Raw genomic sequence first — 111,565 nt, 5'->3', positions numbered from 1 at the left:
TCGCTTCAGCAGCAACCCGCGCAGTGAAACTCGATCAACAGGGAGATCAGTCAGTCTTCAACGAGAATTTCGTCGTGTACGTAAACGGGAACGCGACACGACAGGTCGTCAGTATCCGAACGCTCAGTCATGCGGATCGTCTCGGGTGTCGACTCCCGGACCGTCTCGAACGAGATCGGCGGCGTCGAATGGACCACCCCTGATCGAGAGACAACGATGTGTCGGCTCACGATGAGTACACGGCTGTCGTCGATTCCGAGTCGCTCGGACCCAGACGCTGTCGTGAGAGCAACCGACACCGAGTCCGTTTCGTCGAGTCGGTCTTCGAGAACGGCCACCAGGAATTCTCTCGAAGCCGAGCCACACTGTGTTTCGGTCGATCCCTCCCCATTGTCTGGTCGTTCGAACTCGAGTGGGGCTGCCGTGGCGCGCGTTGGTTCGTCTTGCCAATCGTCGACGTGTTCGTTCGGGTCCGGACCCGGATCCGAGTCCGATTCAGTCGTTAGCACAGACGAACAGCCGGCGAGGAGTCCGAGCAAACCGACAAGCGTGGAGAGAATGGCCCGCCTCACGAGCATCGTTGATAGGCCAATCGTTGTCAACGGATAAATAATTTCAGGAGAGCAGATCAGAGCCACTGTTCACTGTCCCCTGAATTACCCGCGAAGCCCACGCAAAACTGGATAAAGAAGAGGCGGTCGAATCTAGTGAATGCAAAACCAGAAACCTAGCGAATCGGCTACCGGAGCTACTCTACGCGTCTTCGTACAGCGGATTCGCCGCACAGAGCTCGTCGACTTCCGCACGAACCGACTCGAGTACGTCCTCGTCGTCCGGGTCGTCGATCACGCGCGCGATGAGGTCGGCAACCGTCCGGCAGTCGTCCTCGTCGAAGCCGCGGGTCGTCAGCGCCGGCGTGCCGGCGCGGATGCCCGAGGGATCGAACGCCGAGCGGGTCTCGCCGGGAACCGTATTGCCGTTGAGGACGATGCCGGCGTCCTCGAGTGCCTCCTCGGCGTCGCCGCCGGAGGTGTCGGGGTGGCTCTCGCGCAGGTCGACGAGCACGAGGTGGTTGTCGGTGCCCTCGGAGACGAGCGAGAAACCGTGCTCTGCGAGCTGGTCGCCGAGCGCCTTCGCGTTCGCGACCGTCTGTTCGGCGTAGTCCTCGAACTCGGGCTCCAGCGCCTCCTTGAAGCCGACAGCCTTGCCCGCGACGTTGTGCATGAGCGGGCCGCCCTGGCCGCCAGGGAAGACGGCGGAATCGATGTCGTCGGCGTACTCATCCTTGCACATGACGATGCCGCCGCGACCGGAGCGGATCGTCTTGTGAGTTGAGCCGGTGACGAAGTCGGCGGTGCCGACCGGTGAGGAGTGAACGCCGGCAGCGACGAGCCCGGTGATGTGGGCGATGTCGGCGAGGTGGAGCGCGTCGACGTCGTCGGCGACGTCCTGAATGCGCTCCCACTCGATCTCGCGCGGGTAGGCGGAGTAGCCCGAGACGATGATGTCCGGTTCGAACTCGGCGGCCTGTTCTTCGAGCCCGTCGTAGTCGATGTAGCCCGTCTCGGCGTCGACCTCGTACTGCTCGACGTCGTAGAACTGGCCGACGAAGTTCGCCGGATGGCCGTGACTCAGGTGGCCGCCGTGGGTCAGATCCAGCGAGAGGATCTTATCGCCCGGTTCGAGCATCGCGAAGTAGACGGCCTGGTTGGCCTGCGTGCCCGAGTGTGGCTGGACGTTGACGTGGTCGGCACCGAACAGTTCCGTAGCGCGCTCGATGGCGAGTTCCTCGACCTCGTCGGCGTACTCACAGCCGCCGTAGTAGCGCGAGCCCGGATACCCCTCGGCGTACTTGTTCGTTAGCGCGCTCCCCTGGGCGTCGATAACGGCCTCGCTGACGTGGTTCTCGCTCGCGATCATCTGCAGGGACGACCGCTGGCGCTCTACCTCTCCATCGAGTGCGTCGGCGACGGCGGGATCGACTTCCCGAACGTGCTCGTGGTCCATGTGCGAAGTGGTGTCTGGCTGCTGTATAAGTGTACCTCTCTTCGGCAAACCGAGACACGAACACAAGCGAGTTTGCTGGTGACAATGGTGGTTTCGACTGTGGGCTGCTCCGAAGTTCGGTGGTGGTTTGTTGCCGGCTATCGTGTTCCTTGCAAGCGATTACCATCCGATACAACTAACTGCGTTGCGTCGGACCTATCGCATGGAATGCTCGTGTGGGATGAACGACAGGACGGCGTTCGCGTTACCGACACTGACAGCGCGACACTGGCGATTACGGGCGAAGAATTTGGTATCCGCGACCGAAATCCCGAACTCCCGCGCCCGGTCGACGAAACCATCTCAGTGCGCGCGAGCGAACTCCGGTTCCCACACGCCGTCGTCTACGCCTTCCCGCTGGATCCGGCGTCCGAACCGATCGAACTCGGCCCTTGTGGAGACCCACTTTCGCTCCCGCCCGGCGAGTACGTCGTGGACATCGACACCGAGATCAAGAGCTACCTTCAGTTCCACAGTTCGGCCCGTATCGAACGAACAGACGACTTCGAATCCGTCGTCATCTCCTTCCCCGAACGGACCAGCGTCGACCTCGGCTTTCGCAGCCACCACGAGTTCCCTGCTGGCAGCATTACCGTTCCCGACTCGCCCTCGGCGCTCGCGACCGCCATCTCGCACCTGGCCTCCTCGCACAAGACGACGAGCGCTGACCGATCCTATCCGACACTCAGGGGCCACCCGCCGCTTCTCGAGTTCGGCGACGAACTGCACGTGCCGGACTGCATCCGAGCCGATACGCCCGAGACCGGAATCGAACTCGTCGTCCCTCCCTGCTACGAGTCGATCTATCTCGTTGCGCCGCTCGCGTACTACCTGCAGGCACGGCTTCGAACCGACGCGTCGCTGTATCCTGACGCAGAGACCGGTGTCGTGCTCCGCCTCTCCGACCTCGGCATCGACTACCACCTCGCCGGCCCGCCAGCACTCGAGTCCGAGGTCACGGAACTCCTCCGACAGACGTTCTTCCTCGACTGTCTGGTTCGCAACGCTGGTCCCTACGGAACGGCGTTAGCGGAGGAAGCGGCGCTCGACGAGGAGCAGATCGACATCGAACCGGCACGGCTCTACGAGGCGACACCCCAGGAGCGGCTGGCAGCCTACCTCGACGTTCCGTTCGAGGCCATCGAGTCCCACCTACCGGAGTGGCACCTCGCGACGTACGTCGCCCCCGAGTACGAGCACGTCGAGACGCTCCCGTTCCTGCTCGACCGACTCAGTCTGCTCTACCGACCGGAGACCTCACGTCTCGACGGGCAGGAGCTCGTGGACCGGTCGCTCACCGCCTCCTACGGCGGTGGCGAGCGATCCGGTTCCAGCGGGGATGTTGCGTCCGTCGACATCGTCAAACCCGAACTGCGACACGGGCGGGTCCACGGCTGGCTCGCGGACGGCGTCCCGATCGACGTCTTCAACGCGGCCCCCGAGGCGTACGTGAACCGACTCGAGTACCTCGAGCGGGCGAGCGAGGAGACATCGGTCTGTGTCGTCCTGAACGATCCGGAGATGGCCGGCGAGCACAACGACGTTTCGGAAATCTATCGCGCACGGTCGGGCGAGCTGCCGATGACCGTCAGGGTCACCGAAGGGGTTACGACGGCCGAACTCGCCCGAATCTTCGAGGATGGCTACGACTTCGTCCACTATATCGGTCACTGCGAGGAGGCTGGTCTGCGCTGTCCGGACGGCCACCTGTCGATGACGAGCCTCGATCGCTGTGAGACACAAACGTTCTTCCTCAACGCCTGTGGCTCGTTCTACGAAGGCCGGACGCTGATCGAGAAGGGCAGCGTCGCAGGAGCCGTCACGGTCAGAAAGGTGTTGAACGACCATGCCGTCAAGGTCGGCTCAGCCTTCGCGAAGCTACTAGTCCACGGGTTCAGCATCGAGCGAGCGTTGGCGCTCGCCCGACGGCGGATTATCATGGGCAAGGATTACACCGTCGTCGGCGACGGCACCCACTCGCTGACACAGGGCGAACACCGCCTCCCGACGACGGTCCGCGTCGACGAATTCGATGCAACAACTGTGGACGCAGCACCGGACCCGCGACCGGAGGCGACTGAGGCCGGCATCGGAACTGGTACCGATGCCAACGCCAACGCCGACGCCGATACGACACCCAACACCCACACCGTACTCGAGTACCCCCGAAGCGACACCGACCACCAGACTGACGCCGAAACTGGTGATGAGCAGTATCTGGTCACCCTCGACTGTTACTCGCCGCGTCTCACGGGGTCATACTACTTTCCCCACACTGCAGACAACGAGGTGGCGTACCTCTGTGGCTCCGAATCGACGTTCGTACTCTCGGCGTCGGAACTCGTCACGTTGCTCAAAGAAACGTCGGCGTCGGTAATCTACGATGGCGACATCGAGTGGTCGCACGCGGTCTGGCCGACGTTCGAATCGTGAGTGACAGCGTGTGCGCCGCGGGTCACAACCCGCCGTCGGGACTGGAAGAACAGTCGTTCCGATCGCGAACTACGGTCCGCCGTACGTGCTCACACGCTCTGACCTGAGCCGTGGAAGCGACTCCCAAATCTGTGCGGTGGCTGCGAGAACGGAGTGGTGAAGGGACCGAGCATCAATCCAGGGTCGGGGAGGTATCGCGTCCATACATTCTACCAATGCCAGAACCAAAACATATAACTGACGCAAATTTTATCGGTTTACGAGACCGTACTAAACATCAGTACCCGGCTCGTTGAGATTCGGTCCACATCTGTGTAGATCAGTTAAACGTGTCGGTGCAATGAACTACAAACGCACAAAAATTACTTGTTCGTCAGCCAGGTGAGAAGTTCTGCCGTGAGGAGGGCCACCAAAATTAAGTACCGCGCTCTCGTTTACTTCTGTAGAGAGATGGCTTCGAATTTACTCAACCACCAGATTGACGATATACTGGAATCGATTCTCGAAGACGCAAGTGGTGACGTGTACATGGTCAACCCGTCGCGGGATGCGATCGAGGAGTTCATTTCCGTCGCCACGGCGTTCGACGGTTCGCTCCCATCGGTCCACATGCTCGCCGACGAGCGCACCCTGAAAGCGGTCATGGACGACTTCATCGTGGCCTCGAACGCGGCGGACCTCATCAGCGAGGGCGCACTCGCACTCCACACGCTCGATGAAGCACCAGAGAACTCGCTACTCGTCACGGACGAGCGCGTCATCGCCGTCGTCCACGCCGGCGACCGCGTCGGCGGCCTCGTCACCGACGACGACAGCTTCGTCGAGGACACCTACGACACCTACGCGGCCCGCTGGGAGGACGCCTCCGCGTTCAACCTCCGAACACCGCCGATTACGGACGTTCGCGAGACGCTCGCCGACGAGATCAGCCCTGACGCCGAGGAGGACTTCACGGCGATTCTCAACTCGCTCGAGACCGCCCGCGGCGACGGCGACGGCCTCGACGAGGTCACGATTTCGCTGCTCGTCGCGGCGAAGAACGAGGCCCTGCTGTACGACATCAGCAAGTGGGGCGAGGACGTGGGCATCGCCAGCAAGGCGACGTTCAGCCGCACGAAGACCAAACTCGAGGACATGGGCCTGATCGACACCGAAAAGGTGCCGATCGACGTCGGCCGTCCGCGCCTGCGTCTGAAGATCGGCGACGACCGCCTGCGCGAGGCCGACAACGGCCAGCTCGCGACGGTTGCACAGTCGATTCTGAACTAGCATCCGACTGCGACGGGTTTTCTCACCCATCATCAGTTGAGCAATTCACACCGCTCACAGTATCGTCTTTCACTGAGCCACTGCACTCGAGTTCGCGGCGGATGTCTTTCGACGCCGATTCCCGCTTTCACTGTTTCCACGTAAGTCCACGCGACGCAGTCGGTAGCACGAACAGCTGATAGTACCAACTGCGACCGGTTACGCACTGATCGGATAGCCGTCGTACGGCCGGGTGTGGATTCATTTGTAGTGGCAACGAGGTATGGCTGTGCCAATCGAAGACCCAGAGAAGCTCCGGCAGATTCTCGACTACGACCGCGTTGCAGTCGTCGGCGCATCGACCTCGCACGAGAAAGCAGCACACATCGTCCCAGCGTATCTCCAGCGACACGGGTACGAACTTCGACCAGTCAACCCGCACGCGAGCGACGTTTTGGGAGAACGTGCGTTCGATTCACTGTCCGACGTTGTGGACCCCGTCGACATCGTCCAGATCTTCCGGCCGAGCGAGGAAGTTCCGGATATCGTTTCACAGGCGCTGGATCGCGACGGTGTGAAGGCCATCTGGATGCAGCCAGGAACGCAGAACGACGAGGCAGCACGTGCGGCCGAAGCCGCTGGCATCGCTGTCGTTCAGGACCGCTGTATGAAAGTCGAACACGGCCAACTCATCCGCAACCCGATGGACTGAGTCGGACCGCAGACACCCGTTCTCGGGTGCTGGTCCCACCGCTCTGCCCGAACCCCATCCTGTGACTCACAACACTCTCTCACTCTCTCCTCGAGTCCACAACCGCTAACTCCGCCGCGGATCCGCAACCGGATGACGCAAACCCCAAGTTCGCGCCGCGTGAGAGGTCTCGTATGTACGAAGCCGTCCACGCCCACCCCGACGGAGAGAGCACGGTCGCCAGACTCGCAAAAACGGCGGCCAGGTTCGGCTTCGAGGGCGTGGTCGTGCGCAACGACTCGAGTACCCGCGCGGAATTCGATGCCGACGAGATACGTGCGGCGTACGACGTCGATGTTGTCGAAGGTGTCGAAATCGATGCCGACAGCGTCGAGCAGGCCAGTGGTGCGGTCGGGAACTATCGAACTGATGAGACCATCGTTACGGTTTCGGGTGGCTCGCCGGCGATGAACCGTTTTGCCGTCGAGAACGAGAAGGTGGACGTGCTCGCTCATCCGATGACCGACAGCGGCGACGTGAATCACGTACTCGCGAAGGCGGCAGCCGAGAACGGCGTCCGATTCGAGTTCGACCTCTCGGGCGTGCTCCGAACCCACGGCGGCCGGCGAGTTCGAGTCATCCAATCGCTGCGGAAGTTAGAAGATATCATCGACTACTACGACGCGCCCTACGTCGTGAGCGCGACGCCGCGGTCGCACCTCGAACTGCGCGCACCCAGAGAACTGGCGGCGCTCGGCGACCAGATCGGTTTTTCGAAGTCATTTATCGAGGACGGGCTCGCCGAGTGGGGCCACCTCGCCGAGCGCAATCGTCGGATTCAGTCCGAGTCGTTCATTGAGCCGGGGGTCGAACGAGGTAGGTATGAAGAAGAGCATTGAGGAACACGCCGCCCGCTTCGACGAGGCCGCAAGCGAGTACGACGACAACAGCTCCGAAGAGTATCGTGCGTGTGCGAACCTGGTAATCGAGCACGCCGCGCCTGATACGGACGAAATTGTCCTCGACCTCGCCACCGGGACCGGCGCGATTGCGCTCGCGCTCGCCCCCGACGCAGAGCGCGTCGTCGGCCGCGACATCAGCGAGGGCATGATGGAGGAAGCAGCGTCCAAAGCGACCGAGCAGGGGATCGAAAACGTCGAATTCGATCGCGGGACGTTCCGCGAGCCCGAGTACGACGGCGAGGTCACCGTTGTCACCTCCAACTTCGCAATGCACCACCTCTCGGACGAGGAAAAGCGCGAGGCGATTTCGGTAATCGGCGACCTCGGCCCGCAGCGGTTCGTCCTCGGCGACGTGATGTTCTTCGGCGAGCCCAACCCCGACGAGCCGTTCTACTCACCCGAGGTCGACGATCCCGCGACCGTCGGCTTCCTCGCCGACGCGCTCACGGATGCCGGCTTCTCGCTGACGGCCGTCGAGCGCGTCCACGAACAGGTCGGCGTGCTGGTAGCCGAACGCGGTCGTGGTCGCGGTGCTGACGGCATAGACGCAGAATAGGACCACCTAACCAATGAAACACCTCCCCAAACACCTCCGCCCGCGCTGGCGCTATCTGGCAGTCGAACTCGAGTGCTGGCCGGATAGCTCGATCGACCGGCGGGCGTTTCAGCGCGAGTGCTGGTACGCCGGCCAGAATCTGCTCGGCGATCCGGGGGGTGCCCGCGCCGACCTCTCCGTGCTGCAGTTCGAGTTCGACTCGACGGCAGGCGTCGGTGAGGCGCTCGTCAAAGTCAGACACGGCTGGAGCGACGAGGCCCGGGCAGCGATCGCCTGTATCGACGATATCGACGGTGAGCCGGTCGGTCTACGGGTCAGCGGTATCAGTGGCACGATCCGTGCCGCTGAAGAAAAGTATTTAGGACGCCGCGGGCAAGATTCTGAAGAGAGACACGTCGTGTTCGGGAACGAGGAGCGAGTCGCCGTTGTGCGCGATGGATCTGTAGACGTGCGACTCGATGCGGCGTTCGCGGGGACGACAGACCTCGATTACGACGATTCCGATTACGATTTAGCGTGATACTATGCAGGGACAAGCCCAACAGCAGGCGTACGACCGAGGCATCACGATCTTCTCGCCCGACGGCCGACTCTACCAGGTGGAGTACGCCCGCGAGGCGGTCAAGCGTGGCACGGCGAGTATTGGCGTTCGAACCGACGACGGCGTCGTGCTGGCCGTCGACAAGCGCGTTCCCTCGCCGCTACTCGAGGACTCGAGTGTCGAGAAGATTCACAAAGCAGACGACCACATCGGCATCGCGAGCGCCGGCCACGTCGCCGACGCGCGCCAGTTGATCGACTTCGCGCGCCGCCAGTCGCAGGTCAACCAGCTGCGCTACGGCGAACCGATCGGCGTCGAGACGCTGACGAAGGAGGTCACCGACCACATCCAGCAGTACACGCAGGTCGGCGGCGCTCGTCCGTTCGGTGTCGCGCTGATCGTCGGCGGCGTCGAGAACGGCGAACCGCGCCTGTTCGAGACCGACCCGTCCGGCACGCCGTACGAGTGGAAGGCGCTCGCTGTCGGTGCCGACCGCAGCGAACTCCAGAACTACCTTGAAGAGAATTACGACGACGAGGCAGATCTGGACGGCGGTATCCAGCTCGCCCTCGACGCACTCGCGTCGGTCAACGACGGCTCGCTGCTGCCGAGCGAGGTCGGACTCGCGACCATCGACGCAGAAAGCGAGAGTTTCGAGCAGTTCGAACAGGACCGCATCGCGGACCACCTAGAAGAGAACGACCTCCTCGACGACGGCGAAGAAGAGCCAGACGAGTAATCACAATCGAGTGTCACGACGGCGAGTGACCGCACTACGCCGCGAGCGAGAACTGGCAAACGGCGACTTGCGATTCGCGACCCACGGACCACAGACCACAGGCCGCGAACACTTTTCGTCCAGCCGTTTCGAAACAACCACCACGACTCGAGTACCAACTCTGGTCGATTTGAGCCCGTAGAACGACAGCGATCGACACACCAGCAGGAAAAACTCTTTTAGGCGGCCGACGGAACTCACTGCTATGATATCACTCGACGAGGCGGTGACAGCGCGACTCGAATCCCACGGGGCGCGCTTCGAAGTGTTGGTCGACCCGGACGCCGCGCTCGCCATGAAGCGCGACGAGTTCGACGACGATCTAGAGGACGTCATCGCCGCAGAGGACGTCTTCGAGAACGCCTCCCGCGGCGACCGCCCCGCCGAGGACGACCTCGAAACGGTCTTCGATACGACCGACCCGCTCGAGATCATCCCTGAGGTCGTCAAAGAGGGAGAGATCCAGATCACGGCCGAACAGCGCCGCGAGATGCAAGAACAGAAGCGCAAACAGCTCATCAACACCATCACGCGCAACGCCGTCAACCCACAGATGGACAACGCGCCCCACCCGCCAGAGCGCATCGAGAACGCACTCGAGGAGGCGGGCTTTACGGTCGACCCGATGGAGACGGTCGAGTCCCAGGTCGACGAGGCGCTCGACGACCTCCGGCCGGTGATTCCGATCCGATTCGAGGAAGTGACGATCGCGGTCCAGATTCCGGCGGACTACGCGGGCAGCGCGCAGGCGCAGGTTCGCCAGTTCGGCGATCTCGAACGCGAGGAGTGGCAGCCCGACGGCTCGTGGATCGGCGTGGTCACGTTCCCGGCGGGGATGCAAAACGAGTTCTACGACGTGGTCAACGAGCACTCGAGTGGGGAGGCGGAGACGGAGATCATCAAGGACAAGGACGACCTGCAGACGCGCTGAGTTGCGCACATAGCGCGGTAGCAGTGTTTTAGAGTGGTGTACTGTGTCTGTCCGTGAGGCGATCGGCTGGCATGTGATTTCGATGAAGCGCGTCTGTTCGTCAGTGGTCCCAGTCAGGCTCGGTGATACCCGATCAGAAACCCACTCGTGAAGCCGACTGCGATCGTCCCAACCGAGAGCAGCGACTCGAGCCAGTGGACGTCCATCCCGGCCTGATGGGTCTCGGCCGCCCCTTCGCTCGTCGACACGAGCCCCGCCGAGAGCCGATCCCAGTCGACGATGAGAATTTCCTGCGACTGGAGATAGCGAACCACCATCAGTTGTACACCGAAGATAATCGCGAGCACCTTCGCAATTCGTTTGGTCGCAAAACCGAGTAAGCCGCCGAGAATCGCGCCGGCGAGGAACTCGAGTGCGAGCGTCGTCGGATCGACAGAGACCATTATCGCGAGCATTCGGATCACCGATAATGACTGTTGTGATCGAGTGAGTGTGTTGCGGAGTGATTGATCGGGCGTGGCAGCGTCAGCGTGGCGGGTTGGGCGTGGGAGTGTGGGTGTAGTGAGTTGGGTGTAGGAGTGTCGGTATGATGGGGTGGGCGTAGTGATGTGACTGCGATGGATTCGGCGTGATGAATTGGACGCGTTGGACTCAAGTGGTGGACCGAATACAACAGGTGATCGGTGCGGTGACCCGAGAAATTTGTGGGGCGAGCACGGGATTCAAGGCGCTTGGAACCGTACGCGCGAGTATGGCTGTGGATCGTCTAACGGAGGTGGCGGACCGGCACGACGAGCGTGGTTGATCGCATCCCGGCGGCGTTGCGAAGGCGACGGCACGGGAAACCACCACGAGCGCCGCGGCGACATCGTCCGTTCTCTCCGCAGTCAGACGAGACAGTACGCAGACAGCGACGCACGACCAGTCGCGTCTCTGCAGAACGTCCGTTCGCAGTTACGACGGAGCAACTGCTCTTCGAATCCGAGTTTCCGTCCGTGTCTCCGTCTACATCCGAACTCGAACCCGGGCCCGAACTCGAACCTGGACTCACACCCGAATTCGAATTCGAATCCAAACCCGAAACAGAACCCACACTCAAACCCGCATGAGAGCAATCATCGCAAAGCGCGTCGACTCCGGAACGCCAGATACGAGCGAAGTCTCCGACCTCGCAGCCGCAGCAGGGTACACCGTCGCCGGCGAGGTCACCCAGTCCCGCCGGGCTGATCCGGCACTCCAGCTCGGCGAGGGGAAAGCCGAGGAGCTCGCCGAGGTCGTCGAAGCGACCGAGGCAACGACCGTCATCTTCGACAATCGTCTTGGCCCCTACCAGACGTACAACCTCGGCCAACTGCTCCCCGAGGGCGTCGAGGTCATTGACCGGTTCACGCTAATCCTCGAAATCTTCGGCCAGCGTGCCCAGACGCGAAAGGCACAGCTACAGGTCGAACTCGCCGAACTACGCTATGAACTGCCGCGCGCCGAGGCCAAGACCAGCCTCGCAAAGCGCGACGAGCATCCCGGCTTCATGGGCCTGGGCGAGTACGACGAAAGCCGCGAACAGGACATCAAGAACCAGATCAGCCGAATCAACGACGAGCTCGGGCGCATCGAACAAACCGAGGAACACCGCCGAGAGCGCCGGCGCGATTCCGGCTTCGACCTGGTCGCGCTCGCGGGCTATACGAACGCCGGCAAGTCGACGCTCCTGCGGCGGCTCTCGGAGGACCTGGACGTCGAGGAGAACGAGGGCCTCCACCGAGACCTCGATACGACCGCCGAGTCCCAGGACAAACTGTTCACCACGCTGGGGACGACGACGCGCCGAGCCGCTATCGAACCGCGGGACGTGCTCGTAACCGACACTGTCGGCTTCATCAGCGATCTCCCTCACTGGCTGGTCGAATCGTTCAAGTCGACGCTCGATTCCGTCTACCGCGCCGATCTCGTCCTCCTCGTCGTCGACGTGAGCGAAGACGTGGACGATATCCACGAAAAACTCGTCACCAGTCACGACACCCTCTACGAGCGCAACGAGGCCCCGATCGTCACCGTGCTCAACAAGATCGACGCCGTCGACGAGACGGAACTCGAGGAGAAGCGCGAGGCGCTCTCGGCACTCGCGCCGAATCCGGTCACCGTCAGTGCGCGGGAGGGGCTGAACATCGACGCGCTGCTCGATCGGATCGACGACGAACTCCCCGACTGGGAGGAAGAGCGACTCATGCTCCCGATGACGGACGAGACGATGAGCGTCGTCTCCTGGATTCACGACAACGCCCACGTCGACGACGTGACCTACGGCGACGAGGACGTGCTGGTTTCCTTCGAGGCCCGACCTGCAGTTATTTCGCAGGCGCGCTCGCGAGCGAGCGAGTTGCAGGCGACTGTGGCGGATTCGGCCTGACCCTGCTGGCACACCCAACTTCGATACGTTTCTTACTTGCTCGTGTCCGAGACCGGTTAGCCGGTGGGCCGGCGGACCAACGGACCAACGGCTGCAGGAGAGACCGCAGGACGGGTGACCCAATCTTATAAAACACAGACCTGTGTGCAGTAGGATATGGAACGTGTTGCTGTAATCGGCTCGTCGATGACCCAGTTCGGGCAACGAGACGGGTGGATTCTGGACCTCCTCGCGGAGGCCGGCCTCGCCTGTCTCGACGACGCGGGCGTCGACGCAGCCGACGTCGACCACCTCTACGTCTCGAACATGGCAAGCGGCGAGTTCGAGGGCCAAACCGGCATCATGAACGCACTGGCCCAGGACATCGACGCGACGCCAGCGTACACCCAGCGAATCGACCAGACGAGTTCGAGCGGCGGCGCGGGTATCTACGCCGCCTGGCAGTCCATCGCCAGCGGCGCAAGCGACATGACGCTGCTCGTTGGCGGCGAGAAGATGACCCACCGGACGACCGGCGAGTCGACCGACGTGATCGCCTCGCTAACCCATCCAGTGGAGTACAAACAGGGCGTGACGCTCCCCTCCTTCGCGGGCCTGACCGCGCGCCACTATCTGGAGCGCTTCGACGCACCCCGCGAGAGCCTCGCGAAGGTCGCCGTCAAGAACCACGCGAACGGCGTCCACAATCCCCACGCCCAGTTCCAGAAGGAGGTCGATCTCGAGACGGTACTCGAGTCCCCCATCGTGGCTGACCCGCTCCGATTGTACGACTTCTGTCCGATTACGGACGGCTCGGCGGCGCTCATGCTCTGTCCTGAGTCGGTGGCACAGGAGTACGCGGACGAGTACGCCGTCATCACGGGCATCGACGGGGCGACGGACACCCACGTCGTCCACGAACGCGAGGACCCGACGGTCATGGGCGGCGTCGTCGAGAGCGGCGAGGGAGCCTACGAGATGAGCGGCCGGGGCCCCGACGACATCGATGTCGCCGAACTCCACGATATGTTCACCATACTCGAGTTCCTCCAGATGGAGGGGCTTGGCTTCGCCGAGCACGGCGAGGCCTGGAAGCTGGTCGAGGAGGGAGAGACGGAACGGGACGGCGAGCTGCCGATCAACACCTCGGGCGGGCTCAAATCGAAGGGGCATCCGCTGGGGACGAGCGGCGTTGCACAGGGCGTCGAGATTTATGAACAGCTCATGGACGAAGCCGGCGACCGGCAGGTGGAGGCTGAGGTCGGCCTCTGCTGTAACGTCGGCGGCTTCGGTAACTGCGTGATTACGACCATCATGGAGGCAGCACAATGACGATGGAAGCGACGCGATACGAGGACGGCACGATCAGCTACCCCGGCCACCCGCGCGGGCCGGGCGGAACGGAGCCGGTCGAGACGGTCGATCTGAGTGAGTACACCGCGGAGGTAATCACCTGGACGACCTCGATGGCGACCCCGCCGGGAGTCCGTGAGCCGAATCATCTCGCGATCGTCGAGTTCGATGTCAAGGGTGAAATCGTCCGCGCGCTCGGTCAGCTTACGACTGGTGATGTCGAGACTGGAGACGAGGTCCAGCCCGTTCACGTCGACGAACTGCGCGAGCCGGGTGCGGGAATCCGAGAGCCTGAGAGTCAGGAGTGGGACGGCTACCGGTTCGAGCCGGTCTGATCAGCGGTCGTTGCCGTTTTGTGAGTCGTCGCTGTTGGTGCTGGGATTGCTATCGTCTGTGGCGCTGGTGTCGTCGTTGCTGTCGTCTGTGACGTGAGCGTCGTCGCTGCTGCTGTTTGTGCGACTGGTGGCGTTGCTGCTGTCGTCTCTACCGGTAGTGTCGTTGGTGCTCTCGCCTGCGTCGGTGGTGTTCTCGTTGCTGCTGGTGCTGCTGGTGCTACTATCCGTGTCAGCGCTGCCGTCGGTGCTGTCGCTGTTGGCGTCCTGCCCGTCCTGTCTATCGTCCGCAGCGGTCTCGTCGTCGCCTTCCGGTTCGTCGGTGGACCCGTACCGATCCCGAAGCGTCTCGAGTTCGGCGTCGACATCGACGGTCGACTCCGGCTCGTTCGATGAGTTGACATCGACCGTGCCGTCATCGGTGCTCCCGTCAGTCTCCGCCGTCGGTTCATCGTCCGTAATATCGATCCGAACCGCATCTTGCTGGCCGCTACCGGCTGTGTCGTCCCCGTCGGAACTGCCAGCGTTGGCCGCCGAATCCGAACCCCCACTCGTCGCATCGCGCAGCCGAGTATCGACCTCGTCTCGAAGCTCACGCGCCTCGGTGAGCAGGTCACGAGCGTCCTCGTCGGCAGGGAGTGTACCCGACGAGGCTGCTCGCTGAAGCTGTGAGAGGACCGTATCGAGCTGTGAGAGCGTCGTCCGACGGAGGTCGGTCGCGCGCTCACTCGTCGCCTCTGCGGCCTCGTTCGTGCGGTCGCTGACCTCGCGTTCCGTCCGGACGAGTTTGAGTCCGCGCTGAAACGTCTCGAGTGCACGCACGCTGGACTCGAGAACGGTGATCGCAGCGGGGATCGCGACCTTGTCGGTAAAGGAGAGCACTTCGCCGGGTGTCGGCGGCCGGAGACGTGACGTGGGTCGTGGAGGCGCTCTCCGCCGCGTGCCGGTTCCGTTTGCGAGTTCCTCGCGCAGTTCGTCGATCGTCTCCGTGAGTTCGTGGACGGCGTTAGCGAGTTCGTCCGTCGGCTCCGGTCCGCCGGAGCCAGCGTCGGCGTCGGGACCAGTGTCGGGATCGCTCATACGCACCCTACGGGGTCCCGGTATGAAAATCCGGGCATCGTGTTGGTGGTCGAAGAGGACCACAGCTAGCGAGTACGGGGCGAGAGCGTGGGAGTCGACACGCCGCGGCCGCCCGACAGATCCAAGCGCTTTTCCTTCCACCGGTCCCCTCCACTGGTGTGCGAATCGAGAACAGTTTCATCCCGGTCCGCGGCGTCGGCGAGACGACCGAGCGCCGCCTCTGGGAACACGGGATCACCCACTGGGACGACTTCGACGGCAGCGTCGTCGGTGACACGCTCGCCGATCGAATCGAGGAGTTCATCGCAGACGGCCGCCAGCACCTCGATCAGGGCAACCTCACGCCGTTTGCCGAGGCGCTTCCCGCCTCGAGTCGCTGGCGACTCTACGAGAACGTCCGCGAGGAGACGTGCTTTTTGGACATCGAGACCACCGGCCTCGACGCGAGCTGTAACGACGTAACGACGGTCAGCCTCCACCGCGGCGGCGAAACGAAGACGTTCGTCAAGGACCGCGACCTGACCAGCGACCGACTCACAGCCGAACTCGAGTCCGCCTCGCTGCTGGTCACCTTCAACGGGCAGCGGTTCGACGTGCCCTTCCTCGAGACCTGCTACGATGTCGACGTGACGACACCGCACGTCGATCTCATGTACCCATGCAAGAAGGTCGGCCTCGACGGCGGCCTGAAGGCAATCGAGCAGGACCTCGGCATCGAACGTGAGATGCCCGACATCAGCGGCCGCGACGCGGTTCGACTCTGGCACGAGTACGAGCGTGGTGACGAGGGGGCACTCGAGACGCTCGTCGAATACAACCGGGCCGACACGAAGAACATGGAACCACTGATGGATCGCGTTGCGACGCGACTTCACGAGGAAGTCTTCGAGTCCGTTCAGCGGACGGCCTGAGAGGCATAGTCGGAACGCCCCAACTGAGTGACCGAAAACGCAGCCTGAACCAGCAACGATACAGTGGTCGACTTCGTCAGCCGGTACCATGACTCCAGATACCGACAATCGAGAGACGGACGAGTCGTTCGACGCGGACTACGAGGTCGAAGTCGACGTTCGACTGCGGGATATCGACTTTATGGGCCACGTGAACAACGCGACGTACGCAACGTACCTCGAGCAGGCTCGTGAGGCGTTCTTCACGGACGTTTTCGACACGTCGCTCGTCAACCTCGACACCGTTCTTGCCAACGTCGAACTCAACTACGAACGACCAATCGAGGCCGATGCGACGGTCACCATCGCGCTTGCAGTCGGTGAGCTCGGGACGGCCAGTCTACCGATGCGCTACGAGATCCGTGCCGACGGCTCTCGTGTCGCCACCGCCAGTACAGTCCAGGTGTTTATCGACCGCGAGAGCGAACAGTCGCGGCCTATCCCGGACGAGTGGCGTACCCGGCTCGAACAGTAGCAACTCGAGTACCGACAGGATATGAGATGAAGTACTCGAGTGGGGGACGTACACTGCTTAGACTGAAGAGTCTTGTACGATAACGTCTCCCTCGCCTTCGACGACGATCTGGTAGCCGTTGAACATAAACTCGACGCGTCCCGGAAGCCGATCGGAGCCATCCTGGCGGGGTGCAAACAAAGAATCCAGCGCTTCGGGGTTGACGACATCGTACAGCGCCTGGTACTCTGGCGGTTCGATATCGGTCGGATCGACACCCTCCTGCTCGGCGACTGCAGCGATCACTTCAAAACTCGGCGACTGCGAATCGGTTGCCTCCGAACGGTCGACTGAGAGTAGCATTGCCCGGACTCTTTCCTTCCCCATATATAAATCCACTGCCCTCAACGCATGCTTGTGGGCCACATCTGTGCATGAGTGAACCCATACGATCATTAGTGGATTTATTTCAGAAGGTATTCGAACAGATATAGTTGCATTCAGCTGAATTGTCTCTCTTCAAGCGACAATATATTTGCTGTAGTGACTGATTGTAGCCGTAATCACCAACCAGAACGTGGCGGAAACTGACCCGGCGCTTGCCGCTTACGGCGACGGAGCCGGTGATGGGGCAAGGTCGTCAGCGAGGTACTCGAGTGTCTGGTCGATACTCTCGACCTGATTCGTCTGATTCTGAATTTCGCTGGCGATTTCTTCGGTCTGTTCCGCGATATTTTCGGCGCTGGCGACGGTCTGGTCGACCATGCTTGCGACTTCTTCGGTACTCGACGCCTGCTGGTCGGTTGCCTCGGCTACCTCGGCGATGCCGTCTGAAACCTCGTCGACGGTATCGTGGATCTCTTCGAGAATGTCGATTGCCTGGTTGACCGATTCGATCCCCCGTTCGATCCGGTCGTTGTTCTCTTCGAGGCTCTCGGCGGCCGTTGCCGTATTCTCCTCGACGTCGTTGATCATGCGCTCGATTTCGGTCGCCCGTTCCTGGGAATCCTCTGCGAGCGTCTTGACCTCGCTTGCGACGACGGCGAAGCCGTCGCCGGCCTTGTCTGCGTGAGCGGCTTCGATCGAGGCGTTGAGCGCGAGTAGGTTCGTCTGGTCAGCGATATTGTTGATCACTTCGACGACTTTGTCGATTTCGGCGACGCTTTGCTGGATCGTCGCGACGTCGTTCGACACGTCACTCGCTGCCTCCTGAATCTCACTCATCGCCGTCCCGATTTCGGACGCGGACGCCTGTCCGTTTTTGGCCAGATCGCGGGCCGTTTCGCCGGCGGCGGAGACCTCCTCGGCGGAGGAGGCAATCTCCTCGACGGACGCTGATAGATTCGACGTCTCGTCTGCGACTTGCATGATCGCCTGGTGTTGCTCGCTCGCTTCGGCGTGGATGGTCTCGAGCCGATCCCCAATTTCGGCCGTACTCTCACCGAGTGTCGCAAGCGACTCCTGCATCTCGTTTGCGGCTTCGTTGTCGTATTCGACGTCAGTATCGACGCTCCCCTCCGCTGTGGCGTCGAGTTCGTCACCGATCTCCTGATCTGCGAAAGACTCCTGTCTCACGTTTAGTTTCGAGACAGTCCGTCGTATTAGACGTTCTGCCCAATTATGATGCTGTGTGTTGGAACGGGTGGCTGGCATAGTACGACAACTCGGGAGTACCACAGAGTACTTCGATCGATGACGGTAGAATCGGCAAGATGGGGAAGAACAGTATAGAAGACGAATTCGTGAAACGGTTCGTATCAGCGCGGTTGCCAACGCGGGCGAGCCATTCGACATATCCGGTGCTGTGGACGTGTGACTGGAACCAGAGACCGGAGGTCTAGAATATGGTTGCCAGCAGGATAGTGGTGAACTGCTGGCAAGCCAAACTGACAAGGAAGTTGTGACGTCAGTATCGTTGAAGTGTAGTGTTGGCAACAACGAGTAACGGTGGCTTCCCTGTCAGTGGACTCATTAGCCTGCACATACATCAATGTGATGGTTAATTCGGATTATAACCATAGATTAGCAGCTATGGATACGATGCTGTCGAATGAAGAGGGAAATATTGTACAGAATCCAACCCAACCGCATCACCCTCATCCAACTACGGTTCTCAGAGACGTGCTGGATCGTGTTGTCCAGTGTACCGCCTCGGGTTTCGCAACGGCCGCCTACCACGCCGTGACATCCCATTGAACTCGGTAGCCGAATGAGCGGTGACCGTGTGGCCTATGCATCAGCATATTGATACGGTCGGATATGGGGATACCAGGCGGTAAAAGCGTTGAATAGAGGGATTCAAGCCAGGGGTGGGATTTGAACCCACGAAGTCTCGATTACAAGTCGAGTGCATGAACCGCCCATGCTCCCCTGGCGCTGTCCGTTGGTTAGGAATCCTCCTTTGAGTGTGTATCGTTTTCGGTTTCCGTCGTTGGCACACCCTCGTGTGGCTGGCAGGTACTCGAGTCGAGTTCAGGAGGGCTCCTGACTGTCGTCGCTGTCGTCGTCGCCGTCCCCGTCGCCGTCCTCGTCCCCGGTGAGCGGGCGTTGCATCCCGAGACGATACGGCTCGAACCCATGAGCGCGGTAAAATTCCTGTGCCGCATCGTTTGCGGCCATGACTTCGAGCAACAGGACATCCGCACCCTGGTCCTCGAGTTCACTCGCCACAGCGGCAAGGAGCTTCGAGCCGATTCCCTGGCTGCGATAGGATGGCACGACGTAGAGGTTCGAGAGCAGGCCGCGAGTCCGGTCGAGTTCGAGGCTGCCGTGCTCGAGTGAGAAGGAGGCAAAGCCGACGATGGGGTTGGTGGAACTGGTGGTAGTGGTGGTACTGCTGTTGGTACCAGTGGCGGTATTGGTGTTGCTGGTGGTGCTAGTGCTGGTACTGCTCGTAGCACTGCTACTGGTACTGACCGTTTCCGGACCGCCGTCACGAGCACTGTCAGTCCCGTCTACAGCGAGTCGTGCAACGAGTACCCCACCAGAAACGCGGTGTGCAGCGAGCGTCTCCCGCATCATTTCGCGGTTGGCTTCGGCGCGGACGGCAGCATCGTGTTCGCGCTGTCCGTGAGCTAACTGCACCCAGAGGTCGGTGACCGCGTCGATATCGTCTGCCGTGGCGTGTTCAATCGTTAGCTCGGGGGCCATTCTCGAGTGCGGTCACGGCAGGCAGTGGTTCGGCGGTGAGCATCCGGAGTGCAGCGCCGCCGCCGGTGCTGACGTGTGAAAAGCCCTCGACACCGAGCTGGCGCAGCGCGGAGGCGGTGTCGCCGCCGCCGACGATACTCATCGGCACCGACGTGGCCGCGCCGTAGAGTTCCTTCGTCCCCGTTTCGAACGTCTCGTCTTCGAAGACACCGGCCGGTCCGTTGAGGATCACTGTCCCGGCGTCCTCGAGTATCCGTTCGTAGTAGGCGAGCGTCGAATGGCCGATGTCCATCGCAGCCTCGCCGTCCCGTGGCGGGAGCGCGTTGACGGCAAGCTCGTGGCGGTCACCATCGCGCTCGACGGCGACGTCGCGTGGGAGCGCGATACGGTCGCCGTAGGCGTCGAGGAGGTCCTGTGCGCGGTCGATCTCGTCCCAGTACCCCTGCTCGTAGATAAAGTCCGAACTCGCGTCACCGAGGTCGACTTCGTCGGCGATGAGGAAGACGTTGCCGACGACGCCGGCCGTGAGGACGTGATCCGCGAGGCCCTTCTCGAGGACGCTCCAGGCGACGTCGATCGAGTCGGGGACTTTCGCACCGCCGATGACGTAGACTCGCGGCTCGGGTGTCTCCTCGATGGTGCCGAGCACGTCGAGTTCGGATTCCATGACGCGACCCGCATAGCCCGGAAGTACGGTTGGGAAGCCGACCAGTGAGGGCTGTGAGCGGTGTGCTGCGGCGAAGGCGTCGTTGACGTAGGCGTCGAGAACCGGCGCGAGCCCCTCGACGAGGTGTGTGCGAGCGGCCCGGTCGGGGTCGAACTCCATGTATTCCTCGCTGTAGAAGCGGGTGTTCTCGAGGACGACGCACTCGCCGTTGTCGAGCGAGCGGACGGCCTCGCGTGCGGCGTCGGTGAAGGTGGCATCGACGTACTCGACGGGGCGGTCGAGTAGGACAGACAGTCGGTCGGCGTGTGGCGCGAGCGAGACGAAATCGTCGCCACCGGGGCGGCCCTGGTGGGCGAGAACGGCGACCCGACCGCCACGCTCTAGGAGTTCCGAGAGCGTATCGACGTGTGCGCGGAGTCGGGCGTCGTCGGCGAGCGACCCCTCGGCGTCGATCGGACTGTTGACGTCGACGCGAACGCCGACGGTTGTCCCTTCGACGTCGAGGTCGTCGAGGGTATCGATCATTGTCGACCAGTCCACCGCGGCACCCGAAAGGTCTTTCTATCGGAGAGATAGTCTCCGTCTGCTGATTCAACAACACGAACGTGAACGTGAACGCGAGCGCGATGTGAGTACGAGCGCGAATAGCGAACAAAACACAGATGGACCGAACTGTCGAATCGACCGCTCGAAGTAAGCCGGATTGCGAACCCAGGTCTCGCTACACGCTCCGACAGTCCGAGCAGACAAGTTGGCCGTTCGAATCCCAGAGTTCGTCCGCGAGCGAGCCGCAGGTCTCACAGACGCCCTGCGTCGAGTACTCGTCGCCGCCGTTTGGCTGAATTTGGTCCTGTGGCTCGCGCTCAGTCCCGGTGAGCGGCATGGCTGCGAGCCGCTCGTCTGCTGGCTCCTGCTCGGAGAGTCCGTTCGCTGCGTTGTCCGACTGGGTGCGGGTCCGAGACTGCGTCGTCGGCTGGAACGACCCCGCAGCAGCGATGATGTCGCGCTGAGTAACGAGACCAAGCACCTCGTCGTTGCTGTCGACGACGAGGTTGCGGATGCTCTCACGAGCCATGATCGTCGCCGCGTCCGGCACCGACTGCGTTGGGTTGACTGAGATCACTGGCGAGGTCATGATTTCGCCGACAGTCGTCTCCGCCGGGTCGCCCCCATTTTCGACGAGGCCGAGCACGTCCCACTCCGTCATGATGCCGACCGGGTCGGAGCCACGAACGACGAGTACACAGCCGGTCTGCTCTGCACGCATCAGTGAAACGGCGCCCTTGACGGTGTCCGACTCGCTCACACCGACGTATTCGCTCGTCAAGACGTCCCTGACCGACAGTTCTGATTCCATATGTGAACAAACCGCGTGGTCGGGCTAAAAACTACCTCCGCTACACTTAAGCGGCCAGCCGGCGAAGTTTCGTGATTACGGGTACAGGCCGGCTCTCCCGCTGTCGTTCACGAGCCTCCCTGTTCGCGTTTCGCCCCTGTTCTCACTCCCACTCGAGTTCGACGCGCGTTCCGTCAGCCCGACACGTCTCGAGTGCGTGTTTCGCATCGAAGCCGGCATCGTGGGCGTTCTCGCCGTGTCCGACGCCGACCTGGAGTTCGACGTCGACAGCGTCCTCGACGTGATGGATTGCGTCCTCGTAGTCGCCCTCGGTGAGGTCGGGACAGGCGACGATGATGTTGTCGCCGCCGACGAAAAAGGAGAGGCTGTCGTGGGCGTGGCGCATGTGTCGCATGAGTTCGGCGTACCCCTGTTCGATCTCGATGAACGTGTCGAAGGCGTTGAGCTCGTCGGTGTAGTTGCCCGTAGCGTCGATGACGTCGAAGTGGGCGATCTGGACATCATCGGTGGTTCGGTGGCCGTCATCGATCGTCCTGCCATCGAGACACTCTCGGCGGCTTTTGTCCTGTGCACTGCCGGCTTCCTGGACGAGTGCGGTCGCATCGGCGAGCGCCTGCACGGGAGTGGTCCCCGTCGCGACGCCGAGACTGAGCGTCACGGGGTAGCGGTTGCCGACGGACTCCTGGAGGAGTTCGTGGTCGTCCATCGACAACCCGTTGGTTACCGCGATGATGTTATCGAAGCGAGTGAAGAAGGTGTAGCCGCCGCGGTTGCCGACGAACTGAGAGATGTCGGCGTAGAGGCGAGATTGTAGCGTTTGGAGGTCAGCCTCGCGTCGCGGCTCCGGCGTCACGGTCCACGGCCCGTAGTTGTCGATCTGAACGAGCGTTACCTGCGTGTTAGTCACGGTACCCAAAGATTTCGGCCACCGTCGTATAAGTGATACGTAATCCAGATTCGTGATGTGCCGTGCGGTATCGTGGGTCCGTCAATCAGCGCAGGAAGCTGGTTGCTGAACGCAAACAGGAACAGAGACAGAACAGAGACTGCACTCAGGCGCGCTTCTTTTCGGGGTTGGCTCCCTTCGGGTGGTACTCCCAGAAGTCACCCTCGCGCATCGCCGCACCGACTGCCTTGTGCATGTCCGTAATCGTCTCGAACTCCGCCTGATCGACGTACTCGAAGATGTCGCTGAGCGAAACGACTCGTTGATAGTTGACCCGGATCGGGTCGTCGCCGTACTCCGCGACGAACTCGTCGCGCTCGAGTGGGAAGTCTTCTTCCTCGTCGACCTTCTTGGCGATGATCGCCATGTCGTACTTGCGCATCCCCTCGCTGCCTTCGTCCCCGTCGGGGTCGTGTGGCCAGTCCGAACTCATACTCGGACGTGTGTGTGGGTCCCGCAAAAGGGTTACCTTTACTCGCGGGGGTTGCCGCTCGGCCCTCCAACGGGGAGAAACGCACACGCGGAACGGTATACACAAATTACACAAATCGATTGTGAGCGTGACCCACACCGTCCACACGTTCAAGAACGAACGCCACCCACTCGGCGTATGACCCCAGAACTCGTCGAAGCCAACGCAGCCGACCTCGACGACCTCGTCGCACGCTGGTACGCACTCGCAACCGCGATGGAACCCTACGATGAACTGAACGAACTCGAGTACACCGCCCTCGACGAGGTCCCCGACGACGGCTTTCGGGCGCATTTCGACGACGAGTCGATCACCGACTATCTGATCGTTCACGAGGACACCACTATCGGCTTCGTCACGCTTCGCGAGGGCGCTCACCCGTCGCGGCGCTACTCGCAGTATCTCCGTATCGTGAATCTCGCGATCGACGAGGCACATCGGAATCAGGGCCACGGCTCACGAGTTATCGAGCTCGTTCGAGACTTGGCCCGCGAGCGCGGCTGTGACCACCTGAAGGTGTCCTGTGAGTGGCACAACGAAGACGCGCGCCGCTTCTACCGTGAGGTGGGCTTCCGACAGAAGCAGGTCGACTACGCAGAGCCGCTGGAGTGACGCGGTTTCCGCCCTGTGCACAGACAGTTTGGCGCTGCTTCCAATTTGCCACCAATCGGCCCAGTTACTCGTCTCTCGGAACAGACCGCGCTGCGGACGGCCGAACAGCAACGACACGAAGCCGACGATAGTCCGCAACCCACGTCCCGTCGACGAAGTACTCGTCGCGAAGTCGGTCCTCGACCGCCCCGATCACGTCCGCGTGTTCGGCTTCCGGCACCGCCGCGAATAGCTCATCACCAAACATCGCGAGCCACGAGGCCAGCCCGTCCGCGCCGCCGTCGAGCCCCGTCGGCCGATCGAACAACGTTGCATACCGGACCTCGAAGCCGTTGGACTCGAGTACCGTCGCGTACTCGCCGACGCTCGGGAAGTACCACGGGGAGTCGACATCGTAGCCGCGCTCGCCCGCAGCGGCGCGTACCGCCTCGACGATCGACTGCACGTTGCCGACGCCACCGAGTTCGGCGACGAACCGGCCGCCCGGTCGCAGCGACGCCGCGACGGAGTCGAGGACGGCGTCCTGGTCGGGAATCCAGTGCAGCGCCGCGTTCGAGAAGACAGCGTCGAAGTCGGTTTCGAAGGAAAAGTCGCGCGCGTCTGCGCGGACGAACTCGCGGTCGGAATAGCGCTTGCGGGCCTCGGCGAGCATCTCCGCAGAGGCGTCCAGTCCGACGACGTCAGCGCCGTTTCGGGCGATCTGGTCGGTCAGATGGCCGGTGCCACAGCCGAGGTCGAGGATTCGTTCGTCCGGCGCTGGCTCCAGCAGGTCGACGACGTCCTCGCCGTACTCGAAGACGAACGAGTGGTCGCCGTCGTAAGAGGTGCTGTCCCACTCGGTGTCCGTGCCGTCAGGTGGTGACATATCCGGAGCAAGGGCGCGCCTTACTTATCACTAGTCATGTGTGTCAACATGGCACGGGAACAACCCTGGAAACTGAAAATCGGGCATCTGACCCAAGCTGTGGCCGTTGCCAGTTTATTGCTGTTGTCAGCTAGTCGTCGGCCGCCTGCTCGACATCCGTCGTCGTCTCATCCGAGCCAAGCACCTCCTCGCGGTGCTCGTCGAGCAACGGCGCGCGGCCACGCGGCTGCGGCGGCGTCTCGGTCATCTTGATCGGTGAGCCCGCGATCTCGACTTTCTCGTCCGTCCCTGGCTGTTCCACCGGCACGAGCATCTCTCGCGTTTCGACGTGTGGATCCTCGAAAATCTCCTCGGTCGTCTGGACTGGCGCGACAGGGACCCGGCCCTCGAGTGCACCCACGAGTTCGTCGTTGGTCAGCCCCCTGGCCCAGTCGGCGATCTCCTCGCGCAGGGACTCTCGGTTTTCGAGGCGCTCCGCAGCGGTGGGGTACTCCTCGGCGAGATCCTCGCGGCCCATCGCGTCACAGACCTCGTTCCAGTGATTCGTGCCGAAGGCGGCGATGACGGTGTGGCCGTCCTGCGTCTCGAAGGCGTCGTAGGGGAACAGCGTCGGGTGGGAGTTGCCCCGTCTGGAAGGGGCCTCGCCGGTGTAGGACTGCTGGTAGATGGCGCGTTCGGTCAGGCTGAGCATGGAGTCGTACATGCCGGTGTCGACGTACTGGCCCTCGCCGGTCTGTTCGCGGTGGTTGACCGCGGCGAGGATGCCGATACAGTTCAGCGTGGCCGTAAAGAGGTCGCCGATACCGGGACCGACTTTCGTCGGCGGGCCGTCCTCCTGCCCGGTGGTCTCCATGACGCCGCCGAGCGCCTGGGCGATGAGGTCGAAGGAGGGCTGGCCCTGCCGGTCCGTCTCGCCCGTGCGCGGATCGCCGAAGCCGCGGATCGAGGAGTAGATCAGTTGCGGGTTGTGCTCGGTGAGCGTCTCGTAGCCCAGGTCGTACTTTTCCATCGTGCCCGCGCGATAGTTCTCGACGACGATGTCGGCTTCCTCGACCAGCGAGAGGAAGTCCGCGCGATCCTCGTCGTCGTTGAAATCGAGTTCGATGCTGCGCTTGCCGCGGTTGACGCTCTGGAAGTAGCCGCCGTAGGCTTCTTCCTCGGGGTCGTCGACGAACGGCGGGTTCGAGCGGATCAGGTCGCCGCCGGGCCGTTCGATTTTGACCACGTCGGCACCCATGTCCGCGAGTAACATCGTACAGTACGGGCCCGCGAGGACCTGCGTCAGATCCAGCACGCGCAGATTCGAGAGTGCGCCCATGGTGGTCTCGTTGCGATACCGATATCTAAACCTTTACCATTGATTATGTAGGTGTGAACGTGTGTCATTGAGAGGCTGTTAAGGTGTTTAAGGAATATTATCATGGAAGATCATTAACTTTATACCGAAGTCCATCATGATTCTGCATACGATGTCCCAAACGGTCGTCCTCGGCGTGATTGGCTCTGACGCCCACGTCGTCGGCATTACGATCCTCGAGCAGGCATTCAGTGCAGCTGGCTTCGACGTCATCAACCTCGGCGTCCAGACCTCCCAGGAGGACTTCGCCGAGGCCGCAGTAGCACACGATGCCGAGGCCGTACTGGTTTCCTCCCTCTACGGACACGCCGAGCAGGACTGCCAGGGATTCCACGACGTGCTCGACGCCGAAGGCGTCGACGCACTCACCTACATCGGCGGCAACCTCGCCGTCGGACAGGACGACTTCGAGCAGACGCGGGAGACGTTCGAAGAACTCGGTTTCGACCGGGTCTTTAACTCCGAAACTGATCCCGAAGAGGCGATCGCTGCGCTCCGACAGGACCTCCAGATCACGACGATGGAGGCCGAGCGCGCGACCATCAGCTCATAGAGGCCAGATGATACGAGACGAACGCATTCCAGCCGACGAGCTACGGCGTATCGACGACGAAATCCGGTCCGACTGGCCGACGGGGGGCGCAGTCGACTTCGACGAAGCCATCGACTACCACGAGTCACTGCCTGCCCACAAGCGCTTCGCCGACGTCCTCGAGAACGCGGACAAGCCGCTCTTGCAGCCACGGGCCGGCGTCCCGCGACTCGACGACCAGATCGAGCTACTCGAGTACCTCCACGAATCGGGACAGGCGGACCTCCTGCCAACCACGATCGACTCGTACACGCGCGATAACGAGTACGAAAAGGCACAGGAGGGACTCGAGAAGGCCCGCGAGACCGGCGAGGACACCCTCAACGGGTTTCCGGCGGTCAACCACGGTGTGGAGGGCTGTCGGGACTTGATCGAGGCGATCGACGCCCCGATCGAGGTTCGCCACGGCACGCCCGACGCGCGCTTGCTGGCGGCGATCACCTTCGCCGGCGGCTTCCAGAGCTTCGAGGGCGGGCCGATCTCCTACAACATTCCGTACACGAAACGCCACGGACTCGAGGAGACCATCGAGAAGTGGCAGTTCGTCGACCGGCTCGCAGGAGCCTACACGGAGCGCGGAGTGCGGATCAACCGCGAGCCGTTCGGTCCCCTGACCGGTACCCTGGTTCCGCCATCGATCGCCATCGCGATCATGATCGTCGAGGGCCAGCTCGCCGCGACGCAGGGCGTGCGCTCGATCACGCTCGGCTACGGGCAGGTCGGCAACGTCGTGCAGGACGTTGCGGCCCTGAACGCCCTCCAGAAGCTTGGCGACGAGTACCTGCCCGACGAGGTCGTCGTCACGACCGTCTTCCACGAGTGGATGGGCGGCTTCCCGCCGGACGAGGCCCGCGCCAACGGCGTGATCAGTCTCGGCGGAATGACGGCCGCGATTGCACAGCCAGACAAGGTCATCACGAAGTCGCCCCAGGAGTTCCAGGGCGTGCCGACGAAGGAGGCGAACGCCTCCGGCCTGCGCACGACGCGCCAGGTCATCGATATGGCGATCGAGCAGGAGATCGACATCGACGGCATCGCCGAGGAACAGGACTTGATCGAGCGCGAGACCCGGTGTCTGATGGACACCATCTTCGAGCACGGCGACGGCGACGTCGTCCAGGGAACCATCAAGGCGTTCGACTCGGGAGCGCTCGACGTGCCGTTCGCACCGAGTGACAGCGCACGAGGAGCGGTCCTCCCGGCTCGCGACGACGACGGCCGCGTCCGCATCTTCGAGTGGGCCGACCTCGCGATGGACGACGATATCAAGGAGATCCACAAGGCCAGGCTCTCGCGGCGTGCAGACACCGAGGGCCGCGATCAGTCGTTCCGCATGGTGGCAGACGACGTCGACGCGATCAGCGACGGCAAACTCATCGGTCGCCCGCAGAACGCGGGGGACGTCTAAGAACACGAACACGACTACGACGCACACACATCGAGAATGCAGATCACAGACATCCACGCGACGCCCGGCTACTCCGGGTTCTTCTTCGACGACCAGCGCGCGATCAAACAGGGTGCCGAACAGGACGGGTTCACCTACGACGGCGAGCCCATCACCGACGGCTTCGACGAGATTCGGCAGGCCGGCGAGACGCTCATCGTCGATATCGAACTCGCCGACGGCACCACTCACCGCGGCGACTGCGCCGCAGTCCAGTACTCCGGCACGGGCGGACGTGACCCGCTCTTTCAGGCTGCGGAGTACGCTCCCGTCGTCGAGGGTCCCGTCGCCGAGGCACTCGCCGGACGCGACGCGACCGAGTTCCTCGCGAACGCGGACCTCCTCGAGGACCTCGAGACCGGCGGCGATCGACTCCACACCGCGATCCGCTACGGCGTCTCCCAGGCGCTGCTCGCCGCCGCGGCCACAGCCCAGGGAACGACCCGGACCGACGTCCTCGCCGACGCGCTCGGCACGGCACCCGCGAGCGACCCCGTGTCCGTCTTCGGCCAGTCCGGCGACAACCGCTACGCCAACACCGAGAAGATGTTCATCAAGGGCGTCCCCGTCCTCCCGCACGCGCTGATCAACAGCGTCGAGAAGATTGGGGAACATGGAGAGACGCTACTCGAGTACGTCGAGTGGCTCACCGAGCGCTCGCAGGAACTCGGCCCCGATGGCTACGAGCCGCGATTCCACATCGACGTCTACGGCATGATCGGCGAGGTGTTCGGCGCGCCCTACGACCGCGACGAGGTGATCGACTACTTCGCCGCACTCGAGACGGCCGCTGCGCCGTATCCGATCCAGATCGAGGGGCCGATGGACGCGGGGAGTCGCGAGGCACAGATCGAGGCGATGGTCGAACTCCGCACGGGACTGCAAGAAGCCGGCGTCGGCGTCGACATCGTCGCCGACGAGTGGTGTAACACCTTCGAGGACGTGCAGGCGTTCGTCGACGCGGGCGCAGCGGACCTGGTGCAGATCAAGACGCCCGACCTGGGCGGGGTCCACCGCAGCGGACAGGCCGTCCGGTACTGCGAGGGGACCGAGACTCGCGCCTACCTCGGCGGGACCTGCAACGAGACGGAAACGTCCGCACGCGCCTGCGCACACGTCGCGCTCGCGACGGACGCCGCACAGGTGCTCGCAAAGCCCGGCATGGGGTTCGACGAGGGCTACATGATCGTCGAGAACGAGATGCGACGGACCATCGCCCGCCGGAACCGCGAGCAAACCACTGAGACAGAGACAAAGGCTGACGAAATTACTGCAGATGACTAGAGAGTCACAACGGGGGTCCGACACCGACACCGACACCGACGCCGACAACGGGAGCGGCGAGCAACCCGAACCGCGACCGGTTGACTGGACCGATCCCGACACGTTTGCACAGGCACTCGAGCAGGTCGAGACGAAGGAGAAGGGGAACTACTTCGAGGACTTCGCGGAAGGCGACCTCCTCGAGCACGACCCCGGACTCACGCTCACCCGCTGGGGCAACGAGTCGTGGCTGAGCCAGACGCTCAACCACGATCCGGCCTACTGGCGCGCCGACGCCGCCGCGGAACGCGGCTTCGACGAACCGCCGATCCATCCGGACTACCTCACCGCTGCCACGCTCGGCATCACCGTCGAGGATCTGAGCGAGAAGGGCGGCTACTTCCTCGGCCGGACGGACGTCCGGTTCCCCGGCACGCCGGTCTACGCCGGCACCGAACTCCACGTCGAAAGCGAGGTCGTCTCGACGGCGACCTCGAGTTCCCGTCCCGAGTTCGGCATCGTCACGTGGCGAACGCGCGGCACGGACGCCGAGACGGGTGACGTGCTCTGCTCGTACGAGCGGACGAACATGATTCCGCGGCGCGAACCGGTCGCGACGGACGGCGGCACCGCCACGGCGGAGTCAGACAAAGAGGACGACGGACCCAGGCTCCCCGAAACGTTCGTCACGCCCGACGGCGGTTACTTCGAGGATTTCGTGGCTGCACTCGAGACGGCCGAGGGAAGCGACGAGAACGCGGCGGTCGCCTACCGCCACGAGCGCGGGCGCACGCAGGACGACGTAACCGTCGCCTCCCTGCCGCTCGCGACGCTGAATACGGCCAAGCAACACCACAACATCGACGTGATGACCGACTCGCCGTCGGGTGATATCGTCACCTACGGCGACGTGACTCGCTCGACCGCGCTCGGCCACGCGCGCTCGGACGAACAAACCTGGCGCGAGGTCGGCTTCGACGACGAGCAGTTCCACACGTTCGTCGCGACCGGCGACACCGTCTACGCGTTTACGCGCGTGCTCTCCGCCGAGGACGACGCGTCCACCGACGCGGCAGGAACGGTGCGGTTCGAACACATCGCGTTCAACCAGGACGACGAACCCGTCTACTCGGGGACCAGAACAGCGGAGATTCAGAAGCGCACAGTCTAACGAGTACTTGCGACCACGTTTCCAACAAACAACATACCGACATCAGCTATGACCGACGACATCCGACTCTGCCGAACCTTCCAGACCGCACCGGCCGCCGTTCCGAAAGACGACTCGGCGAAGTACCTCGTCTCCGGCCTCGCAGCCGAGGGCTTCCAGGCACCCGACTGGCTCGTCCCCGACTTAGAGGACGGCACCGCACCCGACATGAAAGCCGAGGGCCTGGAGAACACCATCGACCGCGTGCCCGAGTACGACTTCCCCGGCGAAATCTGGCCCCGCGTTGAGTGGAGCTACGAGGATGAAGTGTATCGTGAGAAGGGCCGGAACCAGATCGACCAGCTCGTCGCCGAACTCGGCGACGAAATCGAGGGCGTCGTCGTCCCCAAGGTCGGCCGACTTGAGGACGTGAAACGCGCCGCCGAGGTCGTCGCCGAGGCCGAATCCGAACACGGCTATCCCGACGGCTCGATCGGTCTCTCGATCATCATCGAGACGGGACGCGCGAAGTCCGATCTCCGAAAGATCGCAAAATTCGGCGAGGACTCCCGACTCACTGCGCTCGTCTTCGGTCCCGTCGACTACACCGCCGAACTCGGCGGCCGCGACCTCGGTGACGGTCGCCCGCGCTGGGACGGCCTTCTCGAGGAACTTTCGAACGAGGCCAGTGCCGGCGGCCTGCTCTCGATCGGCGGCCCGTTCGACGACCTGTTCAAAGAACGCGCCGGGCTGACCTACTACAACGCCGACGCCTACGCGGATCAGGTCGAACACGAAGCACACCTCGGTCTCGACGGCTCCTGGTCGCTCTATCCCAAGCAGACCATCCAGGCCAACACGATCCACATGCCGACATCCGAGGAACTCGAGCGCGACGTGAGCAAGATCGAACGGTTCAACGAGGCCAAACGCGAGGGAACCGGTGCCGTGACGCTCGACGGCCAGATGGTCGACGAAGCGACGTTCAAGGTCTTCCGTAACACGATCCAGCAGGTCCGCGCGATCGACGAGACGCGGCCCGCCCAGACCGAGGAACACTACGACGACGCACTGCTAGAGCGAGCGCGGGAACTCGAGTTGTCCTACCGGTAGCACACTTTTTGTGCCTTCGGTCGCAGTATAACGTCGACAGAACGACCGTTTTTCGGGAGTCGTTGTTTCTACGCGCTGGTACTGGGACTGGAAACGTTGATCTCGTACCACGCCAGCAACGTACAGCCGAGGAGCACGGCGAGACCGGTCAGTCCTCCAACGAGAACGACGTGGAGCGCGGTTGTCTCGACGAGATGCGGGACGATGAGGTTTCCCACGATAGCGCCGATTCCGGCAGCAAAGCCGCAGGTGAGGATGAGAAGTCGAGGGTGGTCCCAGGGCTCGAGACTCGTCGAACAGAGCCGTTCGCGGTACGTCATAGAATCCTGTTAGCAGTATCCCATAATAGGTGTACTGAACGGTATCTTCGATATTGGACTTGCGTCGCTCGTTGTGTAGTGCTCGTGAGAAACGGTGGGGATGGGATTTGCTCCTCACGTATTGTTCGTCGCAAAAGCGGTGGGGATGGGATTTGAACCCATGAGGCTTGACAGCCACCTGCTCTCAAGGCAGGCGCGTTGGGCCGCTCTGCCACCCCACCTCACTTGCGTCTTCCTCGTGCGTTCAAAAAGGGTTATCGGTTACGACCGCTCGAGTTGCTCGTCATCGCCAACCGAGAGCCCCAGCTCAGAGACCACCGCTGCCGTCGCCGTCGCACGCAATCGCCCGGCCTGTTCGCGAGCTTCCAGCATCGCGAGCGTCGCACACAGCCCCGCTTCGGTCCCGATCGTCGGGAGCATGGGCGCGAATCCAATTCTGTGGTCTGCGGCTGCCGCCTGCGTCGCGAGCGTCGATACCGCCGGCGTCTCGTCGGCGTCGGTAAAATCAATCGGCTCGCTGAAGCCCGCGAAGTACGCCCGCCCGTTCGATGACGGACCAATCACGGTGTCGTGGCGGCGCAACGACATTGCCGCCCCGTCGATTTCAGTCCGGGCAACGAGCGGCACCGTCGGCTCGAGTACCCCCACGGCGTCAGCCCCCTCGCGCTCGAGGAGGTGGGTGACAGTGTTGCCGATGCGCGCCGCGTGTGTGGAGCCGACCTGGCGTTCGAATCTGACGGGGCCGTCATCGTCTGCACTGTCGGCAGCGGCGACCGACTCGAGTGCATCCGCAGCGAGCGTTCGGATTTCGGCTTCGGCTTTGGCGTCGGTGTCGGCGTCTGTTTCGGTATTGTCGCCGATGAATTCGGCGGGAAGTGTGTCCTCGTCGCGGTAGTTGAGCAGCACCTCGCCGCCGCTTTGTTCGGTAGCGCGGAGTGTATCGGTGACGGCGGCTTCGTAGAGCGCGACGGCGTCGGAGTCGGTGAGTGGTGTCGATTCGACGAGCGACGACAGCACGAGTCCCGGACGCGGCGGGTCGACAGGAACGACGACGATCATGTGCGGTGGTGGGGGCCGTGAACTCTTGAACGCGGCGTTTTGGTGGGCGCATTGTCGAAGACGGGTCGTGCCAGAGCAATCGGGAACAGGACATATCGAACGGACTCACAACACGACAGCACCACGAAACTCGGACGTATTATAATCGTGGAGTCTGTGCACTCGCGTATGGCTACTCGATCACTTACGATTCCGGGACTGCTCGGCGCGCTGTCCGTCGGCGTGCTGGCCGTCCTCGGCGTCTACGGATTCGTCACTGGCTACCTACTCGAGTCCCCCGGTGCGTTGTTCGTGCCGACGGTTGCGACGTTCGGGCTCACGGTGGTTGTCGTGGGAGTGTTGGTCGTTCTCGGCGCGCGCTCGAAGCGCTGGCGGCAGAATCCGTACTGGTAGTATAGCGTCTTCTCGGCAGTTCTTACCGCTCCTGCCGTCCCTTCGTTTGGCGATAATCCGACGCCATCAGCGACGCGAAGTGCTCGACCCACGCCTGCGTCTGGTCCTGTGACTGCTCGCGCGGATCGATCATCGGAACCAGTTCGAACCCGCGGCCGCGGATCGTCGTCGCGTGTGCGTCGGGCAGCGTCAACTCGTCCGCGGGCGTCGTGGTGTACTCGGTCCCGAGTTCGGTGAGTGCACGCTCGCCGACGGGAATCAGGATCTCGGGGTTGATCATCCGAATCTCGGCGTTGAGGTAGGGCTCGCAGGTACCAATCTCCTCGTCAGTCGGCGGCCGCTCCGGATCACGACAGCGCGTGAGATTCGTCAGGTACACGTTCTCGAGTGCAGGCCGGTCTGCAGGCGAGGTCGCATCGCAGAGGGCGAGGCGTTCGAGGATGCGACGGAGGTCCGTCTCGGAGTCCGTGTCGGCCGCCGGCGGTCGGGCAACCAGCGGAACTCTCGTCTCGTCAGCCGCCTCGGTCGGTCGCTCGCCGACGAACAGGAAGTCCGCGCCGACGTCGCCGTAGCCGTGGACGACCTGCGTGCGCGTCTCGCAGAGCGCCGGACAGTTCCGGCACTCCTCGTCCATGCTAAACGGGTTCGCCCGCGTTTGCTGATTCGCGTCCACAGCGGGTACTCGAGTGGCGTGACTAAAAACGCCGCGACTGCCGCTGTAGTGGGTCAGCGACCCAGGCCGCCGCGCTCGTTGACCTCGAGAATGAACTTGACGTTGCGGACGATCTCTTCGGGCGAGGTGTCTTCGTCTTCGTCGTAGAGGTCGCTGGTCCGGTAGAGGATGTTCGCGAGCTGCTTGCTCTCGCTCGAGTCGCCGCGGACGTCGTCGGCGACGGTTCGCAGGAACTCGACGCGTTCTGGATTAGAAGCGAACTCGCCGCCGTTGACGTCTTCACCGCCGTCCGTCAGTACCGCTGTCTCTTCAGCTCCCGTCATTGATCCAGCGACGGCGTGTCGTGCTGTCGGCCCTGGGAAACGCCCTGCCGGTGGACGATTCCCGTATTGTTCGCCACGTTCTGGGTGAGCGTTCGGAGTGCGTCGCCCGTCTCGCTGTCGTCATCGAGCACCGTCGGCTGGCCGCCGTCGCCACCCTCCCGAACCGCGGGATCGAGCGGGATCGAGCCCAGGAACGGCATGTCGTGGGTTTCGGCGAACTCCTCGCCGCCGCCGGAGCCGAAGATATCGTGTTCGCCGCCGCAGTCGGGGCAGGCGAACGTCGACATGTTCTCGGCGATGCCCAGTACGACAGTGTCGTGTTTGGCGAACATCTCGAGTCCCTTCCGGGCGTCGTCGAGTGCCACGTCCTGGGGCGTCGTGACGATAACCGCGCCCGTAACGGGCATCGTCTGAAGCATCGTTAGCTGCGTGTCGCCGGTCCCGGGCGGCAGGTCGACGACGAGGTAGTCGAGGTGCCCCCACTCGACGTCCTCCGTCAACTGCGTGATGACCTTGTGGACCATCGGACCGCGCCAGATGACCGGGTCGTCCTTCCCGGTGAGGAAGGCCATGCTCATCAGCTTCACGCCGTACTTCTCCGGCGGGACGAGCGTCTCGTCTTCGGTCGCCATCGGCGGCTCGTCGGCGTCAACCATCCGCGGCACGTTCGGCCCGTAGATGTCGGCGTCGAAGAGGCCGACGCGCGCGCCGAGTTGGGAGAGGCCGGCCGCGAGGTTGACCGCGACGGTCGACTTGCCGACGCCGCCCTTGCCGGAGGCGACGGCGATGATGTTCTTGACGTTCGGCAGTACCTGTTCGTCGGTTTCGAAGTCGTCTCGGTCGGGGATGCTCGCGGAGAGGTCCGGCTCGAGTCCCTCGCCTTCGAGCAGGCGGCGAATCTCGGCGGCGATGTCGGATTCGGTTGGCGAGTAGGGTGCGCCAAGCGCGAGATCGATGTCGACGGTGTCGCCCTCGACGGTGATCTCGTTGATCAGTCCGAGGGAGACGATGTCGTCGCCGAGTTCGGGATCCTCGACCGATCGGAGACGGTCGCGAACGGCGGCTTCGTCCATGTGGGAAGGTACTTCCGGGCGTCGAAAAGGGTTGTGTTCGTGTTGGAGGTGCGTGGTCACGGGCTGAAATCGAACCGTGGACCGCCGTACGTCGGCGGATCCGGTTCGAGTTCGACGCCCTGCTCGAAGCGCACGAAGTTGAGATAGAACGGCCGGCCACAGCCCTCGATCGGCTCTTCCGCGAGGTCGGTGACGGGGCCGTCCTCGCCGCAGATGAACGCGATACCGTCGGCGGCCTCGCGGGTCTCGAAGTCGTCATCGGGCGCGGCGTACTCCCAGCCCGGCTGTGAGTGTTTCGTGACCGAGCGATCCGCGAGGTCGGGGCCGCGCTCGATGCTGTGGACGGCGTCGCAGTGGGGACAGGTGTACCGGACGGTGATCGAAGGTGAAGCCGTCATTAGTGGTTCTAGGTCGCCACGCACCGTAAGCGTGCGGTCGCCGTTGTCGTTGTGCACCACGATGGCGGAGTGGAGCCGAATCGTTTACCCGCTGGGGCTCTCAGGGCCGGTATGACCGAGCGTGAGGACGAAATCGAAGCAGACACCGAAACCCGGGCCGAAACCGAGTTCGACCCCGAAAAGTTCGAGGAAAAGTACGTCTACTACTTCGAGGAACTCGAGTCGGCCTACTCGAATGCCTACCAGCAACTGCACGGGCGGGTGGACTCCGAGGTGCTGCGCGCGATCGACCGGCAGGTGCTGAGCGAAAGCGAGCCGATCTACGAAGGAAATGGCGAGTTCAGCATCGAGCTCCCCGACGATCCGAAAGAACGAGTCGGTGCCATCGGCGCTGATGAGGAACAGTTTGAGGCCGTCCTCTCCGAATTCACCGACCGGATCGAAGGTGAGTTGCAGCGACTCTTCGGATTCGATTCCGAAGAATAGGCCCGTCCACTGCTCGACCCGGAACACCTTTTGCGCTTACGAGAATCCTTGCAGGTATGATCGACGAGACGGTCGAGGAGATTCAGGACATGCAGACGCACAGCTCCTCGGTAGTCGCCGTGAACGCGACACGTGCACTCGAGGACCTGCTCGATCGCGAGTTCGCAACTGCCGAGGAATACATCCGGGCACTCGAGCGCAACGGGTCGGTGCTCCGACGGGCGAACCCGTCACACGCCTCGCTCCAGAACGCGGTTCGAGAGGTCGTCACAAACGTCACCGACGCCGACCCCGAGACCGTCGAGGAGGCCAAGGAACTGACGCAGGAACAGATCGATGTAGTCGTCTCGCGAGTCGAGTCCGCCAAGGATCGCGCCGCGGAGAACGCAGTCGAGCACCTCGCTGACGGTGCGACGCTGCTGACCCACGACTACTCTTCGACCGTTCTTGAGGCATTAGCGCAGGCGACGGCCGCGGGCAAGACGTTCGACGTCTACGTCACCGAGGCACGGCCGCGCTACATCGGCCGCAAGACGGTCCGTCAGCTCGCGGACCTCGACGGCGTCGAGCCGACGCTGATTACGGATAGCGCGAACGGCTACTACCTCGAGGAGTGTGACCGCGTGATCGTCGGGATGGACTGTATCGTCGACGATACGCTCTACAACCGCGTCGGAACGTTCCCGATTGCGGCGACAGCGAACGAACTCGACGTACCGGTGACAGTGCTTGGGTCGTCCTCGAAGCTGATTACGGAGGGCTTCGTCTTCGAGAACGAGTTCCGCTCTGGCAGCGAGGTCATGCCCGAACCCGCCGAAGGATTCGGCGTTCGAAATCCGGCCTACGACGCGACGCCGGTGTCGCTGCTCGAGAGTGTGATTACGGACGAGGGACGGCAGACGTTCTGATCGGCGGAAATTCTGTTCTTCGCGGCTGACAGTCACGATCCCGTGACGACAGCCTATGCCACTGTCCGTCGTACTGGTAGTATGCGCCTCGTTCAGGTGTTCGTACCGGAGGGGGAGTTGGACCTCGTACTCGAGACGGCCGACGCGGCCGGGGTCGATTACGCCGTGTCGGCGGAGACGAGTCACGACGAGTTCGAGGCACTCGTCTCGATTCCGGTGCCGCCGGCCGGTGTCGAACCGCTCGTTGCGGAGTTTCGAGATGCGGGGCTGGCCGACGCCTCCTACACTGTCGTGACGGCTGCAGAGACCGTCGTCTCGGATCGCACCGACGATCTGCACGGGCGGTTCACCGGAACGCGAATCTCTCGAGAGGAGTTACAGGCACAGGCGGTCGACCTCGCGCCCGCGGCGTCTACCTACTACGTTCTGTTGGTCGTCAGCACAATCATCGCGACGGCCGGTCTGTTGCTCGACTCCGCCGCGACGATTATCGGTGCGATGGTGGTCGCCCCGCTCATGGGTCCCGCGCTCGCGGCGAGCGTCGGCGTGGTCGTTGACGACGACGACCTCGCACAGCGCGGAGTCATTCTGCAGGTCGTCGGCCTGCTCGCCGCCGTTGCGACCGCCGCGATACTCGGCTGGCTGCTCCGGGGGTCGGTATTGCTCCCGCCCGGCTTCGATATCACGACCGTCCCGCAGATTCAGGAGCGGATCACACCAAACGTGCTGGCGCTGTTTCTCGCGCTCGGCTCCGGTATCGCGGGCGTCATTAGCCTCATCCGAGATGTCGGGTCGGTGTTGGTCGGCGTCGCGATCGCCGTCGCGCTCATCCCGCCGGCCGCGACAGCGGGCCTGGGAATCGCCTGGGGACATCCCGAAGTGGTCATTACCGCCGGCACGCTCGTCCTCATCAACCTGCTCTCGATCAACCTGACCGCCCTGCTGTTGCTCTGGTTCTCCGGCTACCGGCCACAGAAGATCGGCAATATCGACCGCGTTTACGGTCGTCTCCGAGCGCGTGTTGCCGTGATCGTCGTCGTCATCGCCGTCCTCTCGCTCGTCCTCGGCGGCGTCACCTACGGCACGTACCAGACTGCTTCCGTCGAACACGACGTCCAGACCGAACTCGCCGCAATGAGCGACGACCCCGAATTCGGCGACCTCGAGTTTCAGGAGGTCTCCATCCAGTACGAACTGATCGACGTCTACACCGGCGACCAGCCTGCAGTCACCGTGCTCGTCGAGCGCCCGCCCGGCGAGACGGAGCCACCCGACTTCGCCGAGCAGGTGCGCGAGCGGTTAGAGTCGGCGACTGGAACCCAACTCGAGGTCGCGACTGAATTGGTGGATACGCAGCGAAGCGGTTGACCGATCGTGCTAGATTTGCCCCACTTAGGCCCGCTCACCGAACGACCGCGGTGCCCCCTCGTGCGGAGTCGCCCACTCGACGGCGTTTTGCAGCACCTGCTGAATCTCCTCGTTCTCGTAGATCGGATACGTCTCGTGGCCCGGCCGGAAGTAGAAGATGCGGCCGCTGCCACGGCGGTAACAGCAACCGCTGCGGAACACCTCGCCGCCCTCGAACCAGCTCGTAAAGACCAACTGGTCCGGCTCGGGAACGTCGAACGGCTCGCCGTACATCTCCGTCTCTGGGAGCTCGATACACTCGCCGAGGCCGTCCGTGATCGGATGCCCGGGGTCGACCACCCACAGCCGCTCGGTCTCGCCGTCCTCGCGCCACTGAAGGCTGCAGGTCGTCCCCATGAGCCGCTTGAAAATCTTCGAGTAATGCGCCGAGTGGAGGACGAGTAGGCCCATGCCCTCGAGTACCCGCTCCTGAACGCGGTCGACGATTTCGTCTGCGACCTCGTCGTGTGCTTCGTGGCCCCACCAGAGCAGGACATCCGTCTCGTCGAGTACGTCCGCAGTGAGACCGTGCTCGGGTTCGTCGAGCGTCGCGGTCTGGACCTCGTACTGGTCGCCTGTCGCTCCCGTCCGGAAGCATTCGGCAAGGGCTTCGTGGATCCCGTCTGGATAGATGGCCGCGACCTCGTCGTCCTCGCGCTCGTGTCGGAACTCGTTCCAGATCGTAATCGTTCGCATAGTTCCCTCTCCAGTGTCGAGTCCCTTAGCTCACGTGATCGGGGTAACGGCCTCCAGAGGACCTGTCACAGTGGCTGACTCACAGCACAACCCGAGAAATTAATCGGTCACAACCCTTATTTTGATCGCTGACTGCGTCCCTCTATGGACTGGGACGGGCCACAAACATCATCACTGCCGCTGGCTTCTCGCTGTATGACCTCTACATCCCACTTACACCGTCAGTCTCGGACGTGTCGAATCCGTCGGGGTGATCGCCGGTGATCGGCACCGACGTCGGTGTCGGCATCGTCGGCCTCGGTGGGATGGGAAACCACCACGCACGAAACGTCACGGAACTCGGCGCAACCGTCGTCGCCGGCGCTGATCTGGTCCCCGAGCAGCGCGACCGCTTCGCTGCCGAATTCGGCGCAGAAACCTACGAAACCCACGAGGACCTCGTCGTCGACGATGCAGTCGACGCCGTCATCGTCACCACGCCGAACCGCTTTCACGAACCGATCACGATCGACGCACTCGAGGCGGGCTGTGACGTACTCGTCGAGAAACCGCTCGCACACACCCTCGAGAGCGCAGAACGGATCGTCGAGGCCGAAGCCGAGGCAGACGGGTTCTGTATGGTCGGCTTCCACAACCGTCACGCGGCCTCGATGGCGATGTTCGAAGAGCACCACGCCCGCGGCCGCTTTGGCGAACTGACTCACATCGAGGCCAACTACATCCGCCGACGCGGCGTCCCCGGTCCCGGCTCGTGGTTCACCAACGAGGACCTCTCCGGCGGCGGTGCGCTGCTCGACATCGGCGTCCACGCGCTGGACCTCGCCCTCTACGCGCTCGATTTCCCCGAAATCACCGAGGTTTCGGGCGTCGCACGGACGACCTTCGGCGCACAGGAGGAGTACGCAGACCCCGACGGGTTCGGCGACAACTGGGATGCAAGCGCAGAGACGTACGAGGTCGACGACTCCGTCAGCGCCTTCATCCGCTGTGCCGACGGCCAGACGATCTCGCTCGAAGCCGCCTGGGCGACCAACCGCGAGGAAAGCATGGACTTTCGCATCCGCGGCACCGAGGCCGGTGCCCAGTTCGACATCGGTGACACCAACATGCAACTCCTCGGTGCCAGTTCCGCCGGCTGTGACCACTACACCGATACCCAGTTCACCGGCGATTCGACCCTGACCGGCTATAAGGAACAGGATGAGCGGTTCCTCACCGCCGTCGCAACCGGCTCCGAACCGGCGACAAACACGATCGACGAAGCGCTCGTCGTCCAGCGCGTCATCGACGCTGTCTACCGCTCGAGCGAGAGCGGGCGCTCCGAGCCGGTCGACTCTGTCGCTGGTGTGCACTCGAGTCCAAGCGAAGCGAGTAAAGCGAACGAAGCGAACGGAGCAGGAGAGACCGGCGAGACGGGTGAACTCGAGGCAGAGGCGGAAGCGGATTTCTGAGTGGGTATGCCTGCTCCTGTTCCTGTTCTTGTTCTTGTTCCTGTTGTCGTCACTGGTAGTATCGTTCTGGCGCTGCCCTGACCTGCTGACCCGTCCCCGTTTGTTCTCCGCTTTGCATGCTGTACGCTGCGTGTTATGAACATGGACAGCGGGCCGAGAAAGAGAACGTGTAGACTGTCCCTTTTGACGTGCGGTTCGAAAAGCGCCGCGTTCAATTGAGTCGCCCGCTCAAGCGGCAGGCGGTCGACCAGCGACCAGACGGAGAGACGATGCCGTCAGTTAAACGACTTCGTCGAAGTCGTGGTGGCCGTGGATGTCGACGCCTTCGTCCGTAATCTCACAGAGGAAGACACCGTTACCGGAGCCGGTGTCACGCTCTGCGGCGGACTTGATCGCGCGTGCAGCGATGGTCGTCGCCTCGTCGTTCGAGAGGTCCTCTTCGAACTCCTGCTCGAGCAGGCCGTAGGCGAGTTGCATCCCGGAGCCGGTGACGGTGTAGTCGTCTTCCATGACGCCGCCGGCTGGGTCGATACTGTAGACGTGGCTGCCTTCCTCGTCGACGCCGCCCAGAATCGGGTGGATGGCGAAGAACGGACCGCCGCGGGCGAAGTTGCCGGCGAGGGTCGCGAGCGCGTCCATGCTGATCGGCTCGCCGCGGCGGGCCTCGTAGAGGTTGACCTCGGCGCGGAGGCTGCCGATGAACGACTGTGCGCCGCCGACGCTGCCGACCATCGTCAGCGCGCCAGTTGGGTGGATCTGTTCGACCTTCTGGACGTTCTTGTTCGAGACGAAGCGCCCGCCAAGGCTTGCGCGCATATCCGTCGCGATGACGACGCCGTCAGCGGTTGAGATACCGATCGTCGTCGTCCCCGTCTTGTTCACGTTGTCGAGGTCCGCGCGCGAGAACTCGTTCTGGGGCATCGAGCCGACTTCCGGCTCGTATGGGTTCGGGTCGTCGGCCAGCTGGTTGACCGTCCGGGAGAAGTCCGAATTATGCTGTGGTGCTCGCATTGACCGAACGTTACGACCGGCACGATATAAAACATCGGCGGTCATCGTCCTTGTTTCCGGTTTGTTCACCGCCCGTCTGGCGCTCGTTCTGGTGTCGTCTGCGGGCGACGAAACCCGGCATGAAGCGTCGTGACACCTTCTCGGCCACGAATTCGGCGACGCCGCTCTAGATGGTGGTGAGTACGCCGCAAAACGAGTGCAGTGTCAGTACCTGCTCAGTGCTGTGCGCCTTCGTAGGCGTTCTCGACGGTGTCGATGAGGCGGTGGACCGGGAGTGTAATCCCAGCCTGGCGGGCGGCGATGGCGAGTGGCATGGCGACGATGCCGACCATGATGCACAGTTGGTACAGCGCGAACAGCGTTGCGTGGTACACGCGGGAGATCATCAGCGTTCAGGCGTGGCTCAGACGGGGGTGATATATAAAAGTTCGTTATTGCTAACATTCATAATGATTGTACCTGGCGAATCAGGTCGGTGCAGTCATGCGATTCAAGGGAGGTTGCGTTCGGACAAACTCAGGGTGTACTGGGACCGGAATCTGGCTAAGCGGGTGGCAATCGACACACTGAATTTGCATAACTTATGGAGGCCATTTCGTTCCCGTGCGCGCTCCTCGACGCGTCTGTGCCGTGTGTGGCTATGTCGTGTGTATCTCTCGCATACAAGTGTGGGCGATGTTTCGCGCTGAGATCGCCACGATAGGGGCGCGGCCGAACCGCAAGACAAGAAACCCCCCGGACCGACCACGCTGTATGGGCAACTATCTCGTCGCGATGGAAGCAGCGTGGCTCGTTCGTGACGTCGATTCGATAGACGACGCGATCGGTGTCGCAGTGAGCGAAGCCGGAAAGCGACTCAACAGCGAGAATATGGACTACGTCGAGGTCGAAGTCGGCGCGACGGGCTGTCCAGCCTGTGGCGAGCCGTTCGACTCCGCGTTCGTCGCGGCCCAGACCGCACTCGTCGGCCTGGGACTCGAAATGGAAGTGTTCAACGCCGACAGCGAGGAACACGCCTCCCGCATCGCAAAGAGCGAAGTCGGCGGCGCACTGCGTGACGTGCCGCTGTCGGTCGTCGAGATTATGGAAACGCCGGAGGACGAGTAACGGACGACCGCGACCACAGCGGCCGTCTCAGCCTCGAAACCGTAGTATGAAAGCGTGGGTGGCAGCAGGTACCGCCTCGACGCTTCTCGACCGCGAAGATTCACTCCCACCCAAAGCTCTTTCTATAACCCCTGGTTATTGGCTGCTATGGAACTGCCAACCCCTGCGGACCTGCGCCAGCGACGGACCGACCTCGGGTTGACCCAGAGCGAACTCGCCGAGACGGCGGACGTCTCCCAGCCGTTGATCGCCCGTATCGAGGGCGGCGATGTCGATCCACGCCTCTCGACGCTGCGTCGAATCGTCAACGCACTCGAGAAGGCCGAGAGCGACGTGGTTCGCGCGGACGACCTGATGAACGAAGCCGTCGTGAACGTAACGCCGGACGATCCGGTGAAAGAAGCGGCGCGAAAGATGGAAGAGGAGGCCTACTCCCAACTCGCCGTGATTCAGGACGGGATTCCGGTCGGCTCGATCAGCCAGAGCGACCTGGTTCATCTCGACTCGGCGGCCCGCGACGAGCCAATCGCAGATCACATGAGCGAGAGTTTCCCGACGGTGTCGAAGGATGCGACGCTCGACGAGATTAGCAACCTGCTGGAACATTATAAGGCCGTGATGATCACGGAAGCGGGCGAAACGGTTGGGATCATCACCGAGGCAGACGTTGCGTCGCGGTTCTCCTAAGCACCTGCGGTGCTGCGCTTCCGAGAACTTGAAGCTGGAAGGGGTGAGCGCTTGGCCGTTTGCGCGTTGTGGGAGGTCACCCGGACGACGACCGTCTACTCGAGTGCAGGTCGCGGCGCGTTTTCGTAGCGGATCATTTTCTCCGGTTTGTCGGAGATGGTCTCGTACAGTTGCTGGAGGGTTTCCTCCGCGGCGAGGACGTTGTGCTCGTCGAGGAACTGTCGGCCGTCGTCGGTGAGTGCGTAGAATTTCCAGGGGTAGCCCTGCTGGCGCTCGTCTTCGGGGAGGGAGACCTCGCGAACGACGCCGATGTCGATCAGTTTCTGGACGTGTTTGTAGACGGTTGCCTCACTCACACTGGGGTTCAACTGCTCGAGTTCGTACATCGAGGGCAGTTGTTCTGGGTGTTGGACGATGTTCGTGAGCAGTGCAAACCGGGTCTGTTGGGTGACGAAGTGGAGGAGTTCGCGCGCGTTCGACCCCTCGGCGGTCCCAAGCCGGGTACTCATACAGCGGCCTACGGACTGTATCACCAAGTAGTTTACCCCGAGGTGAACTACTCTGGGGTGATTTACCGTAGGATAAACCACTCCCGAAGAGTCGCTGCAAAAGAATCGGAAATGGTATTTCTGCCGATATGCGCTGTTTCAGGGCCTGTACCCGGTATCGGAAGAATCGGAAGAATCGGAAACGACCCGGAAACGACTATAATGGCGTGCCGATACGCATTGGATATGACCAACACCGAGCCACCCGTCCCCGAGTCGGTCCTGACGAGCGCTCGCGAGCGCCTCGAACAGGAAGAGCTCACCCTCGCCGACAACGAGGCCATCCTCCACTCACTGAGCGAGCTCACGCCGGTCTACGAGAACGAACGATCCTACTTCGTCCTCGGGAGTTACGACCGCGAGCCGATCCGCCGGCTCAACCTCGTCGTCGACCGGCTCAACCGCCGCACCGACACCTACGCCTTCCGCATGGTCGACGTCCGTGGCGAGTGGGAAAACGGCATCCAGAAGTTCTGTCTCATCGCGGACCTCGTCACCCACGTCGTCGGCATCGCCGAGAAGGAACCAAGCGACTTCCTCGTCGAACAGGGCCTCCTCGCGGGCACCACCGAGTTCTTCGAGAAGAGCTACGTCCTGAAGCGCGAGTATCCGGACGCCGAGGAGGACCATCCCTTCGGCTGGATGCAGGACGGCGTCTTCGAGCTACTCGAGTCCGAGGGAAGGCTCCACCGCTGGGAAACGGAGGAAGAACTCGCCGAGGCGGCGGAAGCGCTTCCCTGACGGAGCGGCCCCCCAAACCGTCCGCGTGCGTACGCGACGACTGGCTCAGGTGTGCCCGGACACCGGAACCGGCTCGTAGGGCTCTTCGAGATACGACATATCCGACGCGGACAGCGAGATGTCGAGCGCTTCGACGGCCTGCTCTAGGTGCTCGACGCTCGTCGTCCCGATGATCGGCGCGTCGACCCAGTCTTTGTGCAGGAGCCAGGCGAGGGCGATCTGTGCCATCGTGACGCCCTTTTCTGCCGCGAGTTCGGCTACGCGTTCGTTGATCTCCCTGCCACCGCCCTCGCGGTAGGGATGGTTGTACATGTGCTCTTCCGCTTCCCCGCGGGTCGTCGCATCGATGTCTTCGTGCGGGCGCGTGAGATAGCCGCGAGCCAGGGGCGACCAGGGAAGGACACCGATTCCTTCCTTTTCGCAGAGCGGCAGCATCTCGCGTTCCTCCTCGCGGTAGACGAGGTTGTAGTGGTTCTGCATCGTGACGAACCGATTGAGCCCAAGTTGATCGCTCGTGTGCAGCGACTCCGCGAATTGGTGGGCCCACATCGAGGAGGCCCCGACGTACCGAACGTGGCCCCGGCGGACGGCATCGTCGAGCGCCCGCATGGTCGTCTCGATCGGCGTGTCGTCGTCCCAGCGGTGAATCTGGTACAGATCGATTGTATCCACGCCCAGGCGCTCACGGCTGTCCGCAAGTTCCTGTTCGATTGTCTTCCGGGAGAGCCCCTGCGAGTTCGGATCGTCGTCTCGCATCTGGTGGTAGACCTTGGTCGCGACGACGGCCTCTTGCTGGTAGTCGAACTCCGCCAGGGCATCGCCAAGAATGCGCTCGGACTCGCCTCGCGAGTACATATTCGCGGTATCGAAGAAGTTGATCCCGAGGTCGATCGCGCGATCGATTATTTCCTTACTCTCCTCGTCTTCGAGCACCCACTCGCGCCAGTCCGAAGAGCCAAAGCTCATGCAGCCGAGACAGAGGCGACTCACTTCCATGCCGGTGGTACCGAGTGTCGTGTACTCCATACGCGTGCGTCGACGAGAAGGGTGAAAACAGTACTGTCCGCCGACGAACGGTATCGGAGAGCGCTTCTGGCTCCATCAGATTTTAGTGTTGAATGGCCATACAGTCACGTGCATATGACGGACGAACACACTGATCGAGAAACCCAGCGCACCGACGAGGATAGTGGCATCGTCTCGCGCATCAAGAACGTGTTCGACCGCGACTAGTGGCACAACACGGACACGACAGCACAGTCGATCGGTCGTTCTTCCGTCACCCCCGCTTTCTTGGGCCGCACCAAACGATGACAGCGCCAGCTACACGATCCCACGTACCAGCGAGCCGAGCACCGGCAACCCGATCGCCGCCCCCACGGTGAGGTAGACGATCGGTGCCATCTCGAGTACCTGCGCTGTCGCCCCGCCGAGGCTGATCACGAACAGGCCGAGGACGACGAGGCCGAAGCCAACCGCGGTGACCAGCGCTCGCCGGAACGTCGTCGAGACGAGTCCAACGAGCGCACCGCCGAGGACGAGACCGATCCAGTGGTACCACGCGAACACGACGCCGAGTCCGGCGGCGAGGACGAGCGCGACGGCGCGGCGGCGCGGCGTCGTTCGAATGGACTCGAGTTCCCGTTCCACGCTGGCGGGGATGCCGTCGCCGCCGAGTGTGCTGGTCGTTCTTCGTTCCAGTGTGGAGTCTGATTGCGACCGCGAGTCGGCTTCTGAATCCGGTTCTGAATTGGATTCGGGGTCGAGTTCGGCTTCGAGATCCGGTACAGACTCCGTCTGGTTTCGGTCCCCGTCCTCTCTCTCGCTGTCGTCACGACTAGGTTGTGACGTCATTTGTCACCCTCCACGACGAACGAGACATCCGGCTCGCCGTCGCCAGTCGTGCGGTCCATCGGCTTCTGCTCGCCGTTTCGCCACTGATCGAACTGATCGTCGTAGTGCGGCGAGAAGTAGTCACCCGAGTTCCCGCCGGGCAGGATCGCCGTCGCGTCACCACCGGGTTCGACGACCATCCGCCAGCTCGCACCGACTGCGGACTCGACGCGGTAGTTCTTGACCGTCGCCCGCGAGCCGTCCGTCGGTGCCGTCTCGTAGTCCAGAAACGGCGCTTCGACGGCGAATGGGTGCTCGATCGTCCGCGTCGAGTTCCAGTCGCCGTAGGTCTCCCAGCCCTCGGCGTCGATTTCTGAGTGGGCGTCCTCGAGTGCTCCAAGCATCGCCTCGGCCTTCGAACGGTCGTCGAAGACCTCGCCATCCTCGGGCAGCGTCGCGACGATCCAGTCGTTCGGATAGTACGACTCGTCGAGCCCTGCATCCTCGAACTCGGTTTCGAAAAGCTGGTGGCGGTAGTGGTCGAACCAGCGGGCGAACACGAGCGCGCCGCGGGAGTCGCGGTTCATCCGGTAGTCCCAGTCTGCGAGCGTGTCCGCCGTGTCGTCGAACTCGTCCGTCTCGCTCGCTGCGAGTGCGTCGAGCAGGTCCGGTACCAGCTGTTCTGCGCGCCCGTCGTACGTATCGTTCTGCAGTTCGCGATGGAAGTCGGGGTCCGTCGGCTCGCCGCCCTCGAGTTGCTCGTCGAGGCGGTCGTAAATCCGCTCGCCCCGGTAGGGTGCTGCGTAGGCGACGCCGACGTAGTGCTCCGGGTCGTCAGCCACGCGCTGGTTCGCCGTCGCGAGCACGTCCGGCTCGATCGCGTGCGGCTTCTCCTCGAAGGGGACGAACCCGTCCCAGGAGGATTCGCCGAACGGAGTAAAGCCCTCCCACTCACCCTCGCCCGCGGAGCCGTCGAAGATCCGGTTGCCGGATACCGGTTCGCCGTCGACTTCCCGAATCGGGAGTTTGCCGGTCGCGTAGTACATCGTCCGACCGTCCGCATCCGCGTAGACGAGATTCTGCGTGGGCAGGTCGAACTTTCGGGTGGACTCGAGTACCTCGTCCAGTCCGTCACTGCGCTCGAACTCGTAGATCGCTTCGGTCGTCCGCGTGGCTGTGTGGCCGGTCCAGGCGACGCCGACGGTCTGGCCCTCGCGTTCGAGGACGGGGCCGTGGACGGTTTTCCGGAGTGTCAGCGTTCGATTCTCGCCGCTCGCGACGGCGATTTCGCGCTCCTCGGTGTCGAACTCGCGCCACTCGCCCCGGTAGCGGTAGCGCTCGCCGTCCTCGTCGATGTCGTACTCGTAGCAGTCGAGGACGTCCGCGCCGACGTTGGTGAACGACCAGGTGCCGCTGTCGTTCGCGCCAGTGATGACGAACGGGACGCCGGGGAAGGTTGCCCCCCGAACCGATGTGGTGGGCGTCTCGACGTGCTGTTCGTACCACAGCGGCGGTGTCATCAGTGTGAGGTGGGGGTCGTAGGCGACGATCGGGAGCCCGCTTTCGGTGTGGTCGCCGGAGACGACCCAGCTGTTCGAACCGACGCCGGGCGGTGATTCGAACTGCGAGAGCCAACCGGTTAGTGCCGGACCGATGTTGGCGGTGGTGGTCGTGCCATTTTCGCCATCCTCGGGTAAGGGGTCACTAGCAGAACCAGCGGAGCCAGCGGATTCAGCAGATTCAGACCGTGGCGCAGTCGCTGTCGACACCGTGCCGATCCCAGCAGATTCGCCGTTGCCGGCGTCTTCCTCGCCGTTCTCGTTCAGTCGATCCGCTTCTATCTCATCCCGCAGAATCGGCACGTCGTGATCTAGTCGGTCCGGATAGAGTTCCGCGACGACATCGTCGCCGAGTCGCTCCGCAATCAACGCCTCGCGGAGCTCGCCGAAATTCCCCGTCAGATCCCACGAAATCTGCTTCTCCATCAGCATCGAGTCCACCGGCGTCCACGGCTCGGGTTCAGCGCCGAGTAGTTCGAACTCGAGTGGCAACTGTTCGTCCTCGATCACTGCGTTGACGCCGTCGGCGTAGGCTTCGACCAGCGGACCGGCAGGTGTGTCGGCGACGTGCTCCCACGTGGCCTCGGCTGCGCCGGCAAAGTCCATGGCGACGTGGAACTCGTCGTCGTCGAGCATCACCTCGCCGACGAGTTCGGACACCTGTCCGCGCATGACTCGTCGCTGCAGGTCGAACTGGAAGAGCCGGTCGAACGCCTGGGCGTAGCCGACGGCGAAGTAGGCCGCTTCCTCGCCGTCGGCGCTGATCGTGGGCACGCCGAACTCGTCGTAGCGGATGCTGGCCTCGCCGTGGGAACTCTCGACGGTTTCGGGGAGTGTGCGGTCGGCCGCGTCCCAGGCGTCGCCCGACAGGGGGGCGAACTGGTCGAGCAGGTCGTGGGCGTCGGTCAGCGCCAGTCCCCCGACACCGGCGGCGAGCACCCCGGCGAGAACGGTTCGCCGTGTGGTATCGTTCGTCACTATCCGGTAGCTGTTCCTACGACCACATAAACCGCCCTGTTGTTGTCTCGGTGCTGTGTGCTGGTTCGTCGCTCTGTGCCATCTGCCAGCGGAACAAACACGACGGGAGGCTAACACAATGTTAGCTGGTTCGCTTCCGAACTGCTATGGGGGTCCAGTGTGTAGGGGGAAGTGAACGATGTCATCGCCTCAAGCGAAGACCCGCGACGTAGACGCCAATGCGTGCCCCGTCATCCAGTCACTCGAGCAGATCGGCTCGCAGTGGCGACTGGCGGTCCTCCACGAACTGCTCGTCGGCGAACAGCGGTTTAACGAACTCAAGCGCTCGACCGGCGCGAACGCGCGAACGCTCTCGCGCGTCCTAGACGATCTCGGCGAAATGGGATTCGTCGAGCGCCGCATCGAAGAAGACGCCCCGATCGCGACCTACTACAGTCTCACCGACAAGGGCGAGTCACTCGAGCCGGTGTTCGACGAAATCGAGTGCTGGGCGGGAAGTTGGCTCGACGAGGATGTGCTGACCCGGGAGTGAAGGTCGGAAACGAACGAGAGAGTCGAACGTCGGTTTTTGACTGCGTGAAACAGTCAGAAGACGCTGCGCAACTGATCTGCCTCAGCCGTCCAGATCTAGTTCCACAAGTTGCAGCGACCGGTCGAGATGACAGACCTCGTGTGGCGGATCACCGAGAATGTCGCTGATCCGGTGTTCCTCGTCGAACGCCACGCCATCGGGCTCACAGAACTCGTGGCTCGGACACTCGACGTACGGGCATGGCCCCGAAAGGCTCGCCTTGCTCCCGGCGAACGAGCCCTTGCTCGGGATGTTCGCACGCACGGACGCCGGTTCGACTTCGACGGCGCGGACGCCGCCGTCGTGCATGGCGCACTCGAGTGTCTGTGCGTTTTCACGGACGGCGGTGACGCGGTATTTGGTGCCGGTATCGAGGTTGAGACACTGGCTTCGGTAGGGACAGCCCGCGCAGCCGTCGGCCTCGCCCTCGTAGACGAATTCGGTTCCCGGCTCGGCGAGACGGGAGCCGATGAGCGTGACAGTGGTCATACCCTGGAGTATTCACCACTCGCGGTTAAGCCTCACGTCACTGGGGAGACCCCTATTCCGGATCACCTGGCGTGGACGATCCGCGGCCCGTAAGCTCGTCCAACCGCTCGAAGTACTGCTCTCGGGGCACCTGATAACACGCGCGGTAGTCGACGTCACCGGCGTCGAACTGTTCGGCGAGATCGACTGCCGCTGTGAGCGCGTCGCTCCGGGTCGGAAAACTGGTACCGCCCTCGAGTGTCACCTCGGGTTCGAGATAGAACGTGACGTACCAGTCGGTCCGCCCCGTCGTATCACTCGGGTTCTGTCCCGGACGACGGGTTCGCTTGCCGTGCGTAAGGTACAGCGTCGGCAAACAGGGGGCAGGGAAGTCGTCGCCGTTGAACACGTCGGGTCGGTAGGCGAGAACGAGCCGACCGTCCTCGCCCTCGGACCAGACGGTCCAGGACTCCGGCAGGGACTCGAGTGTGGTCATGGCTGCGGGTTGGTGAAGCGTCCCTAAAGGTTCGTCGTGATCCACGGAGATCTGGACAGAGTGGGGGCAGTCGACTGGAATTCTCAGTCAGTGCGATCGATCCAGAAACACATAGTGGCGAACGTATCACCGTTTCTAGGAGAGCGCGCGCGAGCAAACCACGGTAATGCAGGCCGGGAATTTACGTCGCTACTCACGAAATGAGTGCCGTGGTATCAGTTGACAGCGCCGCGTACCGGTGCAAATTGCCGCTAATTCGCTCCTGACAAATATCTTTTGGGGCCAACGTTAAGTACCTGGATTACTCACTCATTAAATACTATCGGTATCCGTTCACCGAACCGATTTACCCCACGCCCGATCGTGGAACGCCGTCGTGCGAGACTCCAGACACGGTCATCTCGCACTGGTGCGTGGTGGGTGTTCGCACATGACACAACAGACCGTCGTCGCCGACGCTCGTCCGAGCGCGCCCTCGCCGAGAGACCCCGTCTCGGTCTGGAGGGGACCCACGAGAGTCACCCGCGGATCGGCTGTGACTGGCAGTCGAGCCGCCGATGAGCCACCAATGCAGGACCCACGCTGTTTCGTCGCCTCGTGCGTTTGCGAGAGCGCTCACAGGTACGATCACGGATCGACACCGACACCGACACTGACGACCGACGAACGCGACCCAATCGACGGGGATCCACAACTGGCAAGATAACATGACTGGTGACATCGAGACGCTCGAGGACCTCAGCGCGGAGTACAAGGAATCGATGCCCGCAGACCTGCGGGAGACCAAATCCTTCGACTGGTACCTAGAGGAGGTGTACACAGACCCCAAGGTGACCCGCAACGCCCACCAGCGCGTTGCGGATATGTTCGACTACTACGGCACCACCTACGACGAGACAGAGGGTGTCGTCGAGTACCAGCTAGCAAGTGAGGACCCGTTAAACGACGGCGAGAACACCTTCTACGGGAAGGTCATTCATCAATCGATTCACGAATTTGTGAACAAGGTGAAATCGGGTGCCCGCCGCCTGGGTCCCGAGCGGCGTATCAAACTCCTGCTCGGCCCAGTCGGGTCGGGGAAGTCCCACTTCGACAAGCAGGTTCGGGAGTACTTCGAGGACTACACGCTCCGCGAGGAGGGTCGGATGTACACCTTCCGCTGGACGAACCTCTGTGACGTCATCAAGGATCAGGACCCGGCCGACGACACCGTTCGTTCGCCGATGAATCAGGATCCGCTCGTTCTCCTGCCACGCGAGCAGCGCCAGCGCGTGATCGACGACATCAACGAGCGCCTCGATGCGCCCTACACGATCCAGAACGAGCAGTCGCTCGACCCCGAGAGCGAGTTCTACATGGACAGGCTGCTCGCCTACTACGACGACGACCTCCAGCAGGTACTCGAGAACCACGTCGAGATCATTCGCTTCATCGCCGACGAGAACAAGCGCCAGGGACTCGAGACGTTCGAGCCCAAGGACAAGAAGAACCAGGACGAGACCGAACTGACGGGCGACGTCAACTACTCGAAGATCGCCATCTACGGCGAATCCGATCCGCGTGCGTTCGATTACTCGGGTGCGTTCTGTAACGCGAACCGCGGTATCTTCTCCGGTGAGGAACTCCTCAAACTGCAACGCGAGTTCCTCTACGACTTCCTGCACGCCACCCAGGAACAGACGATCAAGCCGAAGAACAACCCGCGGATCGACATCGACCAGGTGATCGTCGGCCGGACGAACATGCCCGAGTACAAGGACAAGAAGGGCGACGAGAAGATGGAGGCGTTCAACGACCGCACGAAGCGGATCGACTTCCCGTACGTCCTCTCCTACGAGGACGAGTCGATGATCTACGAGAAGATGCTGAACAACGCCGACGTGCCGGATATCAACGTCGAACCCCACACACTCGAGATGGCCGGCCTCTTCGGCGTCCTCACCCGCATCGAGGAACCCGACGCGGAGACGGTCGACCTCCTCTCGAAGGCGAAAGCCTACAACGGCGAGATCGACGAGGGCGACGATATCGACATCAAAAAGCTCCGCGACGAGGCCGAGCAGAAGGCCGAGATCGGCGAAGGCATGGTCGGTGTTTCGCCCCGGTTCATCGGCGACGAGATCGCGGAGGCGATCATGGATTCCAAACACCGCTCGCGCGGGTTCCTCTCGCCGTTGACGGTGTTCAACTTCTTCGAGGAGAATCTGGAGCACCACGGCTCTATCCCCGAGGACAACTTCGAGACGTACTACCGCTACTTAGAGACGGTCCGCGAGGAGTACAAAGAGCGCGCCATCGAGGACGTGCGCCACGCGCTCGCCTACGATCTGGACGAGATCCAGCGTCAGGGCGAGAAGTACATGGACCACGTGATGGCCTACATCGACGACGACACGATCGAGGACGAGCTGACCGGTCGCGAGCAAGAACCCGACGAGACGTTCCTGCGCTCGGTCGAGGAGAAACTCGACATCCCCGAAGACCGCAAGGAAGACTTCCGCCAGGAAGTGAGTAACTGGGTCTCCCGCCGGGCGCGCGAAGGCGAGGCGTTCAACCCGCAGGACAACGAGCGCCTGCGCCGCGCCCTCGAACGCAAGCTCTGGGAGGACAAGAAACACAACATCAACTTCTCCGCGCTGGTGTCGGCCAACGAGTTCGACGACGACGAACGCTCCGCCTGGATCGACGCGCTGATGGAACAGGGCTACTCCGAGGACGGCGCGAAGGAGGTACTCGAGTTCGCCGGCGCGGAGGTCGCCAAGGCAGAGATGGAAGACTAATATGACCGGACACGACTACGTCACCGAGGCCGACCGGGAACTCGAGGAGACCTACGAGGAGCCGATGGCGCTCGCGGCGTACGTCGACCGGATCTTCGAGAATCCGACGATCGCCTCTCACGCCTCGAAGTACCTGCTCGAGGCGATCGAAGCGGCCGGCACCCGCACCGTGGTCGAGGAGGGTGAGGAGAAAGAGCGCTACCGCTTCTTCGACGATCCACACAACGACGGCGAGCACGCCATCCTGGGCAACACGGAGGTGTTGAACGGGTTCGTCGACGACCTCCGCTCGATCGCCGCGGGCCGGGCGAAAGACGAGAAGATCATCTGGTTCGAGGGACCGACGGCGACGGGCAAGTCCGAACTCAAACGCTGTCTCGTCAACGGCCTTCGAGAGTACTCGAAGACACCTGAGGGACGCCGGTACACCATCGAGTGGAACGTCGCCACCGCCGAGACGAGCGACCGCAGTCTGAGCTACGGCGTCGACCCGACGGCGGGAGACGATCAGAACTGGTACCAGAGCCCCGTCCAGTCCCACCCGCTGTCGGTCTTTCCGGAGCAAGTTCGCTCGCAGGTGCTCGCCGATCTGAACGAGCAACTCGAAGACCACGTTCCGGTTCGGGTCGACACCGAACTCGATCCGTTCTCGCGGGAGGCCTATGACTTCCTCGAAGAGCGCTACCGCCGGGAGGGAAGCGAGGAGTTGTTCTCGGCGATCGCCGACAGCGAGCATCTCCGGGTGAAGAATTACGTCGTCGACATCGGGCAGGGCGTCGGCGTCCTGCACTCCGAAGACGAGGGACGGCCGAAGGAGCGCCTCGTCGGCTCCTGGATGCACGGCATGCTCCAGGAACTTGACTCGCGCGGGCGGAAGAACCCGCAGGCGTTCAGCTACGACGGCGTGCTGTCGCAGGGTAACGGCGTCCTCACGATCGTCGAGGATGCCGCCCAGCACGCCGACCTGCTGCAGAAGCTGCTGAACGTACCCGACGAACAGTCGGTCAAACTGGACAAGGGCATCGGGATGGACGTCGACACCCAGTTGCTCATCATCTCGAACCCCGACCTCGAGGCCCAACTGAACCAGCACGCCGACCGCAACGGCATGGACCCGCTGAAGGCACTCAAACGCCGACTCGACAAGCATCGCTTTGGCTACCTGACGAACCTCAGCCTCGAGTCAGAACTCATCCGCCGCGAGTTGACCAACGAGACCGAGGTCTGGGAGGCCGACAGCTACGACGAACTCGAGGAGCGCATTCGCGAGCCGGTGCGGGCGACGATCAAGGGCCAGGACGGCGAGACGCGAACGCGCGAGTTCGCCCCGCACGCCATCGAGGCGGCAGCCCTGTACGCCGTCGTGACCCGACTCGATGAAGAGGACCTACCGAACGGGCTCGACCTGGTCGATAAGGCGCTGATCTACGATCAGGGCTATCTGCAGGAGGGCGACACCCGCCGCGAAAAGGACGAGTTCGACTTCGACGACGACGGCCACGACGGCGACCACGGCATTCCGGTCACCTACACCCGCGATACGCTCGCGGAACTGCTCCAGACCGAACGGGATCGTCACCACACCGACCTGGCCGTCGAGGATGTCGTCATGCCTCGCGACGTGCTGAACGCGATGGCCGAGGGGATGGCGAACGCACCCGTTTTCTCGACCGGCGAGCGCTCGGAGTTCGAAAACCGCGTCGTTCCGGTCAAGAACTACATCTTCGACCGACAGGAGTCGGACGTCATCGAGGCCATCATGCACGAGAAACGGGTCGACGAGGAGACTGTCGGCGAGTACGTCGAACAGGTCTACGCCTGGGAGACCGACGAACCGCTGTACAACGACCGTGGCGAACGGGTCGAGCCGGATCCGCTGAAGATGAAGCTGTTCGAAATCGAGCATCTCGGCCGGTTCTCCGAGGACGAGTACCAGGGGAACCTCCCCCGGGAAAGCGTCAGGAACTTCCGCCGCGAGAAGGTGATCACCTCCCTCAATCGCCACGCCTGGGAGCACCGCGACGAGGACTTCTCGGTGGCCGATGTCGACCTGGCAGCGATCCCCGTGATCAAGTCGGTCCTGGAGAGCCACGACTGGGACGACGTGAGTCGCACCTTCGAGGACTTCGACCCGCGCCAGTGGGACGACCCGCCGAGTGGGACCGAGACGGCGTCCGTCAAAGAGAACACGATCGAGACGATGGTGGAAGAGTTCGACTACTCCGAGGCGTCGGCCGAACTGACCAGCAGGCACGTTATGGGACAGGTGAGCTACAGATGGGACTGATTGCTGCGGGCGCGACTGAGCCCGAGATTACGACCGAGGTGCAAGCATGGGACTGAGAGACGACCTCGAACGATTCCGTGAGGTTGGCGAACAGCGCCGCGAGGATCTGGCCGACTTCATCCAGTACGGCGAACTCGGGAACGGCAGACCCGACCAGATCAACATCCCGGTCAAGATCGTCTCCTTGCCCGAGTTCGAGTACGACCAGCGCGACCAGGGCGGCGTCGGCCAGGGTGAAGACGGCACTCCACAGCCCGGCCAGCCGGTCGGTCAGCCACAGCCCCAGCCGGGCGACGATGACGGTGATGGCGACGAACCCGGCGAAGAGGGCGGCGAGCACGAGTACTACGAGATGGATCCCGAGGAGTTCGCCGAAGAACTCGACGAGGAGCTCGGACTCGACCTCGAGCCGAAGGGGAAACGCGTCATCGAGGAGAAGGAAGGCCCGTTCACCGATCTCACCCGAACCGGCCCGGACAGCACGCTCGACTTCGAGCGGATGTTCAAGGAGGGCCTCAAGCGCAAGCTCGCGATGGACTTCGACGAGGAGTTCCTCAAAGAACTCTGCAAGGTCGAGGGCATCACGCCGCGAGACGTCTTCGAGTGGGCCCGTGGCGAGAACATCCCGGTTTCGATGGCCTGGGTCGAGGAAGCCTACAGCGACGTTCCCGAGTCCGAACGTGGCACGTGGAGTTCGATCTCGGAGGTCGAGGCCAACGTCGAACGCGAGAGCGTCCAGCAGCAGATCCGCCGCGAGGGAATCAAGCACGTTCCCTTCCGCCGCGAGGACGAGCGCTACCGCTACCCCGAGATCATCGAGGAGAAAGAGAAGAACGTCGTCGTCGTCAACATCCGCGACGTGTCTGGCTCGATGCGCGAGAAAAAGCGCGAACTCGTCGAGCGCACCTTCACGCCGCTCGACTGGTACCTCCAGGGCAAGTACGACAACGCCGAATTCGTCTACATCGCCCACGACGCCGAGGCCTGGGCGGTCGAACGCGACGACTTCTTCGGCATCCGCTCCGGCGGCGGCACGAAGATCTCGAGCGCCTACGAGCTCGCCGCCGAGCTACTCGAGGAGTACCCCTGGAGCGACTGGAACCGCTACGTCTTCGCGGCGGGCGACTCCGAAAACTCTTCGAACGACACCGAAGAGCGCGTGATCCCGATGATGGAACAGATCCCCGCGAACCTCCACGCCTACGTGGAGACCCAACCGAGCGGGAACGCGATCAACGCCACCCACGCCGAGGAACTCGAGCGTCACTTCGGCACCGACGCCGACGACGTAGCAATCGCGTACGTCAACGACGCCGACGACGTGACCGACGCAATCTACGAAATTCTCAGCACGGAGAGTGAGGCAGATGAGTAGCGACCCCTCGAAATCCGGTGGTTTTCATGAGTAAACGAAACACCAACGCCGACAGATTCCGCAAACAGGCGATCGCGACCGAACTCGAGGAGCCGGTCACCGAGGCGCGCAACTTGGCGATGAAACTCGGCCTCGAGCCGTACCCGGTCAACTACTGGATCATCGACTACGACGAGATGAATGAACTCATCGCCTACGGCGGGTTCCAGTCGCGGTACCCACACTGGCGATGGGGGATGCAGTACGACCGCCAGCAAAAGCAGGGCCAGTACGGCGGCGGCAAGGCCTTCGAAATCGTCAACAACGACAACCCGGCCCACGCGTTCCTCCAGGAGTCGAACACCATCGCCGACCAGAAGGCCGTCATCACCCACGTCGAGGCCCACTCGGATTTCTTCGCGAAGAACGAGTGGTTCGGCCTCTTCACCAGCGGCCGGGCCGACGAGGAGCAGGTCAACGCCGCGGCCATGCTCGAACGCCACGCCCGTGCGATAGACGAGTACATGTCCGATCCCGAAATCGACCGCGCCGAGGTCGAGAAGTGGATCGACCACTGTCTCAGTCTGGAGGACAATATCGACCAGCACCAGGTGTTCGAACGACGGCTCGACGTCGACGGCCCCGCGGTGACGGCCGACCTCGACGAGGATCTGGCCGAAAAGCTCGACGAACTCGAGCTCTCCGACGAGATCAAGGGCGAGGTGTTCGACGAGGAGTGGCTCGAACGCCTCGAAGGCGAGGACGGCGGCATCACGTTCCCCGAGGTACCCCAGAAGGACATCCTCGCGTTCGTCCGCGAACACGGCAAGCAGTACGATCCCGACGCCGAGCGCGCCGTCGAGATGGAGGAGTGGCAACGAGACGTACTCGACATGATGCGCGCCGAGGCGTACTACTTCGCCGCCCAGAAGATGACGAAGGTCATGAACGAGGGGTGGGCGGCCTACTGGGAATCGACGATGATGACCGACGAGAGCTTCGCCGGCGCAGACGAGTTCATGAACTACGCCGACCACATGGCGAAGGTGCTGGCCTCCGGCGGACTCAACCCCTACAGCCTCGGGATGGAGCTGTGGGAGTACGTCGAGAACACGACGAACCGTCAGGAGGTCTTAGAGCACTTGCTCCGCGTCGAAGGCATCTCCTGGCGCAACCTGACGGACGTCGTCGACTTCGACGAGGTTCGCGACCAACTCGAGCCGCCCGCCGAACTCGACTCGATTACGTCGGAAACGATCGACGACCTCGCGAGCGCGGACGTGTCCGACGAGTGGCTCGATCACGAGGCACTCGAGTTGGCTCGCGAGGGCGAGATCGATGTCGACCGCTACCCATGGAAGGTGCTCACCTACGAGGGGCTCGCGCGTCGCCACTACTCGCTCGTCAAGCGCCAGAACCGCGGGTTCCTTTCGCGGGTGAACCAGAACGAACTCGAGCGCATCGGGCGCTACCTGTTCGACGACGCCCGCTACTCCTCGGTCGAGGAGGCCCTTGCCGAGGTCAACTACACTGCGGGCTGGGATCGCCTCTTCGACGTGCGTGAGAGCCACAACGACGTAACGTTCTTGGACGAGTTCCTCACGCAGGAGTTCATCACGGAGAACAACTACTTCACCTACGAGCACTCGAAGGCGACGGGCCAGTTCCACGTCGCCAGCGATGCCGCCGAAGACGTCAAGAAAAAACTCCTGTTGCAGTTCACCAACTTCGGCAAGCCGACCATCGCGGTCTACGACGGCAACTACAACAACGCGAACGAACTGCTGCTGGGCCACCAGTACAACGGCGTGATGCTCGATCTCGGGAAGGCGACGGAGACGCTGAAGCGCATCTTCGAACTCTGGGGGCGGCCGGTGAACCTGCTGACGATCGTCAAGGAGGTCAACGAGCACGATATCGAGGTCGCGAAGCGGCGGAATCGCGAGCCTGAGGCCGAAGAGCAGGGCAAGCTCATCCGCTACGACGGCGAGGAAGTGACGACAGAAGACGTGCGCTGGGAGACGGTCGAACATCTTGCGGCGGACGACGTGGATTACGACACGAAGCCGGAGGACTGGCTCGCCTGAACTCGGTGCACCGGTCTACCGCACACTCCACCCGTCGACAGTAGTTAAGAGCGGGATTTCTTTGATCAGGTCTATTCCTGAAACTGAATCGGAATTCGGTCACTACACGTACGTATCGAATACCCTCACTGCGACGTCTGATCGGGGCCCCACACACCCACTTCGACACCCAGTCCCGCCCGACGCAACCCGTCGGCGAGCGGATCGCCGATAGCTGCCGCCGGGGTGAGGATACCGCCCTCAAGTGGCGAGTCGATTTCCTCGTTCACGAGACACATCGCCGCCTCGCCGAGCATCTTCGCGGTCGCGCCGTACCCCGGATCCCGGTCGGCGCTGATCCGACTCTCGACGACGAACGGCCCGTCGGTGGCGGTTCCCCGACCGAGCACGCGAATCGTAAAGTACCCGTCCTCGATCTCCTCCTTCGTCGGTCCCTCGCCCGGATCTGGGAACACGAAGCGACGGAGGGCGTCCCGCGTCGGGCCAACGGCCAGAAGCCCAGTCGCCACCCCGAGGCCCGCCGTGACGGCGCATGCACCCGCCAGACCGACGGGACCCGACTCGACGGGGACGACCTCCGTACACTCGAACTCGCGACCCCACGGGTACTCGAGTAGGGCGTTGCTTCGTCGAATCACCCGCTCGTTCATGACTGCCATCGGCGACGGGGCCGTCCACTCCCCTCGCAGCGGATCGTTGCGCGGGAGGGTCTGTGCGCCTGGATCGACGCCGTCGCGCTCGCCCGGTGGCGCCAGCGAGTATGGGTTCCGAAGTGTCTGTCGGGCGACCGGATCGGTGGATGCGGCCTGGAATACTTCGACGATGCTCGACATCGTGCCGCCGCTTACCCCGCCGCGACCGCCCTCGAGGTAGATCCGAACCAGATCACAGGGCGTCCCGAACTCCTCGAGGGCAAACGACTGAACGAGCTTCGTACCGAGATCGGCCGGGATAGAATCGAATCCGCAACTGTGGACGATACGAGCGCCCGCATCGACCGCATCGTCGTGGTAGCGGTTGATCATCTCCCGGATCCAGTTTAGTTCCCCGGTGAGGTCGCAGTAGTCCGTTCCGGCCTGGATACACGCCTCGACGAGGGGCGTGCCATACTTCGTGTAGGGTCCAACAGTCGTACAGACGACGCGGGTATCCTCGGCGATAGCGCGCAGGCTCTCCGGCTCCGTTGCATCGCCGATGACAATCGGGAGGTCCTCCCATCCGTCGCGCTGCGCCACGAGCGCAGTTTCGAGTTCGCGAAGCCGCGTCTCGTCGCGACCGCCGAGGGCGAGTGAGAGGTCGTCCGACGTGTACTGTTCGGTGAGGTACTCGGCGACGAGACGGCCAGCGACGCCGGTTGCACCCCAGACGACGAGATCGTATGTCCGGTCGGTGTTCGACACGAATAGTCGTCGCTTCGTGATCCATCGCCCTCAACCGTTCGGTGGTCTCGGTGGTCTCCACACTGGTACACGGTACTCCGCGGAGCAGAGTCATCTGTGATAGTCGCCACTGCAAGTCACTGCACACCTGATCGCACGAGGGCAGCGCGGTTCGGCACGAGCGCCGTTGTGCTGAGTCCGGAGCGTTCCTCTCGAAAGGAGACGTTGTCCGCTCTGCTACTTACCCGCGGTGACGACGTACGATTCCATTGGTGAGGCTACTCCTTCGTCGTCGCTGTACACGTGCAACGCATCCGTGACCTCGTGAATCAGTTCGTCCCGCACCGCTCGGTCGAGGGCTGCGATCGATTCGGCGAGCGGCGAGCTAGCCGCCTCGCGGCGAACGAACTCCGAGGTCGACGGGTAGCGCACGGAACCGATCTCGATGGTGACCGAGACCTCGTCGAACCCCCCGTCTTGAACGAGTGTCCGGAGGTCTTCACCGTCCCACGCTGGGAACGGAGAGCGCATCATACCCCCGGCTTCCTCGCCGACGTACTGCTCTAGAGCGTCGGCCAGCACGACGTACGCGGGCTGGTAGTCGAGCGGTCGCCAGACGCTCAGTGCCACGCGTCCCTCCGGCGCGAGAACCCGATGCATCTCTTCCACTGCGGCGACGGGGTCGTCGAAGAACTGGAGAGCCTGTTGACAGCAGACGACGTCGAACTCCTCGTCGGAGAACGGAAGCGCAGTTGCGTCGCCCTGTCGCCACTCGATCTGCGGGCGGGCCTCGGTAGCGGTTTCCGCCGCCACTGTGAGCATTCCGTCGTTGATATCGAGCCCTACAACGGATCCAGTCGTCCCGACCCGGGATGCGGCACGACGCGCTACGATGCCGGTCCCGCAGGCAACGTCCAGGACTCGATCTCCCTCGCCTATCTCGCCGGTCTCGATCAGTCGATCCGCCCACGGCGCAAACATCGCTGGCACGAGATACTGTTCGTAGGCCTCGGAAGCGCTCTGTTCGATCTGCCAGCCGGCCGATTGACGTGTCTGGTTGCTCATGGCCTCTCACCACGACTGCAGGGACGCCCTGAGCGGATGTATAAATGCCTAGTGAAATATTTCACGGCGTGAAAGCACCGCTGGCGAGGACGATCTGCGTTGGGGAGTGTCGGTCATCGGATCGATTCGGCCGAGAGGAGGTCAGTTGCGTCGTCGAGCGGTCGAGCTTCAGCTCGGAACTGTTCATAGTACGACTCCGCCCACGCACGCATCTCGTCGCTCTCAGTGTCGACGAGTGACTGTAACGCCCCCGTTTCCGTGTCGTAACAGCAGATGCTGACCCGGTCATCGAAGAGGCTGATTCCACACCGGTCGTCGAGCGGCAGATCATCGTGTAACAAGACCGTGTAGTTGGCGCGCGTCGCCGTCTCCACGACTGTTTCTTCGTCCCACGAGAGGAGCGCCTCGAAAACGTCGGGTGGATAGATATATTCACACTGCAGGCCATCCAGAACGTGGTCGAAGAACGGCTCCAGATTCCCCGATTTGAGCAGCGCCATGCCGAATCCGCGCATCGTTCCCGTCGTTGTTATGAGTTCCGTGAGACGTTCGACCGGCTTGTAGGGGTACCCGGGCCCTGGCTGGGAGACCACCACGTCGGTGAACAACTCGATAGTAAACCCGTTGATCTCGTGCGGTAACCACGGCCAGACCTCTCGAAGTCGCCGCTGATACGTTATCGCGTCCGTAAAGTCCTCGAGTCGACCGGCCACGAACTCGCCCAACTCGGTTAGCCGGTACGTGTTCCCATCTCGTTCGATCCAGTGGCGGTCCTGGAAGTCGGTGAGAACTCGACCCATGGTCGGAGAAGACGCTCCTGTCGCGGTACGGAGTTCGTCCCGGTCACACGGACCGCTGGTCAGTGCGTCGAGTACGCCGACGCGGTGGGTCGAACTAACGAGGAATTCGATGTCATCGAGCGTTGCACCCATGAGAAATGGTACGGGTTAGCACACGATAATCGTATAGCCCGGACTCTCCGTGAGTGACTACCCTGTACAACGCCAACCCGCTCCTGAGAGGCTGAACCAGCACCTGTTTTGAAACCGTTCTGCTGTATACACGCTCTGGATGCCGCAGGCGACTCTTGGCACAATTCGGACAGACCGATAACCGACTCAGTAACCGGGAACCCTGTATTCACCGCGGTTTCCACGATTTCACTCTGAACAAAGAGGGGCTACTACTAACGGCTGTCAAACTCGATTACCAGCGGCTGTCAAATTCGAATCGGCCGATCCGCCGAAATACAGTCGACACCCCGGAGCCCGAGCACCAGCGCCGTCAGTCGCCGCTCGATCGACCACGCGTGGACCTCGAGATCCACCGTCTTCGCTCGCGGCACCAACTGCGTCGTCAAACAGCGCCAGTAGTTCGCCCCGATCACGTCACAGTCGAGTTCGACCGCCGACGTCACCGGCGTCTCGAGTCGCCGACTGACGAGCAACCCCGTCGGCTGGCTCGAATCCAACTCGCGGATCGTCCGCAATTCCGGCGCGAGAAACGACGTCGTCACCACGCGGTTCTCGACGCCCTCGAGTGCATCGAGCACGTCCGCCGCAATCCCCAGTTCCTTCATCTCGAGGTTGATCTCAACGCCGGGCGGGACGGCCTCGAGCATCTCCTCGAGTGTCGGAATTTGCTCGCCGGACTCGAGTACGGTGTGGGTTTTGAGGTCCGAAAGGCTGCTCTCTGCGACGGTGGCGATGCCGCCGGTGACGCGCTCGATCGTCTCGTCGTGGATGACGACGAGTTCGCCCGAGCCGCAGCGTCGAACGTCGAATTCGACGGCGTCAGCGTACTCAGCGGCGGACTGGATGGCGGCGATGGTGTTCTCCGGAGCCGTCGCGGCGAAGCCGCGGTGGGCGATCAGTCGCATTCGATCCGGTTGACGGTGGCCAGTGGCTTCAGTGTCACGTCCGAGGTGGAGTGCCGTGCGTACCTGTCTGCAAGCGGGACATCGGTGAGTCACCGGTGTGAGCGTGGTAATGCAGACATGTGCGACCCTCACGGGTGGAAAACTGTTCGATCTATCGCAAACAGTCGGTCACCCAAAGCGTTTAGCATCTATGCTTAAAGTGGTCCGTTGAGAATCGACTGTCACGTGTTTCCAGCGATGTGTCGTCGACGAGTAGCAACGTCCCCGAGGCAACGGTGGCTACAATGAGTAGCCGACGGACGGAACCGTTCGACATCCTCCTGGTCGAAGACGATCCGACGGATAGAGACCACATTCGCGACGCCTTCGAGCAGTTGCCCGTCGAACTGACGTTTACGGTCGTCGCTGACGGCGAGGCTGCACTCGAGGAACTCTCCGACCGACTGGCCGATGAACACGTCGAGTTACCCGCGCTCGTGTTGCTCGATCTCAGTTTGCCGAGCGTTGACGGCCATGCGTTCCTCGAGACGATCCGCGAGGATGCGTCTCTGGTTCGAATGCCAGTGATCGTGCTAACGAGTTCCGACACGAACGAGGATATTCAACGCAGTTACGAACTGGCCGCGAACGCGTATCTGACCAAGCCCACAGAGCCGGCTGCGTTTCACTCGCTTGCGGAGGCAGTCGCGGAGTTCTGGTTCGGGCATGTGCTGTTGCCGCCAGCGTCTCCGTCGGAGTAGGCATCGAGAGGGCGGGAGTGATCGAGCCACTCGAACCGGACCGCCACCTAGATTGATTGGGGCACTCGTTGGAGGTCCGACTATGTCGCCACAACACACTGCCGACTTCGACTTTACGGAGAGCGTCGCAATCGTCACCGGTGCGAGCGGTGCCCTCGGAAGCGCCGCCGTCGATCGATTCCGAGCAGACGGCGCGACCGTCTGTGCAGTCGATATCGTCACACCTGACGACGAGGACAGCCTACTCGAGCAGGAGCCATCCGAAACGGCGGATCTAACGTTCTACGAGGCAGACCTGACCGACGAGGCGGACGTTTCCGCCGTGATTGCACAGATCGTCGACGACCACGGCCGAATCGATCACCTGCTGAACATTGCCGGCACCTGGCGCGGCGGCGACCCCATCGAGGACACCGATCTCGACGAGTTCGAACTACTGCTCGACGTGAACCTGAAATCGGCGTTCCTCATGTCGAAATATGCGCTCCCACACCTGCAGGACAGCGAGGGCTCGATCGTCAGCGTCAGCGCTCGCGCGGCACTCGAGGGCGGCGAGGGCGACGGTCCCTATCGGATCACGAAAGCGGGGATCAAACTGCTCACCGAGACGCTCGCAGCGGAGAATCGGGGTACCGTTCGGGCGAACTGCGTGCTTCCGAGCGTGATCGACACGCCGATGAATCGGGAGATGATGGCCGACGCTGATCACGACTCGTGGGTCGACCCCGGTGAAATCGCGACGATGATGGCGGTTCTTTGCAGCGATGGGGCGACAGCTACGAGCGGAGCGGCGGTGCCGGTGTACGGCGAGGCCTGAGACGGATTGCTGTACTGATTTCCCGGCGGTGAGTCGAACCGTGTGAGACGAGTTTCGGTGGGGGAGTGCAGCGAGTCCACCGCTGCAATCGCCGCCCGGGTCGCGGTTGCGCCGGAAGTGACTTACAGTAAACCGCATGTACCGACTCCCGGTCCACAGCCACATATCCGGCTACTCGTCCGGAAGTCGGACGGTTTCCGACTTGATTTCGTCCTCCTCGCGCCACTGATAGTAGCGGTATCGCTCGCCCGCAATCTCGACCACAGAGACGGCTGCATGATCCGGAACGGACGGCGGTGACTCCGAGGACGACTCCGGCGACGGGTGCTGAGACTGAGACCGAGACGGAGACGAGGGCGAGGACGAAGACACCTCAGCAGCAGTTGCCGATTCCTTCCACTCGGCGAGCGACAGCACATACTCTGCGACCGACAGCAACGTCTCGCTGTCGTGGGACTCGAGTGCCTCGACGAGTTCATCGTCGAGTGCTGCCGGCGGCTGCGGGGGAGTGGGGTCGCGTTCAGTCACGATTTGGTCTCACCGATGCTGGGAGGACGAGCCCGAAACAGTCTCCGGTCTCGACTCGGTCACAGCACGGTTTTGGTTCGAAAGGAAAAATTAGATCGATGGTCGCAGAGCCGAACGCCACAGAGCAGAGGCGATACCTCGGAATCAGGCCACCGGGAGCGACTCAGAACGTCTCGAGGTAGCGGTCGAGTTCCCACTGGGAGACGTCGATCAGGTACTCCTCGAACTCCTGGCGCTTCGCCTCGACGAACTTCGGTCCGACGTGCTCGCCGAGCGCACTGTAGATAACTTCGTCCTCCTCCAGTGCATCGACGGCTTCGCCGAGGTTCGACGGCAGCGTCTCGATGCCGTACTCCTCGCGCTTCTGCTCGTCGAACTCGTAGATGTTCTCACGAACCGGGTCGGGACAGTCGAGATCGTTCTCGATGCCGTCGAGGCCAGCCTGGATGAGCGCGGCGAGCGCGAGGTACGGGTTACACGACGGGTCGGGGAATCGGGCTTCGATGCGCGAGGCGGCCGGGACGCGTGCGGCCGGCTTGCGAATCAGCGCCGAGCGGTTACGGTCGGACCAGGCGACGTACACCGGCGCTTCGTAGCCCGGCACGAGGCGCTTGTAGCTGTTGACCGTCGGGTCCGAGACGGCGGTGATCGCCGGCGCGTGCTCCAAGATGCCGGCGAGGAACGAGTGCGCAGTGTCCGAAAGGTCGAACTCGTCGTCCTCGTCGTGGAAGGCGTTCTCGCCGTCCTCGGTGAACAGCGAGAGGTGTGTATGCATCCCCGAGCCGTTGATCTTCGGGATCGGCTTCGGCATGAACGTCGCGTGAAGGTCGTGCTGGGCCGCAATCGCGCGAACGACCGTCCGGAAGGTGGCGACGTTGTCGGCCGTCGTCAACGCGTCGTCGTACTCGAAGTTAATCTCGTGCTGCCCGCGGGCGACCTCGTGGTGGCTGGCTTCGATCTCGAAGCCCATGTCCTCGAGGCCGTAGATGATGTCCCGGCGAACGTCACTGGCGAGGTCCTTCGGCGCGAGGTCGAAGTAGCCGCCGTGATCGCCAGTCTTCGTCGTTGCGCGACCTTCCTCGTCCTCCTCGAAGAGGAAGAACTCGGGCTCGGGTGCGGCGTTGACCGTGTACCCCATCTCCTTGGCGCGCTCGAGTGCATCCTTCAGCACGCGGCGTGGATCGCCAGCGAACGGTTCGCCCGTCGAGGTGTCGTAGACGTCACAGATCATCCGGGCTGCTGCGCTGTCCTCGTTGTTGCGCCACGGGAGAATCGCGAACGTGTCCGGGTCCGGCTTGAGGCGCATGTCCGACTCCTGAATGCGAACGAAGCCCTCGATCGAGGAGCCGTCGAAGTAAATACCCTCTGTGAACGCCTTCTCGGCCTGACGGGCCGGAACGGAGACGTTCTTGACCGTTCCCAGAATGTCCGTAAACTGCAGTCGGAGGAAGTCGACATCCTCTGACTCGATTTTCTCCAGTACCGATTCTTCCGTTGAGGTCAGGTTCCCATCTGTCATCTTCTACTCGATTCAGACAACCACTTCCACTACTAAAGCTCTACTGTTGTGGGCGAATATACTGAGAACGCATAGATAGTGACCGATTGTCCACTCATACCACTCATGGGTAAAGAGTGCGATACTCGTGTGGCAACAATTGCACCCCGAGTGGAAGAACGTATGTCATGGGTGGGTGAGACATGGTTGGCAGATCGTGGTCGTGGTTCAGACTGGTGTCACACGAACACCGGTACAGACCACCGACAACCGAGCCAGTCGTCACTTGTTTCGTACGTCGGCCCCTCGTCCCAGTATGGACGACCACACACCAACACCAGTCCATCTCGACGACGGCGACGCACTCGAGTCCTTCGTCGCAAGTCACGAAACGTGTCTCGTCGAGTTCTACACGAAGGGGTGCACGCTGTGTCAGGCGATGGAGCCGGTACTCGGCAACGTCGCGCGGTCGACGGCTGTACCCGTCGGGGTGTTGAATCCGAGAGACGATCCCGAACTGATCGAGCGGTTCGACGTTCGGTCGGTGCCGAAGCTCGTGGTGTTTCACGAGGGAGAGCAAGTAGCGAGCCGTGCGGATGGATTCCTTGGCGGTGACGAGGTGACGGCGTTTCTCGAGACGCACGCGCCTGCGGTGAACGAGAGCGTGTAGTTAGAGTGGACACCGCGTGTAGCGGAACGCCTCGGAAACGAACTACCAGAACTGGTGAACTACCCCTGCCTACTCACTCGCTTGCGCTCGTTCCTTGAGGCAGGGGCTTCCTGTTTCGACGACGCGACTTGCAGACACGGAAAGCGTATCCACAGCGTCCACAAGAACGGAGTTCTCGTGCGGCCCATCAGAACCTTCAGTTCTGAGGACGGTCGCAGTCTCCGCAGGCGTAACTTCGGAGTGAACCACTCCTAGTCGAGTCCAGCCCCGTTGCTGGATGTTGAGGGCAGCATTCCAGTCCCGGTCGAGTTCGAACCCACACGACGGGCAGGAATGCTCGCGCACCCACAGCGGTTTCGCGGTTTCCACACCGCACTCAGCGCAGTCCTTCGTGGTGCCTCGCGCTTTCACTTCCACGACGTGACATCCGTTCTTGTCACCGTGGTGTTCAAGCATGGTGAGGAAGTTGCGCCACCCGACCTCGGCTTTGTTTCGGGCGTTCTGCGAGGATTCAAGCATCACTTTCACGTTCAAGTCTTCGACGAACACGGCGTCGTACTCGGTGGTGTAGAAGTGCGCGAGTTTATGCTTGAAGTCTCGCTTCTTGTTAGACATACGTTGATGGATTTCAGCGACCCGACGACGCTGGTTCTCCCAGTTATTCGATCCTTCTTGTTTTCGTGACAGTGACCGTTGCTCTCGTTCGAGTCGCTTGCGGTCACATGACAAGTCGAGGCGGTCAACTGACCGTCCATCCGAGTCGTGGATGAAGTTGAGAACGCCAAGGTCGAGCCCCACCGTGTCTTCGGCGTCGATGTCTTCGGGTTCGGGTTTCGTGGGGGCGTTGGTATCGATGGTGAATGACGCATACCACGCGCCCGTCGCATCTTTCTTCACCGTGACTTCTTTGATGGCGTCGTGGGCTGGGAGGTCACGGTGCAAGCGAACCGGAATCTTACGGGTTTCGCCTTTGAGTTTCTTGAGCGTCAGGAGTCCGCGTCCGTCGGGGCCACTCTTCTTGTCAAGTTCGAAGCCCGATTGACGGTATGTGAAACTCCTGAATTCCCGTGGTGACTTCCAGTTCAACGACCCTACGTCGTACCCGTGTTCTTTCAATTTTCCGAGGTTGTTGATGTTGTCGCGGATGCGTTCGACGGCTTTCTGCAAGACGGTAGAGTACACCTTGTTCAGGTCGGTCCACCAGTCTTTCAGCGCGGGGATGGTGTCGCGAACCATCCAGACGCGCTGCCGGAGCGTGCCTGTGTCTTCAGGAATCTGGTTGAATTCTCTGAGCGCGTGGTTGTAGAGTTGTCGTACGGTGTCGCGTTGCCAGTCCATCGCCTCCCGTTGTGCTTCGTCTGGGAAAAGTCGGTAGCGTGGACTGTACTTCATGTGACGTGTCCACAGCTACGAAATATCGATAGTTAATGATTCTGATTGAAATCGGTTGTAACTCGGACGGGCACTGTATCCCCGCCCTACTTGCTCACTTCGCTACGCTCCGTTCGCTCCTTGAGGACGGGGGCTTAGCGCCCTCACGTTCAGCTAAACTGCTAGAACTGTTGGAGGGAGTCGTTGCGAGTGTCGGTCCCTGCGCTGTTGTCGGCAGCTTCCGCTTCGTCAGATTCGATCTCGATCGGCGGTATCGACAGGACCACCGGGACAGACAGCAGCAACAGACCTACCAACTCCAATACGCTCAACAACAGTAGTACCAGCTTCAATACGCTCAACAGCACCACCAGCACCAGCAACGCCGACAACAGTGCCAGTTTCCGTCTTCCTGCCAACTCACTCGTCAGAATCAGCGTCGCTGGCCGCTGACTCATCTTCATCGCTCGTGTCGTCGAGAGGGTCGTCATCTTCATCGTCCGCGTCGTCAACGTCACTGTTCGCATCGTCAGTCGCATCCCCAGCACCATCAGCACCGAGTTCAGCCAACTCGGCCTCACCTGCGAGCACCTGCTCACCGAGGTCCGTAATATCGTAGACGCCCGGCATATGCTTCGTCAGAAGCCCGCGCTTGGTGAGTTCACGACAGCGGTAGGCCGCGTGGGGGCCACGACAGACGTCTTCGGCCGCAATTTGATCGGGGGAGAAGTACTCTTCCTGACCCATGTACTCGAGTACGGTTTCGTCGACTGGGTCGGTCCAGTTTGCGTTGGTGTCGTCGGTGTCGTCGGTGTCGTCGGTGCTGTCGGTGCCGTCGTCGCTGTCGGTATCGTTGGTGGTGTCGGGAGTGCCGGTAGTCTCGGTGCCGTCCGCACCGTTGGCTACGTCAGTCGGTTCGGTTTCGGTGCGATCCGCGTCGTCATCGCCATTTCCGTTTTTGTCTCCGTTTCCGTTTCCGTCTCCGTCTCCGGCTGCAGTCATAGTCGGCAGTACTCGTTCGTGCTCCAAGAAGGAATTGATTGGACGACTGTGACGGTGACAGGTGGCCAGAAGCGGCTTCTGGGCGGCGCTGACACCGTGTTCGCTCGCGCCTCGCTAGCTGGTGTTGTAGTCGACGTGAACGTGCGGTGCGGCACTCGGCGAGAGGCCGGTGATACCGCGGTCGACAAACGTTACGTCGGTCAGGTCGCCAGTGAATTCGAACTCGACGGTACCGTCTTCGATGGTTCCTTCGACTGTCGATCCGGAGAGTACGGAGGTGTCGATCGTCGCCACTGCGTCGCAGCCCTCGATGCGCCCTTCGACCGTAATTTCGAAACTCGTCGGGACACCGCGGCCGATGATCGTCAGCGTTCGACCGGAGCCGTCAGGGTCGCCCGTTGCGACGATGGTCGCCGGCGATGGGTCGGTTGTCGCCGCAGGCGTTTCGGGGTAGCTGCCCTGTACTGGCTGTTCCAGCGGGCTGTATTCGTCTCGTACCACATCAGCATCATCCTGTGCCATACCCTTCGAAAGCAGAGTAATTGCTCATAAATCTTCCCACTGAATTATCGCCATAGCGGACTGAATGTTTTCCCGCCTTACTGGTTCTCTGCGGCGATACTCTGTACGTGGGGACAGACAGCCGATGGTGATCGAGAGACGGGGAGACCGCGATACTCGTCCGGTGCGGATGCGATCACGAGGGATGCTGATGAGAGATTCGCTCGGCGACTGTACTCGGAACCGGCGTTCCGCAGTCCGTGCACTTCCAGCTTCGTGAGACCGTTCCCGGCTCCTTCTGGAGGTCCTGCCTGTACTGCAGGCGAGCACCGCACTGACACGTGTACGTCGTTCGGGACATAGGGATAGGGGATATGGGGACACGAGGGCATCCAAATCGGCGCGCTGGCACACCGACGGGACGGAACCAACCGAATCGAGCACACCACGGTCGTGCTGCCAGCCGGTCGCTGGCCCTGCGTGTACTCGAGTACAGGTGCGTCTCCGAAATGACGGTGCGGGTTTCGATCTCAAGCCGTGGACTCGTCCCCGCGGGGCAACGAGACCCGCTATGGACTCGAAACGTCCCGACGTCCGAGTGGACGAACAGCCCGACGAAGAAGGGCGCGTGACGACGCGACCGACGGACGACGCCAACACCGACGGTGAGTCGGGGCTCGGAGCACGACTGTCCGCACTGGCTCGTCGGCTACGCGACACACTGTTACGGCGGTAAAGAGACAGGCCGGCCGTTCGAGGACGCTACGGATCCTCGAGAAGGCCGAGTTCGGTCGCAACCAGATCGGCGATCTGATCGGCAATATCTGGATCGACCTGTGCGATGTCCTCGCCGTGGTGAAGCTGGTCGTTGTGGCGCTCGACTGCGTCGGCGACAGTCGAGAGCGGCACGCGCGAGGTCGTCTCACAGGCGCTACAGACGATCGGAACCTTCGGGGCGTCCGTGTCGTCGGTCGTCATTTGTCGGGAGTCTCGTGGCAACTGTCATAGGTTCGTTGGTTCGAGCAGTGAACGCGAGACAGGTTACTGTCGCGGGCGGGCTCGAGTGACGCTTTCAGGGCCGTCGCAGGGTGGCGATCAACATTTCAGGGCCGTCGCAGGGTGGCAATCAACAGCGCACCGAGCGCGGCGAGCACCGACAAGACGCCGAACCCAGGCACGGTATCGGTTGCGTCGTCGTCAGTTCCGTTCGACGCACCGGTATCGTCGTCGGTCGAGTCGTCGCCACGATCGTCCGTATTCTCGTCTGTATCACCGCCAGCATCGGAGGCTGCATCACCACCAACATCGGCGGCTTCGTCACCGATTTCTTCGTCCGGATCGACCGGAATGTCGGCATCACCGTCGAGCTGGAGGACGACAACCAACTGGCCGTGCGAGCCGTCAGGGTGGTACGTCCAGCCACCGCCAGCTTCCTCGTAAGAGACGGCCGACTCGAGTGGGTCGATGTCAGTATCCCAGGCCTCGTGCGGGCGCTCGATGTAGCCGACAAGGTCGATCTGGTCCGTGTGTGGACCCTCGATCTGTGCCTCACCGTATTCGACGGTCTCGTCTTCAGGGAGACCGTGCCATTCGAAGCAGTGGGAGTCGAGGTAGCCGTCACCCTGTGGAAGGTCGGCGGTGGTGCCGAACTGGTCGGAGTCGAGCGGTCGGTTGTAGTTTTCGGACAGTGGATAGTCGACGACGAACGGGTCGATGTCGTCGTGCCAGGACAGCGAGTCGCCGGTCGGCACCGTGACGGTCGTGCCGGGAACAGAGCTACCCTCGACAGGCTGGCCAGCCTCGTTTAACAGCGTGACGCACATCTTTCCGGAACCGTCACCGAGGTAGGGCATCCGATACTCGTCGCGCGGATTGACGTAGCTGACCCACTCACCGTCCGGATCCGCCTGTTCGAAGTACAGGTCACCCTCTTCAGGAACCGGCTCGACGACCGCTTCTTCGGAGACGTACACCGTCTCGTCGTCGCTCTCACTCTCTTGGACCGCAGGTGTCGGCTGGCCTGCACCTGTGCTCGCACTCGCGCCGCCGACTGGGGCGATGCTCAGCGCGACGACGACACCGACGAGTAGCACGAGGCCGACGAGCGCGACTGAGTACGTGGATACGGCGAGAGACCGTCTCGAACGAGTTGGAAGCGATGACTGTCTTCGATCTGGAGGAGTCATTGCCGGGGATTCCGGAACGGAGGTCGTAGATATAAGCTGCCTACCACCGGGTAGGATCCGCGTAACTGCTGACATGTTCGGCTTCGTGCAGCTTTGTTCAGCTTCGTTCGCCCTCGAGGTATGACCGATTCGAACACAACGAGCACGCTCGGTGTCGGCGCAGTGTCGAACCGGTGTCAAAGAAGCGAAGACTGTCCCTATATCTGTCCGTACAGTGCTGAGCGGTGCAGAACGTGGCCCTTATGCATCGCTCGCCCATAGGAACGAGTCATGACTGAGGGGGACGTCGCGGCCTTTTCCCAACTCGGAACGACGGTTCGCGGGGCACTCTCTGAGCGCGGGTTCTCGACGCCGACAGCACCACAGCGGCTGGCGATTCCGCCGCTCGCCGCCGGCGAGAACACGCTCGTCATCGCCCCAACCGGGAGTGGCAAGACCGAGACGGCCATGCTCCCCGTTTTCGACGACCTCGTCGACGAGCGCCCGGAAGGGTTCGGTGCGCTCTACATCACCCCGCTGCGGGCGCTCAACCGCGACATGCTCGACCGACTCGAGTGGTGGGGTGACTTTCTCGACCTCGAGGTCGACGTTCGCCACGGCGACACGACGGACTACCAGCGAAGCAAACAGGCCGAGGACCCGCCTGACGTACTCATCACGACGCCCGAAACCGTTCAGGCGATGCTCACTGGGGATCGACTCCGCGACGCGCTTGCAGACCTCTCGCACGTCGTCATCGACGAGGTGCACGAACTCGCGGCCTCGAAGCGCGGCGCACAGCTTTCGATCGGACTCGAGCGCCTGCGGGATCTGTCCGGTGGCTTCCAGCGGATCGGGCTCTCCGCGACGGTCGGCGATCCGGGCGAAGTCGGCCAGTTCCTCACCGGCGGCCGCCGCTGTGAGATCCGCGAGATTGATGTTGGGAGTAACGTTGACGTGACCGTCCGCAAGCCCGAGATCCAGCCAGAAGACGAGCAACTCGCCGGCCAACTGATGACCGAGGCCGACACGGCGAGCCACGTCCGACTGATTCGGGATCTCGTCGAGGAACACGAATCCACGCTCATCTTCGTCAATACGCGCCAGACAGCAGAAGCACTGGGATCGCGGTTCACCGAACTCGACCTCCCTATCGGCGTCCACCACGGCTCGCTCTCGAAGGAAGCCCGGATCGACGTCGAGGATCGGTTCAAAGCCGGGGAACTCGACGGCCTGCTCTGTACGTCCTCCATGGAACTCGGGATCGACGTGGGCCGTGTCGATCACGTAATCCAGTACAAGAGCCCCCGGCAGGTCGCCCGACTGCTCCAGCGGATCGGCCGCGCGGGCCACCGACGAGACGAGGTCTCGAGTGGGACCGTCGTCACGACCCGGCCGGACGACACCTTCGAGGCGCTGTCGATCGCCCGGCGGGCCCGTGACGGCGAGGTCGAACCGGCCCGAATCCACGAGGGGAGCCTCGACGTAGTCGCGAATCAAATTCCCGGACTCGTCCACAGCCGCGGCTCGGTACACGTCCGGGACGCCTACGAGACGATCAGCCGGGCGTACCCGTTCCGCGACCTCGAACTGGAGACGTTCCGCGAGGTGCTCGGCGAACTCCACCGCAACCGAATCGTCTGGTTCGACGAGGGCGAGGATCGCATCGAAACCTCCGGCGGCACCTGGCAGTACGTCTACGCCAACCTCTCGATGATCCCCGACGAGGAGACCTACGAGGTCCACGACATCGCCTCGAGTTCCCAGATCGGAACCTTAGACGAGCGGTTCGTCGTCAACTTCGCCCAGCCCGGCGAAGTGTTCATCCAGCGCGGCGAGATGTGGCGCATCGCCGAGATCGACGACGACGAGGGCCGCGTGAAGGTCAGCCCGATCGAGGACCCCGCCGGCGAAGTACCTTCCTGGATCGGCCAGGAGATTCCCGTTCCTGCGGCGGTCGCACAGGAGGTCGGTGAAATTCGTGCGGTCGCCGAACCCCAGTTCGAAGCAGGTGCAGATGCGCGTGCTGTCGGTCGCGAACTCTCGGGCCGCTACCCCGGCGACGAGTACACCCTGACCGAGGCCTGCAGGCAACTCGAGTACCAGGTCGATGCTGATGCTGGCGCCGACAGCGATACCGACACCGCAGACTCCTCGCCGATGCCGATGCCCACCGCCGACCGGATCGTCCTCGAGCGACAGGGTCGAACGATCGTTCTCAACGCCTGCTACGGTCACATGGCAAACGAGACGCTCGGTCGCCTCCTTTCGTCGTTACTCGGCCAGCGCGCCGGCTCCTCGGTCGGCCTCGAGACGGACCCGTACCGGATCGAACTCGAGGTACCCACGTCGGTCGCAACGAGCGACGTCCTCGAGGTGATCGAGGAGACGGATCCCGATCACGTTCAGGCGATCATCGAACTCGGGCTCAAGAACTCCGACGCGCTCGCCTTCCGTCTGGCGCAGGTCTCGGCCAAGTTCGGCGCGCTCAAGCGCTGGCAGGGCCAGGGTTCGGGCCGGCTCTCGAACGACCGACTGCTCGCCGCACTCGAGGACACTCCGATGTACGAGGAGGCGATTCGGGAGGTGTTCCACGAGGATCTCGACGTCGAGCGAGCGGCGGCAGTGTTAGAAGGGCTGCAGTCGGGCGGGATCGAACTCGTCACTCACCGCGGACGGACGCCGGTTGGGCAGGGCGGTCGCTCCAGCGGCGGAAAGGAACTGCTCGCGCCGGAGAACGCCGACGCGGGCGTGATCGAGACGGTCAAAGAGCGCCTGCAGGACGACCGCGTCATCCTCCTGTGTACCCACTGCACGGAGTGGAAGGCCCGGACGAAGGTAAAGCGCGTCCAGGAGCAGCCGAAGTGCCCCGAGTGTGGCTCGACGCGCATCGCCTCGCTGAACCCGTGGGCCGACGAGGTCGTCCAGGCGGTCCGTGCGGCAGAGAAGGACGATGAACAGGAGCAGATGACCGAACGCGCGTTTCGGGCCGCGAGCCTCGTCCAGAGCCACGGCAAACAGGCCGTGATCGCGATGGCAGCCCGCGGCGTCGGCCCGCACAACGCCGCCCAGATCATCAACAAGCTTCGGGAGGACGAAACCGAGTTCTACCGGGATATTCTCTCGAAAGAGCGAGAGTACGCTCGGACGCAGGCGTTCTGGGACTGAGCCGAAAGTGTCTGAAAGAAATACTAAATCTGCAAGAAGAATTATTAGACGAACCTGTGTCACAGCTCTAGTAGATGCCATCTCACAGCGTTCTCCTCGTCGAAGACAGCGAGTTCATCACCGAACACGTCAGCACGGCGCTCGAATCTTCACACGGGTTCGAGGTCAACGCCGTGACGACCGGCGAGGCGACGCGAACGGCACTCGCGGACGACGCGCAGTCGTTCGACTGTATCGTCTCGAGTTACGAACTGCCGGACGAGACGGGAATCGACCTGGCAGCCTCCCTGGACGATGCGTCGGTCCCGTTCGTGCTGTTTACGGGGAACCCACTCGAGCCGCTGGTCGACGAGGCGCTGTCGGCCGGCGTTTCCGCGTTCGTGAGCAAGAGCACGCACGCGACGGGTGAGATGAACGTCTTCGCGAACCGGATTCGGCTGGCGATCGAGGCCCACGGCAACTGAGCACCGTAACGACCATACAACTCGCAGGCCTCAGGGATCGTATGAACTTCGCGCCGGGAGCGTGGAAGTACGCGCTCGTTCCCCTTCTCGCCGCACCGTTCGCGTTCATCTTCAGCGTGACGGCGAGTGCCGTCGCGCTCGCCCTCGGCGTCGGGACGCTCGCGTTCTTTCGTGATCCCGAGCGGACGCCGCCGGCATCGGGCGTCGTCGCACCCGCAGACGGCACCGTCTCGGTGCTCCGCGAGGAAGACGGCCGCGTTCGTCTTGGCACCTTCATGAACGTCTGGCACGTCCACGTCGTCCGTGCTCCCTTCGCCGGCACTGTCACCGATGTCGAGCACATCGACGGCACGAACCGTCCCGCCTTCTCCAAGGAATCCGACCGAAACGAGCGAGTGCACGTCGAGTTCGAGACCGGTGGCGATGACGATACCAGCGACACCGACGATACCAGCGAAACCGCTCCGACTACCACTACCACCACGCCGCTCCCTGCAAACAGCCCCGCCACCGTCACCTTCATCGCCGGCGCGTTCGCCCGCCGCATCCACCCCTACTGCGACCCCGGCGACACCCTCGCTCGCGGCGACCGCCTCGGCCACATCGCCTTCGGCAGCCGCGTCGACGTCCTCTTCCCGCCGGACGTCAGTCTCGATGACATCGCCGTCGACCCCGGCGACTCGATGACCGCCGGCGAGACCGTGGTGCTCGAGTCCAACCGACTCGAGTAGCCGAGCCAACCCTCCGAGCCGAAGCCGGCTTGCAACGTAGTGGCTCGGCTTTATTCTATTAGTGCTGGTCGATAGGCAGGAAGCGAGCGACTGGCCGAGACAGTATCGCTTCGCAACCATGGGAGACCCAGTGTGCCCTGTTCCGTTCGACACCGATCCGATACCGTCGCGATGCGCCCCCGCCGGCGGGCACCAGCGATCCAGCGTATTCCCTCGGTACTCGAGTGGGGCGAGCGGTGCTGAGCAAATGGCCGACAGGCAACCTGACGGACACCCGGTGATCGGAACCAGGCGAGACTGGGCTCCGAGACCGAGAGCGAGAATCCATGCCCGACACACCACACGACGATCAGCCGGACAGTGGAACCGAGCGCGAACACACCCAGTCAGACGAACACGAAGAACCGGTCGACGAAGACCGAAGCCCGGTCGCCGACGGCGGCTCGGACTCGAGTACGACCGGCACCAGCGACAGCCAGGACGGTGAGATCGACGAGACCAGCAAACACGACCAGCTCGATGAGGTCCGTGAGAATCCCGAGGGAGAGGAGTTGACGAGCGACCACGGTGTCAAGATCAGCGATACAGATAACTCCCTGAAGGCCGGCGAGCGCGGGCCGACGATCATGGAGGACTTCCACTTCCGGGAGAAGATGACCCAGTTCGACCACGAGTCGATCCCGGAGCGCGTGGTCCACGCCCGCGGGACGGGTGCGCACGGCTACTTTCAGCCCTACGAGGACCCGGACCTCGGCGACGAGTACGACGACATAGAGGAGGTGACGAAGGCGAAGGTGCTGACCAATTCGAATCAGAAAACGCCGGTCTTCGTTCGGTTTTCGACCGTCGTCGGTTCGCGTGGATCGTCTGACACCGTCCGGGACGTCCGCGGCTTCGCGACGAAGTTCTACACGGAAGAGGGCAACTGGGACCTCGTCGGGAACAACATGCCACCGTTCTTCATCCAGGATGCGATGGAGTTCCCAGACCTGGTTCACGCGATCAAACCCGAGCCCGACGATGCGATTCCGCAGGCCTCGGCAGCCCACGACACATTCTGGGACTTCGCCTCTCTCAAACCGGAGATCACGCACATGATCATGTGGGTCCTCTCTGGGCGCGCACTCCCCCGTGCGTACCGCATGATGCAGGGCTTTGGCGTTCACACCTTCCGGCTGGTCAACGACGACGGCGAGTCGGTGTTCGTCAAGTTCCACTGGACGCCGAAACTCGGCACGAACCAGCTCGTCTGGGACGAGACGACGAAGCTCTGGGGGAAGAGTTCGGACTTCAACCGGAAGGGGCTCTACGACGTCATCGAAGAAGGGTACGACCCCGAGTGGGAACTCGGTGTCCAGCTCTTCGACGAGGAACAGGCCGAGGAGTTCGACTTCGACGTTCTCGATCCGACCAAGATCGTCCCCGAGACCGAGGTTCCGGTCCGGCCGATCGGCAAGATGGTTCTGAACGAAACGCCGGACAACTTCTTCGCCGAAACCGAACAGGTCGCGTTCCACCCCGGCAACGTCGTCCCCGGCATCGACTTCTCGAACGACCCGCTCCTGCAGGGTCGGCTGTTCTCCTACCAGGACACCCAGCTCAATCGCTTCGGGAGTGCTAACTGGGACGAGATCCCGATCAACCGACCCGTCGCAGAACGGCACAACAACCAGCGCGCCGGCTTCATGCGCCAGGAAATCAACGAGGGGAAGGCCTCCTACAAGCCGAACTCGATCGGCGACGACGACCCACAGGAGGTTCCCGAGGAAGAAGGCGGCTACGAACACTACGCCGAGAAAATTTCCGGGAAGAAGATTCGCAATCGCAGCGACAGCTTCGAGGACCACTTCACGCAGGCGCGGCTGTTCTGGAACAGCATGTCCGAGCCCGAAAAGCAGAACATCGTCGACGCTGCCCACTTCGAGCTCGGCAAGGTCGATCGCATGGAGATTCGCGAGCGGATGGTCTACGACCTGTTCAACAACGTCGACCACGAGTTCGCGAAGCGGGTCGCCGAAGGGATCGGCGTCGAGCCGCCCGAATCACCCGGCGACGAGATGCCGGACCACGACAGAGAGGACCCGTCGCTGAGCATGGAAAACCGGACCCCGGACACGATCGAGACCCGCAAGATCGCAATGCTGATCGACGACGGCTTCGACGACGACCACGTCTCGGAGCTTCGATCTGCGCTGGAAGACGAGGGCGCTCGCGTGAAGATCGTCTCGAAACTCCTCGGCGAGAAGTCAGGGACTAACGGTGAGACGGTCGAGGCTGACAAACACCACGTCGCGGCGGCCTCGGTCTCGTTCGATGCGGTCCTCGTTCCCGGCGGCAGCCAGAGCGTCGACGCAATGAGCCAGCAGGGTGATCCGAAGCACTTCGTCGCCGAGGCGTTCAAACACTACAAGCCAATCGGTGCAGTCGGCGAGGGGACAGAGCTGTTCGAGGCGGTCGACCTGCCGGGCACCGACATCGCCGACGATGGCGACCTCGTCTCGGACACCGGCGTCGTCACCTGTCGCAACGACGACTTAGACGAGTTCGTCGAGGAGTTCGTCGACGCGGTCGCCCAGCACCGCCACTGGGACCGGGACCCGTCGGAAGTCCCAGCATAAAAATAGAGGGGGACGGCGACTCGCCAGCAGTACTAGACGTCCACGTCCTCGCGGGCCGCCTCGAGATGCCGACGCTCGACGACGACCTGCTCTGCCCGCTCGTTCGCTTCCTCGGGACTGTACTCGTCTGCCACCTCGCGGATCGCCTTCATCGAGGCGTCTCTGACGAGCGCCTCCAGATCCGCGCCGGTGTAGCCCTCGAGTTCACCTGCAAGTTCCTCGAGATCCACATCGTCGCCCAGCGGCTTGCCGCGGCTGTGGACCTCGAGGATCTTCTCGCGGGCCGCGCGGTCGGGTTCGCCGACGTAGACGTGGGTGTCGAGCCGGCCCGGCCGCAACAGAGCAGGGTCGATCTGGTCCTTGCGGTTAGTCGCCGCGAGCACGACGAGGTTCGGATTCTCGCGCATGCCGTCGAGTTCGGTGAGCAACTGGCTCACGACCCGTTCGGTTACCTCGTGTCCCTCGCCGCGGGCGGCGGTGATGGCGTCGATTTCGTCGAAGAAGACGATCGAGGGGGCGGCCTGGCGGGCGCGCTCGAACACCTTCCGGATAGCTTTCTCGCTCTCGCCGACGTAGCGGTCGACGATTTCGGGGCCGTCGACTCGGACGAAGTTAACATCCGTCTCGCCGGCCAGCGCGCGGGCGAGCAGCGTCTTCCCGGTGCCGGGCGGGCCGTGCAGCAGAACACCCGATGGCGGCTCGGTGTTGGTCTCCTCGAAGAGTTTGTCGTAGGTCAGCGGCCACTCGACGGATTCCCGAAGCGTCTGCTTTGCGGTCTCGAGGCCGCCAACGTTCCCGAAGTCCGTATCGGGCGACTCGGCGACGTACTCGCGCATCGCCGAGGGCTCGACTGATGCCAGCGCCTCGTCGAAGTGGCGCTTCTTCACCGTGGGGTTCTGGTTCCACGTCGCGAGTTCGTCTTCGTCGGCCGGCCGACTCCGAATCGCGGCCATCGCAGCTTCGCTCGCGACGGCGTCGAGGTCCGCCCCGACGAAGCCGTGCGTTCGCCGCGCAAGCGCGTCCACGCTGACGTCCTCCGCGAGCGGCATTCCACGGGTGTGAACCTCGAGAATCTCCTTCCGGCCCGTCTCGTCGGGAACGCCGATCTGAATTTCGCGGTCGAAGCGACCGCCACGCCGGAGTGCAGGGTCGATGCTGTCGACGCGGTTCGTCGCGCCGATGACGATCACCTCGCCGCGAGCGTCGAGCCCGTCCATCAGCGTCAGCAACTGGCCGACGATCCGGTTTTCAGCGTCGCCATCGTCGTCTCGCGTCCCCGCGATAGAGTCGATTTCGTCGAAGAAGATGATCGTCGGGGCGTCCTCCTTCGCTGCTTCGAAGGTCTGGCGAAGTTGCTCCTCCGACTCGCCCTTGTACTTCGACATGATCTCCGGCCCGGAAATCGTCACGAAGTGTGCATCCACCTCGTTCGCGACCGCACGAGCGATCAGCGTCTTCCCGGTGCCGGGCGGGCCGTAGAGGAGCACACCGGAAGGCGGCTCGACGCCGAGACGCTGGAACAACTCCGGCTCTGAAAGCGGCAACTCGATCATCTCGCGGACCAACTCGAGTTCCTCGTCGAGCCCACCGATGTCCTCGTAGGTGACGCCGGAAGGGGTACTCGAGTCGGCGCTGGTCTCGACGGGTCCGTCTGTCCCTTCTGGTGCCGTCGTACTCGAGTCGGCTGCCGATTCGGTGTCGCTTGCACTCGTCCCGGACGAAGTGCTGGCTTGACTCGTGCTGGCAGTACCGGACTGGCCAGCGATGCGGACTGTCGTGGAACTCGTGATCCGAACGTCGCCGCCCGGTGTCGTGTCGACGACGGTGAACGGCTCCTGATCGACGCCTTCGACGCGGATCTGTTCGCCGGTGCGAACCGGGCGATTTCGCAGGGTCTTGGCGGCTTCGTGCTCGGCGACCTGGCGCTGACTGGTGGTGAGTCCCGGCGGCGCAGTCAGCGTCACGCGTTCGGCGTCGCGAATCGCGGACTTGTCTGTCGTGCGGACGGTGACCGTATCGCCGACGTGGACGCCCGCGTTGGCGCGGGTGTCGCCGTCGATCTGGATCGCGCGTTCGGGTATCGACGGGTCGGCGGGCCACATCTTCGCGACGGTCGTCTTGCCGTTCTCGCCCTCGATGACGATCGTATCGCCGCTCAGGACGCCCAACTGTCGGCGGGCCATCTCGGGGATGCGGGCGACGCCGCGGCCAGCGTCGCGCTTCTCGGCTGCTCGTACCGACAGCGTGATGCCGTCGGAATCCGACCCACTCATACCCGGTTCTTTTCGCTGGGAGGTCTTGAGAATTGCCCACTTCCGGAGCCAAACGCGACTGCGGGTGAGTGGAGACGAGTCAAGTCGGGTCACGTCGCGGCGGATCGAACTGCACCCCCGGCACAGAGTGGCCCGCAACCAAGCCTGCCGGAGAAACGCATTTGGGCGTCGCTGTTGGAACTCCGATATGGTGGTCCAGACCGAACGGGACGACGCCACCTGGTACGAATGTGAGACCTGCGGCCTGCTCTTCGACGAGAAGGGAGACGCCGCAGAGCACGAAAAACGGTGTGACGGAGCGGATCCGTCCTACATCCAGTGAGGACAACGAGAGACCACAGCTACAACGACAACGGACAACGAACAACGAACAGCCTACTCGAGTCGGTCCCGATGCTCGTCGGCAAGCTCCCCAGCCCGGTCCAGCGTGTGCGTTTCGGTCCAGCGGACGCGTTCGCCGTCGCCGTAGGCGAGTACAGTCTTGAGTTCGTCGCGAAGGACGCCGTGGTCGATCGACAGCACGGTTCCTGACTCGTCGCCGAGTTCGTAGACGCCGGGACGATTCGGTGCGCTGGCGACGGCGTCGCGGTCGAGCGGCCGCCAGGGTTTCTGGAGTGGCATCTTAGCTGTCGGTCTCCGAGTCGGCGACGAGTTCGTAGGCGTGCTCGCTCATCTCGTCTTCGGCGAAGACGAACACTCGCCCGTCGACGAGCGAGAGGTCCGCATCGACACGGATCGAGTAGGCCTCGGTCGTGACCGTCACGCCCGGGAACAGCACTTCCTCGTCGTCGTCGCTGAGCATGACGCGGCCGACGCCAGTTCCCTCGAGGATGTCGTCGTGCGTGTCCCGGTCGTTGACGTAGGTCATGACACCCTCGACGCCGTCGGGGTCAGTGACGAGGACGTGGACGTCCTTGCCCGGCGGCGTCTTGATCGACTCCGCGACGGGTTCCGGCGGCCCGTGGTAGAAGACCTCCCGACCGTCGAGATACTGGACGACGATGCCACCATCGACGAGGTCGACGGTGATCGTACTCGGGGCGACGTTGCTGCGCGCGCTCATTAGTCGGCCGTTCGGTCGGCGGTGGGAAAAGCAGTGCGTTCTCGGCGGTCGCCTTTCGGTGTGTTGTCTCTCCTCTTATTCTGTCGTGTCGTCTCTCGTGTATTGCAACCACCGGAGCGGGATCGATACCGATGCGACGTCGGACACCATCACAACTCTCGCGGGTCGAACGGCACGAACCAACTCGAGAAGCCGCTCGGATCGTCTGTGAGTGCTGCCTGAAACTGCGACCACTCGACGACGAGTTTTCCGAACACGACGAGCAACACAACGTACAGGTCGGTCGTGTCCGTCGCCGGCACAACACCGGTGAATTCACGCAGGAGATTCAGTGTCAGGAAAAAGAGAATCCACCCGACCAGGGTGAGCAGCGAGAAAAAGCCAATCGCGAAGATGATGATTCGACAGGAGATCTCGAGTACCATGTGTGAAGACAGTTCCTCGTACTGGTTTGTTCCGAAGTAGTTGCGGCGAAGTTCGAGAAGATGTGAGCCGATGATCGCGACAGTAACGGCGAGTAGTGAGGGCGATACCTTCGACATCACGGTGGTATGCAATCCAAATACGACAACTGGCAGGAGAAGAAAGCTAAGCCCCCAGATAAGCGATAGAGCGACAATCCTTACATTTCGTAGATAGATTGGCGGGAGTCGATCACGCAACTGAATCGTGGCAGGATCGTCGCTCCACTTCGACTCACACAGTTCCGTTCCCTCACTGACGCCAGGGAGGAAGAGACGCCGGTGTTCCAGGATTATTCATTGACGAGCAAACAGTGCTGCGACGCCGTATACCAGCAGCATGACGACGACCTCGAGCCAATGACATCCTCCGCGCCGTGAACGGTACGGTTTCCTCCATGGGAGCCTCAGTCGGTCTAAGACTCGCCGGAAGCAATATTCCCGCCGTTGCCAGCGGTACTCGGGTCTGTGCGCTGTTCGTTGGGACGGTGAGAGCGTGGTGACTCCGACCATTCGTGGTCGTCCCACTGGAACCGCACGGGCCGTGCCATCGGCCTGACTGCGTTGTTCGCGTGCCGCTTCAGGAACGTTTCTGAGGCTGTGAGGTCGGCGTGCCCCTCGAATCCACACGGGCAGATCAGTGTGTCCTGATGCCGTGTTGTTCGGTCTGTCGAACTGCACTGTGGGCACTCCTGACTGGTCCACACTTCCGACCGGACCTCGACCGAGATACCGTACTCCTCAGCGGTACACGCCAGCCGTTCGGTGAATTGCTTGAACGCCCAGAAGTTGTGAGTCTTGGCGTTCGTCTCGACTAACCAGTGGGTCTCGAGGATGTCAGTCAGGCCACCGATGTACACGGTATCAACGCCTTCGGCGTACAGTCGTTCCAGCAGGTCACGACACAGTGCCTCTTGTGCGTGGTCGCGTCGACGAGTCCGTCTCCGGTACAGTCGCCGGATGCGCTCGCTACTGTACCGACCATCCTCAAGTTTCGACTGTAACCGGCCGATCTCGCGTGTCGTCTCACGGAACCGCTGGAACAACTCTCGGCCTTCGTAGAGGTATTGCTCTCCGGACGTCGTGGTACAGGCGACGAGATTGTTGGCACCGATATCCAGAGCGGCCGTTTCATCGGCCAGTGGAGTTGCCTGCTCGTCTGAAGAAACAGTCACAGGCTGCGAAGCTCGGAAGGTGCTGTCTGTCTCGTCGTACCACAGGTCTAACCGGCCCTGCTTCTCGTAGTCGGGCCAGTTCGGTTCGCCAGCGATCTCGAGCCGGAGTCGTCCAGTGTGGTTGTATCGCTCTTTCAACTCGCTCCCAACAAGTACCTCCAATCGGGAGCGGTCGCCCCATTCGACGGTGTACGACGTGTTGCGAATGACGGTGTGGAGTTTGCGCCCGTCGTCCTGGTTTCCCCAGAACCCCGTCGGCTCCGGGTGTTCTGTCACTGACTGGTTTTCAGGGACGTGATACGCTTCTTTGAGCTCGAAAAACCCGCGCCACGCTTCTGAGTTCTTCCGAATCACCTGTTGGGCGGTCGACGCGCCGACGATACCTTTGTACTTACCCTCGAGTCGGCCGGTATCAGCGTCCCACACGTCCTCGTCCTCGAAGCCATCTTCGTCGTTGTACCGCATGAGGCGCTGATAGTTGACTTCGTTCCAGAGAGCGGCGGAAGCGTCCAACAGGTCCCGTAGCAGTTGCTCTCCATTATCAGAGAGCGGTCGCACGGTGAATGTGTTGGTACGCTTCATCTAAAGTATAATGGGTCCCAATGTCTAATAAGTCCAATGATGAGGCCGAACATCGACATTGACTGGGCGATCCACGGACGAATTAAAGACTACGCAGAAGCGAACGACCTGAATCTCTCGGAGGCCTATGCAGAGGTGTTAGAAGCAAGTCTGGAAGCGTTGGAGACTCAAGACCAGCAGTAACCCGGTAATTTCTCACCGGAGCTTACGCGATTCACGCCCATTCTCAGAACGCTTCGCGTTCTGATGTGTGAACGAGACGCTTTGCGTCTCGTCAACGCCATGAACTGCGGGACTCTCTCGCTGTAGAAAGGTAGATCACCACTACCTCGCTGGCGCGCCAGTCGAACCAGACGATGCCGACAACTGGAAGCAGGTTCGCCAGGAGAATCGGGACGAATCTGCTGGCGGGCGACTGGACGGTCGATCGCTGGCCGACAGCCATCGACGCACCAGTTCGAGAGTGTCCACTAAGCCCTGTCTCTTCTCACCGATGTCGACTCTGCGCGGAACGTGTTCGGCCGTTCGTTGGACGCCGTTTGACTGCTCCGAGAAGAGTTGTCAGAACCGCCAGCCGTAAATACACTCTCTGTGAGTGTGTTCGTATGGATGGTCGCGCCGTCGCACCCGCAGCCGGAACCGTTCTCAACGCGCTTGCGACGGGAACCGGTTCGGCGTTCGCGATCGATCTCGAGACGACTGCAACGGTCGAACTCGATGAGAGTGGTTCCGCCACTGGCGAAGTCGATGGCCACCCTGACGCCGACACCGACCTCATCGAACGCTGTGTCGAACTCGTAATTTCGGAGTTCGCTGCCGACGCCGGACTCGATCCGGACACTCTCGGTGGTCGCGTCCGAACCGAAAGTGAGGTTCCACTAGCTGCTGGCCTGAAGAGTTCGAGCGCCGCCGCCAATGCGACGGTGCTCGCGACGCTGGACGCGCTTGGCGTCCGCGACGCCGTCGACCGAATCGACGCCTGCCGACTCGGCGTCCGCGCCGCCCGCGAAGCCGGCGTCACCGCCACCGGCGCGTTCGACGACGCCAGCGCCAGCATGCTCGGCGGCGTGACGATCACCGACAACACGAGCGACGAACTACTCGCCCGCGACACGTTCGACACGGACCAGCAAGCACTCGTCTACACCCCACCAGAACAGGCCTTCAGCGCCGACGCCGACATCGGCGCCTGCAAGCGCATCGCACCGATGGCACACCTGGTTGAAGAGCTCGCACGAGACGGTCGGTACGGCGAGGCGATGACCGTCAACGGATTTGCGTTCTGCGGGGTACTCGAGTTCCCGACGGGGCCGATGGTCGAGGCACTCCCGGATGTGGAGGGTGTGTCGCTGTCGGGGACGGGGCCGAGTTACGTCGCGATTGGCGAGCGCGAGTCACTCGAAGCTGTCCGCGAACGGTGGAACGAGCGTGACGGGACGACACGGATTTTGCAGTTGCGGACGGATGGAACACGTGTGCAAGACACGACCCAGAGCGGTGAGGAGAGATGAACTGGCGAGAGGGAGTAGTGACGAGAGTTACCGACTGAAAGACGAGATAGCATGACTCGAAACACAGCCACAGACAGCGGATCTGAGACGGAGAAACGGACACCGGAGGAGATGGATCTCGAAGAACTCCGGGAAGAAATTCAGACGATTGATCGAGAGATTGTCGAGTTGATCGCCCAGCGCACCTACGTCGCGGATACAATTGCGGCGGTCAAAGACGAGAAAGATTTGCCGACGACTGACGAGAAACAGGAAGAGCAGGTGATGGACCGGGCGGGTCGAAACGCAGAGCAGTTCGATGTGGATGCGAATCTCGTGAAGGCGATCTTCCGGCTCTTGATCGAGTTGAACAAAGTAGAGCAACGTGAGAATCGGTAGCAAACGACACCAATTTCATGTATCGGCTACTGTTTCTCCTCGTGAATAGCTTCAGCGTTCGGACGCCGAAACACCTACAGTAACACGCAGGTAATACAGGCGTATGTCCGAAGCGGCCACAAACAACGGCGACGATGAGATCGTCACGGTGAACTTCAAAGTCACACGGTCGTTTCTCAACGAGATTGAAGACACGTGGCAAGGACGAGGATTCAACAGCCGGAGCGAATTTATTCGGTATACCTTACGCGATGCCGTCGAACACCCCACGTTCGACCGCGATGAGCTCGTCGCACTCCTCCACGCTGAAGAGGACGTTCGTGAAGAACAGACGATGAGTGCCGAAGAAGCGCGCGAACGATTCGGTACTGACGACACGGATGAGTGACGACGGGTGGGCGTGGGAACTCGCATTGAACGCACAGGACGACCTCAATGGGCTCAATCCGGACGAGCAGCAACAAATCATCGATAAACTCGACAAAATCGTCGATTCTCCGTGGCGCGACCCACCGGACTATGGCGAACCACTCCAGAACAGTCCACGCCGTAAGGTGCGTATCGGCGGGTTCCGTCTTGCGGTCACCTTTCACAAAGGCGACCATCGAATGGTCGTTGCTCGAATCAAACGTCGTGGTGGCGCGTATACCGCTGACGACGACTGAATAAACATCCCAGAACCGGCAAGGTAGACAAACTCTGTAACATCAGTCCGCAACCTGAACAAGGTCGAGCAGCGTAAAAATCGGTACCAGTCGCCAGAGATATTTCGTAGCGTTCAGCAGCCGATTTTTGGATGGGACTCTCCCTGTTGTCTGCTTGAACAAGGGAGGGCAGATACGTCGGTCCTTTATCCGCGTGGACATCGTACGAGAATCGATCGTCACACATGCTATCGTTCCTCATTTACTACGGCACTGGAGAGGGTCAGACGGCCACTGTTGCCGACCGCATCGCAGACGTGCTTCGCAACCGCGGTCACGGTGCGACTACGGTTGACGCTGCGGTTGGGCTAGGAGACCACGATCTCGAGTCGTTCGACGCCGTTCTCGTTGGGGCATCGGTCCACATGGGAACGCACCAATCGACGGTGAGTGAGTTCGTGCGGACCGAACGCGAGTCGCTGGCATCGCGACCGACCGCGTTCTTCCAACTCTCGCTCGCGTCAGCCGTCGACGACGAGTCAGCACGGGCGGACGCAGCGGAGTACGTCGACGAGTTCCTCGAGCAGACCGACTGGCAGCCGGACCGAATCGGACTCTTCGGCGGCGCACTTCGGTACTCGAAGTACGGCTTCCTCAAACGGCTCGTGATGAAACGAATCGCGAAGGGAGCGACCGGCGATAGCGACACGTCCCAGGATTACGAGTACACGGACTGGCACGAGGTCGAGGCGTTCACCGCCGACTTCGCTGCGTTCGTCGAGGGGCGGCTCGATGCACCGCCAGACACTGATTGGACCCAGGACCAGAACCCAGCGTAGCACAGCAGATGACTGGAACTCCACTTACGAGGACACCCCGAAATCAGCGTACTCGAGTACCAATCAACACTCTGGGAAGTGGTGAACGTAATCGTACTTGGGATTAGAGTCAGGGGCGAGAACGGGTCGAGATCGAGATCGGTTCGGAATCGAAATCAACGGACACGACTCACCGGTTCGCTTCGAACCACTTCGTCGCGAAGTCGACGAGCGCCGACTGCTCGAGGAGGGTCGCCGTCGCAGCGCCAACGGTACCTTCGCGATAATCGTGCTGGTCTTCGAACGCGGCGCCGACCTCCGGGAAGTCGTCGGTCGACGTCTCGAACTCCTCGAGTTCTCGCAGGACTCGGTCGCCGTCCTCGAGGACCGGCACGGTCGTCGTCGTCGTTCCGAGATCGAGATCGGCGCGGTACTCGGCCAGATGCAGCGACGTATTGGTGCTGTAGTCGGTCCCGAGCATGAGTACGTCACCGTCTTGCTCGTAGACGGACGCGAGTGGGGACTCCTCGCCGAGCCCGTGGTCGAGCGGATGGTCGGCGACAATTTCCTCGGCCTCCGCGCCCCACGCTGCGACCGAATAGATCGGGTGTGAACTCCGGACGACGTCGGGGTAGGTTCGGAAACACTCCGGAATCGCACCCATGCCTCGCGTCGGTGTCGCGGCTGGCCGAAATGCGGGTCGCTCTGTCCGGATCGTCTCGACCCAGTCCGACGGAACGGGTGGGTTCGACCAGACGGATGGATCGGAGTACTGTGCGGTGTGCGTCGGCATCACGAGGGTCCCCTCAGGTGTAACGGCCTTCTGGAGCGCTTCGACGACCGCCTGGGCGTCGCCTGCGACCCAGCCTAGCGACGAAAGCGAGGAGTGAACGAGGAGGGTCTGTCCCGGCTCTATGCCAAGATAGCGCAGATCTTCAGTTAGCGACGAGATCGTACACGGCTCCTGCACGCGGTCGACGGCGTCTGCTTCGCCCATAGCTGTCACTGGAAGGCAGTGGTTGTAATTTCTCCGATTGCATTCCGGAACGAAAGAAGGATTATTTTCCTCGTGATCGCTCGAAATAGCCAGTATACAGAAATGAGATGAAAATTGAGATGCAGGATGATACCGTTGGGATAGAGACTTACTGCCACGAACGTGAGTTATCGAAACCAATGTTTCTGGATTACACGTGGCGATTTAGTCCACATCGTCGTCATGACTACACCTTCTTCGACGGATAGAACAGATGCTTACACCACACATTATTGACTATTCGGACTAAGTATATTCTAACCGTCGTTTTTAATGACGACTGTTCACACTCGCCGTAAGACCGACATTTAAATAATGAGACGCCGTCGTCTGCGACGATGGAGACGACGGACGAGCGCTCGCCATCCCAGCGTGGCGAGCGCGTCGAGCGACTCGAGTTCAGCGTCGAGTGGCCACCGAATCACGCCGCCGCGTATCTTATCGAGGGGCCAACAGAGGAACGGGTGCTCGTCGATGCGGGACCACCCGGCGAGCAGGCAACGGAAACGATGCGGACCCAACTGGACGGGCTCGGCGTCGACCTCGAAGCAATCGACGCGGCCGTTATCACGCACCCCCACAGCGACCACATCGGACAGGTGCCGGCGCTGCGCGCGGCTAATGTGACTGTCTACGCGCCCGAACCCGCGCTCGAGCAGGTCCGACGCGACGAGGACGACCTCGCGGCGCGCGTCCGTGAGACGACACGCTCTGCGGGCTACGAGGACGAGGCACTCGAGCGTGAGGTCGAGCGCGCGCGGCACTCGCTCGAGCGCAACCGACGGCTGCTCGACCCTGACGATGCGATCGGGTTCTCGTTCAACGACTCGTTTCGGGTGGGTGCACTCGAGTTCGAGCCGATTCACACGCCAGGTCATCAGGTGCACCACGCGAGTCTCGCAACGAGCATTGGCAGCGAACGGGTGCTGTTCAGCGGCGACGCGCTCATCGAGTCGTTTCGGGCGGGTGCGCTACACGTTGGCCTCGACGACGGAGCGTACGAGGCGGTCGAGGCGGTCGATGCGGGACTGGAACGACTCGAAGACGAAACTGCCGCACGCCCGTTCGAGCGGGTCTGTCCGGGCCACGGGCCGGTCTTCACCGACGCCGCGGGAGCGCTCGCGGACACGCGGGCTGCTCTCGACTCGCTACTCGAGTCCAGACGTGACGCTGTCGCGACCGTCGGGCCGGCGACGCCACTCGAGATTACGGAACATCTCTACGGCGACCTGCAGTATCCGGCGCAGTTGCTCGACACGCTCGGTGCGCTCGGGACACTCGCGGAGCGAGGCGAAGTGGCGTTCGACTGGCGCGATGGCGTGCGGTACTATCGGACGGCGGACGGGTCCGCTGTGCTGGATCAGTAATAGAGGTGTCCTACTGATGGGACGGGGACAGGAACGGTAGTGACGCTATTCCAGTTTCTCGGGCTCCTCAGACCGCTCCTCTAGCTTGTACTTCTGTATCTTCCCCGAGGTCGTCCGCGGCAGTTCGTCGATGAACTCGACCTCGCGCGGGTGTTTGTAGGCCGCGACGTTGTCGAGGAAAAACTGCGTGATTTCCTCCTCGGTGACGTCGACGCCGGGTTCTACGTCGGGCGTCGGCACGACGAACGCCTTCGGGACCTCGTTGCGGCGCTCGTCCGGGATGCCGACGACGGCGCCCTCCGCCACGGCCTCGTGTTCGGAGAGGAGTTCCTCGAGTTCGCTCGGATAGACGTTGTAGCCCGCGGTGACGATGACGTGTTTCTTCCGGTCGACGATCTCGTAGTAGTTCTCCGCGTCGCGCCGGGCGATGTCGCCGGTCCGGAAGTAGCCGTCGTCGGTGAAGGCGGCCTCGGTCGCCTCCGGACGGTTGTGGTAGCCCTTCATGACCTGCGGGCCGCGCACGAGCAGTTCGCCCTCCTCGCCCGGTGGAACTTCCTCGTCGCTGCTGTCGACGACCTTACAGTCAGTCATCCGGAGCGGCTGGCCGATCGTGCCGTGGCGCAAGCCGAACGTCGAGTTCGACTGCGTGTGGGTCGCGCCGTGAGTTTCAGTGAGCCCGTACCCTTCCTGCATGTCGACGCCCGCGACCGATTCGAACTCCTTCTGGACGGCGACGGACATCTTCGCGCCGCCCTCGCCGGCCATCTCGAGTGTGGTCAGGTCGTAGTCGCCGAACTCGTCGCTGTTGACGATGTCGACGTACATCGCGGTGACGCCGACGAAGTGGGTGATGGCTTCCTCCTCGATGAGGCCCATCGCTGTCTCGCCGTCCCAGTTCGCGGCGCTCCGGAGGAAGACGCGCCCGCCCTGAATCAACGGCTGCCAGGCAGTGTGCGTAAAGCCGGTGATGTGATACAGCGGGAGCCAGACGAGACTGCGAACCTCCTCGGGTTCGAGGGCGCTCTCCTGGGAAAGCGTCGCGAACATCTGTGCCCGAAAGTTTCGATGGGTCGTCTCGACACCCTTTGGCTTCCCCGTCGTTCCCGACGTGTACGGCAACAGCGCGACGTCGTCGTCCGCCCGCTCGACGAACGTCTCCTCGCCGCGAACGGATTCGAACGCGTGGACGTCATCGTCGGTACTCGCGACGCTGATGACGGTCGGATCGGTGTCTGCGTCCTCGAGTCCCTCCCGGAGATGCGGGAGGAGCGCGGCGTGGGTCAGGACCGCCGTCGCATCGGTGTCCTCGAGTTGGTAGGCGAGTTCGCGCCGGCGGTACTGCGGGTTGACCGGTGAGACGGCGACACCCGCCTTGAACGCGCCGAGCGAGCCGATCAGGTAGGCAGGACAGTTCGGCAGGTAGAGCAACATGGCGTCACCGGGCTCGATTCCCAGGTCGGCGAGACCGCCGGCGAACCGGGCGCTCTCCGCGCGGATTTCTTCGTGTGTGTGCTCTATTCCGTGGTACTCGATCGCGACCGCGTCGCCGTGGTGGCGTGCCGTCTCGTCGTGCAACCGCGCGGCGTTGCCCTCTCTGGCCGCGTCACTGATGTCGTCTATGTCCATGCACCTGTATATCATACACCACTATTAAAACGTATCCCGATCCGACACGTCGGGTAGGAGCTTTACATTGGTTTCCGGTGTTCGGGTATAGTTTTACAGTGGTGTGTGAGAATGCGTTCGTATGGAATACCACGATTCCGAGACGGCGAAGGCGGTTGCGGGCCGGGTAGAGTCCTTCATGGACGAAGTCGTCATCCCACGCGAGCGGGAGGCGCTCGCGACGGGCGAGCAGATTCCAATGCACGAAATCGAGGACCTCTGGGAGGAAGCGAAAGAGCGGGATCTCTTCGCTCCGCAGGTGCCGGAGGAGTACGGCGGCCAGGGACTGGACTTCAGCGATATGCTGCCCTCCTTCGAGCAGGTCGGGCGGTCACTCATCGGCGCGCACGCGATTCGCGCGAACGCGCCACAGGAGGGCAACATGCACACCCTCGAGATGGTCGGCACCGAGGAGCAAAAGGAGGAGTACCTCCGGCCGCTCGTCCAGGGTGAAATGTCCTCCGCGTTCGCGATGACAGAACCCAAACAGGGCGGTGGCTCTGACCCGAAGATGCTCCAGAGCACCGCCGTCAAGGACGGCGACGAGTGGGTCATCAACGCCCACAAGTGGTGGACCTCGGACGGGCTCGACGCCGACTTCTACCTCCTGATGGCGCGGACGGATCTGGACGCCCACCCCTACGAGGGAACCTCGATTATTCTCGTGCCGCGAGACGCCGACGGCGTCGAAGTCGTCCGGAACGTCCCCCACCTCGGCGGACACGGCATCACCGAACGGACGGGCGGCCACGCCGAGATGAAGTTCGATAACGTTCGCGTACCTGTCGAAAACACCATCGGCGAGGAGAACGCCGGCTTCCGGATCGCCCAGATGCGCCTCGGCGGCGGTCGACTCACCCACTGTATGCGCTACTCCGGGATGGCCGAGCGCTCGCTCGACATCGCGAAGGCATATCTTGCAGAGCGCGAGGCGTTCGGCTCGACCCTAGAGGAGAAGCAGGCGCTCCGCCACCGAATCGCCGACGCCGAAACGCGGTTGCACGCCGCCCGGACGATGGTCCGCCACGCCGCGCGCGAACTCGACCGCAGCGACGCCCGCATCGAGGTCGCGATGGCGAAGATGTTCACCGCGAACGTCACGCAGGATACCATCGACCTTGCACTGCAGTGTTGCGGCGGCAACGGCATCGGGAAAGATATCCCGATCGCGCACTTCTACGAGGCCGTCCGCGCGTTCCGTATCGTCGACGGCGCAGACGAGGTCCACCGCCGCTCGATCGCCCGCTGGGCGTTCGAGGACGTCGACGAGACCGAGATCGAGAACACGCTGCAGTTCGACGAGGACCTGCGGATCGACGACCTGAACGACTGAAAGAGAATCGGAACGCAGCAAAAACAGGGCCGCTCAGACCCGCTCAATAATCGTCGCTACACCCTGTCCGAATCCGATACACATCGTCGACAGCGCGGTGTCCTGCTCGGTTCGCTCGAGTTCGTGCGCCAACTTCGTCAGTAGCATCGCGCCCGTCCCACCGAGCGGGTGGCCGTGCGCGATCGCCCCGCCGTTGACGTTGACCTGCTCCCAGGAGACGCCGGTCTCCTCGAGCCAGGCCGCGACCACGGAGGCGAACGCCTCGTTCACCTCGAAGAGGTCGATCTCTTCGAGTTCCATGTCGGCCTTCTCGAGTACCCCTTCGGTCGCGGGAATCGGACCAGTGAGCATCGTGATCGGATCGACGCCGACGACTTCGGTCTGGACGATGCGGGCCATCGGCTCCCAGCCGTGCTCCTCGGCGGCTTCCCTGCTGGCGATGAGAAGCGCCGACGAGCCGTCGACGATGCCGGAGGAGTTGCCCGGGTGGTGGACGCCGTTGCCTTCCTCGCGGAACGCGAGCGGCAGGCCGGCGAGCGTCTCGAGGTCGGTCTCCGGGCGCGGGTGTTCGTCCTGCTCGACGACGATTTCCTCGCCATCAAGTGCAGTTTCGACGGGGACGACCTGATCGTCGTAGTGGCCCGCATCCCAGGCCTCGCCCCACCGGCGCTGGGAGTCGACGGCGAGTTCGTCGAGTTCCTCGCGGCTGAAGCCGTAGTTCTCGGCGATGCGCTCTGCGCCCTCGCCCTGATGGGTGAGCTCGTCGAAGTACTCGAAGTAGGTGTCGGTCACACCGTCGCCGTCAGAGCCCATCGGTTCTCGGGTCATATGCTCGACGCCGCCGGCGACCAGCACGTCGTGCTGGCCGGCCATGACGTTCGCCGCGGCGAAGTTGACGGCCTGCTGGCCCGAGCCGCACATCCGGTTCAGCTGGACGCCAGGGACGCCGTCGCCCCAGCCGGCAACCATCGGTGCGAGACGGCCGATGTTCGCGCCCTGCTCGCCGATCGGCGTCACGCAGCCGTAGATGACGTCCTCGACGACGCCGGGGTCGAATTCGTTTCGCTCCTCGAGTGCCTCGAGTGGTTTCGCTGCGAGATCCTGCGGGTGGGTGTCGCGAAAGGAGCCGTCACGCTTGCCGAACGGCGTCCGTACTGCGTCGACGATAACAGCCTCGTGCATGTGTGTGCGTCACAGTATTCCAGCGAGCACTATAGACGTTCCGAACGGCCAACTACTCCGGCATTCGTACGCGCTCACTCCCACTCCTCGCCGATCCCCCGCAACGCGAACGGCCCGGCCGGCAGATTGTAGCCCTCCTCGAGTGCTGTGTCGACCTGCGCTTCCGTGGCGATTCCCTCGTCGACGATTTTCTGTGCCTCCTCGCGCATCGCCGCGTGACAGCGGTTGGCAACGAAGCCGTAGGAGCCCGGATCGTCGTCGATCGTGATTCGTGTCTTCCCGAGTTCGTCGACGAGGTCCTCGGCGCGGTCGACGACGGCCTGATCGGTCTCTGGTGCCTCGACGATTTCGACCATCGACATGATCGGTACCGGATTGAAAAAGTGTGTGACGGCGACCCGCGAGGGATCCGAGACGGCGTTCGCGATCGCGGTGACCGAAAATCCGCTCGTGTTCGAGTACAGCGGCTGGTCGTCGGTCACCGAATCGAGTTCGCGGAACACCTGGCCCTTGATCGCGAGGTCTTCGGTGACGGCTTCAATGACAAATTCCGTGCCTGCGGCCGCCTCTTCCATGTCCGTCGTGAACGAGATCCGATCGAGGATGTCCTCTTTCTCGTCCTCGTCGAGGTAGCCACCCTCGACCGCGTCGTCGAGGCCGTAGTTCCCGGAGATGAGCCGATCCTGCGCGTCGTCTACCAACTCGTCAGAAAGCTCGCGAATGCGAACCTCGTAGCCGGCCCGCGCGAGCACCTGCGCGATTCCCGCACCCATGATCCCGCCGCCGATCACTGCAACTGGTCCCTGTGACATGCTACCGACACCACTGTGTGTTCTGTTAACGTTTTTGGTCGCGGCGCAGAGCCGCCGGTGGGCGTACGCTTATGGGGCCGTTGTTCGAATCTCACGACAATGGCTACACGCTCCGCAACGATCCGTCGCGACCGAGGTGCGTCGAATGCCGACTAAGCCGCTGGCCGAACTCGAGTCCATGGTCGGCGAGTCGAAGCAAACCGTCGAAAACTTCCGCATCGAGGCGGGGAAGGTCGAGGAGTTCGCTCGTGCGATCACGGACACGAACTCGGTGTTCAGAGACGAGAGTGTCGCACGAGAGCGCGGCTTCGACGCGATTCCGGCACCGCTGACGTTCCCGCGGGTCAAACGGTTCCCGCGCTATCAGGTCGGCGCTGACGCTGAGGTGGACGAACGCGAGGAGGGCCACTACGGCTTCGACCTCGGCTTTCGACCGGAGTACGTCCTCCACGGCGAGCAGGCCTACGAGTACGAGCGGCCGCTGCTCGTCGGCGACGTACTGACCGGCGAGACGACGCTCGCCGAGGTTTACCAGCGCGACGGCGGCCGCGCCGGCACGATGACCTTCGCGGTACTCGAGACGGCCTACCGTGACCAGTCGGGCGAGCTCGTGCTCACCGACCGGGCGACGGCGATCGAGACGGAGGGTGCGGTCGATGATGGTGGCGGCGACGACGCATCCGCTGGTGACGCAGCGACCACTCACGAGTCCGAACCCGAGCCACAACCCGTCGACCGTCCGCAATCTGCAGCCGTACTCGAGTCCGGCCAGTCCGGCCCGACCGTCGTCGCCCCCGACCTCGAGCGGCGCGACTTCGTCAAGTACGCGGGCGCGAGCGGCGATTTCAATCCGATTCACTACGACGAGCCGTACGCGACCGCGGCGGGCAACGAGAGCGTCTTCGGACAGGGAATGTTTACGGCCGGCGTCGCCTCCCGCGTTGTGACGGACTGGTTCGGCCGCGAGACGATTTCGTCGTTCGGCGTGCGGTTTCAGTCGCGCGTCTTTCCCGGCGAGACCATCGTCGCGACGGGTGAAGTCGAGTCGGTGTCGCAGGACGAAACCGTCGACGTGACGCTCGAGGCAGCGACCCCGGACGGGAAGACGCTCCTGACCGGAACTGCGACGGCGGATCTGTCGCGGTCGAACGACCGGTGATTGTGGAGCGGTAGCAGCACCGGCAGCAATAGCAGCAGTAGCGCCTTTTCACGAAAACTGGCGTCGAAACGACGACAGTGGCCCTCGTCAGTCGGCCGCAGTTTCCGCCTTAAGTACCGCTCGAACATCGCCATACTGGTCGAAGCGTTCGGCACCGATGTAGTCGATCGTATCCTGGAGATACTGGACGAGCTGGTGGCCGATCCGCTCCTGATCGTAGCCCTCGAACGGCTGGTCGTCGTAGAGTGGGTCGCTTAGCAACCGGTTCTCGACGTACTCTTCGATTCGCGGCTCGTAGACGTCGACGACGATTTCGGGTTCGGCGATGGCGAGCTGTTTCATCACCCAGCGGCCGTTCTCGATGTGGCGGGTTTCGTCCTGTCGAACCTTGCCGATCGCCTGCTGGAACGACTCGAGTACGGAGTCTCTGCCCATCTGGTCGGCCTTCAGCTCGATCATCTGATCGAAGCTGAGGTAGCCGCCGCGGGCGAGCTGGGCTTCGACGATGCCCATGTAGTTGAGGTAGGCTTCACCGAGGCTGTAGACGAGATCGGTCCGGTCACCGCTGTTGACTGCCGCGAGGAGGTCGTCTGCGGTGTCGTAGAGGTTGTCCGTGCTGTACCCCTGTTCCTGATAGCCGCCCTCGCGGTAGGGCGCGGTGTTCTGTGTGCCGAACACCTCCTCGAAGTACCGGCTGAAGAGGTCGGTGTGTTTGGCCTCCTCGTAGACCTGCTGAGCGAGGTACATCTCCTCCTGAACGGTGTCGAAGGGTAACTCCTCGTTCGGGAGCGCGTCGAGTGCCATCATGTACGGCGCGAGCGTCCGCGTCACGTCCTCCTCGCCGTCGTAGAAGCCGGAACACGTCGCGAGAAAGCGGTGCTGCTCAGCTTCGGAGAACTGTTCCCAGTCCTCGCGGTCCTGCGTCAGGTCGTAGTCGTCCGGATCCCAGGTCCCCTCGCGCTTTCCCTTCCGATACAGTTCGTAAGACTTCTCGCGATTACTGTAGTCGATCGGCATGTGCTCCACTGACGTACTCCCCGGAGAAAACTGTTCGTCTGACTTTCACGAATCGATGACTCTCTCGGTCTAGGTTGTGTCTCTACTCTCCCGATCCGGGATCGACCGAGTCGCGATCGTCTCGAGTAGCCGCCGTCTCAGCGTCGAACGTCTCGGCTGAGATGGGGCTGTCGCGAGTGGACGCACGACCACTCCGTCTCGGGTGCGATCGGCCGGAAGCGACACCCGCGCTCCCGTCTGAAACGCGTTCGTGGGCGTCGAGCGAGGTCATCGTCAGATAGAGCTGGCTGGGATCGCGCTTTCGGAGCCGGTACTGATAGTAGCCGTACGCGAGCACGAACCAGCCGAGCAGGACGAGGCCGACGATCGGCTGCTGGAGCAGCGTGATAACCCAGAAGCAAGCCGTCGTGAGGGCCCCACCGACGACGGCGAGCAGCAGGCCGCGCGAACGCCGGAGTCGGAACGGCGCGTTCGCGTAGTGCTCGGGGAACTCACGCGGCAGGTTCCAGAGCCCGACGGCGCAGAAGAAGTACGCGGTGAGACTCGCCAGGCCGATGAACGTCGAGAGGCCGACGATTTCGCCTGCGATAGGAACGAGCAAGAACGGCGGCAGGCCGAGGGCGAGCACCGAGACGTGCGGCGTGTCGAACCGAGGATGAATGTGCGAGAGCGATTCGGGAAGGATGCCGTCCCGGCTAGCTCGCATGAGCGTCCGCGAAAAGACGAGCAGCGTCGTGTTGACCGTCGTGACGACGGCGAAGATCGCACCCGCGGCGATAACGTACTCGCCCCACCAGGGCAGGTAGACCGACGCCACCAGCGCGAGGTCCGCCTCCCCGCCGAGTTGCGTGTAGGGAACGACGCCGACGAGGACGGCGATGAGCGCGACGTAGACGACCGCGACGATACCGATGCCGAGTCCGAGTACGAGCGGAATCGTCCGCTTCGGATCGTCAATTTCCTCGCCGAGTTCGATCAGGAGGCCGAAGCCGAGAAAGGGGTAAAAGAGCGCGACGACGGCGAGCGCGAACGCGCCGTACTCTGGGAAAAACGGCGTGTAGTTCGCGGTATCAACTGCGGTCGCGCCGGGGACGATAAACGTGAGCAGCGCGAGCAGCAGGCCGACAAAAAAGACGAGTTGCACCTGCGCGACGAGGCGGAGGCCGACTACGTTGATGAACAGCGTGAACGCAAGCAGGCCGTAGACGAGTACGAGCGGCGAGACGTCGAAGAAGATCTGCGTGTACTCCGCGAAGCCGGTCGCCGTGATGAGCAGGGACGCCCAGGCGACTAGCGGAATCGTAACGGGCACCAGAAAGCCCCAGAACGGCGCGACGAGCCGCGAGATGTAGACGTAGAGACCACCCGCGACGGGCATCGCCGAGCCGAGCAGCGCGTTGTACAACACGACGAACGACGCCGGAATCGCCGCCAGCAACGCCGCCACGACGATCGCCGGACCGGCGTCACCCGCGAGCGGCCCGGGCAGCACGAAGATCGGCACCGCGATCGCGTTCCCAACCAGGAGCGCGAGCACACCGAGTAAGCCGACGTTCGAGGACAGCGTTTCCGATCCGCCCGCATTCGAGTTGCTCATTCGCCTGACTCTCGAGTCCTCCGTCGCTGGCGAAGTCGGTAGGAGCGATACTGCCGTCCGATGGCGAAGCCGGCGAGTGCACCAACGAACGGCAACGTGACGAGCAATAGCGCACTCGTCAGCATGCCGGCCACGACGCCGCTTGCGAGCCCGAAAACCAGTCCACCCTCCGGATACTGTGCGGCCGCAATCTCGCGTTCGACCCCATCCATCTCCGATGGGACGTCCCGAAATCGTCCGATCGACATGGTGTGTTCAACCACACCACACATCAAGTAGGTATCGCCCCGTTCCACCCGTTGCGACGAGTCTGGGTCGGTGGGCCGGTGGTACGGTGGGTCGGTTAGATAAGCTCTCGTGCGATCGTCCGCTTTTGAATTTCGTCCGTCCCCTCGAAGATGCGGAACACGCGCGCGGAGCGGTAGTTGCGCTCGATCGGCAGTTCCTTCATATACCCCGCGCCGCCGTGGACCTGCATGGCGATATCGGCTGCCTTGTTCGCGAGTTCTGCGCCGCGGAGTTTCGCCATGGACTCTTCCTTGCGGGCGCGGTCGCCGTTGTCCATCTTCCAGGCAGCGTAGCGGTAGAGCTGCCGGGTCTGCTCGATGTCCGTCGCGAGATCGGCGAGTTGGAAGGAGACGCCCTGCCGGTGACCGATCGGTTTGTCGAACGTCTCGCGGTTACGCGCGTACTCGACGGACATGTCGAGCAGGTACTGGGCTGTCCCGACCGAGTTCGCGGCGATGTTGATCCGGCCGCCGCCGATCCAGCTCATAGCCGCCGTGAAGCCCTGGTCGACCTCGCCGAGAATCTGGTCCTCGCCGACGCGACAGTCGTCGAAGTGGAGTTCGGCGTGCTGGCCGGGCGTCATCCCCATCGATCGGTGAATCGTCCCGATCTCGAAGCCCGGATTGTCGGCCTCGACGAGGAAGCAGGTGATCCCCGACAGATCGCCGTCCTCGCCGCTCGTCCGCGCGAAGACCATCGCGAAGTCGGCGTAGGGGCCGTTCGTGATGTACACCTTCTGACCGTTGATCACCCACTCGTCGCCGTCCTTCTCCGCGGCGGTGCCGCTCCGCTCCGAGTCGCTATGCGACTCGCTCTTCTCCGCAGTAGTATCCATGTGATGGGCGTCGCTGCCGTGGCCCGGCTCCGTCAGCGCGAAGCAGGTCGTGATCTCGCCGTCCATCAGTGGCTCGAGGTACGTCTCGCGCTGCTCCTCGTCGCACGCGAGGAGAATTGGCGTTGGCCCGCCGGCACCGCCGAAGATTGCACTGTGAAAGCCCGGTGGTCGGTTCGCCATATGCTCGCCGACGATCGCACGAGTGAGAATATCGACGTCGCCACCGCCGACCTCCTCGGGCATCGTCATCCCGTAGAAGCCCGCTTCGACCGATTTCTTGCGGATCGTCTCGACGACCTCGCGGTAGGCCGGCACCTGTCGGTGATTCTCGTCGACGATGTGCTTCTCGTAGTCCTGCCCCAGGAACTGCTCGTACTCCTGCTCGAGTGGAGCGACCTCCTGCTCGATGAAGTCCTCGAGTGCCTTCGTGATCTGCACCGCTTCTGACGGCTCGCTGAAATCCATACCACATATCACAGTAATCGACATATAAACGTTACCGTGTACCATACTGTTCGGTGCAGCGGAACACCTTTGTCGACCCACAGGAATTGTGTCGTATGGGAACACAAGGCAGGAACTCGGCGGATCGGGTCGATGCGGTCGTGAAGACCCTGGATGTTCTCGAAGCCCTCTGGCAGGCCGACGGCGCTGGCGTAACCGAAGTCACGGAGCGAACCGGACTCGCAAAGAGCACCGTTCACGCCCACCTGACGACGCTCCGGTCGAAGGGGTACGTCGTCCAGAACGACGACGAGTATCGGTTGAGCCTCCGATTCCTTTCGTTCGGCGAGCACGTCAAACACGCCGAACCGCTGTACGAGGCCTCCGAGACTCCGATTGCGGACCTCGCCGAACGGACCGGCGAGCGCGTCCTCTGTTCGACAGCACAGAACGGACTCGGCACCGTCCTCCGCGCCTGCGACGGCGACCGCTCGGTCCCCTCCGACATCACCGTCGGCACCCACACCTACCTCCACTGCTCCGCCGGCGGCAAGGCCATGCTGGCCCACTTCGATGAAGAGCGCGTCGCGGACATCGTCGACACCTGGGGCCTCCCGGCCTTTTCGGACGAGACGATCACCACCTGGGACGAACTCACGGCCGAACTCGAGACGATCCGCGAGGAGGGACTCGCGTACAATCACGGTGAGTATCTCCCGGGACTCAGCGCCGTGGGTGCGCCTATTCTGGACAACGACGACACCGTCTACGGTGCCGTTGCGATCTCGGGACCGGCGCACCGACTCGAGAACGAATGGGATATCGACGACCTCCACAACCAACTGCTCTCGGCTGCGAACACCATCGAAGTCAACCTGCTGTTCACGTAGCGTTCGACACTATTGAACGCTCATCGATCGTGAACTCGAGTACCTGCCTGCGATCGGTCCGTTTCATCTATAGTTACAGTCATACGATTGTAAACCATTCGTCGTCTGTCAACGAATGTGATTGTCTCTAGCCGACGACATCTATAGATAATATATCCGTTAGGATTGGGTAGCTATCGGTATTATAACTATAGTGGCCAGCAGCCATATAGTCCTCAGGTCGCCGCTTCCCCACCTATAACTCCCTCATACCGGTAATCCTCTTTCAGACCCAATAGACCAGATGTCAATGGGGAAGAGGCATATTCAGGATTTTCAAAGCTTCTATGTCGAATGTGTCGACTCCACGCAAGATGTGACACCCCATAACCATGAATTTTGCTTCTATATATCTAATCTGGTATGTCTGGTGGATGGACCCTAAATTCAGCAGGAAGGCTCATCGTGCGATCCCGATACACGGAGTCGCTGTTCGCACAGCCACTCGAGAGGCTGCCTGTTGCGCACGTCTCCTCAATACCCGTGAGAGTCACCTGACCTCGAAAAATGATTGATACACTGTCTCGGACAAAGCCACTGCATGGACGAACACGAGGGAGCCGTCGGTACGGCAGCCACGCCCACGGCGACCGACGAGGACCACCACCCCACACAGGTCGAGTTCGCAGACGGACCGATCGTCGCCGAATTTGTCCACTGTGATACCGTCCGCGTGACCGGGACAGCGTCAGAGCTCATTCTTTCGTTCTTCTGGTGGGACGAGAGCGGCCAGATCGGAACGATCTCCGAACCCGTTGGGAGCGTCGACGGCGAGCGCGACATCTCCGCCACCGACGAGTTCGGCGAGTTCGCCTACGGTCCGATCGTCACCGGACTCGAGTGCTTCACTGGCGACGGGCCGGTCGTCCCTGGCGCTGGTACTGTCGACATCGCAAACCCGACGATTGACGCCTGCACCGCTGCTGTTCGATCGGAGTACGACGGGCCAGAGGAACTCGAACCGCCGGCGATCGATCGCTCCTCGAGCGCGCTTGGCACGTCGGAGTAGCCGTGGGTACGGGAGTGTGAAAGGCGGATATCCGGGAGTGAGACGATGTACGATACGATTCTGGTTCCGACGGATGGCCGACCGAACACCGAGCGGGCGATCAGCGAGGCGATCGACCTCGCTGACGTGCACGGTGCGACGCTGCACGCGCTGTACGTGATCAACTCCGCCGAGATCGCACCGGGAGTAGACTTCGACGATCTCGAGCCGATCGGTGAGACAGCAGTTGCGTACGTCGCCGAGCAGGCAGCCGAGGCCGGAGTAGGTGTCGAGACAAGTGTTCAGCACGGCCTGCGCCATCAGGCCATTCTCGACTACGCCGAGGCCCACGGCGTCGACCTGATCGTCGTCGGCCGAACGCGTGGACTCGATCGGTTCTTCCGAAAGAGCGTCTCGAAACAGGTCGCCGAAGAGGCGTCGGTTCCCGTGCTGGTCGTCGAGTAGCAGATCGACTGACACGTCACGGTCAGAAGAGTGACTCCGATCCCGACGTGTGGGACAGGGTAGCGAGTCGAAATCGGACGCGTCTGCCGCGTCTGCAAGACACTTTTGTGGGACTCGACTAGGCCGACACGGTTCTTGTGAGTCGTCGATCGTTCAATCCGATCCGAGTGTGTATCTACTGGATCGGACTCGCGCTCGCCCGTCTCGGGTTGATAGACCCCGAGCGAGCGCAGCGAACGTCCGACCTCGCGTGGCCCCGCGTCGTCACGGGCGTCGCGCGAATGTCGAAAAACGCCGTCGACGTCGCTATGGTCGGCGTCGCGGTCGGATCGACGGCTATCGCCGGCGTCGGCTTCGCCTCGCCGTTCTGGGGGCTCGCGTTCGCCCTCGGCGGCGGGGTCGCCGGCGGCACCATCGCGCTCGTCTCCCAGCGCTTCGGCGCGAACTCGTTCGACTCGCTCGGGCAGGCGGTGCGCTCGAGTACCCTCCTCGTGCTCGTCCTCACGCTACCGGTGACGGCGCTGTTCTGGACGTATCCGACCGAGCTCATCTCGCTCATCGGGAACGACCCGGAGACCATCGCGCTCGGTGCGGACTACCTGCAAATCGTCGGTCTCGGGATTCCGTTCGCCGGGCTCAACCTCATCGGGAGCCGGACGTTCGTCGGCATGGACGACGCCTGGACGCCGATGATCGTCCGCGCGGGCGGTGCCGTCGCCAACATCGGGCTCAACGCGGTGCTCATCTTCGGCGTCGGGCTGGGTGTCGAGGGCGCGGCGCTCGGGACGGTACTCGCCAACGTGGTCGTCTCCGCGACGTTCGCAATCGGACTCGTCGCGGGCTGGCTCCCCGGCGTCGGGACGTTCCCCGTCAGCGTCGACCCGTTCGGGAGCTACGTCCACGGCGAGACGGTTCGCAACCTGACAAAGATTGGGCTTCCGGTCCTCGGCAGCAAGTCCGTCTGGACCGTCGCCGAGTTCCCGATGCTCGCCATCGTCGCGCTGTTCGGCCCGCAGATCGTCGCCGCCTACGTCATCGCCCGGCGCATCTGGGGGCTGATGAACACGCCCGGCTGGGGCTTCGGCCTTGCCGCCTCGAGTCTCGTCGGCCAGGAACTCGGTGTCGGCCACGAGGGGCTCGCAGAGCGCTACGGTCGGGAGATCATCCGCTACGCCGTCGCGGTCTACGTCGTCTCGGCCGTGATCGTCTTCGTCTTCGCGGAGCCGATCGTGCTCCTGTTCACCGACGATCCGGCGGAGCTCTCGATTCCGGCCGCCGTCTCGCTCATCTACGCGGCGTGTCTCGCAATCGTTCTGAAGGGTGTTTCGACGGGTGCTGAAGGCGCGCTCAAGGCGAGCGGGGACACCAAATGGCCGTTTTACAGCCAGCTCGTCGGCATGTTCGGGCTCGCGATTCCGCTCGCCTATCTCGGTGCGGCCGGGCTGACGATCCCTGCGATCGGACCGATCCCCGTGCTCGGCGTCACGGTTCCCGGCATCGACATCGCACCGCTCGGACTGCTGGGCCTGTACCTCTCGTTCATCGCCGAGACGGCCGCTCCCGCGGTGATCAACTACTACCGGTTCTCGACCGGTCACTGGAAGGCGATCAGTCGGGGCTACCGCCCTGGTGCAGCACCGAGTGACGACTAGCGAGCGAGGACGGGGAGCGGTCCGAAAGTACGGCCGGTTCGATATCGACGTGGATTTTCCGACCCAGAAAACGCGCTGGCATCACTAATACCATCCAGTGTATCGGTGAAACTGGGGGACGAGACAGGTCCAACACCCACCCCGTGTTGGTCCCCCATCCGATCACCCACTCGAACGGGTTCCCACCCCCACTGCGAGGACGGTTCCCGACCCGTCCTCGATTCCCGTTCGATTTGCCCTCTCCCCCTGACAGCGCCTGTGCCCGCGCTGTCAGCCCCACTCCGCTCTCACTCTCGCTGCCGTGGCGAGCGCTTCGGCCCTACAGCTACGGTCCGGTTTGTTGGCCTGTTTGACTACGTTCAGTCCCGACAGACTACTGGTCAGTAGCGCAATGAAATCAGGAGAAACGACCGTCAGCCACAACCCGTGGTACGGATATCGTCTCATTCGAACCCATCCGCAGTCGCCTTCAGTGCTGTCCGTACAGCGAGTACATGATCGCAACCAGTCCGAGCAGTCGACTCAGGTTCTCGGCGAACACCGTTACGATCCGATCCGTGGCCGTCAGCGTGTTGAGCACGACGTTGAGCACGAACGGGCACAGCGTCAGCAAGAGCAGCCCAACCGCGAGGTAGAACATCGACTGCGCATCGTTTCGCCGGTAGCCACGGTAGGCCTGGTAGGCGATCACCGTTCCGAACAGCGCGACGAGAAAGAGGCTCACAACCGTAAAGAGCTCGAACAGCGTCGCCTCATCGAGTCGGACGACGTCCGCGCTCATCGCATCCCCTCCCACATTCGGGTGAACTTGTCGGCGACATCCTCCTCGTGGTAGTTCACCTGCAGATCGAACGAGCCATCCTCGAGTGAGAGTTCCAGTCGATCGAGATTCGCACTGTAGATGCTGTAGTGGTTGCCGTCCGGGGCAAGTTCGGTCTCTTCAGTGACGAGTCGGCACTCCTCGAGACGATCGAGGCGACGATAGATCGTCGGCAGGGACGCGTCACACCGGTCACTCAGTGTACTAGCAGACATGGGTTCGACGCTCGTGTGCGTGAGGATCTCTCGCGCGTACTCGTCGTCGAGTACCGAGAGAACGGTGGATAGATCGGTATCGGTATCCTCACTCACTGGTACCTGTTCGTTTCGGCATCGCTATGAAAAACGGTCCGGTTTTTCTGACTGAGAAAAAACTCCCGAAATACGGTTCCTGCGTACTCATCTCCCGTTTTAGAGTCGAATAGACGCCGTCCAGCGGTAGCCGCACTATAGCCCAGTCTCAACCAGCCACGCGAACAACAGCCCACGCAACCGCGCTTCCGCCTCGCGCGAGAAACTGTGTCCCTCTCCCTCGAACACCTGCACGAACACGTCCGTCTCGAGTACCCCCGCCGCGTCGAGGCTGTCCGCAACGGGCACCGAGTCGTCGGCCGAACCGTGGAAGATAGCGACTGGCACGTCGAGCGTCGCCGCTACGTCCGCGAACGGATAGCGATCCAGATCGTCGAAGAATCGCTCGTCGAGTCGCTCGCCGGAGTCGAACTCGAGTACCCCCTCGCGTTCGACCTGCGTTCGGTAGCGGTCGAAGGTCGAGATATCGGTGACGGGCGCGCGGGTTGCGACGGCGTCGATGCGGTCGTCGGTGGCGGCGGTGTGGAGGGCGACGGCGCCGCCGAAGCTAGAGTCGAAGAGGGTGAGCGAGCCGTTGTTGTTGCGGTCGTCCTGGAGGACGCTGTCGAGCACTGCCTGCAGATCGGAGAGACGCGTACTGAGCGAGTGATCGACGAAGTCACGGTCGGACTCGCCACAACCCCGACAGTCGAACCGGACGGCGTTGTACCCCTCGTCGACGGCGCGCTGGCAGCGCTGCTCGTAGCTGCCGGACTTGTCGCTTCGGAGCCCGTGACAGAAGACGAGCCAGTCATCGGAGGGCGCTTCGTGGTGGACGGCGGCGACGGACTCTGGGTCGGCACCGAACTCTGATTCGGCGACGGACGATGAGCCGTCCGTAACTGAAACCGTGAACTCGCGTGGCATGCTTGCTCGTCCATTCGTCCCGACGACCGTATTCGTTGAGGTCACGCGGCGGTGACCGGCCGAGCGAATCCGTTCGGGAATCACGGTACTGTGCCGCCGCCACGGCAGGTTATCTCCTGCATAACTAATCAGCCGACGTGGCTGGCCTACACCAATGTGGCCATGGGAACACGCAATCGTCGGCTACGTCGTCTACTCGCTGTTTAGCCACCTCGTCTACCGCGACGCACCGAGTGGACTCGAGGCGTTCGCCGTGGTCTTCGCGTCCGTACTGCCGGATCTCATCGACAAGCCGCTGGCCTGGCAGTTCGGCGTCTTCGACTCCGGATACGCGCTCGGTCACTCCGTCTTCTTCGCGGTGCCACTCGCGATCATCGTCGGCGCGCTCGCACGCTCTGCGGGCCGTCCGCGTGCAGGACTCGCCTTCGGCCTGGGCTATCTGCTCCACCTGCCGAGTGACATTCTCGACACCTACGTTCGCGGCGGCGAACTCCGGTACGATATCGTGCTCTGGCCCGTCCATCCGGTCGAATCGATCGGCGAGTACACCGACTTTTTCGGCGAGTTTACCCGGCTCTTCGGACACTACCAGCAGGAACTGCTCGCCGGCGACCTCTCGACGTATATGTGGTTTCAGCTCGGAATTGCGGTGTCCGCGGCCCTCCTCTGGCTCTACGACGGCGCGCCAGTCCTCCGTGAGTTCCTCCGGGGCTGTCTTCGGGTCCTCTCGAGTGGCCGGTAGCGCGACGGTCTCACTGTTCCCGGTACGGAGTGCGTACCGATTGTTCGGGACAGCCACACAGTTCACTGTCTGATAATGTTGTCATTTACTATCGTATCGATTCCAGTGAGTGTGTAGCTGTAATGAGCGAGACGACGAGGTGTCATAGATTCTCGAGTGAGTACGAGCGTGACCGTGACCGCACCCATGGCTGTGGTCCGTCGAATCGGCGCGATAGTCCCTGTATCCGGGGAACTACGGCCGAGATTGGCGGTGGAGCCCCAACCCGAACAGACCGCCGCGGGCGTGACGAGTCAGGATTCCCCACGGCGTTGGTCACAGTTACGACGCCGAGAATCGACACCACTCACGAACGCCGCCCCCTCCGGCGGGTGAACGCATGAACCCCGATCACACCAGCGCCCAACCGGCGCGAATCACAGCCCTCCCCGACGGTGCCGAATTCGCCCTCTGTCTGACCCACGACGTCGACCGCCCGTACAAGGGCTTCCGGTCGCTGTACTACGCGACCCAGGAACGCCCAGGCTACCACCTCCGAACGGCGCTCGACCGATCGAACCCCTACTGGCAGTTCGCCGAGATCATGGAGCTCGAGGACGACCTCGGCGTCCGATCGGCGTTCTACTTCCTGAACGAACAGCACCTCTTCAGGGACCGACCGCCGCGCGAGTGGCTCTCACCGGAACACTGGGTACAACACCTCGGCCGCTACGAGGTCGACAGCGACGACATCGCCGCCGCCATCCGCGACCTGTCGACCGGCGGCTGGGAGGTCGGCCTCCACGGCTCGTATCACACCCAGCACGACCGCGACCGACTGCGGACCGAGAAGGTTGCACTCGAGAACGTCCTCGGTGAGCAGATTACGGGCGGTCGTCAGCATCATCTTCGCCTCTCAGTGCCAGAAACGTGGGAACATTACCGCGAAATCGGACTCAGCTACGACACCAGCCTCGGCTCGACGACGGACTGTGGGTTCCACGACGGCTACCACCCGATCCGCCCGTTCGGCGACGAGTTCGTCGTCTTCCCGCTGACGATCATGGATCAAGCGCTGCCGGATCCCGCGACCAGCCCGGACGCCGCACGCCGAACCTGTGAGCGCTTGCTGATAGACGCCGCCAGGAACGATGCCGTGATGACCGTTCTCTGGCACCCGCGCTTCTTCAACGAGCGAGAGTTCCCCGGCCACCGCGCGCTCTACCGGTGGCTCGTCGAGCGGGCACTCGAGTTGGGCGCGTGGGTCGGCTCACCCGGAACGCTATACGAGACGATCGACGCCGAAACGGTCGAGCAGCAGTCCGTCTCGATCGGAACCGACTCGGAGCGAGAGCTGGTGTCGACGACAGCACAGACCGGCACCGAGGAGTCGCGTCGTGGACGTGGGAATCGACGCGAGGAAGCCGCGCCACAGCTTCGCTCAGCGAGCAGTAGCGGAGGTGACACCTCCCTATGAGCGGGCGTCCAGCAGCGGTCGTCGCGGTCGTCGCCCTGCTCGTCCTGAGCAGTGTCGGCGGCGTCGCGCAGGTCGGCGACTCGTCGTCGACGCCGTCGCCGAGCGCCTCGGCGGCAAACGCGCCGCCGACTGACACCTACGTCATCGAGCAGGACGGGTTCTGTCAGCAGATCGAGCCGCTCTCGAGTGGCGGCACGGTCGAGTCCTTCTACGACTATCGCAACCACGAGACGCATCCGGAGGACGTCGACCGAATGTACAGCTCCTACGGCACCGAGCACCTCCAGGAAGACGATACCAGTATCCTGTTCCTCCACGAGGGCACCGACGGGCTAAGCCTCGTGACGATTCACGACCAAGTTGATGGGAACTCCTCCGGTGGCGCGGCGACCTTCGACATCGTCGGTCTCCCGGCGGAGTCCGAGTGGGTCGTCCAGGACGACAACTACACCGGCGAGACGAACATGGCCGAGTGGTACGGCGGCGACGGCTGGCTCGGTGCATCGTGGATCTGGGCCGAAGAGCGCACCGACGGCGGCGCGATCAACGGTGGACTCAACGACGCCTTCGCAATGACGATCCATCCGGCGTTCAACGAAGACGCAGAACACTACGATAACGACGACCTCTACGATCCCGACTTCCACGACGACGGCGAAATCAGCGACTGGGAGATCCTCTCCGGTGATGCGGACAATCCGGACCGAACGGACATCCCATCGCTCGACGAGCCGGTAACGATCCGAACTGGAACCTGCGATGGCCCGTCCGTCTCCTATGACCTCCTCGGTGGCGGTAGCGGCGAAGACGCCGCGGATGCAGGTCTCGCAGCCACGGTCGAGAACGGCGGTCCCGACGACCAGGTACATCTGCGACCGACGGCAGGCTCCGTCGACGAGGTCCGATTCGACGACGTGTACGTAAGCGGCCTCGACGGCGACACTACCGTCACGTTCGAAAACAATCACCCCGACGACCTGCCCGACAGTCCGGACGATGTCCCCGGACTCGGGTCGCTGGCCGTCTCCGGCGAACCCGCACTCGAGAACCTCTCGGCGACAGTGACGTTCTCCGTGGACGAGGCAGTACTCGAGGAGCACGAGATTGCACCGGAAGACGTCTCGCTCTACGAGCGGGCAGATGGCGCGGTGTGGAACGAGTCGACGACGGAGTATCAGGGCTCCTCGGGATCGTCCCACGAGTACGCGGCCTCGGTCGACACGCTCGAGGGGCTGACGGTTGCACAGGCCCAACCGGAGCCTGACTCAGGACTGTCGGCGATGCCCGGCTTCGGTGGCCTCGGTGCGCTCGTGGCGCTCGCAGCGCTCATCGGGCTGCTCGCGGTGCGCTATCGTGAGTAGGGACGACGAACTCGATTTTACCTAAATCGAGGCGCTAATGCCACTTCCTCAGCGAGCGCCGAAGGCGCGAGCAGGGAGGGGATACAGCGTCCCCAGAAATCTTCGATTTCTGGTGTGCGAACGAGACGCTTCGCGTCTCGTCAACGCCGCTCGTGTTTCTTGGACTGTTCTACAGCAGGCCCGCAGGCCCACGCCATCGGTAGCTTTATGTTTCTACCTAGTTTAAACATTGGTAATGGATCGGTACGAGGTCGAAGGGCACGAAGTCCACGA

Annotated in this window: 112 protein-coding genes, 2 tRNA genes and 1 pseudogene; 56 read left to right on the top strand and 59 right to left on the bottom strand. The window is 62.6% G+C overall.

Going from position 1 to position 111,565, the window contains the following annotated elements; translation table 11 throughout:
- Positions 1-50: 50 nt before the first annotated feature.
- Positions 51-578 carry a hypothetical protein gene (locus BBD46_RS11580; RefSeq protein WP_071401866.1) on the bottom strand — a complete coding sequence of 176 codons (528 nt, stop codon included), beginning with the start codon at positions 576-578 and terminating at the stop codon, positions 51-53.
- A gap of 175 nt (positions 579-753) precedes the next feature.
- On the bottom strand, positions 754-2,007 hold the full coding sequence (gene glyA, locus BBD46_RS11575) for a serine hydroxymethyltransferase (RefSeq protein WP_071401865.1): 1,254 nt from the start codon (positions 2,005-2,007) through the stop codon (positions 754-756).
- A gap of 207 nt (positions 2,008-2,214) precedes the next feature.
- Here glyA and BBD46_RS11570 point away from each other — a divergent pair, with 207 nt between their 5' ends.
- The 8 genes from BBD46_RS11570 to BBD46_RS11535 all read left to right on the top strand — a co-directional run bounded on the left by BBD46_RS11570 (position 2,215) and on the right by BBD46_RS11535 (position 10,186).
- On the top strand, positions 2,215-4,479 hold the full coding sequence (locus BBD46_RS11570) for a hypothetical protein (protein WP_071401864.1): 2,265 nt from the start codon (positions 2,215-2,217) through the stop codon (positions 4,477-4,479).
- A 450-nt stretch (positions 4,480-4,929) separates the two neighbouring features.
- A complete protein-coding gene (gene tbsP / locus BBD46_RS11565) occupies positions 4,930-5,748 on the top strand; it encodes a transcriptional regulator TbsP (protein WP_071401863.1) in 819 nt (272 codons plus the stop codon).
- Between the two features lie 268 nt (positions 5,749-6,016).
- Positions 6,017-6,439: a CoA-binding protein gene (locus BBD46_RS11560; RefSeq protein WP_071402187.1), complete on the top strand. Its 423-nt coding sequence runs from the start codon at positions 6,017-6,019 to the stop codon at positions 6,437-6,439.
- A 173-nt stretch (positions 6,440-6,612) separates the two neighbouring features.
- Positions 6,613-7,317 carry an RNase P subunit p30 family protein gene (locus tag BBD46_RS11555; protein ID WP_071401862.1) on the top strand — a complete coding sequence of 235 codons (705 nt, stop codon included), beginning with the start codon at positions 6,613-6,615 and terminating at the stop codon, positions 7,315-7,317.
- Positions 7,301-7,936 (top strand): class I SAM-dependent methyltransferase, encoded by a 636-nt coding sequence (locus tag BBD46_RS11550; RefSeq protein WP_071401861.1) that lies wholly within the window; start codon positions 7,301-7,303, stop codon positions 7,934-7,936. The genes BBD46_RS11555 and BBD46_RS11550 overlap by 17 nt, the downstream gene beginning before the upstream one ends.
- Positions 7,937-7,949: 13 nt before the next feature.
- Positions 7,950-8,456, top strand: a complete 507-nt coding sequence (locus BBD46_RS11545; RefSeq protein WP_071401860.1) for an Rpp14/Pop5 family protein — start codon at positions 7,950-7,952, stop codon at positions 8,454-8,456.
- A gap of 4 nt (positions 8,457-8,460) precedes the next feature.
- A complete protein-coding gene (psmA, locus tag BBD46_RS11540; protein WP_071401859.1) occupies positions 8,461-9,216 on the top strand; it encodes an archaeal proteasome endopeptidase complex subunit alpha in 756 nt (251 codons plus the stop codon).
- 244 nt (positions 9,217-9,460) lie between these two features.
- Complete coding sequence (locus tag BBD46_RS11535; protein WP_071401858.1) at positions 9,461-10,186, top strand: ribosome assembly factor SBDS; 726 nt, start codon at positions 9,461-9,463, stop codon at positions 10,184-10,186.
- 113 nt (positions 10,187-10,299) lie between these two features.
- Here BBD46_RS11535 and BBD46_RS11530 read toward each other — a convergent pair whose 3' ends face one another.
- Positions 10,300-10,629, bottom strand: coding sequence for an FUN14 domain-containing protein (locus BBD46_RS11530; RefSeq protein ID WP_071402186.1), 330 nt, complete (start codon positions 10,627-10,629; stop codon positions 10,300-10,302).
- Positions 10,630-11,291: 662 nt separating this feature from the next.
- Here BBD46_RS11530 and hflX point away from each other — a divergent pair.
- The 3 genes from hflX to BBD46_RS11510 all read left to right on the top strand — a co-directional run bounded on the left by hflX (position 11,292) and on the right by BBD46_RS11510 (position 14,260).
- Entirely contained in the window at positions 11,292-12,593 is a 1,302-nt protein-coding gene (gene hflX, locus BBD46_RS11520) for a GTPase HflX (RefSeq protein WP_071401856.1), read from the top strand.
- Positions 12,594-12,749: 156 nt separating this feature from the next.
- Positions 12,750-13,904, top strand: coding sequence for a thiolase C-terminal domain-containing protein (locus BBD46_RS11515; protein ID WP_071401855.1), 1,155 nt, complete (start codon positions 12,750-12,752; stop codon positions 13,902-13,904).
- Positions 13,901-14,260 carry a nucleic acid-binding protein gene (locus BBD46_RS11510; protein ID WP_071401854.1) on the top strand — a complete coding sequence of 120 codons (360 nt, stop codon included), beginning with the start codon at positions 13,901-13,903 and terminating at the stop codon, positions 14,258-14,260. Before BBD46_RS11515 ends, BBD46_RS11510 begins: the two co-directional genes overlap by 4 nt.
- Here the strand turns inward: BBD46_RS11510 and BBD46_RS11505 are convergent, their stop codons facing one another.
- On the bottom strand, positions 14,261-15,337 hold the full coding sequence (locus BBD46_RS11505; RefSeq protein WP_071401853.1) for a DUF7547 family protein: 1,077 nt from the start codon (positions 15,335-15,337) through the stop codon (positions 14,261-14,263). It lies immediately after the preceding gene.
- 158 nt (positions 15,338-15,495) lie between these two features.
- Between BBD46_RS11505 and BBD46_RS11500 the strand changes: the two genes are divergently transcribed.
- Positions 15,496-16,248: a ribonuclease H-like domain-containing protein gene (locus BBD46_RS11500; RefSeq protein WP_071401852.1), complete on the top strand. Its 753-nt coding sequence runs from the start codon at positions 15,496-15,498 to the stop codon at positions 16,246-16,248.
- An 88-nt stretch (positions 16,249-16,336) separates the two neighbouring features.
- Positions 16,337-16,762 (top strand): acyl-CoA thioesterase, encoded by a 426-nt coding sequence (locus tag BBD46_RS11495; RefSeq protein WP_071401851.1) that lies wholly within the window; start codon positions 16,337-16,339, stop codon positions 16,760-16,762.
- A 57-nt stretch (positions 16,763-16,819) separates the two neighbouring features.
- On the opposite strand, the gene BBD46_RS11490 is transcribed toward BBD46_RS11495, so the two are convergent.
- From BBD46_RS11490 to BBD46_RS11455, 8 genes are all read right to left on the bottom strand, one after another.
- Positions 16,820-17,104: a HalOD1 output domain-containing protein gene (locus BBD46_RS11490; RefSeq protein WP_071401850.1), complete on the bottom strand. Its 285-nt coding sequence runs from the start codon at positions 17,102-17,104 to the stop codon at positions 16,820-16,822.
- A gap of 243 nt (positions 17,105-17,347) precedes the next feature.
- On the bottom strand, positions 17,348-18,316 hold the full coding sequence (locus tag BBD46_RS11485) for a methyl-accepting chemotaxis protein (RefSeq protein WP_084777747.1): 969 nt from the start codon (positions 18,314-18,316) through the stop codon (positions 17,348-17,350).
- Between the two features lie 726 nt (positions 18,317-19,042).
- A tRNA-Thr gene (locus BBD46_RS11480) sits at positions 19,043-19,116 on the bottom strand.
- A 97-nt stretch (positions 19,117-19,213) separates the two neighbouring features.
- Positions 19,214-19,891 carry a GNAT family N-acetyltransferase gene (locus tag BBD46_RS11475; protein WP_071401849.1) on the bottom strand — a complete coding sequence of 226 codons (678 nt, stop codon included), beginning with the start codon at positions 19,889-19,891 and terminating at the stop codon, positions 19,214-19,216.
- Positions 19,869-21,083, bottom strand: coding sequence for a phosphoglycerate kinase (locus BBD46_RS11470; protein ID WP_071401848.1), 1,215 nt, complete (start codon positions 21,081-21,083; stop codon positions 19,869-19,871). Before BBD46_RS11470 ends, BBD46_RS11475 begins: the two co-directional genes overlap by 23 nt.
- A gap of 196 nt (positions 21,084-21,279) precedes the next feature.
- Positions 21,280-21,915, bottom strand: coding sequence for a cyclic nucleotide-binding/CBS domain-containing protein (locus BBD46_RS11465; RefSeq protein ID WP_071401847.1), 636 nt, complete (start codon positions 21,913-21,915; stop codon positions 21,280-21,282).
- Between the two features lie 142 nt (positions 21,916-22,057).
- Complete coding sequence (locus BBD46_RS11460) at positions 22,058-22,822, bottom strand: GTP cyclohydrolase III (RefSeq protein WP_071401846.1); 765 nt, start codon at positions 22,820-22,822, stop codon at positions 22,058-22,060.
- A gap of 145 nt (positions 22,823-22,967) precedes the next feature.
- Complete coding sequence (locus BBD46_RS11455) at positions 22,968-23,294, bottom strand: DUF5785 family protein (RefSeq protein WP_071401845.1); 327 nt, start codon at positions 23,292-23,294, stop codon at positions 22,968-22,970.
- Between the two features lie 177 nt (positions 23,295-23,471).
- Between BBD46_RS11455 and BBD46_RS11450 the strand changes: the two genes are divergently transcribed.
- Entirely contained in the window at positions 23,472-23,945 is a 474-nt protein-coding gene (locus BBD46_RS11450) for a GNAT family N-acetyltransferase (protein WP_071401844.1), read from the top strand.
- A 64-nt stretch (positions 23,946-24,009) separates the two neighbouring features.
- Here BBD46_RS11450 and BBD46_RS11445 read toward each other — a convergent pair whose 3' ends face one another.
- Entirely contained in the window at positions 24,010-24,810 is an 801-nt protein-coding gene (locus BBD46_RS11445; protein ID WP_071401843.1) for a class I SAM-dependent methyltransferase, read from the bottom strand.
- Positions 24,811-24,940: 130 nt separating this feature from the next.
- Complete coding sequence (gene mct / locus BBD46_RS11440) at positions 24,941-26,128, bottom strand: succinyl-CoA:mesaconate CoA-transferase (protein ID WP_071401842.1); 1,188 nt, start codon at positions 26,126-26,128, stop codon at positions 24,941-24,943.
- 136 nt (positions 26,129-26,264) lie between these two features.
- On the opposite strand from mct, the gene glmS reads away from it, so the two are divergent.
- The 5 genes from glmS to citE are packed head-to-tail and all read left to right on the top strand — an operon-like array spanning position 26,265 to position 31,732.
- Complete coding sequence (gene glmS / locus BBD46_RS11435) at positions 26,265-26,720, top strand: methylaspartate mutase subunit S (RefSeq protein ID WP_071401841.1); 456 nt, start codon at positions 26,265-26,267, stop codon at positions 26,718-26,720.
- 7 nt (positions 26,721-26,727) lie between these two features.
- Positions 26,728-28,167 (top strand): methylaspartate mutase subunit E, encoded by a 1,440-nt coding sequence (locus tag BBD46_RS11430; protein ID WP_071401840.1) that lies wholly within the window; start codon positions 26,728-26,730, stop codon positions 28,165-28,167.
- A gap of 36 nt (positions 28,168-28,203) precedes the next feature.
- Complete coding sequence (locus BBD46_RS11425) at positions 28,204-29,490, top strand: methylaspartate ammonia-lyase (RefSeq protein WP_071401839.1); 1,287 nt, start codon at positions 28,204-28,206, stop codon at positions 29,488-29,490.
- A complete protein-coding gene (gene mch, locus BBD46_RS11420; RefSeq protein WP_071401838.1) occupies positions 29,483-30,640 on the top strand; it encodes a 2-methylfumaryl-CoA hydratase in 1,158 nt (385 codons plus the stop codon). The genes BBD46_RS11425 and mch overlap by 8 nt, the downstream gene beginning before the upstream one ends.
- Positions 30,641-30,688: 48 nt before the next feature.
- On the top strand, positions 30,689-31,732 hold the full coding sequence (gene citE / locus BBD46_RS11415) for an L-malyl-CoA/beta-methylmalyl-CoA lyase (RefSeq protein ID WP_071401837.1): 1,044 nt from the start codon (positions 30,689-30,691) through the stop codon (positions 31,730-31,732).
- A 68-nt stretch (positions 31,733-31,800) separates the two neighbouring features.
- Here citE and BBD46_RS11410 read toward each other — a convergent pair whose 3' ends face one another.
- The 3 genes from BBD46_RS11410 to BBD46_RS11400 form a co-directional block, all read right to left on the bottom strand.
- Positions 31,801-32,052 carry a hypothetical protein gene (locus BBD46_RS11410; RefSeq protein ID WP_071401836.1) on the bottom strand — a complete coding sequence of 84 codons (252 nt, stop codon included), beginning with the start codon at positions 32,050-32,052 and terminating at the stop codon, positions 31,801-31,803.
- A gap of 137 nt (positions 32,053-32,189) precedes the next feature.
- A tRNA-Ser gene (locus BBD46_RS11405) sits at positions 32,190-32,273 on the bottom strand.
- Positions 32,274-32,313: 40 nt separating this feature from the next.
- Complete coding sequence (locus BBD46_RS11400) at positions 32,314-33,111, bottom strand: hypothetical protein (protein WP_071401835.1); 798 nt, start codon at positions 33,109-33,111, stop codon at positions 32,314-32,316.
- A 168-nt stretch (positions 33,112-33,279) separates the two neighbouring features.
- Between BBD46_RS11400 and BBD46_RS11395 the strand changes: the two genes are divergently transcribed.
- Complete coding sequence (locus BBD46_RS11395; RefSeq protein ID WP_071401834.1) at positions 33,280-33,504, top strand: hypothetical protein; 225 nt, start codon at positions 33,280-33,282, stop codon at positions 33,502-33,504.
- A 22-nt stretch (positions 33,505-33,526) separates the two neighbouring features.
- Here the strand turns inward: BBD46_RS11395 and BBD46_RS11390 are convergent, their stop codons facing one another.
- The 4 genes from BBD46_RS11390 to BBD46_RS11375 form a co-directional block, all read right to left on the bottom strand.
- Positions 33,527-34,138: a uracil-DNA glycosylase gene (locus BBD46_RS11390; protein WP_071401833.1), complete on the bottom strand. Its 612-nt coding sequence runs from the start codon at positions 34,136-34,138 to the stop codon at positions 33,527-33,529.
- Positions 34,139-34,230: 92 nt separating this feature from the next.
- Positions 34,231-34,500 carry a hypothetical protein gene (locus tag BBD46_RS11385; protein ID WP_071401832.1) on the bottom strand — a complete coding sequence of 90 codons (270 nt, stop codon included), beginning with the start codon at positions 34,498-34,500 and terminating at the stop codon, positions 34,231-34,233.
- Positions 34,497-35,573 (bottom strand): Mrp/NBP35 family ATP-binding protein, encoded by a 1,077-nt coding sequence (locus BBD46_RS11380; RefSeq protein ID WP_071401831.1) that lies wholly within the window; start codon positions 35,571-35,573, stop codon positions 34,497-34,499. Before BBD46_RS11380 ends, BBD46_RS11385 begins: the two co-directional genes overlap by 4 nt.
- Positions 35,574-35,629: 56 nt before the next feature.
- Positions 35,630-35,971, bottom strand: a complete 342-nt coding sequence (locus BBD46_RS11375; protein WP_071401830.1) for a hypothetical protein — start codon at positions 35,969-35,971, stop codon at positions 35,630-35,632.
- Positions 35,972-36,082: 111 nt separating this feature from the next.
- On the opposite strand from BBD46_RS11375, the gene BBD46_RS11370 reads away from it, so the two are divergent.
- The 3 genes from BBD46_RS11370 to BBD46_RS11360 all read left to right on the top strand — a co-directional run bounded on the left by BBD46_RS11370 (position 36,083) and on the right by BBD46_RS11360 (position 38,733).
- A complete protein-coding gene (locus BBD46_RS11370; RefSeq protein ID WP_071401829.1) occupies positions 36,083-36,457 on the top strand; it encodes a DUF5783 family protein in 375 nt (124 codons plus the stop codon).
- Between the two features lie 56 nt (positions 36,458-36,513).
- Positions 36,514-37,365 (top strand): translation initiation factor eIF-2B, encoded by an 852-nt coding sequence (locus tag BBD46_RS11365; protein WP_071401828.1) that lies wholly within the window; start codon positions 36,514-36,516, stop codon positions 37,363-37,365.
- An 81-nt stretch (positions 37,366-37,446) separates the two neighbouring features.
- Positions 37,447-38,733, top strand: coding sequence for a TIGR00341 family protein (locus BBD46_RS11360; protein ID WP_071401827.1), 1,287 nt, complete (start codon positions 37,447-37,449; stop codon positions 38,731-38,733).
- A 24-nt stretch (positions 38,734-38,757) separates the two neighbouring features.
- Here the strand turns inward: BBD46_RS11360 and BBD46_RS11355 are convergent, their stop codons facing one another.
- Positions 38,758-39,468, bottom strand: coding sequence for a ThuA domain-containing protein (locus BBD46_RS11355; RefSeq protein ID WP_071401826.1), 711 nt, complete (start codon positions 39,466-39,468; stop codon positions 38,758-38,760).
- A gap of 260 nt (positions 39,469-39,728) precedes the next feature.
- Here BBD46_RS11355 and BBD46_RS11350 point away from each other — a divergent pair, with 260 nt between their 5' ends.
- Positions 39,729-40,919, top strand: coding sequence for a Gfo/Idh/MocA family protein (locus BBD46_RS11350; protein WP_071401825.1), 1,191 nt, complete (start codon positions 39,729-39,731; stop codon positions 40,917-40,919).
- 279 nt (positions 40,920-41,198) lie between these two features.
- Here the strand turns inward: BBD46_RS11350 and psmB are convergent, their stop codons facing one another.
- Complete coding sequence (gene psmB, locus BBD46_RS11345; RefSeq protein ID WP_071401824.1) at positions 41,199-41,930, bottom strand: archaeal proteasome endopeptidase complex subunit beta; 732 nt, start codon at positions 41,928-41,930, stop codon at positions 41,199-41,201.
- A 215-nt stretch (positions 41,931-42,145) separates the two neighbouring features.
- On the bottom strand, positions 42,146-42,316 hold the full coding sequence (locus tag BBD46_RS22655) for a hypothetical protein (RefSeq protein WP_006167408.1): 171 nt from the start codon (positions 42,314-42,316) through the stop codon (positions 42,146-42,148).
- Between the two features lie 367 nt (positions 42,317-42,683).
- On the opposite strand from BBD46_RS22655, the gene BBD46_RS11340 reads away from it, so the two are divergent.
- The gene (locus BBD46_RS11340; RefSeq protein WP_006654748.1) at positions 42,684-43,037 is read left to right on the top strand and encodes a DUF555 domain-containing protein; all 354 of its coding nucleotides are present in this window, start codon (positions 42,684-42,686) and stop codon (positions 43,035-43,037) included.
- A 147-nt stretch (positions 43,038-43,184) separates the two neighbouring features.
- Positions 43,185-43,724 (top strand): CBS domain-containing protein, encoded by a 540-nt coding sequence (locus BBD46_RS11335; RefSeq protein WP_006167411.1) that lies wholly within the window; start codon positions 43,185-43,187, stop codon positions 43,722-43,724.
- Between the two features lie 95 nt (positions 43,725-43,819).
- Here the strand turns inward: BBD46_RS11335 and BBD46_RS11330 are convergent, their stop codons facing one another.
- Positions 43,820-44,233 (bottom strand): helix-turn-helix transcriptional regulator, encoded by a 414-nt coding sequence (locus BBD46_RS11330; protein ID WP_071401823.1) that lies wholly within the window; start codon positions 44,231-44,233, stop codon positions 43,820-43,822.
- A gap of 225 nt (positions 44,234-44,458) precedes the next feature.
- Here BBD46_RS11330 and BBD46_RS11325 point away from each other — a divergent pair, with 225 nt between their 5' ends.
- On the top strand, positions 44,459-45,013 hold the full coding sequence (locus BBD46_RS11325) for a hypothetical protein (protein WP_071401822.1): 555 nt from the start codon (positions 44,459-44,461) through the stop codon (positions 45,011-45,013).
- A gap of 45 nt (positions 45,014-45,058) precedes the next feature.
- Here the strand turns inward: BBD46_RS11325 and BBD46_RS11320 are convergent, their stop codons facing one another.
- The 3 genes from BBD46_RS11320 to BBD46_RS11310 all read right to left on the bottom strand — a co-directional run bounded on the left by BBD46_RS11320 (position 45,059) and on the right by BBD46_RS11310 (position 49,383).
- Positions 45,059-46,039 carry an aldo/keto reductase gene (locus tag BBD46_RS11320; RefSeq protein ID WP_071401821.1) on the bottom strand — a complete coding sequence of 327 codons (981 nt, stop codon included), beginning with the start codon at positions 46,037-46,039 and terminating at the stop codon, positions 45,059-45,061.
- Positions 46,040-46,336: 297 nt separating this feature from the next.
- Positions 46,337-46,867: a hypothetical protein gene (locus BBD46_RS11315; RefSeq protein ID WP_071401820.1), complete on the bottom strand. Its 531-nt coding sequence runs from the start codon at positions 46,865-46,867 to the stop codon at positions 46,337-46,339.
- Positions 46,864-49,383, bottom strand: coding sequence for a penicillin acylase family protein (locus BBD46_RS11310; RefSeq protein ID WP_071401819.1), 2,520 nt, complete (start codon positions 49,381-49,383; stop codon positions 46,864-46,866). Before BBD46_RS11310 ends, BBD46_RS11315 begins: the two co-directional genes overlap by 4 nt.
- A gap of 178 nt (positions 49,384-49,561) precedes the next feature.
- On the opposite strand from BBD46_RS11310, the gene BBD46_RS11305 reads away from it, so the two are divergent.
- A complete protein-coding gene (locus tag BBD46_RS11305; RefSeq protein WP_071401818.1) occupies positions 49,562-49,915 on the top strand; it encodes a winged helix-turn-helix transcriptional regulator in 354 nt (117 codons plus the stop codon).
- A gap of 81 nt (positions 49,916-49,996) precedes the next feature.
- Here the strand turns inward: BBD46_RS11305 and BBD46_RS11300 are convergent, their stop codons facing one another.
- Together BBD46_RS11300 and BBD46_RS11295 are read right to left on the bottom strand one after the other, a co-directional pair.
- Positions 49,997-50,443, bottom strand: a complete 447-nt coding sequence (locus tag BBD46_RS11300) for a UPF0179 family protein (RefSeq protein ID WP_071401817.1) — start codon at positions 50,441-50,443, stop codon at positions 49,997-49,999.
- A 52-nt stretch (positions 50,444-50,495) separates the two neighbouring features.
- Positions 50,496-50,918 carry a DUF5820 family protein gene (locus BBD46_RS11295; RefSeq protein ID WP_071401816.1) on the bottom strand — a complete coding sequence of 141 codons (423 nt, stop codon included), beginning with the start codon at positions 50,916-50,918 and terminating at the stop codon, positions 50,496-50,498.
- Between the two features lie 707 nt (positions 50,919-51,625).
- Between BBD46_RS11295 and BBD46_RS11290 the strand changes: the two genes are divergently transcribed.
- The 4 genes and pseudogenes from BBD46_RS11290 (at position 51,626) to BBD46_RS11275 (ending at position 59,426) form a co-directional block, all read left to right on the top strand.
- Positions 51,626-53,698, top strand: a complete 2,073-nt coding sequence (locus BBD46_RS11290; protein ID WP_071401815.1) for a PrkA family serine protein kinase — start codon at positions 51,626-51,628, stop codon at positions 53,696-53,698.
- A 1-nt stretch (position 53,699) separates the two neighbouring features.
- Positions 53,700-55,985: a PrkA family serine protein kinase gene (locus BBD46_RS11285; protein ID WP_071401814.1), complete on the top strand. Its 2,286-nt coding sequence runs from the start codon at positions 53,700-53,702 to the stop codon at positions 55,983-55,985.
- A gap of 37 nt (positions 55,986-56,022) precedes the next feature.
- A pseudogene (locus tag BBD46_RS11280) lies at positions 56,023-57,360 on the top strand (YeaH/YhbH family protein); the annotation flags it as partial.
- Between the two features lie 26 nt (positions 57,361-57,386).
- Positions 57,387-59,426 carry a SpoVR family protein gene (locus BBD46_RS11275; protein ID WP_071401812.1) on the top strand — a complete coding sequence of 680 codons (2,040 nt, stop codon included), beginning with the start codon at positions 57,387-57,389 and terminating at the stop codon, positions 59,424-59,426.
- A 125-nt stretch (positions 59,427-59,551) separates the two neighbouring features.
- On the opposite strand, the gene BBD46_RS11270 is transcribed toward BBD46_RS11275, so the two are convergent.
- The 4 genes from BBD46_RS11270 to BBD46_RS11255 form a co-directional block, all read right to left on the bottom strand.
- On the bottom strand, positions 59,552-60,826 hold the full coding sequence (locus BBD46_RS11270; RefSeq protein WP_071401811.1) for a saccharopine dehydrogenase family protein: 1,275 nt from the start codon (positions 60,824-60,826) through the stop codon (positions 59,552-59,554).
- A gap of 216 nt (positions 60,827-61,042) precedes the next feature.
- Complete coding sequence (locus tag BBD46_RS11265) at positions 61,043-61,870, bottom strand: class I SAM-dependent methyltransferase (RefSeq protein ID WP_071401810.1); 828 nt, start codon at positions 61,868-61,870, stop codon at positions 61,043-61,045.
- A gap of 113 nt (positions 61,871-61,983) precedes the next feature.
- On the bottom strand, positions 61,984-62,802 hold the full coding sequence (locus tag BBD46_RS11260; RefSeq protein ID WP_071401809.1) for a helix-turn-helix transcriptional regulator: 819 nt from the start codon (positions 62,800-62,802) through the stop codon (positions 61,984-61,986).
- 287 nt (positions 62,803-63,089) lie between these two features.
- A complete protein-coding gene (locus BBD46_RS11255; protein WP_071401808.1) occupies positions 63,090-63,749 on the bottom strand; it encodes a glycerophosphodiester phosphodiesterase in 660 nt (219 codons plus the stop codon).
- Positions 63,750-64,033: 284 nt separating this feature from the next.
- Between BBD46_RS11255 and BBD46_RS11250 the strand changes: the two genes are divergently transcribed.
- The gene (locus tag BBD46_RS11250) at positions 64,034-64,489 is read left to right on the top strand and encodes a response regulator (RefSeq protein ID WP_071401807.1); all 456 of its coding nucleotides are present in this window, start codon (positions 64,034-64,036) and stop codon (positions 64,487-64,489) included.
- 82 nt (positions 64,490-64,571) lie between these two features.
- On the top strand, positions 64,572-65,306 hold the full coding sequence (locus BBD46_RS11245; protein WP_071401806.1) for an SDR family oxidoreductase: 735 nt from the start codon (positions 64,572-64,574) through the stop codon (positions 65,304-65,306).
- 171 nt (positions 65,307-65,477) lie between these two features.
- Here the strand turns inward: BBD46_RS11245 and BBD46_RS11240 are convergent, their stop codons facing one another.
- Positions 65,478-65,834 carry a hypothetical protein gene (locus BBD46_RS11240; protein WP_071401805.1) on the bottom strand — a complete coding sequence of 119 codons (357 nt, stop codon included), beginning with the start codon at positions 65,832-65,834 and terminating at the stop codon, positions 65,478-65,480.
- Positions 65,835-65,997: 163 nt separating this feature from the next.
- Entirely contained in the window at positions 65,998-67,353 is a 1,356-nt protein-coding gene (gene glnA / locus BBD46_RS11235; RefSeq protein ID WP_071401804.1) for a type I glutamate--ammonia ligase, read from the bottom strand.
- A 295-nt stretch (positions 67,354-67,648) separates the two neighbouring features.
- On the opposite strand from glnA, the gene BBD46_RS11230 reads away from it, so the two are divergent.
- On the top strand, positions 67,649-68,002 hold the full coding sequence (locus tag BBD46_RS11230; RefSeq protein WP_071401803.1) for a thioredoxin family protein: 354 nt from the start codon (positions 67,649-67,651) through the stop codon (positions 68,000-68,002).
- A gap of 69 nt (positions 68,003-68,071) precedes the next feature.
- Here the strand turns inward: BBD46_RS11230 and BBD46_RS11225 are convergent, their stop codons facing one another.
- The 4 genes from BBD46_RS11225 to BBD46_RS11210 all read right to left on the bottom strand — a co-directional run bounded on the left by BBD46_RS11225 (position 68,072) and on the right by BBD46_RS11210 (position 70,897).
- Positions 68,072-69,394: an RNA-guided endonuclease InsQ/TnpB family protein gene (locus BBD46_RS11225; protein WP_071401802.1), complete on the bottom strand. Its 1,323-nt coding sequence runs from the start codon at positions 69,392-69,394 to the stop codon at positions 68,072-68,074.
- A gap of 161 nt (positions 69,395-69,555) precedes the next feature.
- Positions 69,556-69,831 carry a hypothetical protein gene (locus BBD46_RS11220; RefSeq protein ID WP_139173576.1) on the bottom strand — a complete coding sequence of 92 codons (276 nt, stop codon included), beginning with the start codon at positions 69,829-69,831 and terminating at the stop codon, positions 69,556-69,558.
- Complete coding sequence (locus tag BBD46_RS11215) at positions 69,794-70,375, bottom strand: hypothetical protein (protein WP_071401800.1); 582 nt, start codon at positions 70,373-70,375, stop codon at positions 69,794-69,796. The genes BBD46_RS11220 and BBD46_RS11215 overlap by 38 nt, the downstream gene beginning before the upstream one ends.
- A gap of 114 nt (positions 70,376-70,489) precedes the next feature.
- On the bottom strand, positions 70,490-70,897 hold the full coding sequence (locus BBD46_RS11210) for a hypothetical protein (protein WP_071401799.1): 408 nt from the start codon (positions 70,895-70,897) through the stop codon (positions 70,490-70,492).
- A 550-nt stretch (positions 70,898-71,447) separates the two neighbouring features.
- Here BBD46_RS11210 and BBD46_RS22650 point away from each other — a divergent pair.
- Positions 71,448-71,612 (top strand): hypothetical protein, encoded by a 165-nt coding sequence (locus BBD46_RS22650; protein WP_171908198.1) that lies wholly within the window; start codon positions 71,448-71,450, stop codon positions 71,610-71,612.
- A 26-nt stretch (positions 71,613-71,638) separates the two neighbouring features.
- Here the strand turns inward: BBD46_RS22650 and BBD46_RS11205 are convergent, their stop codons facing one another.
- Positions 71,639-71,854 carry a hypothetical protein gene (locus BBD46_RS11205; RefSeq protein ID WP_071401798.1) on the bottom strand — a complete coding sequence of 72 codons (216 nt, stop codon included), beginning with the start codon at positions 71,852-71,854 and terminating at the stop codon, positions 71,639-71,641.
- Between the two features lie 125 nt (positions 71,855-71,979).
- Positions 71,980-73,062, bottom strand: a complete 1,083-nt coding sequence (locus BBD46_RS11200) for a PGF-CTERM sorting domain-containing protein (RefSeq protein WP_071401797.1) — start codon at positions 73,060-73,062, stop codon at positions 71,980-71,982.
- A 270-nt stretch (positions 73,063-73,332) separates the two neighbouring features.
- Here BBD46_RS11200 and BBD46_RS11195 point away from each other — a divergent pair, with 270 nt between their 5' ends.
- The 4 genes from BBD46_RS11195 to BBD46_RS11180 all read left to right on the top strand — a co-directional run bounded on the left by BBD46_RS11195 (position 73,333) and on the right by BBD46_RS11180 (position 80,022).
- Complete coding sequence (locus tag BBD46_RS11195) at positions 73,333-76,209, top strand: DEAD/DEAH box helicase (RefSeq protein ID WP_071401796.1); 2,877 nt, start codon at positions 73,333-73,335, stop codon at positions 76,207-76,209.
- A 74-nt stretch (positions 76,210-76,283) separates the two neighbouring features.
- Positions 76,284-76,673 carry a response regulator gene (locus BBD46_RS11190; RefSeq protein WP_071401795.1) on the top strand — a complete coding sequence of 130 codons (390 nt, stop codon included), beginning with the start codon at positions 76,284-76,286 and terminating at the stop codon, positions 76,671-76,673.
- A 41-nt stretch (positions 76,674-76,714) separates the two neighbouring features.
- A complete protein-coding gene (locus BBD46_RS11185) occupies positions 76,715-77,404 on the top strand; it encodes a protein sorting system archaetidylserine decarboxylase (protein WP_071401794.1) in 690 nt (229 codons plus the stop codon).
- A 326-nt stretch (positions 77,405-77,730) separates the two neighbouring features.
- On the top strand, positions 77,731-80,022 hold the full coding sequence (locus BBD46_RS11180; protein WP_071401793.1) for a catalase: 2,292 nt from the start codon (positions 77,731-77,733) through the stop codon (positions 80,020-80,022).
- A 32-nt stretch (positions 80,023-80,054) separates the two neighbouring features.
- Here BBD46_RS11180 and BBD46_RS11175 read toward each other — a convergent pair whose 3' ends face one another.
- On the bottom strand, positions 80,055-82,295 hold the full coding sequence (locus tag BBD46_RS11175) for an AAA family ATPase (RefSeq protein ID WP_071401792.1): 2,241 nt from the start codon (positions 82,293-82,295) through the stop codon (positions 80,055-80,057).
- A 187-nt stretch (positions 82,296-82,482) separates the two neighbouring features.
- Here BBD46_RS11175 and BBD46_RS23350 point away from each other — a divergent pair, with 187 nt between their 5' ends.
- The gene (locus BBD46_RS23350) at positions 82,483-82,617 is read left to right on the top strand and encodes a DUF7128 family protein (RefSeq protein ID WP_256374977.1); all 135 of its coding nucleotides are present in this window, start codon (positions 82,483-82,485) and stop codon (positions 82,615-82,617) included.
- A gap of 53 nt (positions 82,618-82,670) precedes the next feature.
- Here BBD46_RS23350 and BBD46_RS11170 read toward each other — a convergent pair whose 3' ends face one another.
- The 5 genes from BBD46_RS11170 to BBD46_RS23170 form a co-directional block, all read right to left on the bottom strand.
- Entirely contained in the window at positions 82,671-82,916 is a 246-nt protein-coding gene (locus tag BBD46_RS11170) for a DUF7508 domain-containing protein (RefSeq protein ID WP_071401791.1), read from the bottom strand.
- 1 nt (position 82,917) lies between these two features.
- A complete protein-coding gene (locus BBD46_RS11165) occupies positions 82,918-83,358 on the bottom strand; it encodes a DUF5796 family protein (RefSeq protein WP_006654781.1) in 441 nt (146 codons plus the stop codon).
- Between the two features lie 149 nt (positions 83,359-83,507).
- The gene (locus BBD46_RS11160) at positions 83,508-83,900 is read right to left on the bottom strand and encodes a hypothetical protein (RefSeq protein WP_071401790.1); all 393 of its coding nucleotides are present in this window, start codon (positions 83,898-83,900) and stop codon (positions 83,508-83,510) included.
- A 335-nt stretch (positions 83,901-84,235) separates the two neighbouring features.
- Positions 84,236-85,576: an IS200/IS605 family transposase gene (locus tag BBD46_RS11155; RefSeq protein WP_071401789.1), complete on the bottom strand. Its 1,341-nt coding sequence runs from the start codon at positions 85,574-85,576 to the stop codon at positions 84,236-84,238.
- Positions 85,577-85,850: 274 nt separating this feature from the next.
- Positions 85,851-86,021, bottom strand: coding sequence for a DUF6498-containing protein (locus BBD46_RS23170; protein WP_253184554.1), 171 nt, complete (start codon positions 86,019-86,021; stop codon positions 85,851-85,853).
- A 160-nt stretch (positions 86,022-86,181) separates the two neighbouring features.
- Here BBD46_RS23170 and BBD46_RS11150 point away from each other — a divergent pair, with 160 nt between their 5' ends.
- The 5 genes from BBD46_RS11150 (at position 86,182) to BBD46_RS11130 (ending at position 88,948) form a co-directional block, all read left to right on the top strand.
- Complete coding sequence (locus BBD46_RS11150; protein WP_071401788.1) at positions 86,182-87,087, top strand: shikimate kinase; 906 nt, start codon at positions 86,182-86,184, stop codon at positions 87,085-87,087.
- A 51-nt stretch (positions 87,088-87,138) separates the two neighbouring features.
- Positions 87,139-87,465 (top strand): chorismate mutase, encoded by a 327-nt coding sequence (locus BBD46_RS11145; protein WP_071401787.1) that lies wholly within the window; start codon positions 87,139-87,141, stop codon positions 87,463-87,465.
- A 103-nt stretch (positions 87,466-87,568) separates the two neighbouring features.
- Positions 87,569-87,853, top strand: coding sequence for a ribbon-helix-helix domain-containing protein (locus tag BBD46_RS11140; RefSeq protein ID WP_071401786.1), 285 nt, complete (start codon positions 87,569-87,571; stop codon positions 87,851-87,853).
- Positions 87,846-88,130, top strand: a complete 285-nt coding sequence (locus BBD46_RS11135) for a type II toxin-antitoxin system RelE family toxin (RefSeq protein WP_071401785.1) — start codon at positions 87,846-87,848, stop codon at positions 88,128-88,130. The genes BBD46_RS11140 and BBD46_RS11135 overlap by 8 nt, the downstream gene beginning before the upstream one ends.
- 224 nt (positions 88,131-88,354) lie before the next feature.
- A complete protein-coding gene (locus BBD46_RS11130) occupies positions 88,355-88,948 on the top strand; it encodes a flavodoxin domain-containing protein (RefSeq protein ID WP_071401784.1) in 594 nt (197 codons plus the stop codon).
- A gap of 169 nt (positions 88,949-89,117) precedes the next feature.
- On the opposite strand, the gene BBD46_RS11125 is transcribed toward BBD46_RS11130, so the two are convergent.
- Entirely contained in the window at positions 89,118-89,924 is an 807-nt protein-coding gene (locus BBD46_RS11125) for an aminoglycoside N(3)-acetyltransferase (protein ID WP_071401783.1), read from the bottom strand.
- Between the two features lie 377 nt (positions 89,925-90,301).
- On the opposite strand from BBD46_RS11125, the gene BBD46_RS11120 reads away from it, so the two are divergent.
- Complete coding sequence (locus tag BBD46_RS11120) at positions 90,302-91,330, top strand: MBL fold metallo-hydrolase (protein ID WP_071401782.1); 1,029 nt, start codon at positions 90,302-90,304, stop codon at positions 91,328-91,330.
- 45 nt (positions 91,331-91,375) lie between these two features.
- Here BBD46_RS11120 and BBD46_RS11115 read toward each other — a convergent pair whose 3' ends face one another.
- A complete protein-coding gene (locus BBD46_RS11115) occupies positions 91,376-92,956 on the bottom strand; it encodes a class I adenylate-forming enzyme family protein (protein WP_071401781.1) in 1,581 nt (526 codons plus the stop codon).
- Between the two features lie 121 nt (positions 92,957-93,077).
- Between BBD46_RS11115 and BBD46_RS11110 the strand changes: the two genes are divergently transcribed.
- Positions 93,078-94,328: an acyl-CoA dehydrogenase family protein gene (locus BBD46_RS11110; protein ID WP_071401780.1), complete on the top strand. Its 1,251-nt coding sequence runs from the start codon at positions 93,078-93,080 to the stop codon at positions 94,326-94,328.
- A 33-nt stretch (positions 94,329-94,361) separates the two neighbouring features.
- Here BBD46_RS11110 and BBD46_RS11105 read toward each other — a convergent pair whose 3' ends face one another.
- A complete protein-coding gene (locus BBD46_RS11105; RefSeq protein WP_071401779.1) occupies positions 94,362-95,510 on the bottom strand; it encodes a thiolase family protein in 1,149 nt (382 codons plus the stop codon).
- A 74-nt stretch (positions 95,511-95,584) separates the two neighbouring features.
- Positions 95,585-96,322, bottom strand: coding sequence for a 3-hydroxyacyl-CoA dehydrogenase family protein (locus BBD46_RS11100; RefSeq protein ID WP_071401778.1), 738 nt, complete (start codon positions 96,320-96,322; stop codon positions 95,585-95,587).
- Positions 96,323-96,467: 145 nt separating this feature from the next.
- Between BBD46_RS11100 and BBD46_RS11095 the strand changes: the two genes are divergently transcribed.
- A complete protein-coding gene (locus BBD46_RS11095) occupies positions 96,468-97,481 on the top strand; it encodes an FAS1-like dehydratase domain-containing protein (RefSeq protein WP_071401777.1) in 1,014 nt (337 codons plus the stop codon).
- A gap of 87 nt (positions 97,482-97,568) precedes the next feature.
- On the opposite strand, the gene BBD46_RS11090 is transcribed toward BBD46_RS11095, so the two are convergent.
- The 4 genes from BBD46_RS11090 to BBD46_RS11075 form a co-directional block, all read right to left on the bottom strand.
- Positions 97,569-98,498 (bottom strand): ribonucleotide reductase, encoded by a 930-nt coding sequence (locus BBD46_RS11090; RefSeq protein ID WP_071401776.1) that lies wholly within the window; start codon positions 98,496-98,498, stop codon positions 97,569-97,571.
- Positions 98,499-98,580: 82 nt separating this feature from the next.
- On the bottom strand, positions 98,581-100,095 hold the full coding sequence (locus BBD46_RS11085) for an APC family permease (protein ID WP_071401775.1): 1,515 nt from the start codon (positions 100,093-100,095) through the stop codon (positions 98,581-98,583).
- Positions 100,092-100,343, bottom strand: a complete 252-nt coding sequence (locus BBD46_RS11080; RefSeq protein WP_071401774.1) for a hypothetical protein — start codon at positions 100,341-100,343, stop codon at positions 100,092-100,094. Before BBD46_RS11080 ends, BBD46_RS11085 begins: the two co-directional genes overlap by 4 nt.
- Before the next feature lie 95 nt (positions 100,344-100,438).
- Entirely contained in the window at positions 100,439-101,683 is a 1,245-nt protein-coding gene (locus BBD46_RS11075; RefSeq protein ID WP_071401773.1) for an acyl-CoA dehydrogenase family protein, read from the bottom strand.
- Positions 101,684-101,778: 95 nt separating this feature from the next.
- On the opposite strand from BBD46_RS11075, the gene BBD46_RS11070 reads away from it, so the two are divergent.
- The 4 genes from BBD46_RS11070 to BBD46_RS11055 all read left to right on the top strand — a co-directional run bounded on the left by BBD46_RS11070 (position 101,779) and on the right by BBD46_RS11055 (position 105,696).
- Positions 101,779-102,552 carry an IclR family transcriptional regulator gene (locus tag BBD46_RS11070; RefSeq protein WP_071401772.1) on the top strand — a complete coding sequence of 258 codons (774 nt, stop codon included), beginning with the start codon at positions 101,779-101,781 and terminating at the stop codon, positions 102,550-102,552.
- A 580-nt stretch (positions 102,553-103,132) separates the two neighbouring features.
- The gene (locus tag BBD46_RS11065; RefSeq protein WP_071401771.1) at positions 103,133-103,600 is read left to right on the top strand and encodes a hypothetical protein; all 468 of its coding nucleotides are present in this window, start codon (positions 103,133-103,135) and stop codon (positions 103,598-103,600) included.
- 45 nt (positions 103,601-103,645) lie between these two features.
- Positions 103,646-104,044 (top strand): universal stress protein, encoded by a 399-nt coding sequence (locus tag BBD46_RS11060; RefSeq protein ID WP_071401770.1) that lies wholly within the window; start codon positions 103,646-103,648, stop codon positions 104,042-104,044.
- A gap of 137 nt (positions 104,045-104,181) precedes the next feature.
- On the top strand, positions 104,182-105,696 hold the full coding sequence (locus BBD46_RS11055; protein ID WP_071401769.1) for an MATE family efflux transporter: 1,515 nt from the start codon (positions 104,182-104,184) through the stop codon (positions 105,694-105,696).
- Positions 105,697-106,165: 469 nt separating this feature from the next.
- Here the strand turns inward: BBD46_RS11055 and BBD46_RS11050 are convergent, their stop codons facing one another.
- The 3 genes from BBD46_RS11050 to BBD46_RS11040 form a co-directional block, all read right to left on the bottom strand.
- The gene (locus BBD46_RS11050) at positions 106,166-106,477 is read right to left on the bottom strand and encodes a DUF7521 family protein (protein WP_071401768.1); all 312 of its coding nucleotides are present in this window, start codon (positions 106,475-106,477) and stop codon (positions 106,166-106,168) included.
- On the bottom strand, positions 106,474-106,827 hold the full coding sequence (locus tag BBD46_RS11045) for an ArsR/SmtB family transcription factor (RefSeq protein WP_006654807.1): 354 nt from the start codon (positions 106,825-106,827) through the stop codon (positions 106,474-106,476). Before BBD46_RS11045 ends, BBD46_RS11050 begins: the two co-directional genes overlap by 4 nt.
- A 135-nt stretch (positions 106,828-106,962) precedes the next feature.
- Positions 106,963-107,733, bottom strand: a complete 771-nt coding sequence (locus BBD46_RS11040; protein ID WP_071402184.1) for an alpha/beta hydrolase family protein — start codon at positions 107,731-107,733, stop codon at positions 106,963-106,965.
- 154 nt (positions 107,734-107,887) lie between these two features.
- On the opposite strand from BBD46_RS11040, the gene BBD46_RS11035 reads away from it, so the two are divergent.
- From BBD46_RS11035 to BBD46_RS11025, 3 genes are all read left to right on the top strand, one after another.
- Positions 107,888-108,475 carry a metal-dependent hydrolase gene (locus BBD46_RS11035; RefSeq protein WP_071401767.1) on the top strand — a complete coding sequence of 196 codons (588 nt, stop codon included), beginning with the start codon at positions 107,888-107,890 and terminating at the stop codon, positions 108,473-108,475.
- A 379-nt stretch (positions 108,476-108,854) separates the two neighbouring features.
- Positions 108,855-109,931 (top strand): polysaccharide deacetylase family protein, encoded by a 1,077-nt coding sequence (locus BBD46_RS11030; RefSeq protein WP_071401766.1) that lies wholly within the window; start codon positions 108,855-108,857, stop codon positions 109,929-109,931.
- On the top strand, positions 109,928-111,292 hold the full coding sequence (locus BBD46_RS11025; protein WP_071401765.1) for a hypothetical protein: 1,365 nt from the start codon (positions 109,928-109,930) through the stop codon (positions 111,290-111,292). Before BBD46_RS11030 ends, BBD46_RS11025 begins: the two co-directional genes overlap by 4 nt.
- Positions 111,293-111,565: the final 273 nt, after the last annotated feature.

This window comes from Natrialba sp. SSL1, assembly GCF_001861355.1.
Taxonomy (GTDB): Archaea; Halobacteriota; Halobacteria; order Halobacteriales; family Natrialbaceae; genus Natrialba.
Note: the sequence above shows the minus strand (reverse complement) of the source record. Positions and strands in the feature narration are given on the sequence as shown.

What these genes read in the sequence shown, in the direction of transcription:
- BBD46_RS11095 (WP_071401777.1), top strand. Translation starts at nt 96,468, where the DNA reads ATGCCGACTAAGCCGCTGGCCGAACTCGAGTCCATGGTCGGCGAGTCG.
- BBD46_RS11220 (WP_139173576.1), bottom strand. Translation starts at nt 69,831, where the DNA reads ATGAGTCAGCGGCCAGCGACGCTGATTCTGACGAGTGAGTTGGCAGGA.
- BBD46_RS11535 (WP_071401858.1), top strand. Translation starts at nt 9,461, where the DNA reads ATGATATCACTCGACGAGGCGGTGACAGCGCGACTCGAATCCCACGGG.
- BBD46_RS11400 (WP_071401835.1), bottom strand. Translation starts at nt 33,111, where the DNA reads ATGATCGTCGTCGTTCCTGTCGACCCGCCGCGTCCGGGACTCGTGCTG.
- BBD46_RS11325 (WP_071401822.1), top strand. Translation starts at nt 44,459, where the DNA reads ATGACCAACACCGAGCCACCCGTCCCCGAGTCGGTCCTGACGAGCGCT.
- BBD46_RS22655 (WP_006167408.1), bottom strand. Translation starts at nt 42,316, where the DNA reads ATGATCTCCCGCGTGTACCACGCAACGCTGTTCGCGCTGTACCAACTG.
- BBD46_RS23350 (WP_256374977.1), top strand. Translation starts at nt 82,483, where the DNA reads ATGGTGGTCCAGACCGAACGGGACGACGCCACCTGGTACGAATGTGAG.
- BBD46_RS11100 (WP_071401778.1), bottom strand. Translation starts at nt 96,322, where the DNA reads ATGTCACAGGGACCAGTTGCAGTGATCGGCGGCGGGATCATGGGTGCG.
- BBD46_RS11470 (WP_071401848.1), bottom strand. Translation starts at nt 21,083, where the DNA reads ATGATCGATACCCTCGACGACCTCGACGTCGAAGGGACAACCGTCGGC.
- mct (WP_071401842.1), bottom strand. Translation starts at nt 26,128, where the DNA reads ATGGGCGCACTCTCGAATCTGCGCGTGCTGGATCTGACGCAGGTCCTC.
- BBD46_RS11370 (WP_071401829.1), top strand. Translation starts at nt 36,083, where the DNA reads ATGACCGAGCGTGAGGACGAAATCGAAGCAGACACCGAAACCCGGGCC.
- BBD46_RS11425 (WP_071401839.1), top strand. Translation starts at nt 28,204, where the DNA reads ATGCAGATCACAGACATCCACGCGACGCCCGGCTACTCCGGGTTCTTC.
- BBD46_RS11315 (WP_071401820.1), bottom strand. Translation starts at nt 46,867, where the DNA reads ATGACGTCACAACCTAGTCGTGACGACAGCGAGAGAGAGGACGGGGAC.
- BBD46_RS11060 (WP_071401770.1), top strand. Translation starts at nt 103,646, where the DNA reads ATGTACGATACGATTCTGGTTCCGACGGATGGCCGACCGAACACCGAG.
- BBD46_RS11200 (WP_071401797.1), bottom strand. Translation starts at nt 73,062, where the DNA reads ATGACTCCTCCAGATCGAAGACAGTCATCGCTTCCAACTCGTTCGAGA.
- BBD46_RS11355 (WP_071401826.1), bottom strand. Translation starts at nt 39,468, where the DNA reads ATGCGAACGATTACGATCTGGAACGAGTTCCGACACGAGCGCGAGGAC.
- BBD46_RS11120 (WP_071401782.1), top strand. Translation starts at nt 90,302, where the DNA reads ATGGAGACGACGGACGAGCGCTCGCCATCCCAGCGTGGCGAGCGCGTC.
- BBD46_RS11295 (WP_071401816.1), bottom strand. Translation starts at nt 50,918, where the DNA reads ATGACCACACTCGAGTCCCTGCCGGAGTCCTGGACCGTCTGGTCCGAG.
- BBD46_RS11255 (WP_071401808.1), bottom strand. Translation starts at nt 63,749, where the DNA reads ATGCGACTGATCGCCCACCGCGGCTTCGCCGCGACGGCTCCGGAGAAC.
- BBD46_RS11580 (WP_071401866.1), bottom strand. Translation starts at nt 578, where the DNA reads ATGCTCGTGAGGCGGGCCATTCTCTCCACGCTTGTCGGTTTGCTCGGA.
- BBD46_RS11450 (WP_071401844.1), top strand. Translation starts at nt 23,472, where the DNA reads ATGACCCCAGAACTCGTCGAAGCCAACGCAGCCGACCTCGACGACCTC.
- BBD46_RS11380 (WP_071401831.1), bottom strand. Translation starts at nt 35,573, where the DNA reads ATGGACGAAGCCGCCGTTCGCGACCGTCTCCGATCGGTCGAGGATCCC.
- BBD46_RS11190 (WP_071401795.1), top strand. Translation starts at nt 76,284, where the DNA reads ATGCCATCTCACAGCGTTCTCCTCGTCGAAGACAGCGAGTTCATCACC.
- BBD46_RS11110 (WP_071401780.1), top strand. Translation starts at nt 93,078, where the DNA reads ATGGAATACCACGATTCCGAGACGGCGAAGGCGGTTGCGGGCCGGGTA.
- BBD46_RS11025 (WP_071401765.1), top strand. Translation starts at nt 109,928, where the DNA reads ATGAGCGGGCGTCCAGCAGCGGTCGTCGCGGTCGTCGCCCTGCTCGTC.
- BBD46_RS11365 (WP_071401828.1), top strand. Translation starts at nt 36,514, where the DNA reads ATGATCGACGAGACGGTCGAGGAGATTCAGGACATGCAGACGCACAGC.
- BBD46_RS11390 (WP_071401833.1), bottom strand. Translation starts at nt 34,138, where the DNA reads ATGGACGAGGAGTGCCGGAACTGTCCGGCGCTCTGCGAGACGCGCACG.
- BBD46_RS11475 (WP_071401849.1), bottom strand. Translation starts at nt 19,891, where the DNA reads ATGGCCCCCGAGCTAACGATTGAACACGCCACGGCAGACGATATCGAC.
- BBD46_RS11180 (WP_071401793.1), top strand. Translation starts at nt 77,731, where the DNA reads ATGCCCGACACACCACACGACGATCAGCCGGACAGTGGAACCGAGCGC.
- BBD46_RS11205 (WP_071401798.1), bottom strand. Translation starts at nt 71,854, where the DNA reads ATGACGACCGACGACACGGACGCCCCGAAGGTTCCGATCGTCTGTAGC.
- BBD46_RS11195 (WP_071401796.1), top strand. Translation starts at nt 73,333, where the DNA reads ATGACTGAGGGGGACGTCGCGGCCTTTTCCCAACTCGGAACGACGGTT.
- BBD46_RS11080 (WP_071401774.1), bottom strand. Translation starts at nt 100,343, where the DNA reads ATGTCGATCGGACGATTTCGGGACGTCCCATCGGAGATGGATGGGGTC.
- BBD46_RS11330 (WP_071401823.1), bottom strand. Translation starts at nt 44,233, where the DNA reads ATGAGTACCCGGCTTGGGACCGCCGAGGGGTCGAACGCGCGCGAACTC.
- BBD46_RS11105 (WP_071401779.1), bottom strand. Translation starts at nt 95,510, where the DNA reads ATGCACGAGGCTGTTATCGTCGACGCAGTACGGACGCCGTTCGGCAAG.
- BBD46_RS11550 (WP_071401861.1), top strand. Translation starts at nt 7,301, where the DNA reads ATGAAGAAGAGCATTGAGGAACACGCCGCCCGCTTCGACGAGGCCGCA.
- psmA (WP_071401859.1), top strand. Translation starts at nt 8,461, where the DNA reads ATGCAGGGACAAGCCCAACAGCAGGCGTACGACCGAGGCATCACGATC.
- BBD46_RS11155 (WP_071401789.1), bottom strand. Translation starts at nt 85,576, where the DNA reads ATGAAGCGTACCAACACATTCACCGTGCGACCGCTCTCTGATAATGGA.
- BBD46_RS11130 (WP_071401784.1), top strand. Translation starts at nt 88,355, where the DNA reads ATGCTATCGTTCCTCATTTACTACGGCACTGGAGAGGGTCAGACGGCC.
- tbsP (WP_071401863.1), top strand. Translation starts at nt 4,930, where the DNA reads ATGGCTTCGAATTTACTCAACCACCAGATTGACGATATACTGGAATCG.
- BBD46_RS11305 (WP_071401818.1), top strand. Translation starts at nt 49,562, where the DNA reads ATGTCATCGCCTCAAGCGAAGACCCGCGACGTAGACGCCAATGCGTGC.
- BBD46_RS11495 (WP_071401851.1), top strand. Translation starts at nt 16,337, where the DNA reads ATGACTCCAGATACCGACAATCGAGAGACGGACGAGTCGTTCGACGCG.
- BBD46_RS11085 (WP_071401775.1), bottom strand. Translation starts at nt 100,095, where the DNA reads ATGAGCAACTCGAATGCGGGCGGATCGGAAACGCTGTCCTCGAACGTC.
- psmB (WP_071401824.1), bottom strand. Translation starts at nt 41,930, where the DNA reads ATGCGAGCACCACAGCATAATTCGGACTTCTCCCGGACGGTCAACCAG.
- mch (WP_071401838.1), top strand. Translation starts at nt 29,483, where the DNA reads ATGACTAGAGAGTCACAACGGGGGTCCGACACCGACACCGACACCGAC.
- BBD46_RS11070 (WP_071401772.1), top strand. Translation starts at nt 101,779, where the DNA reads ATGGGAACACAAGGCAGGAACTCGGCGGATCGGGTCGATGCGGTCGTG.
- BBD46_RS11375 (WP_071401830.1), bottom strand. Translation starts at nt 35,971, where the DNA reads ATGACGGCTTCACCTTCGATCACCGTCCGGTACACCTGTCCCCACTGC.
- BBD46_RS11185 (WP_071401794.1), top strand. Translation starts at nt 76,715, where the DNA reads ATGAACTTCGCGCCGGGAGCGTGGAAGTACGCGCTCGTTCCCCTTCTC.
- BBD46_RS11230 (WP_071401803.1), top strand. Translation starts at nt 67,649, where the DNA reads ATGGACGACCACACACCAACACCAGTCCATCTCGACGACGGCGACGCA.
- BBD46_RS11570 (WP_071401864.1), top strand. Translation starts at nt 2,215, where the DNA reads ATGCTCGTGTGGGATGAACGACAGGACGGCGTTCGCGTTACCGACACT.
- BBD46_RS11320 (WP_071401821.1), bottom strand. Translation starts at nt 46,039, where the DNA reads ATGGAGTACACGACACTCGGTACCACCGGCATGGAAGTGAGTCGCCTC.
- BBD46_RS11385 (WP_071401832.1), bottom strand. Translation starts at nt 34,500, where the DNA reads ATGACGGGAGCTGAAGAGACAGCGGTACTGACGGACGGCGGTGAAGAC.
- BBD46_RS11335 (WP_006167411.1), top strand. Translation starts at nt 43,185, where the DNA reads ATGGAACTGCCAACCCCTGCGGACCTGCGCCAGCGACGGACCGACCTC.
- BBD46_RS11465 (WP_071401847.1), bottom strand. Translation starts at nt 21,915, where the DNA reads ATGGAATCAGAACTGTCGGTCAGGGACGTCTTGACGAGCGAATACGTC.
- BBD46_RS11165 (WP_006654781.1), bottom strand. Translation starts at nt 83,358, where the DNA reads ATGAGCGCGCGCAGCAACGTCGCCCCGAGTACGATCACCGTCGACCTC.
- BBD46_RS22650 (WP_171908198.1), top strand. Translation starts at nt 71,448, where the DNA reads ATGGACTCGAAACGTCCCGACGTCCGAGTGGACGAACAGCCCGACGAA.
- BBD46_RS11115 (WP_071401781.1), bottom strand. Translation starts at nt 92,956, where the DNA reads ATGGACATAGACGACATCAGTGACGCGGCCAGAGAGGGCAACGCCGCG.
- BBD46_RS11290 (WP_071401815.1), top strand. Translation starts at nt 51,626, where the DNA reads ATGACTGGTGACATCGAGACGCTCGAGGACCTCAGCGCGGAGTACAAG.
- BBD46_RS11505 (WP_071401853.1), bottom strand. Translation starts at nt 15,337, where the DNA reads ATGAGCGATCCCGACACTGGTCCCGACGCCGACGCTGGCTCCGGCGGA.
- BBD46_RS11065 (WP_071401771.1), top strand. Translation starts at nt 103,133, where the DNA reads ATGGACGAACACGAGGGAGCCGTCGGTACGGCAGCCACGCCCACGGCG.
- BBD46_RS11555 (WP_071401862.1), top strand. Translation starts at nt 6,613, where the DNA reads ATGTACGAAGCCGTCCACGCCCACCCCGACGGAGAGAGCACGGTCGCC.
- BBD46_RS11445 (WP_071401843.1), bottom strand. Translation starts at nt 24,810, where the DNA reads ATGTCACCACCTGACGGCACGGACACCGAGTGGGACAGCACCTCTTAC.
- BBD46_RS11515 (WP_071401855.1), top strand. Translation starts at nt 12,750, where the DNA reads ATGGAACGTGTTGCTGTAATCGGCTCGTCGATGACCCAGTTCGGGCAA.
- BBD46_RS11050 (WP_071401768.1), bottom strand. Translation starts at nt 106,477, where the DNA reads ATGAGCGCGGACGTCGTCCGACTCGATGAGGCGACGCTGTTCGAGCTC.
- BBD46_RS11040 (WP_071402184.1), bottom strand. Translation starts at nt 107,733, where the DNA reads ATGCCACGCGAGTTCACGGTTTCAGTTACGGACGGCTCATCGTCCGTC.
- BBD46_RS11430 (WP_071401840.1), top strand. Translation starts at nt 26,728, where the DNA reads ATGATACGAGACGAACGCATTCCAGCCGACGAGCTACGGCGTATCGAC.
- BBD46_RS11035 (WP_071401767.1), top strand. Translation starts at nt 107,888, where the DNA reads ATGTGGCCATGGGAACACGCAATCGTCGGCTACGTCGTCTACTCGCTG.
- BBD46_RS11275 (WP_071401812.1), top strand. Translation starts at nt 57,387, where the DNA reads ATGAGTAAACGAAACACCAACGCCGACAGATTCCGCAAACAGGCGATC.
- BBD46_RS11360 (WP_071401827.1), top strand. Translation starts at nt 37,447, where the DNA reads ATGCGCCTCGTTCAGGTGTTCGTACCGGAGGGGGAGTTGGACCTCGTA.
- BBD46_RS11170 (WP_071401791.1), bottom strand. Translation starts at nt 82,916, where the DNA reads ATGCCACTCCAGAAACCCTGGCGGCCGCTCGACCGCGACGCCGTCGCC.
- BBD46_RS11245 (WP_071401806.1), top strand. Translation starts at nt 64,572, where the DNA reads ATGTCGCCACAACACACTGCCGACTTCGACTTTACGGAGAGCGTCGCA.
- BBD46_RS11210 (WP_071401799.1), bottom strand. Translation starts at nt 70,897, where the DNA reads ATGGCACAGGATGATGCTGATGTGGTACGAGACGAATACAGCCCGCTG.
- BBD46_RS11340 (WP_006654748.1), top strand. Translation starts at nt 42,684, where the DNA reads ATGGGCAACTATCTCGTCGCGATGGAAGCAGCGTGGCTCGTTCGTGAC.
- BBD46_RS11285 (WP_071401814.1), top strand. Translation starts at nt 53,700, where the DNA reads ATGACCGGACACGACTACGTCACCGAGGCCGACCGGGAACTCGAGGAG.
- glnA (WP_071401804.1), bottom strand. Translation starts at nt 67,353, where the DNA reads ATGACAGATGGGAACCTGACCTCAACGGAAGAATCGGTACTGGAGAAA.
- BBD46_RS11410 (WP_071401836.1), bottom strand. Translation starts at nt 32,052, where the DNA reads ATGACGTACCGCGAACGGCTCTGTTCGACGAGTCTCGAGCCCTGGGAC.
- BBD46_RS11530 (WP_071402186.1), bottom strand. Translation starts at nt 10,629, where the DNA reads ATGGTCTCTGTCGATCCGACGACGCTCGCACTCGAGTTCCTCGCCGGC.
- BBD46_RS23170 (WP_253184554.1), bottom strand. Translation starts at nt 86,021, where the DNA reads ATGGCTGTCGGCCAGCGATCGACCGTCCAGTCGCCCGCCAGCAGATTC.
- BBD46_RS11260 (WP_071401809.1), bottom strand. Translation starts at nt 62,802, where the DNA reads ATGGGTGCAACGCTCGATGACATCGAATTCCTCGTTAGTTCGACCCAC.
- BBD46_RS11250 (WP_071401807.1), top strand. Translation starts at nt 64,034, where the DNA reads ATGAGTAGCCGACGGACGGAACCGTTCGACATCCTCCTGGTCGAAGAC.
- BBD46_RS11175 (WP_071401792.1), bottom strand. Translation starts at nt 82,295, where the DNA reads ATGAGTGGGTCGGATTCCGACGGCATCACGCTGTCGGTACGAGCAGCC.
- BBD46_RS11160 (WP_071401790.1), bottom strand. Translation starts at nt 83,900, where the DNA reads ATGTCGAAGGTATCGCCCTCACTACTCGCCGTTACTGTCGCGATCATC.
- citE (WP_071401837.1), top strand. Translation starts at nt 30,689, where the DNA reads ATGACCGACGACATCCGACTCTGCCGAACCTTCCAGACCGCACCGGCC.
- BBD46_RS11090 (WP_071401776.1), bottom strand. Translation starts at nt 98,498, where the DNA reads ATGCCGATCGACTACAGTAATCGCGAGAAGTCTTACGAACTGTATCGG.
- BBD46_RS11225 (WP_071401802.1), bottom strand. Translation starts at nt 69,394, where the DNA reads ATGAAGTACAGTCCACGCTACCGACTTTTCCCAGACGAAGCACAACGG.
- BBD46_RS11455 (WP_071401845.1), bottom strand. Translation starts at nt 23,294, where the DNA reads ATGAGTTCGGACTGGCCACACGACCCCGACGGGGACGAAGGCAGCGAG.
- glmS (WP_071401841.1), top strand. Translation starts at nt 26,265, where the DNA reads ATGATTCTGCATACGATGTCCCAAACGGTCGTCCTCGGCGTGATTGGC.
- BBD46_RS11075 (WP_071401773.1), bottom strand. Translation starts at nt 101,683, where the DNA reads ATGGATTTCAGCGAGCCGTCAGAAGCGGTGCAGATCACGAAGGCACTC.
- BBD46_RS11510 (WP_071401854.1), top strand. Translation starts at nt 13,901, where the DNA reads ATGACGATGGAAGCGACGCGATACGAGGACGGCACGATCAGCTACCCC.
- glyA (WP_071401865.1), bottom strand. Translation starts at nt 2,007, where the DNA reads ATGGACCACGAGCACGTTCGGGAAGTCGATCCCGCCGTCGCCGACGCA.
- BBD46_RS11145 (WP_071401787.1), top strand. Translation starts at nt 87,139, where the DNA reads ATGACTCGAAACACAGCCACAGACAGCGGATCTGAGACGGAGAAACGG.
- BBD46_RS11140 (WP_071401786.1), top strand. Translation starts at nt 87,569, where the DNA reads ATGTCCGAAGCGGCCACAAACAACGGCGACGATGAGATCGTCACGGTG.
- BBD46_RS11300 (WP_071401817.1), bottom strand. Translation starts at nt 50,443, where the DNA reads ATGACCACTGTCACGCTCATCGGCTCCCGTCTCGCCGAGCCGGGAACC.
- BBD46_RS11265 (WP_071401810.1), bottom strand. Translation starts at nt 61,870, where the DNA reads ATGAGCAACCAGACACGTCAATCGGCCGGCTGGCAGATCGAACAGAGC.
- BBD46_RS11150 (WP_071401788.1), top strand. Translation starts at nt 86,182, where the DNA reads ATGGATGGTCGCGCCGTCGCACCCGCAGCCGGAACCGTTCTCAACGCG.
- BBD46_RS11135 (WP_071401785.1), top strand. Translation starts at nt 87,846, where the DNA reads ATGAGTGACGACGGGTGGGCGTGGGAACTCGCATTGAACGCACAGGAC.
- BBD46_RS11490 (WP_071401850.1), bottom strand. Translation starts at nt 17,104, where the DNA reads ATGCTACTCTCAGTCGACCGTTCGGAGGCAACCGATTCGCAGTCGCCG.
- BBD46_RS11030 (WP_071401766.1), top strand. Translation starts at nt 108,855, where the DNA reads ATGAACCCCGATCACACCAGCGCCCAACCGGCGCGAATCACAGCCCTC.
- hflX (WP_071401856.1), top strand. Translation starts at nt 11,292, where the DNA reads ATGAGAGCAATCATCGCAAAGCGCGTCGACTCCGGAACGCCAGATACG.
- BBD46_RS11125 (WP_071401783.1), bottom strand. Translation starts at nt 89,924, where the DNA reads ATGGGCGAAGCAGACGCCGTCGACCGCGTGCAGGAGCCGTGTACGATC.
- BBD46_RS11215 (WP_071401800.1), bottom strand. Translation starts at nt 70,375, where the DNA reads ATGACTGCAGCCGGAGACGGAGACGGAAACGGAAACGGAGACAAAAAC.
- BBD46_RS11395 (WP_071401834.1), top strand. Translation starts at nt 33,280, where the DNA reads ATGGCTACTCGATCACTTACGATTCCGGGACTGCTCGGCGCGCTGTCC.
- BBD46_RS11545 (WP_071401860.1), top strand. Translation starts at nt 7,950, where the DNA reads ATGAAACACCTCCCCAAACACCTCCGCCCGCGCTGGCGCTATCTGGCA.